Raw genomic sequence first — 115,343 nt, forward strand, 5'->3', positions numbered from 1 at the left:
CAGCAGCACACCGGCGGCGATGATGAACAGCATCCGCTGGTTCACCGGGTCGGTCAGGTCGTAGCCGAAGAAGGCCCGGAAGCCGTTCAGGCCGTTCGTACCACCGGTGGTCTGTTGCTGGCCGATGAGCAGGATCGCGAACGCCGCCGCCAGCGCCTGGGAGAGGATGGCGAAGTAGGCCCCGCGCACCCGGCGGGTGAAGATGGCCCACCCCAGAGCAGCCGCGAGCGTGGCCGGGACGAGCACGATCAGCACCAGGGTCATCACCGGCGAGCGCATCGGCTCCCACCACCACGGCACCTGCCCGGTGCCGTACAGGGTCATGAAGTCCGGCACTCCGGCCGGACCGGCGTCGGCGAGCTTGAGGTGCATCGCCATCACGTAGGCACCCAGGCCGAAGTACAGACCCTGACCGAGGGTGAGCAGTCCGCCGCGGCCCCAGGCCAGGCCGATGCCGACCGCCACCATCGCCACGCAGAGGAAACGTGCGAGCAGGCTGAGCCGGAACGGGGACAGGGCGATCGGCGCCACAGCGAACAGCAGGATCGCCGCGAACGCGAGCAGGACCAGCGGGGCGGTGCGGCCGGTGGTGAGGATGCGGATCATGCCAGTCCTCCTCTCGCGTGAGGGCTGCGGTGCCTCGCTCCGGGGTGCCTCGTTCCTCGGCGCCCCTCCGCGGGGGCTCCTCGCGCTCACGCCAGGCTCCTTGTCCTCGTGACCAGCAGTCCCTGCGGCCGCACCTGCAGGAACGCGATGATCACCACGAACACCAGCACCTTGGCGATCGAGGCGGTCGTGGAGAACTCGAAGAACGCCTGCATCAGCCCCAGCGCGGCCGCCGCGATCACGGTGCCCTTGATGTGACCGATGCCGCCGACGACGACCACCAGGAAGGCATCGACGATGTAGCTCATCCCGAGGTTCGGCCCGGTCGATCCCAGCAGGGTCACAGCGACACCGGCGATCCCGGCCAGACCGGACCCGATGAAGAAGGTGGTCCGGTCGGTGGCACGGGAGGAGATCCCGGACGCCTCGGCCAGGTCACGGTTCTGGACGACGGCGCGGATCCGCCGTCCGAGCGAGGTCGAGCGCAGCACCACGGCCAGTGCGAGGACGCTCACGATCGCGACGGCCAGGATGAACAGTCGCGTCTTCGGCAGCGCCAGGCCACCGATGCTGACGGCGCCCGTGAGCCATGTGGGGATGCTGACGTCGACGTTCGGGGCGCCGAAGACGTCGCGTGCCACCTGCTGCAGCAGCAGCGCGACCCCCCAGGTGACCAGCAGGGTGTCCAGCGGACGGTGGTACATCCGTCGGATGAGCGTTGCCTCGAGGATCAGCCCTAGGACCCCGCCGACCAGGAATCCGACCGGTAGGGCCACGAGCAGGCTGACATCGGCGCTACCGACGAGTGCCTGGGTGACGAAGGCGGTGTAGGCGCCGGCCATCATGAACTCGCCGTGGGCCATGTTGATCACGCCCATCTGCCCGAACGTCAGCGCGAGGCCGAGTGCTGCGAGCAGGAGGACTGATCCGAGGCTCAGGCCCGCGAAGAGCTGGGGAAGGAGGAGATCCATCAGGTCAGCTCAGGTCCTCGGCCCAGTCGTATCCCTCGAGGAACGGGTCGGGCTCGATCGGTTCGCCGGAGGTCCACTCGGTGTGGATCAGTCCGTCGGGTCCGATCCGCCCGATCAGGGAGGTCTTGGAGATGTGCTGGTTCTCGCCGTTGACGGTCACCAGGCCCTCCGGGGCATCGAAGGTGACCCCGTCGGCGACGGTCTGGATGTCCTCGACGGCGAACGACTCGGCCTCCTCGACCATCGCCCGCCACAGGTAGAGGGAGGTGTAGGCGGCCTCCATCGGGTCGGAGGTGACCCGGTCCTCGCCGTACTCGGCCTGGAAGGCCTCCACGAACGCCTCGTTCTCCGGGGTGTCCACGGTCTGGTAGTAGTTCCAGGCCGTGAGCTGGCCCTCGACGTTCCCGACGCCGATCCCGCCGATCTCTTCCTCGGCGATGGACACCGAGAGCACCGGCATCTCCTCGGCACTCAGGCCGGAGTTGGTGTACTCGCGGAAGAACGCCACGTTGGAGTCGCCGTTGAGGGTGTTGAAGACGGCGTCGGCACCGGCCGCGCTGACCTGGTTGACGATCGTGGAGAAGTCGGTGTGGCCCAGCGGGGCATACTCCTCGCCGAGGATCTCGATGCCGTGCTCCTCGGCGTAAGCGTTGATGATCCGGTTGGCGGTCCGGGGGAAGACGTAGTCCGAGCCGACGAGGAAGAGGGACTCCACGCCTTCCTCGACCAGGTAGTCCAGCGCCGGCACGATCTGCTGATTGGTGGTGGCGCCGGTGTAGAAGATGTTCGGCGATGCCTCCAGTCCCTCGTACTGCACCGGGTAGAACAGCAGCGAGTCGTTCGACTCGAAGACCGGCAGCATCGCCTGCCGGGAGGCGGAGGTCCAGCCGCCGAAGACAGCGGCGACGCAGTCGCTGGTGATCAGCTTGGTGGCGCGCTCGGCGAAGACGGCAGGCTCGGACTGGCCGTCCTCGGTGACGATCTCGAGCTCGTGACCGAGGACTCCGCCGTCGGCGTTGATCTCGGCAGCAGCGAGCTGGAGCGAGTCGTGGACGGTCTGCTCCGAGATGGCCATGGTTCCGGAGAGGGAGTTCAGGAAGCCGATCGAGATGGTGTCCCCGGAGGTATCGACGCAGCTCTCACTGGCCGAGGAGCTCTGCGGGTCGGCGTCGGCGACCTGGGCGCCGCAGGCGCTCAGGGCGATGGCCGAGACGGTGAGCGAGAGGATGGCGAGCCTCGTGGTGCCGGTGGTGCGTGGACGCATGGCGTGCTCCGTTCGTGGCGTGCCCGTGGGGCTCTGCTTAGGTTCAGATGAACCTAAGCAGAGCGACGTGTCGCCGACGTCAGAGCGATGTAACGTTCCGGTTTCGTGATCCCCGGTGTCGCCCGGACAGGCGGGTGAGAGCCTCCGGTTGTGGCAGCCGCGCGCCCGGGCGGCCGGCTGGAGCCTGCGACAGGACTCCGCGATCTCCCTGATCCGCGCCAGCCGGCGGTCCCAGCCGCGGCCGATGGTCTCCAGCCGGTCGGCCAGCCGGGTGAGCGTGGTGCCGAGCGCGCGGTAGCGCACCGCCCGGCCGCCACCCGGCTCCACGTCCACCTGCTCGACCAGGCCGACCGCCTCGAGCTGAGCCAGGTGCTTGGCGATCGCCTGGCGGCTGACGGTGGTGCAGGCCTCGTCGAGGATGCCGTCCAGGTCACCCCAGGTGAGCACGAGCTCGGCGGGGCCGCGCGACGTCCAACCGGATCGGGAAAGGGCGGTCCTCCCAGAGGAAGGAGCCCAGCGACCCGGCGCGCCACGCCTCCGGGAAATCCGAGGGGTGTCCCCACCAGGGCTCGATGTGCTCCGGTGCGGCGAGGGCGTCCCAGACTCGCTCGCGAGGGGCGTCGATGGTCGGGCACCCCTGTCAGGTCAGCGGTGTAGTCGGTCGCCGCCACCCGGGTGTCCGGCTCGTTGGCCGGGTCCTCGTCGTAGTACCCGAGCGGCCGCAGCCTGGCCTACCGGACGGTGAGCCCGAACTCTTCGTGGACCTCGCGCATTGCGGCCTGCGCCGCTGTCTCCCCTGGATCGAGCGTGCCACCCCGGCTCGTGTCGCGCTTGCGCACGGTGAGCAGCTCGGCGTCGCCATAGCCACGTCCGCCGGCGGCACCCTCACCCTCGCCCGTTCGCACGAAACAGACGCCGGCAATGGTCAGCACAGTCCTCACCGGTACAGTGGCAGCAGAAGCATTCGGCACCCCGCCACGTTAGCGGCTGCGACCGTCATGCAGCTCGAGCATGTGGTCAGCGCGTCCGATCAGCAGCGGGTCGTGGGTGGACACCACCGCGGCGATGCCGCGGGCGTGGGTCAGCTCAGCGAGCAGATCCATGATGGTGGCGGCGGTAGCCGAGTCGAGCTGTCCGGTGGGTTCGTCCGCGATCAGGATCTCCGGGTTCGTCACCAGCGCCCGAGCGATCCCCACCCGCTGCTGCTGTCCACCGGACAACTCATACGGGCGCTGGTTCGCGTGACCATCCAGCCCCACCGCCGCGAGGACCTCCGCCACCCGCTCGTCCCGCTCCGCCGGGGCCGTGCTGAGCAGCCGTAGCGGCACTTCCACGTTCTCCGCCGCGGACAGCACCGGGATCAGCCCGAAGGACTGGAAGATGAACGCCAGCACCGTGCGGCGCAGCTCGAGCGACTCGTTCTCCGGCATCGAGGACAGCTCCCGGTCACCGAGCAGCACCGAGCCGGAGGTGGGCCGGTCCAGTCCGCCGAGGATGTTCAGCAGGGTGGTCTTCCCGGACCCGGACGGGCCTCGCACCACCAGCAGCGTGCCCGGATGCACCTCGACGCTGACATCCTCCAGCGCGACCACATCCCTGCTAGGGGTGGCGAAGATCCGCCCGACCCCCTCGGCACGCAACGTGGTGGCCGTCGGCGCTCCAGCGGCAGCATGTTTGCTCACTTGGCCTCCTCATCCGGCGAGGTCGACGACGCCGCAGGAGCTGCGCCGTCGTGATCTCGGCTCTGATCCCGCCACACCCCCACGTGATCCGGCTCCAACGCCAGCCGCACCCGGTCCTTGAGATCGAGGGCGGAGACGAAGTCCTGCGGCAGCTGCATCCGGCCCACCCGGTCCAGCACCGCGAACTCCTCTGCGATGTGCAGCTCCTCGCCGGACTCATCGGTGGACTTGCGTCGCAGCACCTCGGTGGAGGTGCGCCCGTCCCGGATCTGCACCGTGCGGCGCACATGCTCGGAGACGGTCGGATCGTGGGTCACGATCAGCACGGTCACCCCCAGCTCGGCGTTCACCGCACGCAGCGTCTCCAGCACCTCCACACTGGTGGCCTCATCCAGCTCACCGGTGGGCTCGTCGGCGAGCAGTACCTGGGGGGAGTTCGCCACGGCCACCGCGATCGCCACTCGCTGCTGCTCGCCACCGGACATCTGCGCCGGCACCCGGTCACCGCAGTGGCTCACGCCGAGCAGCCCGAGCAGCTCGTCGGTGCGCTCGGCGTCCACCGCGCCGGCCAGCGCCATCGGAAGACTGATGTTCTCCCGCGCAGTCAGGTACGGCAGCAGGTTCCGCGAGGTCTGCTGCCAGACGAAGCCGACGACGTGGCGCTGGTAGTGCACCCGCGTCCGCCCGGACATGCCGAGCAGGTCGATCCCGGCCACCCGCGCCCGACCAGCACTGGGGGAGTCGAGGCCGGACAGGATGGTCAGCAGCGTGGACTTCCCGGACCCGGACGCTCCGACGATCGCCACCAGGTCCCCGGCATCCACCCGCAGCGTGAGCCCTTGGAGCGCCTGGACCTCGATACCTTCGGCGGAGAAGATCCGCACCAGGTCGTCGCACTCGATCGTCCCGCCGGCGTCGGCGGGGGCACGGTCGGTAGTTCTCACGAGGCATCTCCGATCCTCAGTACGGACAACGACAACCGGCGCGCCACCACCGTAGCCAGCCAGACGCAGCCGGCGAGCACTACTGCCAGCGCCAGGAGCACCCCCACCAGCAGGACGGGGTCGTACTGCACCGCCGGCTGGCTCTCTGCGCCGGTGAACGGGCGCAGATCGACCCCGGCGACCACCAGATAGGGCAGGACGAGGCCGACCAGTGTGCCAGCGACCATCGCGGCCACCACCACGGGCGCCGTCTCCCAGGCGACCAGTTGCCGCGACGTGCGCGCCGGCACCCCGAGAGTGCGCAGCACGGCGAGCAGCCGGCCGCGGGCGGGCGCCCCCAGCACCAGGGACATCACGATCGCCGTGATCGCCAGCAGCACGCAGAGCACCAGGGCGACTACGGACCCGGCCTGCATCGAGGACGATGCCGGAGAAGCGGCAAAATCTGCCGCGTTCTGCGCCGGGGACAGCACCTCGCCGGACCCGCCCATCCACTCGCTGAGCTCACTGGCCACCTGGGCGACATCGGCGTCCTCGGCCACATCCACCAGCACCGTGCGCGGGAGCAAGTTCATCCCGGAGTGCTCCCGCAGCAGGTCCAGGTCCGCCAGCACCCAGGTCGCGGCTTCGGCCAGTGCCGGTGCGCTCTCCTGCTGACCCACGACGGCGATCGGCACCTGCTCGCGGAAGGACAGGAACGGGTCGGACTCGGCGTCGACCTCCAGTCCGGTCGAGATGATCACCGGCAGCGCATCGCCGTCCAGCTGGTCGAACCCTGGGGGGAGCACGACGGCGTCCGGTACGTCGGTCTGTACCTCACCTTGGGTGGAGCTCTGCACGGCATACACACTCACCCGGGTGTAGGAGCCGGCCTGGTAGAGCGGGATGCTGGGTGCGGGCGCGACAGCGGTGGTGGCCGCCACCCCGTCGATCGAGCCGATCGCGGCGAGATCCTCCTCGCTGAACGTCGGGCCGGTGAGCCGGACGTCGGCGCCGACCTCGGCCCGGGCGCCCGGCGTCGGTGCCCTGCTGCAACGTCGTGATCATCGTGGTGGCGAACACTGCGACGGTCGTCCCCACCACCAGGGCGAACAGCGGCACCATCGCCAGACCGCCCTCGCGAATCGTGCGAGCCGAACCGAGGAAGGCCGACAGGCCGCGGCGGCGCCGGGCGGCAGCGTGCAGTGCGCGCAGCGGCAGCGGCAGGAGCCGCACCGTCAGCACACAGACACCCACCGCCAGCAGCAGCGGCACAGCGGCGGCGATCGGGTCGGTTCCGCCCTGATCGGTCACCCCGCGGGTGAGCACCAGGTAGACCGCGGCCGCGGTCAGGGCGAGCAGCCCGATTTCCAGCACCCATCGCCACCGGCTGGCCGAGCGCAGCGCCAGGTCGCTGCGCCGGGCGCGCAGGTTCGGCAGCTGCGCCGCCGCCAGGAACACCGCCGGTGCGAGGCCGGCGAGCAGAGCCCAGGTGTAGTCGGAGACGGCGACCGCACCCGGTATGGCCACGGTGGCTGCCGCCGCTCCCAGTGCGGCGGCGGGCAGACCCAGGATGGCGCCTTCGACGCCGAGGACGCCGCGCAGCTGGCGCGGGGAAGCGCCGCGCGCGTGGGCGAGCGCCAAGGTCATCTCCCGGCGCGCTACCGCCAGCCTGGCGGCCAGTGCCAGGATCGCCAGGGCAACCCCGATCGGTCCCGCCGCCACCATCGCGAGCACAGCAGCCGTGCCCTGCCAGCGGTCGATCGCACGGTCCAGCACGTCGGTCAGACCGGTGGTCATCTCCACCGACATCGAGCCGTCGGCCACCGATACCTGGTGTTCGGCTACCGTCAGCGTGCGCAGCTGATCGGTCAGGGCCTGGGCGCCGGCGGCACTCGGCTGCACCGGGACCCACAGCTCGGTCTCGGGTTCCAGCCCGCTCAGCTCACCGATCCAGCCGGTGCTGGCCGGGTTCAGGTAGCCGATCGCGGTCGCGGACTCGCCCTTGTTCGGATCATCGTCGATACGTGGGTTCAGGGTGTTCAGCTGGAACTGCCACTGGTCCGCCTCCGGGTCGGTGGCGGTGAACACGCCGGACACGAGGAACGGAAGGGTGCCGTCGAAGGAGGTGATGGTGAACGTGTCGCCTACGGCCAGACCCACCCGCTCGGCGGTCTGCTCGGAGAGCATCACCTCGGCGGGCTCAAGGGTGCCGCTACCGATCGCCTCCCACAGGGCCTGCGTGGAGGTGGGCCACTCCACCGGAGCGGGGGCGGCTCCGTCGGTGACGGTGACGTAGTCCTCGATCTGTGCATCCACCCGGACCTGCGCCGAGACCTGCCACAGGTCGTCGGGCTTGCCGTGCTCGGGTGTCATCACCAGGCGCTGGGTGGTCACCGACGTGCGCGGCGTGGCGGTCCCGGCAGCGATCTCCGGGCCGGCGTCGGCGATCAGCTCCGTGATCTGCTCGTCCCAGCTGGCCCACTGGTCCTCGGTGGTGACCGGGATCCCTTCGGAGGTAGCCGTCAGGGCACGCAGAGTAGGCGGGGTGGTGGAGATCTGATGGCTGATCTCGCCGGCGAACGTCTCCCGCTCCAGCCGGGGCCAGGCGGTGAACACGGCGGCAGTGACCGCCACGATGATCACCAGGACGAGCGAGGTGCCCAGGCTCGAACGTGCCTGGCGCAGGAGCAGCCGCCACCTCATCGAGCTCATCGGATCTCCTCCCGCCAGGTCAGGTCGAGCACCTGACGCTGCACGGTCCGGGCGTACCAGAACGCGACCGTCACCACGGTGATCACGATCGCGGCGAGCAGGATCGTGCCCGGCAGCCAGCTCGCGGTCAGCGACAGCGGCACCGCGGCAGAGGTCTGCGGGGAGGTGGCCCGGACCAGGTCGGTCATGATCAGGGCGGAGATGCCCAGTCCGGTCAGGAGGCCGGTCGCCACAGCGGCCAGCTCCAGTCCGAGGAGCTCGGAACGGCGGGTGCGCGCCTGTTGCGCCGAGCCCACCCCGACGGCGCGCAGCACCACCACCTCACCTCGCCGGGCAGAGGCCTGGGTGAGCGCCACCGCCACCACCGCAGGCAGCGCCAGCAGCAGTGCGCACACCGCTGCGATCCAGTACACCGCCCGCGCCGGTGCGGACACCGGGTCGTGGGCGAAGTCCTCGGCAGCCGAGACCTCGGCCCGCGGACCGGCCAGTGCGGCGGCCTCGGCGGTCACCGCCTGTTGGTCGCCGGTGGCCAGCCACACCTCGGAGACGGCACGAGCACTCACCGTGCTGCGCAGTAGCGCCGCCTGCAGGCTGGGTAGGTCGACGAGCACGCCGCGGGCACTTTCTTCGCCCGGCACCACCGGGATCTCTCCGGCGGCATGCATCCGCAGCTCGGTGCCCGCGACGGAGACGTCCGTGCCGCTGTCCAGCACCTGGCTGGACCAGCCGGGGGTCACCAGTACCGGCACCTCGGGCACGTCACCGGCCGGCATGAACCGTGTGTTCTCCACCCCGGTACCGGTTGCCGGACCGAGCGCGAACGGCACCGTCGTGGCCGTCAACGTGAACGGGCCGTCGGCGGCCTGCGCAGCAGCGGCGTCCATGAAGAACGGGAGCTCGACCACGTCCCACGCCTGCGCGGCCTGTGCGAGCAGGTCCTCGCTCCCTGCCGTGATGGCGTCGATGCTCACCTCGTACTCCGTGTTCTGCAGCGCCGCATCGAGGATCGTGTCGATCGCGACGATCCGCCAGGGCTGACCGGTACTGGCCGGCAGCTCCACGGCCACGTCCTCGGTGACCGGCTGGCCCTGCCCGTCGTGCCGTTCGATCGTCCCGCCGGCTTCCACGCCCTCGGCGCGGGGCCGCGGTCCATCCGCCTGAGCGGTGACGATCTCCGTTCCGTTCCAGAGAGTCAGCCGCAGGTCGACCGCCCGGGTGGTCTCGCCGGTGAGCAGCTGTGTTCCGGAGTCGGCCGCGGCCGTGACCGCCACCTGGAGCTGCTCGGTGCCTTCGGGGACGTCCAGCCCGGGCAGGGGGTCCTCGGCCGGACCGATGTCGGCGGCCGCCTGCTCGGGATCGAGCACGCCCGGCGGCGCCGAGGAGACGTCCAGTGCGCCGGTGTCGATCGCGGTCAGCGTCCCAGCGGTCTCTCCGGCGAGCACGTTCTCCGTGATCACCCCGGTACTCGCGTCCACTCCGGACAGAGCGGCGTAGTCGGCAAGCCCTCGGCCGGAGTCGCCGGCGATCGCGCTACCGAGCTGCACCCGCACGTCCGCTCCGTTGCTCACCGCTGCGGACATGGTGCGCAGCGCCGTCGCCGTGCCGGCATAGGTGGCTGCCAGGGTGGCCACACCCGTGGCGAGCACGATGAGGATGACTGGTACCGCCGTCAGAGCGATCCGCCGGGCCGCCTGCCGGAGCGCCGCTACCGCCTCATACCCGGGGCGCCGGGCGGCGCGTTCGGCCAACCACCGCAGCACAGGGCCGGCCAGCGCCACCGCGAGCATTGCCGCGGTCAGCAGGGCCAGCGCCGGGCCGGAGACCGCGAGCGGGTCCACCGCCGAGGTGCCGGGAACCAGGGGAGAGCCGTTCCGGGCGAACCGCCACAGCGTGAACGCGGTAGCGAGGGCGAGCAGCACCAGCGCACCGGTGGCCATCAGGGCACCGGTGCGGCCCGACTCCGTGGTCGGCTCCAGCGCGCGGGCCACGGCGCGGGCATTCACCCCGGTCAGGATCGCTGCGGTGACCAGCACCACGGCCACGCCGAGCAGCACGATCGGCACCGGCTCGGATCCGGCGCGCGCGCCGAAACCTGCGAGCACCACCAGCGCGCCGATCAGGCCGCCCAGGCCCATGATCACCAGCCCCTCACCAGCACCGGTGCCGATCAGCTGCCGGTAGGAGCCGCCGCGCGAGCGCAGCAGCCGGTTCTCCCGCTCCCGCACAGTGGACAGCAGTCGGGCGATCTGCCAGGTGGCCACCAGGGACACCGCGACCACGATCACCAGGGGGACAGTCGCGGCGGCACTCACGGACGCGAGACCGGAAGACATATGGGTCAGCGTCGTGCGCAGCGTCCCGGTCACGGTCAGCCCGCGGACCGCGATATCTGCCTCTTCCAGCGTCGGCTGCAGCGCGGCGAGTCCGTCGATCCATGGATCCACCTGATCGGGTGCCAGCTCGGTCCCTGGGCCGATCGCCCAGGCGGCGAACGGGTCCAGGTCGAGGGAACCGATGTCCTCCTCGGCCACCAGCAGCGGTCCGAACGTCGCGGTGGCGAGTGGATCGGTGCCGTGTTCGACGAGCAGGTCACCACCCCAGTGACCGTCCTGTGGGTCGTTCGGCTGCCACAGACCGGTGACCTGGATGCGCTGTTCGTCCTCGCCGATGGTCAGCTCGTCGCCGACCTGTACCTCGAGTGCCTCAGCGGCCCCGATGTGCAGCGCTCCCTGTCCGGGACCGCCGGGCCAGTCACCGTCGGTGAGCGTGGCGTGCTCGACCAGACCGGCATCGGCGAGCAGCACGACGTCCGCATCCGCTCCGGCGACTGCTAGTGGCGGGGTCCGCACCGTGGCGGCGACCATCGACCCCGGGAGCAGGTCCTTGGCAGCCGAACGCACGGCGGCGTCCTGGGTGGCCGCGTCCTCGGCCACCCGGGTCTGCACGGTGACGGTGCTGGCCGAACCGTCGCTCTCCTCGAGCACGCTGCGCACGGCGGCGGTCGAGGAGGTGGACAGGTAGGTGACCGTCCCGGCCAGGGCGATCGTGATCAGCGCGGCCATAGCGCACAGCACAGCCACCAGCGGTAGATGTGCACGTGTTCGCGCCAGCGCGAATCTCAGGCGTTGCAACCCTTCACCCCTCAGCCCCGAGTTGTCAGCCGGTGCAGTCTACCTGGTGGTGAGGGGTGCTCTGTGAACGAATGACCGCAGGTCGCTCAGATCAGTTACTACCTGACATCGCGGTGGTCCTCAGCCGCTCGATGTGCTTCGCGAGCACGTCGGTCTCGACGTTCACCCGCTCACCGACCGCCGTGGAGCCCAGCGTGGTCGCCGCGAGGGTTGCCGGAATCAGCGATACCTCGAGGAACTCCTCAGCCAACGCCGAGACCGTCAGTGAGACCCCGTCCAGGGCGATCGACCCCTTCAACGCGACCTGCGCAGCGATCGGCTCGGGCAACCCCACCCGGATCACCTCCCAGGCCTCGCCGCGGCGTCGCTCCAGCACGGGAGCGCTGGCGTCCACATGGCCGAGCACCATATGACCGCCGAACCGGCCGTCGACCGGCATCGCGCGCTCGATGTTCACCCGGCGACCGGTGGCCAGCCCGCCGAGCGTGCTGCGGTCCAAGGTCTCGGCCATCACATCGGCCGCGAACGTCTCGCCGTCGATAGCGGTGACGGTCAGGCACACCCCGCTGACCGCGATCGAGTCTCCGGGGCGGGCGTCGCTGCAGCCCAGCGGTGCCCGCACGGCGAGTACGGCGGACTCCCGGCCGCGGTGGAGATCTGCCACAGTGCCGAGCTCTTCGACGATGCCGGTGAACATGACCTCAGATCCTACGGCCGGCGACGTCGGGCTCGGTGAGAACATCCAGGGCCGCGATCGCCGCCAGCAACCGGTGCCGCAGTTCGTTCGAACGGTGGGTGAACTCGCGCTGCGCCGCGACGTAGGTCGCCTTGCCCTCGGCGGTCTCGATCGGCACCGGTTCATACCCCCAGTCCTGCAGGTCGTACGGGGAGGCCCGCATATCCAGCTCACGGATGTCCCGGGCCAGCGCGAAGCAGTCCAGCAGCAGCTCACCGGGCACCGCCGGACCGAGCTTCATCGCCAGCCGATAGGTGTCCATGTTCGCGTGCAGACAGCCCGGCTGCTCCAGCCGAAGCTGAGAGGCTCGGTCCAACGGCTGTTCGTTGCGCGGCACGGCGTCATCGGTGAAGAACCGGAACGCGTCGAAGTGGGTGCAGCGCAGCGGATGGGCACGCACCACCTCGTCGGTTCCCTCGGCGCCGAGGCGAAGCGGCACCTGCCCGTGGCGCACCTCGCGGGTCCGGTAGACCATGGCCCACTCGTGCAGTCCGAAGCAGGTGTACCGGCCCGGGCGGCCGAGCGTGCCCTCGAGGAGCTCGCGCGCCCAGGCCACCCCCTCGCCCCGGTCGGCGAGGAAGGCGGCGGGATCCAGCCAGGCGCGGCCGGCCGGGTCCACCCGATACCAACGCCAGTCCGCCCGCTCTGCGGCACCGGTGAGCATGACCGTGGCCCCCGGGTGCCAGCGGCGCAGCTGCGCGGGCCGGGTGGGGTAGTAGGTGAACAGGAAGTCCTCCACCGGGTGCGCCTGGCCGGTCTGGCGGCGCTCGCGATGACCAGCAGTCAGCACGTCCGCCCGTTCGGCGTGCGCGGCCTCCCGTTCGCGCCAGGCGCGTTCGGGCAGCACGACGGCGGAGGTCGCCGGGGCGGTCATCGTCGCCCTGCCCGGGAGTGTGGGTCCGGCCAGTGACCCTGCGCCGAGGGCGGAGGTGGGGGAGCGGGCGGTGGAGGAGGAGGAGCCGGCACAGCCGGGTTCGGCGGCGGGGGAACCCGAGCGCCCGGGACCGGTGGTGACCACCCGGCTGGGGGAGGTGGTGCTGCCCAGGTGGGCTGCGCCGTCGGCGGGTGCCCGGGTGCGTGGCTACCTGGGGGAGGTGGTGCTGCCCAGGTGGGCTGCGCCGTCGGCGGCTTGCTCCTGATCATCGCGTGCATCGCGCGCTCGAACGGACCCTGCCCCCAGAGCAGCTGCCAGCAGGTGGCGAACACGAAGGTGCCGACCACGAGCGCGATCAACGGCCAGTTGGACTCCGGGTAGAACACCGCATCCGAACCGAGGATGGCGATGTAGATGATGTGCAGGCTGTACACGGTCAGCGACATCGCTCCGCTCGCGCTCACCGGAGTGAGCAGCACCGCACCCACCTTCGCTCGGGTGAGGAGCAGGCACAGCCCGACCACGGCCACTGCGACCCCGGTATTGCCGATCATCTCCACCGCCGAGTCGGCATGCGGCTGGGTACTCACCAACAGCTCGGTCAGCGAGTTCGGGGCCGGGCGGATCAGGTCCTGGAGTAGCGCGCCGGCCCCGTAGCCGAGCGCCGCCACCGCCACTCCCGCACCGAGCAGGATCAGCTGGGTGCGCAGCGATCGCAGCCCCGCGCGACCCACTGCCAGCCCCACCAGCAGGTAGGCGATCCAGCTGATCGCCGGGTAGTAGCCGGTGAGCAGCTCGCCGATCCCGGGCGTCACCCGCCACAACGAGGCCTCGCCGATCTGCTGCCGGACCGCCAGCACGGGCAGCTGTGCGACCAGGACGATGCCGGCGGCCCAGGCCAGCAAGGCAGGCGTGCGTACCTTCAGGAACGGCAGCATCAGCACGAACATCACCGCGTACGCGGACAGGATCACCGCGATCGGGGTGCCCACGAAGGTCAGCACCCAGCCGAAGATGTAGAGCACCAGGGAGCGCTTGACGATCCGCGTCCGTTGCCGCTGCCACTCGGCCGGATCACCCGACTCGCGTGCCCGGCGGGTCATGAATGCCAGTCCCACCCCGGCCAGGAGCGCGAACAGTGCCGAGGGGCGGCCGTCGGCGATGAAGAACCAGCCGGTGGCGGACAGCAGCTCGGTGCTGCGTTCCATCCCCAGGTGCGCGACGAACATGCCGAGGATTGCGAGTCCTCGCGCTGTGTCCACCCCTACGATCCGCTGCACTTCCTCAGGTTAGTCGACGTGTCAGCGGCCCCAGGTGCGGGGTTGGCGTGCCGCATTAGACTCCCGATATGGGACGCGACGGCAGCTACACCCACGGGCACCACGCGAGCGTGCTGGCCTCGCACGGGTGGCGGACGGCGGAGAACTCGGCGGGCTATCTGCTCCCGCACCTGAACGAGGGAGCGGACCTGCTGGATGTGGGCTGCGGGGTGGGAACGATCACCGTCGGGCTTGCCCAGCGGGTGAACCCGGGCCGTGTGGTCGGGCTGGATCCGGCCGGTGAGGCGTTGATGAAGGCCTCCGAGCTCGCCGACGCCAGCGGCGCGGAGAACATGCTCTTCGAACAGGGGGATGTGCACTCCCTGCCCTACGCCAAGGGGGCCTTCGACGTGGTGCACGCTCACCAGCTGCTGCAGCATCTGAGTGACCCGGTGGCTGCTCTGGTGGAGATGGCGCGGGTGACCCGGCACGGCGGGCTGATCGCGGTGCGGGACGCGGACTACGCCGCGATGAGCTGGTATCCCGCCTCACCGGGACTGGAGCGGTGGCGTGAGCTCTACCGGTCGGTGATCGCGCGCAGTGGTGGCGAGGCGGACGCCGGACGCCGGCTGCTCGCCTGGGCGCACGAGGCCGGGTTCGAGGATGTCACCGCGACCGCCGGGGTGTGGTGCTACGCCGACCCCGACGACCGCGCCTGGTGGTCGGATACCTGGGCCACGCGGGTGGAGCACTCCGGTCTCGCCGAGCATGCGCTCGAGGAGGAGCTAGCCACCCCCGCCGACCTCGCCGAGCTGGCCGAGGCCTGGCGGGAGTGGGGCGGCCAGGACGATGGCTGGTTCGTGGTGGTGCACGGAGAGATCCTGATCCGGGTGTGATCCTGCACTGCTCGCGCATCTGAGTAGTGGGGCTCGGCTGTCGCTGAGGCCCTTCCGGGCGGAAAATCGGGTTGTGGTCGCCTGTTTACGTCGCGGTACTTTGGTGGTTGACGCCGTGTCTGAGTAGGACGCTGGGAGGTCGTTGTGGGCCCTTCATTGTTGCTTCGAGCACGCGGGTCAGATTCGTTGGTGCCTGATCCTCCCCGGGCGGCCACGCCTATCGGGTTCTCTGGTCAGAGGTGGTGGTGGCGGTGTATGAGGAAGCTGATGATGGTGAGGTAGTTGTCGCGCGGGTGGCCGCGCTGGATGTGGGCAAGGCCGAGGTGGTCGCGTGTGTGCGGATCCCGGGTGAGTCGGGTCGGCGGGTCCAGGAGATCCAGTCTTATTCCACGATGACGGGCTCGTTGTTGGCGATGTGTGATCACTTCCGGTGCGAGCAGGTGTCTCTGGTGGTGATGGAGGCCACCGGGGACTACTGGAAGGCCCCGTTCTATTTGCTGGAGCAGGCGGGGTTCACCGTGTGGGTGGTCAACGCTCGCGATGTCAAGCACCTGCCCGGGCGGGCCAAGACCGACAAGCTGGACGCGGCTTGGTTGTGCAAGGTTGCTGAGCGAAAGATGCTGCGACCGAGTTTCGTTCCACCGGCACCGATTCGGGTGCTGCGGGATCTGACGCGCTATCGGGTCGATCTGATTACCGCGCGCACGGCGGAGAAGCAGCGGGTGGAGAAGGTCCTCGATACTGCCGGGGTCAAGGTCTCGGTCGTGGCCTCGGATATCTTCGGGGTCTCCGGGCGAGCGATGCTGCACGCGCTCATCGATGGTCAGCGCGATCCGAAGGCTCTGGCCGAGTTGGCCAAAGGCAGCCTGCGAGGTTCAGCCAAGCGGGCCGCTCTGGAAGAGGCCTTCACGGCCAGGTTCTTCACCGACCACCATGCCTTCCTGCTGGCCACGATGATGTCCCGGGTGGAGCGTCTGGATGCTGATATCGCTGCCGTGGAGGCCAGGATCGAGGCCGAGCTGGTCCCTTTTGCCGATCAGGTCGCATCCCTGGATGAGATTCCCGGGATCGGACGCCATGCGGCCGCGGCGATCATCGCTGAGATCGGGGTGGACATGAGCCGCTTCCCCACCGCTGGGCACCTGTGCTCGTGGGCCCGATACGCCCCGGTCATCTCCCAGTCCGCGGGTAGGTCCCACGGCAAGAACGCCACCGGTAAAGGCGATCGATACCTCGCCCGCGCCCTGGGCGATGCGGCCGTGAACGCGGCCCGGACCCACACCTTCCTCGGCGAGCGTTACCGCCGCCTGGCACGCCGGCGCGGGAAGTTGCGCGCCAACGTCGCCGTGGGACGCTCCATGCTCGTGATCATCTGGCACCTCCTGTCCGATCCCCAGGCCCGATTCAACGACCTCGGTCCGGACTACTACGAACAACGCATCCGCCCCGACCGGCGCCGCGACAACCACGTCCGCGCCCTACAACAACTCGGCTACTACGTCACCCTCGAAGCCGCCGCCTGAAACCCACCAACCCACCCCAGCACCCGGGTCACGACCCCGGGCGAACCACCCTGCACACCCAACCTACGCTTTTCGGGTCAGTACCGAAATTTCGGTCCTCAGATGTCCACGCGGTACTCAGACGATCGTCTGGGCTGCGGGTTCGGTGCTGCCCGGGAGCACGGCGAGCTCGCGCTCGCCCGGCTCACCGGTGGACTGCCGGGCAAGCACCCGCGCATCGGTGACGATCCGTACGAACGGACGCTCCGCCGTCGCGGGCTTGATCCGGTCGACGAGGAGCCGTACGGCGGTCTGCGCGATCTCGTCCCGGCCCGGCGCTACCGAGCTGATCGTGGGGGTGGCGAAGCGGACGTCCTCCACGTCGTCGAACCCGATCAGCGCGACCTGGCCGGGCACGTCCAGCCCGCGGGCGTGCAGCGCATACAGGGCGCCGAGGGCGAGGGCGTCGTTGAGCGCGAAGACCGCATCGACGCTCGTCCCGCGGTCCAGTGTCGCGCCGAGTGCTTGGGCGCCCTCGAGCCGGTGCCACTGCGCGGCCGGCACCACCAGCTCGGGATCGAGCTCCAGCCCCGCGGCCGCCAGCGCCTCGGCGTGCCCGTCCAGACGCAGCGTGGCGGAGGTGGGGGCGTCAGTGGCAGCGACGTTCGCGCCGAGAACGGCGATCCGGCGACGGCCGAGGCCGAGCAGGTGCTCGGTCGCAGCGCGGGCGCCGGCCACATTGTTCATCGTCACGTGGTCGGCCGGGACACCGAAGATGCGCTCCCCGAGGAGCACCATCGGGAAGTCCACGGTGAACGCCTCCCGGTCCTGCGGTCCGAGCGCCAGGGGAGAGAACAGCACACCGTCGGTGAGCGTGCGCCGGGCACCGGCCAGCACCGCCAGCTCCCGGTCCCGCCGGCCGGAGGTCTGCTCGATCAGCACGGTCAGCCCGTGACCGTCCGCAGCGCGGATCACCGCATCGGCGAGCTCGGCGAAGTACGGCAGGGACAGCTCGGGCACCGCGAGCGTGATCAGCCCGGTGCGCCGGGTGCGCAGCATCCGGGCGGACAGGTTCAGCCGGTAGTCGAGCGCGGTGACCGCCTCCTCCACCCGCGCGCGGGTGGAGGAGCGGATGTGCGGGTAGCCGTTGATCACGTTCGAGACGGTTTTGATCGACACGCCGGCGCGGCGGGCGACGTCGGCCATCGTCACTGCGTTCCTCATCGCGTTCCCTCCGCCTGGCTGCGGTGGTCACCCTAGCGGCAGCCGGTAGCGTGGCGACCATGAAGATCGCACGCTTCACCGCCGGAGACGACCCGCGTTACGCCGTGGTGGATGGTGAGGACCTGGTGGTGTTGACCGGGGACCCGCTGTACACCCCACCCACCCCGACCGGGAAGCGAGTGCCGTTGGACGCCGTCCGGCTGCTCGCCCCGGTGATCCCACGCTCGAAGGTGGTCTGCGTGGGCCGCAACTACGCCGAGCACGCCGCCGAGCTGGGCAACGAGGTACCCGAGGAGCCGCTGCTCTTCGTCAAACCGAACACGACTGTGGTGGGCCCGGACGATCCGATCGTGCTGCCGCGGTACTCCGAGGAGGTGCACCATGAGGCCGAGCTGGCCGTGGTGATCTCCCGGATGTGCAAGGACCTGTCGGTGGAGCGGGCGCACGAGGTGGTCCTCGGCTACACCGCCGCCAACGACGTCACCGCACGCGATGTCCAGCGCAGCGACACCACCTGGACCCGGGGGAAGATGTTCGACACCTCCTGCCCGCTCGGGCCGTACCTGGTGACCGACCTGGACCCGACTGACCTGCGGATCACCGCCCGGGTGGATGGTGAGCTGCGCCAGGACGGCTCCACCTCGCAGCTGGTGCGTTCGGTGGCCGAGCTGATCGCCTATGCCTCCACGATCTTCACCCTGCTCCCCGGTGACGTGCTGCTCACCGGCACTCCCGCGGGTGTCGGGCCGATCGAGCACGGCCAGCGGGTCGAGGTGGAGGTCGAGGGCATCGGGGTGCTCGGGAACCCGGTGCTGCGGCGCTGACCGGCGGAAGCGGGGGCGCCAGCCACCGGCGCCCGGTCGCTAGGCTGGCTCCATCATGACCGATACTTCCTCGCCCTCCGGCGTCCGCGTCCGCTTCTGTCCCTCACCTACCGGCACCCCGCATGTGGGGCTGATCCGTACGGCGCTGTTCAACTGGGCGCAGGCCCGGCACACCGGTGGCACCTTCGTGTTCCGGATCGAGGACACCGACGCCGCCCGGGACAGCGAGGAGAGCTACACCCAGCTGCTCGACGCGCTCAGTTGGCTCGGCCTGGACTGGGACGAGGGCGTGGAGGTCGGCGGGCCGCACGCCCCCTACCGGCAGTCGCAGCGGATGGACCTCTACGCCGACGTCGCCGCGCAGCTGCTGGCAGCCGGGCACGCCTATGAGTCCTTCTCCACCCCGGAGGAGGTGGGGGACCGGCACCGCGCCGCCGGGCGGGACCCCAAGCTCGGCTACGACGGCTTCGACCGGGACCTCACCGAGGAGCAGAAGGCCGCCTTCCGCGCCGAGGGCCGGTTGCCGGTGCTCCGGCTACGGATGCCGGCCGAGGACCTCACCTTCACCGACCTGGTGCGCGGCGAGGTCACCTTCAAGGCCGGTGCGGTGCCCGACTTCGTGATCGTGCGCGGTAACGGGCAGCCGCTGTACACCCTGGTGAACCCGGTCGACGATGCGCTGATGCAGATCACCCACGTGCTTCGCGGGGAGGACCTGCTCTCCTCCACCCCCCGCCAGATCGCCCTGTACCACGCACTGCTGGACATCGGTGTGGCCAGCCTGGTGCCCGTGTTCGGGCATCTGCCGACGGTGACCGGCGAGGGGAACAAGAAGCTGTCCAAGCGCTCACCGGAGTCGAACCTGTTCCTGCACCGGGAGCGCGGCTTCATCCCCGAGGGGCTGCTGAACTACCTGGCGCTGCTCGGCTGGTCCATCTCCCCGGACAACGACATCTTCACCCGGGAGGAGATGGTGGCGGCCTTCGACGTGGCCGATGTGAACCCGAACCCGGCGCGGTTCGACGTGAAGAAGGCCGAGGCGATCAATGCCGCCCACCTGCGGCTGCTCGCCCCGGAGGACTTCCGCTCCCGCCTGGTGCCCTACCTGCACGCCGCCGGAGTGCTGCCGGTAGCCGCCTACGACGAGCTGGACCCGGCCCAGCAAGAGCTGCTCACCGCCGCGGCACCCTTGGTACAGGAGCGGATGAGTCTGCTCGGGGAAGCGCCCGGGATGCTCGGTTTCCTGTTCACCGGCGACGGCGAAGTCACCATCGCCGAGGATGCCCGCGGGGCACTGCGCGAGGAGGCCGCCGAGGTGCTGGACCGCTCGATTGCGGTGCTGGCAGACCTGGCGGACTTCTCCGCCGACGCCCAGCAGGGCGCGCTGCGTGCGGTGCTGGTGGACGAGCTGGGGATCAAGCCGCGGTTCGCCTTCGCGCCGCTGCGGGTGGCGATCACCGGACGGCGGGTCTCGCCACCGCTGTTCGAGTCGATGGAGATCCTCGGCCGGGACTCCGCGCTGACCCGGTTGCGGGCGCTGCGGGCCACGCTGTGACGGCCAGCGATCCGCGCCCGGCAGTGACGCCCGCCGATCTGCGCCCGGCAGCGGCGCCCGCCGATCTGCGCCCGGCAGCGGCGCCCGTCGATCCGCGCCCGGCAGCGGCGCCCGCCGATCCGCACCCGGTCCGCGCGGTGCTCTTCGATCTGGACGACACGCTGCTGGACACCGCAGCCGCGTTCGCCGCTGCGGTGGCCGCCGTGGCGGCGCAGTTCCTGCCGCACCTTGAGCCGGCCCGATACCCGGAGGTCCTCGCCACCTGGCGTGCGGACACCGGTGGGCACTACCAGGCGCACGTGGATGGCCTGGTGGACTACCGCACCCAGCGCTTCGCCCGCGCCCAGCAGATCCAGGACGAGTTCGGCGGCACCGCTCTGGACAACGCCGGATATGAACGCTGGGCGCAGGTGTGGGACGCGACGTTCAGCACCTCCTGGGTGGCGTTCGACGACGCCGCAGCGATCCTGGCCGAACTGCGTTCCGCCGGTCTGGCGGTGGGCTGCGTGACGAACGCCAGCACCGCGCAGCAGAGCGCGAAGCTGGCGGCCGTCGGGCTCATCGACGCTGTGCCGTTGCTGGTCACCCTGGACACCTTCGGCGTCGGCAAACCCGACCCGCGCGTCTTCCACGAGGGAGCCCGGCTGCTCGGCGTGGACCCCGGCCAGGTGCTCTACGTCGGTGACGAACCGCTGATCGACGCGCGCGGCGCCACCGCCGCCGGGCTGCGCGGAGTGTGGCTGGACCGACCCGGCCGGCGCCGCGGAACCCCGGGGGAGGACCCCGATGCCCTGGCCGCGGACGGGATCGGAGTGATCCAGGGTCTTGCGGACGTGCTCGACCTCGTTCCAGGTGCCGCGAATGCTCCCTCCCGCAGCTGACCGCCCTGGAGGTGCTCGTCGCCGCTCCTGCACCGGGAGGTGTCACTCGTTGTCGCTGAACCGCTCGCATTCCGATGAGCAACGGCACCTCCCGGGCGAGGGGCCGCCGGGGTGGCGGATCAGCGGTCGATCTCGAACGTGGTGTAGCCCTGCGGTTGCTCGTCCGTGACCTCGCGTTCGGTCACCACTGCGTGCCGAGGCCCGTTGGCGAGCCAGTCGACGAGCTCGGCGACCGCTTCGGCCGGCCCCTCCGCCCAGGCGTCCACCCGACCGTCGGAGCGGTTGCGAACCCAGCCGGTCACTCCCGCGGCTCGGGCCTGGCGCACGGTCGCGGCCCGGAAGCCCACCCCCTGGACGTCACCGGTGACCACCACCCGGCGCGCCGTCACCCGCGCCTGCTGCCGCTTGTTGTGCCTGAACCACGCCATCTGCCCATCATGCCCTTCGGCCGGGATGGGTGAGGACCATCTGCGGTGGCAGGTCCGGTGCCGATGAGCGTCACTGTCTTCCTGCTGCTCGGCCTGACCGTGCTGGTCGCCGCCTTTCTGCAGGGTTCGGCCGGGATGGGGTTCGCTATGCTGGCCGCGCCGATCGTGAGCCTGGTGGATCCCACCCTCATCCCGGTGATGCTGCTGGTGCTGATGATCCCGCTGAACGCGTACGTCGGATGGCGCGAACGCGCAGACCTGGACTGGCGCGGGGTCGGCTGGATCAGCCTCGGGAGGTTCGCCGGCACCTTCATCGGCGTGTGGATCCTGGTGCTGGTCAGCGTGTCCCAGCTCTCTCTGCTGATCGGGATCTCGACAGTGCTCGCCGCGGTGGTCGCTCTGCTCGCGCCGTCGTTCGTGCCGAACCGACCCGGCCTGGCCGTGGTCGGGCTGATCACCGGGATCACGGAGACCTCGACCGGTGTCGGCGGTCCACCGCTCGCGCTCGCCTATCAGCACACCTCTGGCCCCACGCTGCGCTCCACCGTGGCGGTCTGCTTCCTGGTCGGTGAGGTCATCTCGCTGGCCGTACTCGGCCTCGGCGGTCACATCGACGGCGGCACTCTGGTTGCTACCGCCGGTTTCCTGCCATTCCTGGTCCTGGGGTCCTTCCTGAGCAGATTCACCCACCACCGGCTGGACGGTCCGCTGCTGCGCTATCTCGTCCTCTCCTTCGCGGTGGTCTCCGGGGTCGTCGTCATCATCCAGGCCTGAGTCAGCGTTGCGGATGGTGGTGGCAGCGCCCGTCGTCCCGGCGGGCCCTGATTGATGCCGCCTCGACAAACATAGGAAGCCTATGTAATATTACGGGACGTGAGCGCACCTGATCCGGCCGCCGATCCCGTCGACCTGGCCCCGCTGGATGCCGACACGCTCGGCCCGGACCTGCTCGCCGTCCTCGCCCGGCTGAACCGCTGGGCGACCTCGCATGCGAGGCTCGACGTCTCCGCCGCGCAGGCACGGCTCCTGGCGCAGATCGAGCGGACCGGACCGGTCCGGACCTCGGACCTGGCTCGGCTGGACCGGTCCAGCCAACCCACGATCACTGCCCAGCTGCAGCGCGCTGAACAGGAGGGCTGGGCACTGCGCACGGCCGATCCGCAGGATGGCCGGGCCAGCCTGGTCGAGCTGACCGACGCCGGCCGTGCGGTGCTCCGCGAGGTCCGGCGCGCCCGCGCTGCCGCTCTCACTCCTCGGCTGGACGAGCTCAGTCAGGCAGAACGAGACACGCTCACTCGGGCGATCGCCGTCATCGACCGCCTGATCGCCTCGCCCTAAGCGGGCAGGCACCCCAGGTGCGCGAGCACCGTCATCGGCTCTCGACCGGGGCACACGCTGCCTCAGGCAAGGAAGTTCATGCTGCGTCAACCACGTTCCGTGCTGGCAGTCGCCTTCGCGAGCATCATCGCCTTCATGGGCATCGGTCTGGTGGACCCGATCCTCAAACCGATCGCCGACGAGCTGGGCGCGACACCGTCCGAGGTCTCCTTGCTGTTCACCAGCTATATGGCGGTGATGGGTCTGGCCATGCTGCTCACCGGTGCAGTCTCGAGCAGACTCGGGGCGAAGAAGACGCTCCTGCTCGGCCTGGTGATCATCATCCTCGGCGCCGGGATGGCCGGCACGCAGGACGGCGTCGCCGGGATCATCGCCTGGCGTGCGGTCTGGGGTCTGGGCAACGCCCTGTTCGTGGCCACCGCCCTGGCCACGATCGTCTCCTCGGCACGCGGCTCCGTGGGTCAGGCGATCGTGCTCTACGAGGCGGCTCTGGGCGTGGGTATCGCGATCGGTCCGGTGGTCGGCGGACTGCTCGGCCACCTCTCCTGGCGGGGCCCGTTCTTCGGCGTCTCCGGCCTGATGCTGATCGCCGCGGTCGCCACGATCTTCCTGGTGCCGGCTACGCCGAAACCGCCTCGAGCGACCTCGCTCGCCGAACCGATCCTGGCGCTGCGCCACCGCGGCCTGCTGATTACCGGGCTGACCGCGCTGCTGTACAACTTCGGCTTCTTCACCCTGCTCGCCTTCACCCCGTTCCCGCTGGACCTGGGCGCCTTGGAGATCGGCGGGATCTTCTTCGGCTGGGGCGTGCTGCTGGCGATCACTTCGGTGTGGCTGGCGCCACGGCTACAGCGCCGGTTCGGGACGTTGCGTCCGATCACCGGGGCGCTGCTGGCCTTCGCCCTGATCCTGGTGGTGATGGCCGTCTTCACCGACCATAAGGTGGTGCTCGCCGCCGGCGTGATCCTGGCCGGTGCGGCATTGGGGATCAACAACACGCTGATCACCGAGACGGTGATGAAGGCGGCGCCGGTGGAGCGGGGTGTCGCCTCAGCGGCCTACAGCTTCGTCCGGTTCGCCGGGGGAGCGGTGGCCCCGTGGCTTGCCGGCTATCTCGGCGAACGGGTGAGTGTGCACCTGCCGTTCTGGGTGGGTGCCGCCTCGGTGCTCGCTGCAGCGCTGCTGATCACCGCCGGACGTCGGACGCTGGCACACGTGGAGGATCCCGCCCAGGCCTCCGGCCACACCGTGGCGGAGGCGGCCGAACTCACCGCGGCCGACTCCTGAGCCGGTGCTGAAACGAAGGCCCAGATGACACTGTGACGATCCCCACGCCTGCGATTTTGGGCAACGGGTCCGGCTCAGGTAGAGTCAACCGGCGGTAGCGCGATTACGTGTCTGGCCACAAGCAAAGGACTCGTGAGCGCGGTACCCCATTGGGGTATGGTGTAATCGGCAGCACGACTGTTTCTGGTACAGTTAGTCTAGGTTCGAGTCCTGGTACCCCAGCGAAGATCGTCGGACATTTCACGTGTTCGGTACGGTCTTCTTTGTGTGTCTGGTCCCGTCGTCTAGTGGCCTAGGACGCCGCCCTCTCAAGGCGGTAACGCCGGTTCGAATCCGGTCGGGACTACAGCGAAGCACGGCCCTGGGTTTATCCAGGGCCGTGCTTTTTTGTTCTCTGCCCTCTGGTCAGGACCGACGCACCAGCGCTCGCACGGAGAGGGCGATCCCGGCCAGGCACCACAGCACCAGGACAACGAGGTCACGCCCGCTCGCGGCGTAGGTGTCGGCCACCAGCCCGGCCCGGACCAGATCGGCCCCGGGGCGTGCCGGGAGGTAATCGTGCACGGACTGGAACCAGGTGGGTAGCTGATCGGCCGGAAAGGTGACCGGGGAGAACAGCAGGACGAAGAACACCAGGACCTGGGTGAGCAGCTGGGCGAGAGTAGGCGGCATGCTCACCGCGATCGCGTAGCCGACGGCCGTGGCGGTGAGGGTCACCAGGAGAGCTGCGGCGATGAGGACCGGCCAGTCCAGCGAGAGGACCAGGTCGTAACGGAGCCGGGCCACGAGGACGGCGACGGCGACGCTGGGCAGGGCAACGAGCAGCCAGATGGTCAGTTCTGCGGCCAGCAGCAGCGGCCTGGCTAGGGGCAGGGTGCGCAGGTAGGCGAACGTCCCGTCGGTCCGGGCCCGGGACACACCTTGGGGCACCATCACCAGGCCGAGGACCAGGAGCAGGACGGTCGGTGTTCCGGTAGACAGGAATAGCGCCGTAGCAGGATCGATGCCCGGGATGAGGAAGCCGAAGCCGATCACGATCCCGGCGGCCAGAGCGGCCTGGATGACGACGATCAGCGGCAGCATGGCACCGACCTGCGACAGAGACCAGCGCACCAGAGTGATGTAGGTGGTCGCGTGCCTCGCCCGGGGAACGTGGCCGGTGACGACGGCGGAAGCCTCAGGCATGTGCGCTCTCCTGTCCGGTCTCGGCCGGCTCGAGCCGCCGGTCGGTGGTGGCGGACAGGTAGGCGTCCTCCAAGGTGGCCGGCCCGAGCGTGTAGCCCTCGATGATTCCCCGGGTGCGCAGCGTGGTGGCCCAGTCCACGGCGACCGCCGCCTCACCGGCGGGGAAGGTCAGCAGAAGGCGCCGGCCGGTGCGCACCCTCCGGCGGACAGCAAGCGGCACCGCGTGCTCGTCGGCGGCCCCGGCGACCGCCGGTGGCGACTGAAGCTCCAGCCGCAGGTCGTCCTCCTGGGTGCCCCGCAGGTGCGCGGGTGAACCTGAGGTGACGACCTTGCCGCGGTGCAGGATCACCAGGTCGTCCACGATCTGCTCGGCCTCGGCGACGTTGTGGGTGACCAGCAGAACGCCGGCGCCCTCGTCGCCGCGGCGGCGCACGGCACGCCACAGCAGACGGCGGCGGGCCGCGTCGACGTCGTTGGTGGGCTCATCCAGGATGAGCAGGGGGGTGGGCGCCGCCAGCGCCATGGCGAAAGCGGTCAGCCGCCGGATCCCACCGGAGAGGCCCCGGCCGTCCGGTAGGGCCCGGCGGTCGAGCCACTCGGTGATGTCCAACTCTTCGCCGAGATGCTGGGCCGCCGCCCGGGCCGCCGTCCGAGACAGGCCGCGTAACCGGGCGCTCATCTCGATCGCGAGCCGCGGGGAGAGCCCGTCGATCGGGGCCTGGCCCTGGGGTTGTATCGACACCCGACGGCGCGCCGCGGCCGGATCGGCCACCGCGTCGCAGCCGCTCACCTGGATCGCCCCGGCGTCCGGCCGGAGCAGGCCGACCACCTGCGAGACCAGAGTGGTCTTGCCTGCGCCGTTGTGGCCGAGAAGACCGACCACGGCACCCGCACGAACCCGCAGTGAGATGTCATCGTTGGCGACGACTGCACCGAACCTACGGGTCAGTGCCGTCACCTGTAGTACGTCCTCGTTCATCAGAATCCTAGATACCGTGAGTATTGAAAGACTCACGGTATTTGGGTACTGATGGTATGTCAACAGTTCAGAATCGTCGTAGGCTGGCGGCTGTGACCCCTCCTCGTTCGCGCCGTGAGCAGCAGCAGCTCACTCGCGACGCGCTGATCCGGGCTGGGCGAGTGGTGTTCGCCAGGGACGGTTATCACCAGGCGAACCTGACGTTGATCGCGACGGAGGCGGGGTACTCCAAGGGGGCGGTCTACTCCAACTTCGACAGCAAGGCCGACCTGTTCCTCGCGATGCTCGAGGAGAACATCGACGTGTCGTTGGGAGACGGCGCGTGGGACCCGTTCGGGTCGCAGGCCCCGGACGGGTGCAGCGCCGATCTGCCGGACGAGCAGGAGGAGGTCGCCGGGCTGATCCGGGGGCTGTCCCTCGCGACCTTGGAGTTCATCGCCACGGCTGCCCGGGACGAGTCGCTGGTCGCTCAGCTGGCCACGCGACTGGATGTCCTGGTGGAGGGGTACGCGGCGATCGTGGACCCGTCGCAGTCGGAGCACCAGGGGTTGCTTCCGGAGGAGGTGGGGGCATTGCTGGCCGCGTTGGACCAGGGTGCGGCGCTCTTGACCTTGAGTGGCAGCCGGGTGATCGATCAGCGGATCCTCCGCGAGGGGATGCGCCGACTGCTCACTCCCACCGAGGAACGGGAGCCGGCCGGCCAGAAGGGCGAGCCCGTTCTGCACGATGAGGTGACGCGGCGGCGGATCGCCGCCGCGATCAGCCTAGGACGGGGTGTCGAGGCCGCCGAGTAGCCCGGTCTCAGCCGGTCCGGCTCACCTCCACCACGAACTGCGCGGCCCGCCGCTGCAGGCCGGCGATCCGGCTGGCCACCAGGCGCTCGCGGGCCCCCTCGTCAGTGCCCGCCTCAGCGCGGGTAGGACGACGGCGGACGTTCGCCGAGCAGCGGAAGTCACCGCACAGCAGGGTGCCGATGGAGTCCCCGCGCCGCCCCGCTGCGCCCGCTCGCGGAGCCACGAACAGGCTGACCCCGTCTACCTCGACGATGTCCTCGCACCAGGCACAGACCGCCTGGCGCTGGTGACCACCTTTGCTCGGTGCCCGGAGCAGGATCCCGATGGGTCCGCCGTCGATCTCGATGATCACATAGCCGGCCAGCGGTGCCTTGGCATCGCGCCAGCCGAAGTAGTCCAGTCGGTTCCAGTCCAGATCGGCGAGCGGCGGCACCGTGGCGCGCTGCGCCTGGCCGCGGGTCGCGTTGACGAAGCAGCGGCGGATCTCTCGTTCGGTGAGTGGGGTCATGACAACACTTTCTTCAGCAGGGTCTCGGGTGGTCTGCCCGTATCCGGGCATGCGTCAGCCCTGCGCCCTGAGAAGCGAGAGTCAGTGTCCCAGAGCGCGGGGGCGGGGTGCTGGTGAGCAGGCCGGTCGGCCTACCCCGCTTCCTGCGCTGATGCCCTGCATCGTGTGCCTCCTGGCCGGCTGCAGCCGGCGAATCCGAACGTCGACGAGTACGTCGATCTGCCGGTGCAGGCTAGCGGGCCACCCTGCAGGCCGGTCAACCACAATTGCGCTCCGGCCGTCGCGACGCTCCTCGACTGTGGTGCCGTTCTGACTTACGGGGTGCGTCAGAACCACACCGTAAGGGTCCGTTCGGCCGATACCGGGCCCTGCCACGCCACATATCTGCCCCCCGGTGGGTCCAGCGCGGCAATGTCAGGTTCGCCCGTTACGCTCTCCTCTGGATCCAGGAGGTAGTGGATGTCGAGAGGCAGAGCGCAGCGGGCGACGTGGTCCGCCAGGCTACTTCGGGCCAGCGCGCTGGTGGCTGCAGGGAGCCTGCTGCTGGTGGCGTGCACGGACCCGGACGATGGTGGGCCGGAGACAGTGGAGGCGCAACCGGAGGTGGCTGCTGCCGATGCACTCGCGGAGGCGCTGACCACCGGGGACTTCGCCGCGGCACCGCTGAGCGAAGAGGACCGGCAGCTGGCCACCGAGCAGACCGAGACGGTGCTCGGTGAGCTCGCGCCGGTCCTGCCGCGCACCGTTGCGGTCACCTGGTCCTCGAGTACCTATGACGAAGAGGACGGGCTCGCCGCCGATGCCGCACTGACCTGGACCTGGGACGTGCCGGGCAGCGACGAGGACTGGACCTACCCGGTCTCTGTGCATCTGGTGGCGGCGCAGGAGGGCGGCCCGTACCTGGCCACCTGGTCCCGTGACCTACTGGCTCCCGACCTGGGCGAGGAGGGCGTCCTGGCCGTCGAGCAGAGCCCCGGCCCCCGCGGGCACGTGCTCGGTGCGGACGAGGAGGTGCTGGTGACCAACACGGAGATCTTCCGAGTCGGCATCGACAAGACCTACCTCGACTCTGACCAGTGGGAGGACCAGGCCATCAAGCTCGCCGAGGCGCTCGACTTCGACGATCCTCAGGCGTACGCGGACCGGGTGGTCGCCGCCGGAGACCGTGCCTTCGTCGTGGCCACAGAGGTCCGCCAGGATGACCCGGGTGAGGTGGACATGGAGGCGGTCCGTCAGGTGAACGGGGTGAACCTCGTCTCCGCCGAACGCCAGCTCGGTCCCACCGCAGGCTTCGCCGACGAGATCCTCGGCCGGGTCGGTGAAGCGACTGCCGAGATCATCGACAACTCCGATGGTGCCGTGCAGCAGGGCGACCAGGTGGGCCTGTCCGGGCTACAGCGGGTGCACGAGGACACGCTGCGGGGTTTCCCCGGCCTGACGGTCAGCATCAGCACGGGCGAGGGCGACGAACCGACCGAGGTGTTCACGTCCGAGCCGGTGCGCGGTCAGCCATTGCGCACCACTCTGGACGCCGATCTGCAGGTACTTGCCGAGCAGGTCCTGGCCGACCAGGACTCGCCGAGTGCACTGGTGGCGATTCAACCCTCCACGGGCGAGGTCCGGGCCGCTGCCAGCGGGCCGGCCAGCGAGGGCTGGTCCACGGCCACCCTGGCGCAGTACCCGCCGGGATCGACGTTCAAGGTCATCACCCTGCTCGCGCTGTTGCGCTCCGGGATGGAGCTCGGTGACTCGGTCGACTGCGTCGAGTCGCTGAACGTCAACGGCCGCGAGTTCGAGAACTACCCGGGCTACCCGGACGACTCGCTCGGCGATATCACCCTGGAGGAGGCGATCGCGCAGTCCTGCAACACCGCACTGATGAACCAGCGCGACCAGATCAGTGCAGCCGACCTGGCCAGCGCCGCCGAGTCGCTCGGACTGGGCCGCGGGGACAGCGTGGACCTCGGCTACCCGCTGTTCCTCGGCTCGCTGCCGGAGCAGGCCGAGGGCACCCAGTTCGCTGCTGAGGTGATCGGTCAGGGACAGGTGCTGGCCTCACCGCTGGCGATGGCCACTGTGGCCGCGTCGATCGCGGGGGAGGAGCGGATCACCCCGCAGCTCGTTCTGCCCGCCGAGGAGGGCGACGGCGGAGGTGACGGGGGCGAGGATGCCTCGCCCAGCGAGGATGGCACCCAGCCCGAGGACGGCTCCGCAGAGCCGACCGACGCCGAGCCGACCGAGCCGAGCGCCACCGATGGCTCCGCAGAGCCGACCGACGAGAGCGCCACGGACGACGGCGCCACGGACGACGCAACGGATGACGCCGACGAGGTCGCGACCCCGCTGACCCACACCGAGGCGACGCTGCTGCAACAGGCGATGCGCGCCGTCGTGACGGACGGGACCGCCCGGGCGCTGAGGGACGTACCGGGCGATGATGTGCTCGCCAAGACCGGCACCGCCGAGGGAGCCGAGGACGCCACGCACGGGTGGATGATCGCCATCCAGGGTGACCTGGCCGTCGCCGTGTTCGTCGGCGACGGCGGTCGCGGCGGTGCGGCCACGGCCGGACCGTTGATGGAGGAGTTCCTCCGCGGTCGCTGACCGGCGCCCGGCGTCACCATCCAGACTTCAGAAGCGTTCTGCTGCCTGGCCGGTCGCACGGCGCCAGCTCGTGGCCGCCGCGACGGCAGCGCCGGCGAACCAGAGCCCCAACGCCAAGAACCGGGCCTGCCAGTGCCACCCGTCCTCGAGCCCGTAGAGCACGAACACCGCGATGGGTGCGATGGCCACGGCCGTCCAGCCCCAGGCCGTCCGGCGGGCCCGGACAGCCACATCGGGTGCAAACCGCGCGGCGTAGGAGGCGGGTGAGCCGAACTCCTCCGCCAGCGACCGCTGTGACTGTGCGCTGTGCCTCTCGGCGTCAGCGATGATCACCTTGAGCCGGCCCTCGGTGATGTCGCCCCGTTCGCGCAGGGACGCGGCGAGGAGGCGTTTCCAGGCGAGATCGCCCTCGACCTGGTGATCCGGGTCCGGCGGCGGCAGCTCTGGCCAGATCCAGCGCGTCCCGGCAGCGAGCAGGCCATAACCGGCGGCCACGGCGAAAAGCCAGAAGCCGGAGCCCCGCCAGAGCACCTCCTCGTGAGAGAGGGCGAACCCGCCAGCGACCGCTGCGCTGAAACCGATCAGGGCGAGTGCCGTGACCGCGATCGCGGTGCCCCGTGCCCGGCGGCGGACCAGCCAGTTCCACAGTGCCAGAAAGCCAAGGACGCCCACGGAGAGCAGCAGCGGGAAGATCACCAGGATCAGAGTGAAGTCGAGCGTCCACCCGTCGGCGAACATGCGCAGGAGCGCGAACGCCGGTGTGGCCGCAGCGGCTCCGAAGAAAGTGCCGTGCACGAAGGCTCGCACCGAGCGCGGACCGCTGGGGGCGCTCGCCGGCACCCCGTCGGAGCGCCAGTCCGCCTGCCGTTCCTTGGCCCATCCGATCGCGTCGCCGAACAGCGTCTCGGCCGGCTCCTGGGCATCCTCGAGCACCGGAACCACCTCGAACAGTGCCTCTCGGATCAGTGGCTCGCGGACATCGTCGAGCACGAGGCGTGCGGCGGCAGCGCGTGCCCAGTCCTCGTCGGCCTGCTCACCACGGGCGTGCCGGAAGTAGCCGGCAACGTCGTCCAGGGTCTGCGGTGTCCGGGTTGGCATCATCACGAGCTCCTCTCCGCGGTACCTCGGTGACCGAGCTCCTCGACCAGGTGGCTCCAGCTCGCGCGTTCCTGGGCCAGGCGGGCACGCCCGGCGTCGGTCAGGGCGTAGGTCTTGCGGCCTGGACCGCTGGCACCCTGCGCCCAGATCGCCGTGACGGCGCCCTCAGCTTCCAGCGTCGCGAGCAACGGGTACAGGGAGCCCCCTTTGGGGCGGCCGAAGCCTCGCTCCGCCAGCGTGACGGCGATGCCGTAGCCGTGCAGCGGACCGTCACTGAGAACGGCGAGCGTCGCTGTGCCCAGGGCGGCGCGCACCCACGGAGTGGGCCACCGCGGGTCGATCGGTTCATCACTCACGTACCTAAGTATCAAGCGTACCTAGGTAGAGTGCAAGTACCGGCAGGCGGCGGGCGGCAGGCGCAGAGATCTGGCGGGTGGCCTGGGTGGGGTGATAGCCCCAACTGGTTCACACGCGAGAGTTCACACGCGAGAGTTCATGCGCCAGAACTCACTCGCCGCCAGCGGGGCTGTCGGTGGACTACCCGGGTCAGTTCTCTTCGCTGGCGCGGAGCACCTCGGTGAGCCGGTTCGCTGCCGCCATCACCGCGTTGGCATGCAGGCGCCCGGGCTGGCGGGTCATCCGCTCGATCGGACCGGATACCGAGACTGCCGCGATCACCCGGCCCGACGGCCCGCGCACCGGTGCGGACACCGAGGCGACGCCGAGCTCGCGCTCGCTCACGCTCTGTGCCCAGCCGCGCCGGCGCACGCCGGAGAGGATGGTGGCGGTGAACTTCGCCCCGTGCAGGCCGCGGTGCAGCCGGTCCGGCTCCTCCCAGGCGAGCAGTACCTGCGCAGCCGAGCCGGCAAGCATGGAGAGCGTCGCCCCGACCGGGATCGAGTCGCGCAGCCCCATCGTCTTCTCCGCGGCGGCCACGCAGATCCGCTGGTCGCCCTGGCGCCGAAACAGCTGGGCGCTCTCCCCGGTGTGGTCCCGCAGGGCCATCAGCACCGATCCGGCCGCGGCCAGCAGCCGGTCCTCGCCGGCCGAGGCGGCCAGCTCGGCGAGCCGCGGGCCGAGGATGAACCGCCCCTGCATGTCCCGGGCGACGAACCGGTGGTGCTCCAGAGCGACCGCCAGGCGGTGCGCAGTGGGCCGGGCCAGGTGTGTGGCGGCGACGAGTTGCGCAAGCGTCGCGGGGCCCGCTTCGAGGGCGCCCAGGACGGTCGCGGCTTTGTCGAGTACGCCGACTCCGCTAGAGTTGTCCATAGGTCGATACTGCCGTCTCATAGCGTGAGATGCAAATCGACCGTTCCCAGGCCCTGTGATCCAGGGTGAGAGCATGACGAAGAAGGTGACGCGCGATGGCCGGAACTCTGGCTGAGAAGGTGTGGCGGGACCATGTGGTCCGCGAGGGGCAGGATGGGGCGCCCGACCTGCTCTACATCGATCTGCACCTCGTGCACGAGGTGACCAGCCCGCAGGCGTTCGAGGGGCTTCGTCTCGCCGGGCGCCCGGTGCGCCGCCCGGACCTGACCATCGCGACCGAGGACCACAACACCCCGACGCTGGACATCGACCTGCCGATCGCCGATCTGACCAGCCGCACCCAGATCGACACGCTGCGCCGCAATGCCGAGGAGTTCGGTGTGCGGCTGCACTCCCTCGGCGACGCCGACCAGGGGATCGTGCACCAGGTGGGGCCGCAGCTGGGCCTGACCATGCCCGGGCTGACCGTGGTGTGTGGGGACTCGCACACCTCGACCCACGGGGCGTTCGGCGCGCTCGCCTTCGGGATCGGCACCTCTGAGGTGGAGCACGTGCTGGCCACCCAGACGCTGCCGCTGGCGCCGTTCAAGACGATGGCGATCACCGTCGACGGCGAGCTGCCGCCGGGTGCCACCTCGAAGGACATCATCTTGGCGATCATCGCCAAGATCGGTACCGGCGGTGGCCAGGGCTATGTCCTGGAGTACCGCGGTGAGGCGATCCGCAACCTCTCGATGGAGGCGCGGATGACGATCTGCAACATGTCCATCGAGGCCGGTGCCCGGGCCGGGATGATCGCTCCGGACCAGACCACGTTCGACTACCTGGCCGGCCGCCCGCACGCGCCGGAAGGTGCCGACTGGGATGCCGCGCTGGAGTACTGGAAGACCCTGCGCAGCGACGATGACGCGGTCTTCGACACCGAGGTGGTGCTCGAGGCCGCTGACCTGGAACCGTTCGTCACCTGGGGCACCAACCCGGGCCAGGGCCTGCCGTTGAGCGGCTCGGTTCCGGTACCGGAGGAGATCGGCGACGACAACGAGCGGGTGGCCGCCGAGCGTGCGGTGGAGTACATGGGCCTGGTGCCGGGAACCCCGCTGCGCGACATCGCCGTGGACACCGTCTTCATCGGCTCCTGCACGAACGGGCGGATCGAAGATCTGCGTTCGGTGGCCAAGGTGCTCGAGGGGCGCAAGAAGGCCGAGAGCGTGCGGGTGCTGGTGGTGCCGGCCTCGGCACGGGTGCGGCTGCAGGCCGAAGCGGAAGGGCTGGACGAGATCTTCCTCAACTTCGGTGCCGAGTGGCGCAACGCCGGATGCTCGATGTGTCTGGGGATGAATCCCGACCAGCTGCAGCCGGGGGAGCGGGCGGCGTCCACGTCGAACCGCAACTTCGAGGGCCGGCAGGGCAAGGGGGGACGGACCCACCTGGTCTCTCCGCTGGTGGCAGCCGCGACCGCCGTGCGCGGCACGCTGTCCTCGCTCTCGGACCTGAACCTCGGTGCCGAGACCGACCTGACCTCCTTCGACGGCTCACCGCTGGCGCCGCTGGACCCGCGCGTGCCGATGCAGGTCTGAGCCCCTCCCACGACGCAAGGAAGAACCACTATGGAGAAGTTCACCACCCACACCGGGCTCGGGGTGCCACTGCGCCGCGGCAATGTCGACACCGACCAGATCATCCCGGCCGTCTACCTCAAGCGGGTCACCCGCACCGGGTTCGAGGACGCGCTCTTCGCCGCCTGGCGCGGGGACCCCGAGTTCGTGCTGAACCAGGAGGCCTACACCAGCGGGTCGGTGCTCGTTGCCGGGCCGGATTTCGGCACCGGGTCCTCCCGGGAACACGCCGTCTGGGCACTGAAGGACTACGGCTTCAAGGCGGTGCTCGCCTCCCGGTTCGCGGACATCTTCCGCGGCAACTCGGGCAAGCAGGGGCTGGTGGCCGCCCAGCTCGCCCAGGAGGACATCGAGCTGATCTGGAAGGTCCTCGAAGCGGAGCCGGGCACCGAGGTCACGGTGGACCTGGAGCACAAGACGGTCACCTGCGCGGACGTGGTCGCCCAGTTCCAGATCGACGACTACACCCGGTGGCGGCTGATGGAGGGCCTTGACGACATCGGCCTGACCCTCGGTCACGAGGAGGACATCGTCACCTACGAGGCGACCCGGGCCGACTGGCGCCCGCGGACGCTGCCGGCCAAGCACCTGCCCACGATCGAGGTCACCCCCGCCCGACCGGTCTCCTGAACCCACCTCCCACGGGCTCCGGTGATCCCGGAGTACCCTGGGGACGCCTGCCCGGTGAAGGATGCCGAGCGGGGGAGTCTGGTGAGGACGTGGGTATGAGTCAGTTGCGAGTCGACGGCGGTACGCCGCTCAGTGGTGAGATCACCGTGCGTGGGGCGAAGAACTTCGTCTCCAAGGCGATGGTGGCAGCGCTCCTCGGCGAGGGGCCCAGCGAACTGCGCAACGTCCCGGAGATCCGCGACGTCAAGGTCGTCGCCGGCCTGCTCAAGCTACATGGTGTGCAGGTGCAGCGGGACATCGCCGGTGGTGTGGTGCACCTCGACCCGAGCAACGTGGAATCGGCGCACAAGGCAGATATCGACACCCACGCCGGCGCCAGCCGTATCCCGATCCTGCTCTGCGGACCGCTGCTGCACCGGCTCGGCGAGGCCTTCATCCCCGACCTCGGCGGCTGCCGCATCGGCGACCGGCCGATCGACTACCACCTGGAGATCCTGCGTCAGTTCGGTGCCCAGGTGGACAAGCTGGACACCGGCATCCTGATCACCGCCCCCCGTGGGCTGCGCGGTACCAAGGTGGACCTGCCCTACCCGAGCGTGGGTGCCACTGAGCAGCTGTTGCTCACCGCGGTGCGCGCAGCGGGTGTCACCGAGCTCTCCGGTGCCGCCATCGAGCCGGAGATCATGGACCTGATCGCTGTCCTGCAGCGGATGGGCGCGATCATCTCGGTGGACACCGACCGGGTGATCCGGGTCGAGGGGGTGGACCGGCTCGGCGGCTACGTGCACACCGCCCTGGCCGACCGGATCGAGGCGGCCTCCTGGGCGGCGGCCGCGCTGGCCACCCGCGGTGACGTGTACGTCCGCGGCGCACAGCAGCCGGGCATGATGACTTTCCTGAACACGTTCCGCAAAGTCGGCGGCAGCTTCGACATCGACGACGCCGGAATCCGGTTCCGGCACCCCGGCACCGAGCTGCGCTCGATCGTGCTGGAGACCGATGTGCACCCCGGGTTCATGACTGACTGGCAGCAGCCGCTGGTGGTCGCCCTCTCGCAAGCGTCCGGCCTCTCGATCGTGCACGAGACCGTGTACGAGAACAGGTTTGGCTTCACCGACGCGCTGCGGAAGATGGGTGCCACCATCCAGGTCTATCGGGAGTGCCTGGGCGGATTGGAGTGCCGGTTCGGCCAGCGCAACTTCTTCCACTCCGCCGTCATCTCCGGACCCACCCGGTTGCGTGCCGCCGACATCGAGGTACCTGACCTGCGCGGTGGCTTCTCCCACCTGATCGCAGCCCTGGCCGCCGAAGGCACCTCGCACGTGCGTGGTATCGAGCTGATCGACCGTGGCTACGAGAACTTCACCGGCAAGCTCGAGGCGCTCGGCGCGAAGATCGTCCGGGACTGAACCACAGCGGCAGGCGGAGCCACCGGCGAACCGGAGCTCCGCCGTCGCCGGCTCAGCCGAACCGGAGCAGTTCGGCGCCCCCCGGCGCCAACCGAATCCGCTCGCGTGCGCTGCGGTACTGCCCGGTGCGGGGTTCGAAGCGCTCGGCCGTCCCGCCGCCGAACGTGAGGTGGGTGCGGGCGAGCTGTTCCCGGGAGTAGTTCGCCAGCAGCACGTACCGGTGCTCGGCTCCCGTGAACCGGCCCAGCACCACCGGGTCGCCGGTGGCGGCGGTGACGTCCTCGTCCGGCTCGAACTGCGCCAACCCGGCGGGGATCTCATCGGCGCCGGCGAGTTGCACCGAGGTGGAGGTCAGCGGGAGAAGCTCGGCGCCGAGCGGCGCGAGGAAGTCGGTGTTCACCCGCTGCGCCGCCCGGTACAGGCCGGTGCGCCGACCCCCCACACTGATCAGGCCCTCGTGGAAGTCCTCACCACGGGCGGGGTCCGGGGTCCAGTAGGTGAAGTACTGCACTCCTTTGTAGCCGTAGGCGAGGCTGATGCTGATCTGCCAGCGCAGGTCGTCCTCGGTGGGCACCGCATGCCCGGCATAGCCCACGCTCTGGATGAACACCCAGGGCAGCCGGTCGTGCGCCAGCGCGGCTTCGCGCACCTGGGCGAGGTTCTCGAAGTAGCCGGTGTCCTCGCCGTCGGCCAGGATCGGGTACCGGTCGAAGCTGAGCACCGGGGTGTCGATCTCCTCGGCAGCCCGCCGGTAGGCCGCGCCGTCATTGAACTCCGGCACCCCGTTCGGGAAGTGGTTGATGTAGGCCAGTGCGTCCGGATAGGCCTCGTTCGCGGCGGTGACGGCGCTCGCTAGCTGGGCGAACTTGGTCTCCCGTGGTTCGTCGTACAGGTGCAGCCCCGCGAACGAGGTGCGACCAGAACCGGCGGGCCGGTGCCAGGCGGACAGGTCGCCGGTGAAGTCCTCTGCGAACAGCTCAGCTCCGTCGGCGGCGCTCACCCGCAGGTCGTCGAAGAAGGCGGACTCGGGCCCGGCCTGGCGGAAGCCGGCGCTACCGGAGGCGAACGTGGCGTCGGTGCTGCGGTCGATCACCTCGCCGTCGATCGAGGTGACGATCGAGTCTGCGTCCAGCACGGTCTGGATCTGGTAGCTCTGCCCCTCCACCAGCTGGAAGGCCAGGTCGGTGCTGGTCACCGTGGGCGTACCGCCGGCGAACACCGCTTTCTTCAGCACGGCATTGCCATCGGTGCCCTGGCTGGACAGCAGCCACACGTAGGCGTTGGCCTCATCCTGCACCCGGAAGGCCCACCCGGCCTGCGCGTAGCCACCGGCACCGGTCCAGCGTGGCTCGGCGGAGAAGGCGATGGTGTAGTCGTCCCAGTCGGTGCCGTCCTCGACCCAGCCGATCGAGCCCTCGCTCGATCCTCCGGTGATCAGCAGGCGGCCACCGCTGGTCTGCCAGTGCGGGGCGTAGCGGGCGGTCACCTCGGCGATCTTCTGCCGGGCCTCCTCCTCGCTGAGTGTGAACGGCTCGGAGGAGTCTCCGAAGGAGAACTGGTGCAGCAGCCAACGGATGTCCGGGTCATCGACGAGGACATGGAGTCCGGCCTGCTCGGCGACCGCCAGCAGGTGGTGGTTGATCTGGGTGTCCGCATAGGTGTAGTTGCCGCCGTGCACGAAGGTGAACCCCGCCGCAGCGATCTCCTCGTACCGCTCGACGGTGGTCTCCAGCGGTGGAGGTGGCCAGAACAGCCCGATCGGGAAGTGGTCACCGGCGAGGATGGGACCGCCGGTACCGGCGGCGGCAGCGCCGGGCGCCCCGCCAGGAGGGGCAGCACCTGCCGTGGCGCCAGCCCCGCTGTCCGCGTGGGCGGCACCGGTCGGCGACCAGGCACTGGTCGCGGCCAGGGCACCGACGCCCAGGCCACCGATACGCAGGAATGCCTTGCGGGACATCGCCGCTGAGGTGGGGTTCTCGTCCATGAGTGTCTCCTCGTCTGGTCATCTTCAGGGAATCGTGGGGCGGTCGCGCCGATGGTCGGTGATCGCCTGGGCGGTCCGGGCCAGATGGTCCACCGTGCGCTCGTAGGTGAGCTGACCGACGGCGACGTACAGCACCTCGATCACTGCCAGCTCAGCGTGCCGGGCGGCGAGCGGACCATCCTGGAACAGCGTCTGGGTCCCGGTGGTGAGCAGGACATGCTCGGCGAGATCGGCCAGCGGCGACCGGTGTGCACTGGTGATGACGGCGGTAGTCGCACCCTGCTCGTTCGCACACTGCAGCATTGCCAGCGTCTCCGCAGTGTGCCCACTGTGCGAGACCGCGAGGGCAGCATCGGTGTCGGACAGCTGGGCGGCACCGGCCAGACCGTCATGGACGTCCGCATAGGTCCAGCACGGCACACCGATCCGAGAGAGGCGCAGCGCGAGCTCGCGCGCCATGATCGCACTACCGCTCACGCCGTAGACGTGCACCCGCCGGGCAGTGCCGATCGCGCGGGCCAGGGCAGTGACCGCCGGAAGGTCGAGCGCGGCCAGGGTGTCATGGACGGCTCGGGCCTGCACCGCTTCGAGCGTACGCACGACGTCGGTCAGCGGCGCGCCCGGATCAATGCCTCGGCTCACGTCCACGTTCCAGTGCTCGGCAGATCGCGAGCCGCTGTCCTCGGCGACGGCGATCCGCAGGGCCGGATAGCCGTCCAGGCCAAGCCGGCGGCACAGCCGGGAGACCGCTCCGGTGGAGGTGTCGGCAGCGCGGGCGAGGTCACCGATGGTTCCGGAGACCGCGCCTCGGGGGTCGTTCAGGATGTGCTCAGCAGTGATCCGCAACGAGTCCGGCAGCTCGGGGAGCAAGAAGCGCAGCCGGGTGAGAATCCCTGCGGTCCCGCTGCCCTGATGCATGATAAAGAATATCGCACAGAGTGATCAATAGCGGCAAGTGTGAAAGAAAATATCAGTCCGGTGCGTTCCTGGCCGAGATTCGCCAGACAGTTTCCAGGTGGTTCCCAGGCAATTATCAGGATGGCCCCGCATGCTGAGGGACATCGGGACACAAGCCCCGAGTCGGTCGTCGGGACAACGGCCGATCTCACTCCCCGGTATCCGTCTCCCACCGGGGAGCGGCGCAAGTGCTCACTCCCCGCACTTCGCGCTCAGGGCGCCGGGCCGCAACAGGCCCGGCGCCCTTCTTCTGCGCCCGGCGGCCTCTGCGCCCGGCGGTCTCTGCGCCCGGCGGCCTCTGCGCCCGGCGGCCTCTGCGCCCGGCGGCCTCTGCGCCCAGCGGCTTCGGCACCGGCAGGCGGTGACGTTTGTCATGGCCAGTCGATGATGAGCGTGTGCTGACCGGTGAGACCTGGCACTGCCGCGGGCGGCAGTGATCGGGAATCGTGGCAGCCACGAAGGAAAGTGCTAGTGCCACCGAGAGCCGCAGGAGAGACCGCCCATGATCTTCGACTTCATCACCGACCTGTTCGTCTCGCTGACCCAGTTCGTGCTCGGCCTGGACTCGTGGCAGCAGGTGGCCGCGCTGATCCTGGTCGGCGCGATCCCGTTCATCGAGTCCTACCTCGGCAGCTTTCTCGGTGTGCTGGTCGGGATCGACCCCTTCTTCGCGGTGCCCGCCGCCGTGCTGGGGAACCTGCTGTGTACTTTCGTCCTGATCGCCACGACGAGCCGGGTACGTGCTGCGGCCACCCGGAACAGCCGCCCGGAGGGGACGCCGCAGCCGACCGGGCGCAAGCAGAAGGTCGCGAAGTACCTGGACCGGTTCGGTGTGCCCGGGGTCGCCCTGCTGGGGCCGATCGTGGTGGCGAGCCAGATCACCGCCCCCACCCTGATCGCCCTCGGGGCGACCAAACGCAGCGTCTACCTGTGGGTGGGCATTTCCATTCTCGGCTGGGGTGTGGCCTTCGGATTCTTCGGCAACACGCTCGCCGGCGCGCTGCAGTGAGCGGCCGTTGCCGGATACCGGGGGCGCCGGCTCGCGCGGAACGCTCGGTCACACCGGTGGCCCAGGTAGCGTGAGCGTCGTGAGCAGGAGTGCGCCGGTCCGACTGCGAGGGTGGGCCGGCGGGAGCGACCCCGAGCGGTTCGAGGCCTACAACCGTTGGTCGCTGCTCGGGCTGCTGGCTATGGGGCCGGTGGCGCAGATAGTCCTCGGACTCGGTGTTCCCGCGCCGCCGGCCGGCATCGTGGCGAGTGTCGCAGCCTGGGGCTATGTGCTGGTCAGCCTCGTTCAGCTGGTTGCCGCCGGCTTCTTCTTCGCCCGAGGACTGGACGCCTATCTGGGCCGGGGCCAGTGGCGCGGGAGGTACCTGGGCGTGCTGGTCGCAGCCACCAGTGTGCTGGTCCTGCTCGCGCTGGGGAATGCCTGGTTCGTCCCCGGCACGTCAGTCTGGATGGTGGTGCTGCCGGCCGGTACCGCCCTGGCGTCGCTGGCCTCGGTGCTGACGATCCGGCAGCTGCTGCTCGGAACCGGAGCAGTGCTGCTGCTCGGTGCGGTGACTCTGGCGATCGCGGAGGATGTTCGAGCCAGTGGGCCGGGGCTCGCCGCCGCGGCGGTGGTCCTGGTGACAGTGGTCTGCTCGTTCCGAGGGTCGGTGTGGATGACCGGAGTGGTCTGGGAGCAGGAACGGCGCCGAGAGGTGGATGCGCGGTTGGCCGTGGCAGAGGAGCGGTTGCGCTTCTCCCGCGATCTGCACGACATCTTCGGCCGCACCCTGTCCACCGTGGCCGTGCGCAGCGAGCTTGCCGCCGAGCTGGCCCGCCGGTCGGATCCCCGCGGTGCACAGACCATGCTCGAGGTCCGGCAGATCGCGCAGGACGCACTCAAGGAGGTCCGGGGAGTGGTGGAAGGGTACCGGCGGGTGGACCTGGCCACCGAGCTGGTGGGCGCACAGGACATCCTCCGTGCTGCCGGGGTCCGGACCTCCGTGACCAGCCCCGAGGCCGAGGTGCCGACACCGGCGGCCGAGGCGCTCGGGTGGGTGGTGCGCGAAGCGGTCACGAACGTGGTCCGGCACGCGGACGCCACGACCTGCCAGATCACGGTGACGCTCACTGACGATCTGGTCGGTGTGCAGGTGCGCAACGACGGCGTTCGGCCGGCCGGGCCCTCCAGCTCGACCGGCTCCGGCCTGACTGGCGTGACCGAACGGCTGGCGGCCCTCGGTGGCACACTGCACAGCCGGTCCGACGCCGGAGAGTTCACCGTGACCGCCCAGGTACCCCGCAGCCCCCGGAGCAGCAGATGACCATCCGTATCGTGCTCGCCGACGACGAGGGGCTGATCCGCGATGCCGTGGCCACGCTGCTCGGACTGGAGGAGGACCTGGAGGTGGTGGCCCAGGCCGGTACCGGGCCGGATGCGCTCACCATGGTCCGCGCCCACCAGCCCGATGTCGCGATCCTCGACCTACAGATGCCGGGTCTGGACGGCATCGAAGTCGCCCAGCAGATCGCCGTCGACGCTCCTGGGTGCGCGTGCGTGATCGTCACCAGCCACGGTCGCCCCGGCTACCTGAAACGGGCGCTGCAGGTGGGGGTGCGTGCGTTCCTGCCGAAGACCGCCTCGGCCAAGGTGCTCGCTGATGCGGTGCGGCATGTGGTCACCGGTGGGCGATACGTCGACCCGGAGCTGGCCGCTGAGGCCATCTCTGCCGGAGCGAGTCCCCTGACGGCCCGGGAGGCCGATGTGCTCGAGCTGGCAGCTGACGGCGCACCGGTGGAGGAGATCGCTCAGCGCGCCGCGCTCTCACCCGGCACGGTGCGCAACTACCTGTCGTCGGCAGCCGGCAAACTGCATGCCGCCAATCGGCACGAGGCCGCGCGCACCGCTCGGGCGCGCGGCTGGATCTGAGCCACGCGCACGCACCTCGTGCCGATCGGGCTCCAGAGGAGTACAACTGGGGGAGTCCGATGTGATCTGGATCTCATTGAGGAGGTGCATGGCGATGGCGGCTGATGCGATCACCCCGATCCTCGCCAACAACCGCAGGCTGAAGATCTATCAGGGCCTGTGGGGGGAGTGCTTGGCCGAGTTCCTCGGTACTGCAGTACTCGTGTTGTTCGGCTGCGGATCGGTGGCGATGGCCGTGGCAGCCCTGCCCGGAACCGACCGGACGCAGGATCCCACCACGTTCTTCCTGGGGGCCGGTGACTGGTTGCTGATCACCTGGGGCTGGGCGATGGCTGTGGTCTTCGGTGTGTACGTGGCCGGTGGCGTCACCGGAGCGCACATCAACCCGGCGGTGACGTTGGCGTTCGCTGTCCGGCGTAAGTTCCCGTTGCGGAAGGTGGTGCCGTACTGGATCGCTCAGGTGGTCGGTGGCTTCGTCGGAGCCGCGATCATCCTGGCCGTCTACAAGGATGCGATCAACGCCTTCGACTCGCAGATGGAGACATTCGGCGATACCGGGCACACCGTGGCGAGCTTCTCCATCTTTGCCACTTTCCCTGGTCCGTACTTCGACGGCGGTATGTGGGGGCCGCTGTTGGACCAGATCGTGGGTACCGCGCTGCTGTTGCTCGCGATCGCGGCGGTGGTGGATATGCGCAACACCGCGGTCCGGGCCAACCTCGGGCCGTTGATCATTGGGTTCTCGGTGGCGGCGATCGGCATGTCCTTCGGTGCCAACGCCGGATATGCGATCAACCCGGCCCGTGACCTCGGCCCGCGGCTGCTCGCCTGGGCCGGCGGCTGGGGGGATCTGGCGATGCCCGGTAACGGCGACTGGTTCACCGGCTATTTCTGGGTGCCGATCGTCGGTCCGCTGATCGGCGGTGTGATCGGCATCCTGGTCTACGACCTGTTCATCGGCGATGTTCTGCACGCTCGTGCGCTCGCCGCCGAGGAGGCCGAGGTGGGCCGGGCTACGTCTCAGGACGAGGAGTGATCTGCTCCGCCTGAGCCTCGAGGCACGCCCGACGGCGCATCTTCAGTGGAGGGTGCGCCGTCGGCGTGCATAGCGGGCCGGCCTGCGAGCAGGCAGTCGTCGACGTGCCGGGCGTCGATGACCACCCGGCTCGGGTGCTGCTGCCCTGCGCAGGTGAGCAGGCTACTGCGCTGCACGGCCGAGCGCCTGGTCAAGGTCGGCGATCAGGTCCTCGGCGTCCTCGATGCCTACGGAGAGCCGGATCAGGTCCTCCGGGACCGTTCTGGCCTCATCGACGAGCCGGCGGCGCCGCTCCAGCAGCGACTCCACCCCACCCAGGCTCGTGGCTGGGGTCCACAGCCGCACGCGGCGGGTGAGCTCTTCTGCGGCCGCGGCGCCGCCGTGCGGCCGCACGGTGAGGATCGAGCCGAAGCCGTTCATCTGCGCTGCGGCGCGCTCGTGCTGCGGATGGTCCGTCAGGCCGGGATAGCGCACCTGCAGCACACCGGGGTGGCGGTGGAGGTGCTCGGCGACCTGCTGAGCGTTGTGCTGCGACCGCTCCACCCGCAGCGCGAGGGTCCGTACGCCGCGCAGGGCCAGCCAGGCGTCCCACGGGCTGGGCACGGCTCCGCCGACGCTGCGGCGCTCATGCAGCCGGGCGTGCAGCTCCGGACTGTTCGTCAACGCAGCGCCGAGCAGCACGTCCGAGTGCCCGGCCAGGTACTTCGTCACCGAGTGCACCACCACGTCGGCGCCGAGCGACAGCGGCCGCTGGGCGATCGGCGTGGCGAAGGTGTTGTCCACGATCACCCGCGCACCCAGCTCACCGGCCGCCGCCGTCAGCGCTGGCAGATCGGCGATCTCCAGCATCGGGTTGGTCGGCGACTCCAGCCACAGCACCGGGTGCGGGTGTGCCGCGCCAGCACGGTGCAGCGCCTCGATCACAGCGGCCGTGTCGGCAACGTCCACGGTGTGCACCTGGACCCCGCACCGTTGCTGCAGCTCGCGGGCCGCCAGCACGCTGGCGTGGTAGGCGTGCTGGGGCAGCAGCAGGTGGCCACCAGGAGGCACCAGGTCCAGCGCCGCCGTGATGGCCGCCATCCCGGAGCTGAACGCCAATGCCGGCAGCTGGGCACCCTCCAGTGCGGCCAGTGTCTCCTCCAGCGGTAGCCACGTCGGGTTTCCATGACGGCCGTAGACGAAGTCCTCAGTACCCGGGGTGCCGGTGGAGTGGAACGTCGAGGAGAGCACGATCGGCGGGTTCACCGGTGCCTGGTCGGCGCGTGCCGGCCGACCGGCGGCCACGGCGAGGGTGGACAGGCGGGTGCTCGCGACGCCGGTACCGGGTGGTTCACTCATTCCGCCAGGCTAACCAGAGGGCGGGCATCGCGCCGCCCCGGTGCCGGCATCTCACCGTGCTGACACCCAGCCTCGGTGCACCCACCGACCGGCACCTGCCCGGTAGGCTCAGCGGCGATGAGTCAACAGAACCGAACCCGGGTTGCCGTGCTCTTCGGCGGCCGTAGCTCCGAGCACGCGATCAGCTGCGCCACCGCTGCCGGGGTGCTCGCCGCCATCGACCGTGACCGTTACGACGTCGTACCGATCGGCATCACCCGCAGCGGGGAGTGGGTCCCGGCATCGGACGACCCGGACCGGTGGCGGATCACCGACGGACACGTCCCGGAGGTCACCACCAGCGACAGCCCCCAGCTGCTGCTGCCGATGGGCGAGGCCGGGCAGGACCTGGTCTCCTACCGGCCCGGCAGTGTTCCGGCCGAGCTGAGCGCTGTGGACGTGGTACTGCCGCTGCTGCACGGCCCGTTCGGGGAGGACGGCACCCTGCAGGGCATGCTCGAGCTCGCCGGACTGCCGTATGTGGGATCCGGGGTGCTGGCCTCGGCGGCATCGATGGACAAGCACTACACGAAGGTGGTGCTCGCCGGAGCAGGCCTGCCGATCGGCCCGTACACCGTGATCACCGATCGGCAGTGGCGCACCGCTGCCGACGCCGCCCGCGCCCGGGTGGCCGAGCTCGGCTTGCCGGTGTTCGTCAAGCCCAGCCGGGCGGGCTCCAGCATCGGTATCACCAAGGTGGACCGGCTCGAGGACCTGACCGCCGCCATCGAAACCGCCCGCGAGCACGACCCGAAGGTGATCGTCGAGGCCGGGATCGACGGCCGTGAAGTGGAGTGCGCCGTCCTGGAGGGACGCCATGACGCCCCGCCACGGAGCACACTGCCCGGCGAGATCATCGTCACCTCCGCCGAGCACGGCTTCTACGACTACCAGGCCAAGTACTTCGACTCCGAGGCGGTGAACCTGTCCTGGCCGGCCGACCTGCCCGCCGACGCCACAGCGCGGCTGCGTGAGCTGGCCGTGGCGACCTTCGAAGCGCTCGGCTGTGAGGGTCTGGCCCGGGTGGACTTCTTCTACACCCCGGCCGGTGAGCTGATCGTCAACGAGCTGAACACGATGCCCGGGTTCACCCCGTACTCGATGTACCCGATGATGTGGGAACGCTCCGGGTTGTCCTACCAGGACCTGATCACCGAGCTGGTCGAGCTGGCCCGAGAACGGCGCACCGGGTTGCGCTGAGCAGCGGCGGTGCGGCCCGCTGAGCGGGCCAGCATGATCGCCGGCAGGGCCCGGATCAGACGCAGGTGCGCTGCTGGTCGGTCAACGCCACCGCCGCGCCGAGGTCCACCAGGGTGGTCGTCGCATCGTCCCCGGCGTAGTCCACCGGTACGGTCACCTCGATCGCCGGCACCTGCCCGTAGGTGGTGAACTGCCAGGTATCCTCGGCAGCTTCGCCGAGCGGGGTCATCACCCAGTCCACCTGCGTGCCGTCCGCACCGGTGACCGAGATGCACCGGTCGGTGGTCGGACCAGGTGGGCTCACCCCGCACCGAAGCGCGATCGCCGGATCACCCCAGGCGGCAGTGGCCTGGCTGTTGGTGGACCGCCGCTCGGCTCCGGAGAGCTCCTCCGGCAGCACCCGGAGCACCTCCGCGCACAGTGGGGCGCTGGCCGTGGGACCAGGCTCCACCCCGGCGGTCGAACCACACCCGGTGAGGGTCAGCACTACTCCGGCCGCAGCCAGGGAGGAGAGAGAACGTCGGCGCACTCTTCTACGGTAGCTCCCGGCGCCGGCAGTGAAGACGGCTAGGCTCGGCACGTCCAGGCCGAGGCTCGAGTTCAGGAGGGTGCGTGCAGGTCAGCGAGGTCTCCGAGGAGGAACTGCTCGCCAGGATCACTCCGTTGCTGCCGCGTGGCGGGCACACCCTCCTCGGCACCGGCGACGACGCCGCAGTGGTCGCCGCACCGGACGGCCGGTTCGTGGTCACCACCGACGTCCTGGTCGCCGGCCGGGACTTTCGCGACGACTGGACCACAGGGGCCGACGTGGGTTGGCGGGCGACGGCCGCGAACGTCGCCGACGTGGCCGCGATGGGTGGGCTGCCCACTGCCCTGGTGACCGCCCTGGTACTCCCGGCGAGCACCGCCGTCGACTGGGTGATCGACCTGGCCACCGGACTGGGTGAGGCATGTACCCAGTGGCGAGTGGGCGCCGTCGGCGGTGATCTCTCCGGGGGAGACCAGCCGATGATCGCCATCACCGCGCACGGTGACCTGCAGGGCCGCGACCCGGTGCTGCGCAGCACCGCGCGCCCCGGCGACCAGCTCGCCCATGCCGGGGTGCTCGGTTCCTCCGCGGCCGGCTGGGCGCTGCTGGCGGGCGGACACGACGCCCGCACCGCCGCCGGCCGGCAGGCACTGGCCGGGTTTCGCCGCCCGCAGCCGCCGGTCACGGCCGGGGTGGCCGCAGCGCAGGCAGGAGCCACCGCGATGATGGACGTCAGCGACGGGCTGCTCCGGGACGCGGGCCGGATCGCCCGTGCCTCCGAGGTGAGCCTGGACCTGGACCCCACCGCACTGGCCGGCGATGTGGCCGCGCTCGCGGACCTGGCGGCGCTCTGCCACAGCGATCCGCTGGCCTGGGTGCTCACCGGGGGAGAGGACCACGGCCTGCTCGCCACCTTCCCGCCCGGTGCCTCGCTGCCCGAGCCGTTCCGGCCGATCGGCACCGTGCGCGGCGGACCGGGGCAGGTGACGTACGGCGGGCAGCGTCCACCGGTGTCCGGCACCGGGTGGGATCACTTCCGCAGCGATCAGATGTGACCGGGCTCACAGTGTCGTACCGTGGGGTATGCGTATCTCAGAGGTGATCCGACGTAAGGGTGCCGAGGTGGTCACGATCCGCCCGGACGAGACCGTGACGGACCTGCTCGCTCTTCTCGCCGAGCACAACATCGGGGCCGTGGTGGTCTCGGTCGACGGCGGTCGCACCGTGGGCGGGATCGTCACCGAGCGGGACGTGGTGCGTCATCTGAACAGCACGGGGACCAGTGTGCTCAGCAACCCGGTGGCCCAGGTGATGACCGCTGAGGTGGTCACCTGCAGCACCGAGGACGACCTGCAGACCCTCGCCCGCACGATGACCGAGAAGCGGTTCCGGCACCTGCCGGTGGTCGAGGACGGTGAGCTGCTCGCGATCGTGTCCATCGGGGACATCGTGAAGAACCGGATCGACGAGCTGCAGGCCGAGAACGACCAGCTGGTCGACTACGTGCAACGGTAGGACCGGCCGAAGCGCCACTCGGGCCGGCCGGCGGGACCGTCGTTGTCCCGGTACAGCCCGGCGTTGACGAACCCGAGCACGGCGCCGCCGCTGCCGGTGGCGACGAGGGCGGGGGCGGTGTACCTGCGCGCTCCCGGTGACGTCGGTCGCGGTCGCAGTCCGGGTCGGCGGCGGCACAGTGGCGGGCATCCTGGCGGTCCGCGGGATCGGCGAGGGGTGGGAACAACAGAGCCGCCCACCATCGCGGTGAGCGGCTCGGCTGGGCGGCGCGGGTGCGCCGCGATGATCAGATCCTCAGACGGCGCGGACGACCTTGCCGGCCTTGAGGCAGGAGGTGCAGACGTTCAGCCGCTTCGGCGTGCCGTTGGTCACGGTGCGCACCTTCTGGATGTTCGGGTTCCAGCGCCGCTTGGTCCGGCGGTGGGAGTGCGAGATGCTGTGACCGAAGCTCGGGGCCTTGCCGCAGACTTCACACGTAGCAGCCACGGTGTGTCTCCTCTAGTTCTGTCCTCGCCACAGGGTGAAGCGGCGGTGAATCGTCCGGTCTCGGCCAACACACCGGGACGGCGGGCCGAGCAGTGCCTCGTCTAGGCAACCGCACCAGAGTACTCCACCGGTGGCGTCATGCCCAAACCAGCGCGCGGGTGAGACCGGGCACACTCTGGTGTCGTTCCGGAGGGGGCTGGCGAGTCCGCCGGTCCCCGACTGTGGTGTGGGTGTGACGTACGGGGCACGTCAAACCCACACCGTAACGGCCCGTTCGGCGGATACCGGGTCCACGAGTCGCCTCCGCCAGTTTGCAGGACCCGGCAGCCCCGGGTCCTGCCACACCACGAGCGTGACGCACACCCGCGCACTCCGTGGGCTTCGGGCCTGTCGGCAGCTGCCGATATCATCGCTGGCGGTGGCACAAGTATCCGACGGACAGGTGTGGGGCGGGGACAGCCGTGCCCTGACGAAGCTGGTGGGCGAGCGGGGCGCCAAGCAGCTCGCACAGGTCGGGGTGACCAGCCCGGCCGACCTGCTCCGCTACTACCCGCGCAAGTACCTGCACCGCGGCCGGTACAGCCGGCTGCTGGACCTGGTCTCCGGTGAGCACGCCACGGTGATGGCCGAGGTGCGCAAGGTGGAGCACCGCCAGGCCCGGAACAAGCCGCTGCACATCATCAAGGTCACCATCACCGACGGCCATACCGACCTCCCGCTGACGTTCTTCGCCCGCCGCCCGTACATGGCCGAGTACATCAAGAAGCGGCTGCCGCTGGGTACCTCGGCGATGTTCTCCGGGCAGGTGAAGAAGGACAAGCGTGGTGGTCTGGAGCTGATCCACCCCGAGTACGAGCCGCTGCCCGAAGTGCTCGATGAGGAGGAGGCGGCCCGGCGCGCCGCGCGCCCGGTGCCGGTGTACCCGGCTACCGCGAAGCTGCCCACCTGGAAGATCGCCGAGATGATGCGTCTGGTGCTGGAGCCGCTGCAGCCCGGCGAGGTGGCCGATGTGCTGCCCGAGGATGTCCGCGAGCGCCGCGAGCTGGTCGGCACGGTGCCCGCCCTGCACATGATCCACGACCCGGCCAATGATCTGGACTGGAAGACGGCCCGCCGGCGGTTCGCCTACGAGGAGGCGTTCCTGCTGCAGACCGCACTGGCCCGCCGCCGCGCGGACGTGGCCGCCCATGAGGCCACCCCGCGGCCCGGCAGCGCGGATGGTCTGCTCACCGCTCTGGACGGCCAGCTGCCGTTCGCCCTCACCGACGGGCAACGGCAGGTCAGTGCCGAGATCAGTGGTGACCTGGCCGAGGCCAGCCCGATGCAGCGGCTGCTGCAGGGCGAGGTCGGCTCCGGGAAGACCGTGGTGGCGCTGCGGGCGATGGCCCAGGTGATCGACTCCGGCGGCCAAGCGGCACTGCTCGCCCCCACGGAGGTGCTCGCCCAGCAGCACGCCCGCTCGATCGAGCACCTGCTCGGACCGCTGGCCGAGGCCGGGATGCTCGGCGGTGACGCGCGCGGCACCCAGGTGGTGCTGCTCACCGGCTCGGTCACCGGCGCCGCCCGCCGGCAGGCCCTGGCCGACGCGGCCTCCGGAGCAGCGGGGATCGTGATCGGTACGCACGCACTGCTGAACGAGAAGGTGCAGTTCGCCGACCTTGCCCTGACCGTGATCGACGAGCAGCACCGGTTCGGGGTAGAGCAGCGGGACGCGCTGCGCGCCAAGGGCCGGACGATGCCGCACCAGCTCTACCTGACCGCCACCCCGATTCCGCGGTCGGTGGCGATGACGTTCTTCGGCGACGTGGAGGTCTCCACCCTGCGGGAGATCCCTGCCGGGCGCTCCGGGGTGAGCACGCACCTGGTGCCCTCCGGTCAGGAGCGGTGGATGCAGCGGGTCTGGACACTGATCGCCGAGCAGGTCGGCGCCGGCCACCGGGCCTACGTGGTCGCTCCGCGGATCACCTCCACCGCCACCGAGGACGACGGCGCACCCGACCTGGCCCCGGAGGCGGACGGGGATCAGGACGCACCCGCCGGCGGGCCTCCGGCCACAGTGGAGGACACGTTCACCCGGCTCAGCCAGGAGCCGGCGCTGGCCGGGATCGCGCTCGGGCTGATGCACGGGCGGCTCAGTGCGGAAGAGAAGGACGAGGCGATGGCCGCCTTTGCCGACGGCCGCGTTCCGGTGCTGGTCACCACCACAGTGATCGAGGTGGGGGTGGACGTTCCGGAGGCCACGGTGATGGTGGTCCTCGACGCCGACCGGTTCGGCCTGTCCCAGCTGCACCAGCTGCGCGGGCGGATCGGGCGCGGTAGCGCCGCCGGGACCTGTTTGCTGGTCACCGGAGCGGGCGAGGACACAGCTGCCCTGGAGCGGCTGACGGCGATGACCGCGACCACCGACGGGTTCGTGCTGGCGGAGAAGGACCTGGAGCAGCGCCGGGAGGGTGACGTGCTCGGAGCGGCGCAGTCCGGGCGGGGGTCCTCGTTGCGGCTACTCTCGGTGGTGCGTGACCGCGAGCTGATCGAGGATGCGCGCCAGGACGCCCGGGCGCTGATCACAGCCGACCCCAACCTGGTGCACCACCTTGAGGTACTGACCGCGATCACCGAGCTCGTCGACCCCGATCATGAGGAGTTCCTGGACCGTGCCTAATCCACAACGGGCCGGTAAAGCGGCGAAGAAGGCCGCCAAGCCGTTGCTGAAGGCCAGCTCGGTGAGCGTGGGGTACGGATCCACGATGGCCAGCGCGGTCTGCCCACCGATCAACGTGACCATGTCCGCTGGGCAGGGGCTGGCCGTGGTCGGTGCGAACGGCACCGGGAAGTCCACGTTCCTGCGGGCTGCGGCGGGGTTGCTGGAGGTGCTCGGCGGCACGATCGACGTGCTCGGTATGCCGGTGGACGAACGGGCCCGTCGGTTCCGTGCCGAAGTGGCCGTGGTGCTGGACGAGGACTCCTATCTCCCGGCGCTGACGGTGCGCGAGCACCTGCTCCTCACTGCCCGAGGGCACGGGATGCGCGAGGTCAGCTCCCTGGTCACCGAGCAGGTGGAGGCTTTCGGCCTGACCGAACGGCAGAATGCCTTACCCACGGCGCTCTCCTCCGGTCAGCGCCGCCGGCTGCTGCTCGCTGCGGCGTTCGTGCGCCCGCGCACGCTGCTCGTACTGGATGAACCAGAGCAGCGGCTGGACTCCGGGATGCGGGACCGGCTCGGGGAGCGCCTGGCCGCCGAGCGGGACGCCGGTGGTGGAGTGATCATGGCCACGCACGACCCGGTGCTGGTGCGCGAGGTGGCCACCAAGGCGCTGCTGCTGGCCGAGGACTCGGTGCGGGTGGTGTCGGCGGACGAGGGTGCCGAAGCGATCGAGGCGCTGTGACCACCGGCGACGTCGAGGAGTCCTGGCCCACCGGGCGCCAGCTGCGCAAGCTCACCCGCGCTGCCACCGAGGCGCACACCGGTGGGCATATGGGCGAGCTGGTCTCCGAGGTCTACTCGGTGCTGTTCAGCGGCGCGATCGCGGTGGTGATGGTGCTCGGTGCGGTGCAGGGGCTGAACGCCTCGCTGCATCCGGGTCCGGAGGCTGCCACCGTGGACCCCAGCTGGCTGGCGCTGATCGTGGGCCTGGTGGTGGCCGGCGCGGTGATCGGGCTGGCCGGGCGGCTCGGCCCGGTGGGGATGGGCGGCGCACAGGCACTGTGGTGGCTGACCACTCCGGCGGACCGGCGCACGCTGCTGCGGCCCCGCCTGGTGCTGCTGCCGGTGGTCGGGGCGCTGGTGGGCCTGGTCGGCGGGCTGCTGGTCGGCTTCCTGGCGTTCGGTGCCTTCGGGCCGAACCTGCTCTGGGTCACCGTGGACTTCGTGCTGGCCGGCGCGGTGATGGTGCTCGCCGTGGCGGCGGGGCAGGTGCGCGCTGGGGCCGGTGCCACCGGCCGGATGCGCCCCTCCGTGCTGGCCGGTGATGTGCTCACCGCCGCCGGGCCGCTGGCCGCGCTCGCTCTGGTGCTGCTGCGCCCGGAGCCGATCTCGGTGGACTGGGTGCACCTCGGACCGATCATCGCCGCCGTACTCGGCGTGCTGCTGGTGGCCAGCCTGTGGTGGCTGGACCGCGGGCTGGAGCAGATCTCCGGACGGGAGCTGCGGGCCAGGGGCTCGGTGGCCTCCTACGCCTCCGGTGCGGTCACCTCGATGGACACGCGTGAGCTGGGCCGGGCACTGAATGTGAACACCGCGCGGGACGCCCGCCGCCGCTCCGCGCCAATGCTCGGGGCACGCGGCCCGGTCAGCGCCATCCTCGTGGGTGATGCCACGGTGCTCATCCGCACCCCACGGCACCTGATCCAGATCGCCGTGGGCCTGTGCGTAGCGCTCCTGGGGCTGGCGGCCGGCTGGCCGGTGGTGACGAACGTGGTGCTGCTGCTCGCTGGTGGGATGCTCACCTCGATGGCCACCGGGGAGGGGTCCCGCCGTGCGGAGATGGCTCCGGTGCTGGACCGGCACTTCCCGATCGCCGGCGCCGACGTCCGCCGGGCGCGGATACTGCTACCGATGCTGGTGATGGTGCCCTGGGCGCTGGTGGTGTTCGGCCTGTGGGGGTGGGTGCACGGGGAGCTGCTCGGCTACCTGCTCCTCGGTCTGGTGACCGGACCGGTGTTCGCCGCCGGGGTGCTGCGGGGCGCCTACCGCAAGCCGCCGGACTGGTCCAAGCCGCTGGTACCGGGCCCGTTCGGGCCGATGGCACCCGGGGTGATCGCCGCCTTCGCCCGCGGCCCGGACATCGTGGTGCTCTGTGCCGTGCCGATGATCGTGGGTGTGCTGGCGCTCGGCGTCACGCCGATCATCCTCGCGGTGCAGCTCGGTACCTCGCTCATCGCCCTGGCGATCGCGACCCGAGCACCCAAGGACGGTGGCAAGGGCTGGATGGCACGGATGACCGAGCAGGCCGAGGAACAGCGCAAGGAATCGCAGCAACTGCGCGACGCCCGTCGCGGCCGCCGGTGACCCGGATCGTGGCCGGCACCGCCGGCGGTCAACGGCTCCAGGTGCCTGCGAAAGGTACCCGGCCGACCAGCGAGCGGGTCCGTGAGGCACTGTTCTCCCACCTGGACCACCTCGGCTACACCGACGGCACCCTGGTGCTGGACCTGTACGCCGGCTCCGGTGCCCTCGGCCTGGAGGCCGTCAGCCGCGGCGCGGCCCGTGCGGTGCTGGTGGAGTCTGCCCGCGGCGCAGCCGCTGCCTGTCGCGCCAACGCCGCCAGCACCCAGCTGGCCGACCGGGTGCGGATCCGCAGCGTCCCGGTACAGCGCTACCTCGCCGGCCCGCCCCCCGCCGAACCGTTCGACCTGGTGCTCTGCGACCCGCCGTACGCGGACGAGACCACCGACGAGGTACTCACGGCGCTCACTGCGCAGGGCTGGCTCGCCGGCGACGCGCTGGTGGTGGTGGAACGCGACGTGCGCAGCCCGGCGCCGGTGTGGCCGGCCGGCTGGCAGGAACAGCCGGCCCGTCGCTACGGCGAGACCGCGATCCACCTGGCCCGCACCCCCTGATCGGCCCGTGCGCCGGAGTCCCCACCGCCCCCGCGCCACGCGGCCCCACTCGCCACCCGGTCCCGCTCGCCACCCGGTCCCGCTCGCCACCCCGCCCCACGCGCCACCCCGCCCCACGTTGCCTGAGTACCGGTTTGCAGGCTGAGTACCAGAATTCCGGTCCTCCACCTGCAAGTGGGTGTTCAGACGAGTGTGTAGCGCGAGAGGGTGCGCCGGGCGGTGTGCAGCGCGGGAGGGTGCGCCGGGCGGTGTGCAGCGCGGGAGGGTGCGCCGGGAGTCTCAGGCGTCGTGGGCCCGGGTCGTGAGCCGGCGGCGCCCCGCGACGGGTCAGCGGGTCCAGGGGGCGCCGAGGGCGGTGAACGTGTCCAGCTCGGTGGCCACCCGGCGGCACCAGGCGTCCACCTCGTGCAGCACCCGGTACTGCTCCGGGCCGGCGCCGTGGGCGGTGAAATGCTCTCCGGCCACCTGCTGAGGGTCCGGGGCGGTGCGGACCGCTTCCAGCACCCGCATGAACGCCCCGGTGTCGGCCAGTGCGGACAGCAGGGGTGCGCCGGTGTCCAGGTGGTCGACCAGGTTGCGCAGCAGCCCGGTACGGCCGAGCTGCTCGGTGTGTTCCCCGGCTTGGGAGCGCACGGTGAGCACATCGTCGGTGTAGGACAGCTCGAGCTCGCCGGTGGTGCCGTGCACCTGCACCGTCGGCGGGACCCACCCGTCCGTCTCGGTGGCCAGCGTGAGGCCGAGGGCGATCGGGGTGCCGCGCCGGGTGCGCAGGCGTACGGCGGAGGTGTCGTCGGCCTCGATGTCGTTCACCCGGAACAGGTCGACCTCGACCTCGGCCACATCGTCGGCCTGGGTGGAACCGTCGATCCGCAGTGCGGTGGCGACGGCGTGCGCGAGCGGGTTGGTGACCACCCCGTCCACGACGTCCACACCGTCCAGGTGCCGCCGGCCGGCCCAGCGGGATCGGTCGTAGTAGGAGCGCGCCCGGCGCCAGAGCCCGAGCCCGCCGATCCCGGTGACCTCACCGATGGCTCCCGCCTCGAGATACTCGGTGATCCGGTCCAGGGCGAGCGAGCCGAAGCTCTGGAAGCCCACCTGCACCGGCCGTCCGGTCTCTGCCGCCACTTCGGTCAGCGCGGTGAACTCGGCCAGTGACGCCGTCGTCGGCTTCTCCAGCAGCACGGCAGACCCTGCGCGCAGCGCCTTGGTGGCCAATGCCAGGTGGGTGTGGATCGGGGTCGCTATCACCACCACGTCCGGCACCACCTGGGCCAGCAGCTCGTCCAGATCGGTGTGCACCGGTGTGCCGGCGGGCAGGTGTCGCGCCTCCGCGCCGCCGCGCGGGTCGGCTACCGCGACCACCTCCGCGAGTCCGTCGGCGCTCATCCGCTCCAGCTCGGCGAGGTGGTGCTTGCCGTATCCGTGGATGCCGATGACGGCGAAGGTGGTTCTCACGAGAGTTGCTCCAGCTCGGTGTAGAGAGTTCGGGCAGTATCGGTATCGATCGTGCGGTCGAGCAGCACCCCGGTCAGGTGCAGGTCGAGCTGCTCACCGTGCGGAAGATGCCGTGGGGCCTCCCAGGCTACGGCCGGACCGGCGCCCACGTACCCACCGGTGCGCACGAACCAGGGCAGCACCTGCGTACGGGACTGGGCGAGCAGCAGGCTCACCGGCCCGGTCGGGCGGTCCTGGGTGAGCAGCAGCCACGGTGAGGTGGACCCGAGCGGCTCCCCACCGCCGTCGACCTGGGCCGTGGTGGCCAGCTGATCGCCGGAGATGCGCCAGAACAGACCGCCGTAACCGGCCCCCACACGGCCCCGGGTGGCCGGTGAGCCGAACGTCAGGTCGCCGGAATCGGCGAGCAGCCGGCTGTGCCAGCTGAGCGCCCAGCCGTCCCAGGCAGGCAGTAGCTCGGCGGTGATGCGGCGCTGCTCGGTGAGCAGGTGGTGCCCGTCCACGTCGAGGAACTCCACCTGCTGGTCGATCGCGTGTGCAGTCGCCTCCACCGGCCCGCCCACCTGGCGGCCGTGGTTGTCCAGCATCTGGTAGCCGCTCGAGTGGACGTAGCTTCCGCCGCCCCAGAACATCGAGCCGTTGATCTCCACGACGGCGTTGCTCACCCCGTAGTGGTGGCGATGGTCCGCAGGGGCTACTTCGGTCAACGGCTGCCCGGCGAGCGTGCTCACCGGGTGCAGGTACGGTCGCGGGGAGAGTTCGGTGGGCATGTCCCGCCCGTCGCAGTAGCGGGCTACCTCGCGGGTGCCGATGCTCAGGCTGGTCACAGGTCTCCTTCAGGACGAGGCTGGGTGGGGGCAGCGAGGTGTGCTCGTGGCAGTCTATGGTAATCGCTTACCAAGAGCGTGTACGTGGAGGGAGCCAGAACATGAGTGCAGTGGTGATCAGCGGAGCGGGTCGGTACGCCGACCCGTGGCACGACTTCACCGGAACCTCCGCCCGGCTGGCCACGGAGCTCACCGCGCTGGGCCTGCCCGCCGAGGTCGCCACGCTGGGCGAGGCGGAGGTGCCCACTGGCGCCGTGGAGCTGCTGGTGGTCAATGCCGGCGGTGGCAGCACACCGCGCGCGGTCACCGGCACGGCGGCGGACCAGCGTGCGGAGGCACTCGCCGGCTGGGTCCGTGAGGCCGTGGCCGGGGGAGTGCCGGTACTGATCACGCACACCGGCTCGAACACGTTCTATGACGACGACCGCTGGGCGAGCCTGATCGGCGGTCGCTGGGTGCCCGGTACCTCCTGGCACCCACCGTTGGCACCGGCCTGGGTCCAGGTGATCGATCCGGAGCACCCGATCACGGCCGGTATGACCGAGCTGGCGGTCACCGACGAGCGGTACTGCGACCTCGAGGTCCATCCGGGCAACGCCGTGCTGGTCGACCACGCGGAGGACGGACGGCGGCACCCGATCGTCTGGGCCCGGGAAGCCGGCGGTGTGCGCGTGGTGCACGACGGGCTCGGCCACGACTCGAATGCCTACGACGGTGCCGACCGGCGCGCCTTGCTGTCCCGTGAAGTGGACTGGCTGCTGCGGCGAGTCTGAGCGGTGCCAGGCCGCGCGCTCGTAGGGGATCAGGTGACCGCCCCGACGTGCCACGGGATGAACTCCTCCTGACCGATGTCCAGCTCTTCGCTGACGGTCTGCTCGCCCGAGGCCACGGCGAGGATCAGCTCGTAGATCTGGCGGCCGACCTCCTCCAGCGTGGCCGTGCCGTCGATGATCCGGCCGGCATTGAGGTCCATGTCCTCGGCCATCCGCTCGTACATCTCGGTATTCGTGGCCAGCTTGATCGACGGCGTCGGTTTGCAGCCGAACACCGAGCCGCGGCCGGTGGTGAAGACCACCACGTTCGCCCCGCCGGCCACCAGACCGGTGACCGAGACCGGGTCGTAGCCGGGGGTGTCCATGAAGGTGAACCCGGTATCGGTGATCGGCTCGGCGTACTCGTACACCGCCGTCATCTCCGCCTGGCCACCCTTGGCCACCGCGCCCAGGGACTTCTCCAGGATGGTGGTCAGCCCGCCGGCCTTGTTGCCCGGCGAAGGGTTGTTGTCCAGCGTGCCGTCACCGGCCGCGGTGTAGTGCTTCCACCACTCGATCCGGTCCAACAGCTTCTGCCCGACGGCCTCCGAGGCGGCGCGCCGGGTGAGCAGGTGCTCGGCGCCGTACACCTCCGGAGTCTCCGCCAGCACCGAGGTGCCCCCGGCCGCAACCAGGAGGTCCGAGGCGTAGCCCAGGGCCGGGTTCGCGGTGATGCCGGAGTAGCCGTCCGAGCCACCGCAGTTCAGCCCGAGCACCAGCTCGCGCACGTGCGCCGGTGCCCGCGTCGCCTCGTTCACCTGCGGCAGCATCTCGCGGATCTTCTCCACCCCGGCACGCACAGTGGCGCGCACCCCGCCGAGCTCCTGGATCGTCATCGTCTCCACGTAGGTGCCCTCAGCCAAGCCGAGACCCTCGGCGAGGGACTCGACGGCGATCATCTCGCAGCCCAGGCCGAGCACGAGCAGACCGCCGAAGTTCGGGTGCCGGGCGTACCCGCGCAGCGTACGCAGCAGCATCTGCCCGCCCTCGGAGTCGGGCACCAGCCCGCACCCGCTCTGGTGGGTGATCGCCATCACGCCGTCGACCGACTCGAACTCGTCCAGGGCCATGCCACGGAACTGGTCGGCGATCATCTTCGCCGAGCTGGCCGAGCAGTTCACCGAGGTGATCACCCCGATGTAGTTGCGGGTGCCGACCTTGCCGCCGGGCCGGTGGTAGCCGAGGAAGCTACGGGGCAGGTGCTCGGGCAACTCCGGGGTGATGCGGGCGGTGCCGAACTCGTGCTTGCGCTCGCTCTCGTCCATCCCCAGGTTGTGGGAGTGCACATGGTCGCCGGGGGCAATCGCCGCGGTCGCCCGGCCGATCGACTGTCCGTACTTGAGCACCTGCGCGCCCACGGCCACCGCCTGGACGGCGACCTTGTGCCCACGCGGGACGTCACCGCGCAGCCGCAGCGGTCCGTGCGGGCCGACCACCTCACTGTCGGCAGCCAGATCAGCGGTGGCGATCGCCACGTGGTCCTCCGGGCGCAGGTGGAGCACGAGGGTACTCTGGACGGTCGCAGTCATCGACAGGGAACCTTCACTGGTCTAGGGGAGTGGCGCCGTCGCCGACCTCAGCAACGACCGTGCGCCAGGCACGGACCGCCACCCGGCAGCCACGGATGGGGGCGAACCGTGGTTAGTGTAACCGAGAAACCGGTCTCTCATACCGGTGGGCCGCGTGCTGGGACGCCTGGGGAGGGTACGTTAGGCCCGTGACGTCACGTATTGCCGTGTGCCCAGGATCCTTCGACCCGGTGACCGTGGGGCACCTCGATCTGGTGCGCCGGGCCCGGTCCCTGTTCGACGAGGTGGTGGTGGCCGTCGGTATCAATGCCGGCAAGTCGCCGCTGCTGGACGCGCAGGCCCGGATCGACCTGTTCGCTGGTGCCGTGGCGGACCTGGACGGCGTCCGCGTGGAGCGGATGCCTGGTCTGCTCGCCGACCTGTGCCGGGAGGTGGGGGCGAGCGCGATCGTGAAAGGGCTGCGCGGTGGCGCCGACTTCGACGCGGAGCACCCGATGGCGCTGATGAACCGGCACCTGTCCGAGGTGGAGACGGTGTTCGTGATCGGTGACCCCGCGCTCGCGCACGTGTCCTCCTCGATGGTCAAAGATGTGGCACGGTACGGCGGAGACATCACAGATGTTGTTCCCCCACGCGTCGCCGAGGCGGTCTACACCGCCTTCGGCACCGATGTGAAGGATGGTGCACGATGACCGAAGAGGGCCAGGGCGAATCCTTGGTGGCGATCCTGGACGAGCTGGCCGATCTGGTCGCCTCCGCCAGGTCAATGCCGATGAGCGCGTCGGTGCTGGTCAACCGCGCCGAGGCGATGGAGCTGATCGAGTCCGCCAAGTCGGTGCTGCCCAGCCAGATCACCCGCGCCCAGGGCGTGGTCGCCGATGCCGATGCAGTGCTCGGCCGTGCCCGGCTGGAGGCCAGCGACCTGGTGGAGCGCGCCCAGGAGCGCGCCGAGGAGATGGTCTCGCAGGAGTCGGTCGTGGCTCAGGCGAAGACTCGCGCCGAGGAGATCGTCGCCGAGGCGCAGGCGTCGGCGGACAAGCTCGCCCGCGAGGCGGACGACTACTGCGACCGGCAGCTCGCCCAGTTCGAGATCGACCTGAACGCGATCGGCTCCCAGGTGGCCGCCGGCCGCGCCCGCCTGCTGGAGCGGACCCGGCACCGGCCCGAGGCGCCGGCAGCCGGTGACCGGGGCGTGGGTGACCGGGGCGCGGGCGTCCTCCCGGGGCAGAGCCGGGAGACAGCGCAGAGCCCGGAGGCGCAGGAGTGAACCAGTATCAGATCTCCACCCACGACCTGGGGCGCCGGCCCGGGTCGACGCACACGCTGGAGCTCGATGTCACGGCGGGTGAGCCGATGGGCAACGAGGTGATCGCCGTCCGGGCAGGCACGGGGATCTCCCTGGACCTTCGACTGGAGGCGGTGATGGATGGCGTTCTGGTCACCGGCACGGCGAGCACTCTCGCCGAGGGGGAGTGCGTGCGCTGCCTGGATCCGGTCAGCCGGGACCTGACCGTCGACCTCACGGAGATGTTCGCCTACCCAGGGACGCAGCAGGACGTGGAGTCCGACGAGGACACCGAGGTGTTGCCCGAGCTGGACGGGGAGATCGCCGACCTGGAGGCCACGATCACCGACGCGGTGGTGCTCGCGTTGCCGTTCCAGCCGCTGTGCCGGCCGGACTGCCCGGGGCTGTGCTCGGTGTGCGGTGTCCGGCTCGCCGACGCCGAGCCCGGACACGCCCACGAGCAGCTCGACCCCCGGTGGGCGGCGCTGGAGGCGTTGCGCGAGCAGGCGGCCGACGGCGCAGCCGATGACCCTGACAACAGAGCCGGGGAGGAGGCCAGCGGGCCGGACCAGGGCGCACGAGGATGAGCACCGGACCGACCGACCAGCTCCTTGCTGCCCTGCACACCGACCTGGACCCCGAGCTGCTGGTGCTGGCCCTCACCCACCGCTCGTTCGCCCACGAAGCCGGCGGCATCCCCACCAACGAACGGCTGGAGTTCCTCGGTGACTCCGTGCTCGGTGTGGTGGTGACCGAGCACCTGTACCGCAGCTACCCGGACCTGTCCGAGGGGGATCTGGCCAAGATGCGTGCGGCCACCGTGTCCCAGCGCGCCCTCGCGCAGGTGGCCCGGACCCTGAACCTGGGGGAGTACCTGCTGCTCGGCCGGGGCGAGCAGGGCACCGGCGGCCGGGACAAAGACTCGATCCTCTCCGACACGGTGGAGGCGATCCTCGGGGCGGTGTATCTGGGCCACGGGCTCGAGCCCACGCGGGAGCTGATCCTGCGCCTGGTCGGGCCTACGCTGACCGCGGCCGCCGAGCTCGGTGCCGGGCTCGACTGGAAGACCAGCGTGCAGGAGCTCGCGGCCGAGCGCGGCCTGGGAGTGCCGCACTACGACGTGCGTGCCGACGGACCGGACCACGAGCGGCACTTCACCGCGTACCTGACGCTCGACGAGACGGTCTGGGGCACTGGGGAGGGCTCGGCGAAGAAGGTCGCCGAGGCCAATGCCGCCGAAGCCGCCTACCGGGCGCTCGCAGCGGAGGCACCTTCGAACGGAGCTGCGGCACCTCCGGCCTGAGCTGAGGCACCTCCCGCCGGAACAGGTAAGTTGGGCGGGTGCCCGAGCTGCCTGAGGTCGAGACCGTCCGCGCCGGAGCGGCCGACCACCTGCTCGGCCGCCCGATAGTGACCGTCGAGGTGTTGCGGGACCGCTCGGTGCGCCGCCAGGAGGGCGGGCCGGCCGAGTTCACCGCGCTGCTGACCGGGCGCACCCTGGACGCCGCCGTGCGGCGGGGCAAGTTCCTCTGGCTGCCGCTGCGGGGTCCGGACGGCGCCGCAGAGGACCACGCGCTGCTGGTCCACCTGGGGATGAGCGGGCAGCTGCTGGTCACCGGGGCGGGCGAGAACCCGCACCTGCGGGTGCGGCTCACCTTCGCCGACGGCGGTCAGGCCTGGTTCGTGGACCAGCGCACCTTCGGTTACCTCACCGTGGCGGACCTGGTGCCCACCCCCGACGGTGGCCCCGGCGGGCTGGGCGCCGCGCCCGGTCCGGCGGAGCACATGCTGCCGGCGCCGGTGGCGCACATCGGGCGGGACCTTCTCGATCCGCTGCTGGCCGATCCGGCCGGGCCAGGCCGAGCCGACCTGATCCGCCGGCTGCGCCGCGGCCGGCGGGGGATCAAACGGGCCCTGCTGGACCAGACCCTGGTCTCCGGGATCGGCAACATCTACGCCGACGAGGCGCTCTGGCGTGCCCAGCTGCACTACGACCGGCGCACGGACACGATGCCCCGGGCGCAGGTGGCCGCCGTGCTCGAAGCCGCCGCCGAGGTGATGCGCACGGCGCTGGCCGCGGGCGGAACGAGTTTTGACTCGCTGTACGTGAACGTCAACGGCGCCAGCGGGTACTTCGACCGGTCGCTGAACGTCTACGGCCGAGAGGGCTTGGACTGCCCGCGCTGCGGCACACCGATCGTGCGGGAGTCGTTCATGAACCGATCGGCCGCCTTCTGCCCCCGCTGCCAGCGCCGTCCGCGCCGCCGCTGACCGATACCTGGCACTGGAGGAAGCTGAACATCGCCACGGGGCAAGAGCGGACGCCAGGGCGCTTCACCTGCGACGAGCCGTTTTCCTCACGAGTTGCCTCTGCTCGGTGACCGATCGGTGCGAGGAGCGGGGTCGCTCAGGCCGGATGCGACACGAACCAGCGCGGAGATCGCCGACGAACGGCTGCCGGCAGGCCACGCGAGGACCGTCGTGATTCGTGGCGCGTCTGTCACGGGCACGGCGACATGCTCGGGCCATTGCCACGCGCGACTGGACGCGGGGATGACGAGCAGGGCCTTTGCCAGCGCCACCAGCTGGGCGATCTGTGACTGCGTGCGCACTTCCGGCCCAGGCCCGTCGGGATAGGTGCCGTCCAGGCGGGGCCACCTAGCCATCGGTACCGCGTGATCCTCCTGCACGTCGGCGAGGACGACCTCACTGCGGTGAACGAACGGATGGGCGGCGGGCACGATCACGACCTGGCCCTCGGTGTAGAGGTCCTCGGTGTCGAATCCGACAAGGTCGTCGACGGGCTTGTGCATGATCGCCACGTCTGCGGTCCCGGAGCGCAGCAGACCGGCCTGCTCGCCGACCTCGCACAGCTGCACCTCCACTTGCCCTAGTGCGGGTTCGTCCGTCACTGCGTCGAGCAGCCGCTGTAGCAGTTCATGCGACGCGCCGGCCTTCGTGGCGAGCACGAGCGGCTGTCGGGATGCTCCAGCGCGCTGTGTTCGCTGCGCGGCGGTGGAGATCGCGTCCAGCGCCGTCCGTGCCTCGCTGAGCAGCACCGTGCCTGCGTCGGTGAGCGTCACGCGGCGGCGGTCTCTCTCCAGGAGCTGGACGCCGAGCCTGCGCTCTAGCTGACTGATGGCCCGCGACAACGGTGGTTGGGCGATCCCCAGGCGGTCGGCAGCACGTCGGAAGTGCAGCTCTTCCGCGACGGTGACGAAGTAGCGCAGCTCGCGGGTCTCCAGGTTGGCCACAGGTCGAGCCTATCCCGTGATGCTCGTGCGGTATCACAGCTCACCCGATCGGTCTTGGACGACCGTGCCCGCTGCATTGGAAACTGGATGCCATGAGTGAGAAGAAGACAGCGCTGGTGACCGGAGCGAACAAGGGCATCGGGTTCGCGATAGCCGTCGGCCTCGGCGAGCTCGGTTTCACCGTCGCGATGGGCGCACGCGACGATGCCCGCCGCGCCGCAGCCGTCAGCCGCCTGCGAGCGTCGGGCGTGGACGCGTTCGGCGTCGCCCTCGACGTCACGTCCGACGACAGCGTCGCTCAGGCGGTCGAAGCGATCGAGCAGCAGTCTGGCCGCCTCGACGTCCTGGTCAACAACGCCGGCATCGGCGGAAGCTATCTGAATGGTGAGCAGGACCCGATCACCCTCGACCTCGACGTCCTGCGAACGGTCCTCGACACCAATGTCTTCGGCGTGGTGCGGGTGACCAACGCCATGCTCCCGCTGCTGCGCCGGTCGCCCTCGCCGCGAATCGTCAACGCCTCCAGCAACATGGGTTCCTTGACACTGCAGACCGGACCGCAGCTGGCCGCCTATGCGCCGTCGAAGACCATGCTCAACAGCATCACCGCCCAATACAGCCGCAGGCTCGCCGACACGAACGTCATCGTCAACGCGTACTGCCCCGGTTACGTCGCGACTGATTTCACTGGCCACGCCTCGGACCGCACCCCCGAGCAGGGAGCCGCCGTCGCGATCATGCTCGCGACTCTCCCCGACGAGGGACCACGCGGCGGCTTCTTCGACGACAGTGGTGTCGTGCCGTGGTAATCAGCACAACGCGCGAGGGGAACCAGGTTGAATCGAATCACGCGATACTTCCCGCGGTGAGTAGTGCTCCCGGGTATCGCGTCAGCGAGCGCGGTAACGAACAGCCCAGGTACGAACGGCCTCGGTGAGGAACGGGCGCTGTGCTAGCGGGTTCACACGGGCGCACGTCCACCCAGGCGCACGTCCACCCAGGCGCACGAACGCCCTCCTCCGCGGTCACAGCGTGACCTCTGGCCGCGGCGAAGGGCGTTCGTGGGATTAGTGCCCGGTCCGGTCGCAGACGACCCAGGCCGGGCGGGGCCGGCTCAGCGGTCGACGCGGGCGCTTCCGCCGCCGGCGAGCTTGACCACCTCAGCCTTGGTGACCATCGAGGTGTCACCGGGGGTGGACATCGCCAGCGCACCGTGCGCGGCGCCGTACTCCACGGCCGTGGCCAGCGGCTCACCGGTCAGCAGCCCGTAGATCAAGCCGGAGGCGAACGAGTCCCCGCCGCCCACCCGGTCCAGGATCTCCAGGTTCTTGCGGTGGGTGGCCTGGGCGAAGCCGGCGTCCTTGCTCCACGCGATCGCGCCCCAGTCGTTGTCCGAGGCGGAGTGCACGGTGCGCAGCGTGTTCCCGATCACCTGGAAGTTCGGGTAGGCCTCGGACGCAGTGGCGATCATCGACTTGAAGCTGGAGATGTCCAGGTCGGAGAGGTTCTCGTCGACCCCCTCCACCTCGAACCCGAGGGAGGCGGTGAAGTCCTCCTCGTTCCCGATCATCACGTCGATGTGCTCAGCGATGCGCTTGTTGACTTCCTGCGCCTTCGCCTGCCCACCGATCGACTTCCACAGGCTCGGCCGGTAGTTCAGGTCGTAGGAAACCACCGTGCCGTGCTTCTTCGCCGCGGTCACCGCTTCGATCACCACCTCGGCAGTCGTCTCGCTGAGCGCAGCGAAGATGCCACCGGTGTGCAGCCAGCGCACGCCCAGCTCACCGAAGAGGTGCTCCCAGTCGATGTCCCCGGGCTTGAGCTGGCTGGCGGCGGTGTGGCCGCGGTCAGAGACCCCCACTGCGCCGCGCACGCCGAAGCCACGCTCGGTGAAGTTCAGCCCGTTGCGCACCTCTCGGCCTAGCCCGTCGAACGGGGCCCAGTGGATCAGCGAGGTGTCCACACCACCGGTGAGGATGAAGTCCTCAACCAGCTGTCCCACGGCGTTGTCGGCCAGGGCGGTGACTACACCGGCGCGCAGGCCGAAGGCACGGCGCAGCCCGCGGGCCACGTTGTACTCGCCGCCGCCCTCCCAGACCTTGAAGTTGCGGGTGGTGCGGATACGGCCCTCACCGGGGTCCAGGCGGAGCATCACCTCACCCAGGGAGACGATGTCGTAGCGGCACTCGGACTCAGGTCGGATGGTCAGGCTCATGGGGTCCTCCTCTTCTCAGGCCGCAACCAGGGCGACGGCCTCGGCGGTCAGGGTGGTGATGCGCTCGAAGTCACCGGCAGCGACCGCGTCCCGCGGCACCATCCAGCTCCCGCCGATGGCCAGCACGGAGCTGATCGCGGTGTACTCGGCCACGTTCTTCGGCCCGATTCCGCCGGTGGGCACGACCTTCAGTCCTGCGAACGGACCGGACAGAGCCTTGATCGCCGGTGCCCCACCCGAGGTCTCGGCGGGGAAGAACTTCACCGCTTCCAGCCCCTCGGCCAACGCGGCCTGGATCTCGGTGGCGGTGACCGCACCGGGCAGCGGCAGCACCCCGCGCTCGAAGCAGCGGCGCACCACCGCGGGGGAGAAGCCGGGGGAGACGATGTAGGAGGCACCCGCGTCCACGGCGGCATCCACCTGGTCCGGGGTGAGCACGGTGCCGGCACCCAGCAGCATGTCGCCGCGAGCGGACATCGCCTTGATCGACTCCACGGCGGCGCTGGTGCGGAAGGTAACCTCCGCGACCGGCAGGCCGCCGGCCACCAGGGCATCGGCGAGCGGGGCGGCCTGCTTCGCGTCGTCCAGGACGACCACCGGCACCAGCCGGGCCGCTCCGATTCGTTCCAGCAATTCCTGAGCCACTGGGGCAGTCCTCTCCGTGAAGCGGCTTCGTCATCCGCGCCACAAACGTTTACATCATGGCAGTGAAGTGAAACGCTAGCACGGCCTATCTGGTCACACAATGACGATGTAAACGTTTGTGAGAATCTCTGGACTCTGACATGATCACCGTGGAGCAGCAGCGGCGCCCGGCTCTGCAGCTGTCTCACTCGGCTACCAGGTACGGGTGCTGGCACCGACTGCACCGTCCGATGAGTTGCTGCACCTGTCTGGACGCAGAGGAGGAGACACGATGGTCACCACCATCCGGGACGTGGCGCGTGCCTCCGGCGTCTCGATCGCCACGGTCTCCCGCGCACTGGCCGGCTCCACGATCGTGGCCCCGGGCACCCGGGAGCGGGTGCGCCGAGCGGCGGCAGAGCTCGGCTACCAGCCCAACCGCGCCGCCCGGCAGCTGGTCACCGGCCGGGGGCAGGCGATCGGGCTGGTGCTGCCCGACCTGCAGAACACCTTCTACGCATCCGTCGCCAAAGGGATGCAGCGGCGGGTACGTGCTGCCGGACTGAGCGCGATGATCGCCGATACGGACGAGGACACCGGCGCCGAACGCGAGGTGCTCGACCAGCTCGCCGCTGTGGTGGACCGGCTCGTGCTGGCCTCCCCACGGGTGAGCGACGGTGACCTTCGTGACCTCGCCGGGCGCTGCGCCGTCGTGCTGATCAACCGTGAGCTGCCCGGCCTGGCGAGCGTGGTGGGAGACAACGCGGATGGCATTCGCCAGTCCGTCACCCACCTGCTCGCCCTCGGCCACCGCCGGATCGGCTATGCCGGGGGACCGGCCACGTCCTGGTCCGATGCCCGCCGCCGGGACGGTCTAGCGCTGCTGGACCTGGCGGGCGGTCAGGAGATCGTCGATCTGGGCTCCTTCCGGGCTTCCCAGGCCGGTGGTGTGGCCGCCGCCGACCTGGCCATCGCCGCCGGGGTGAGCGCGGTGATCGCCTTCAACGACCAGCTTGCCCTCGGCGTCCTCGGCCGCCTGGCCGAACGCCGGGTGCCGGTGCCCGAGCAGATCTCCGTGGTCGGCTTCGATGACGTACCGGTCGCCCGGCTGCTCGCCCCGCCGCTGACCACGGTCGCCGTGCCCACGATCGAGATCGGCGAGCGCGCCGCCGGGCTGCTCGTCGACCCACCCACCGGCGCCGCCGAACCGCCGCAGATCGTGCTCGACGTGGAGCTGCAGGTGCGCCGCTCCAGCGCACCCCCTGCCCGGATAGGCTGAGCGGTGTGCAGCAGCCGGTACGCGTGATGATCGTGGACGATCACGAGATCGTCCGCCGCGGCATCGCCGAGCTGCTCTCCAGCCACCACGATCTGAGCGTGGTGGCGGAGGCCTCCACAGTGGCCGAGGCGACCAGGCGGATGGGGCTGGTGCACCCGGACCTGCTGCTGGTGGACCTGCAACTGCCGGACGGCACCGGCCTGGACGTGATCGCCGCGGCCCGCACCGAAGCACCGGCGGCCCGGTCGGTGGTGCTGACCTCGTTCGGCGATGACGACGCCGTGGCCGCCGCCCTGGATGCCGGAGCGCACGCCTTTGTGCTGAAGTCGGTACGCGGGGACGAGATCATCGATGCGGTGCGCGCTGTGGCCGCTGGGCGAACGTTGCTCCGCGACCGGCACCTGGACCGGCGCCGCAGCAGCGACGATCCGACCGCCACCCTCACCGCGACCGAGCTGCGGGTGGTGGACCTGATCGGTGACGGCTGCTCCAACCGGGAGATCGCCGAGCGGCTCGGCACCGCGGAGAAGACGGTGAAGAACCACGTCACCTCCCTGCTGGCGAAGATGGGGCTGCAGCGGCGCACCCAGGTCGCAGCCTGGGTAGCCGGCCACCGTGGCGGGCGCTGGCGCACGGGCGGGCGTTGACCGCTGAACCACTGACTACTGACCACACTGGCGTGCACCGGACCACAGCATTCGACAACGGAGGAACGACGAGAGTGTCCACCCGCGAGGAAAACCTACCCACCGCCGTCGAGGAGCTGATGCCCCGCGCACTCAGCGATCTACGTGACCTGGTCGCGTTGCGTTCCGTCCAAGACCCGGCGGTCGAAGACCCGCAGCAGTGCCGGCTGGCGGCCGAGTGGGCGCGTCAGGCCTTGCTGGACCTCAGCCTGAGCGATACCGCCCTGGTGCCCACTCCGGACGGCAGCGACGCGGTGATCGGCCACTACCAGGGCCCGAACGGAGCGCCCCGGGTACTGCTCTACGCCCACTACGACGTGCAGCCCGCCCCGCCTGCGGACTGGGTCAGCGACCCGTGGACGCTCACCGAGCGCGACGGTCGCTACTACGGGCGCGGTGCGGCCGACTGCAAGGGCAGCATCGTCACCCACCTGACCGCGCTGCGCGCCCTGCTCGCCACCGGGGATCTGCCGGTCTCGCTCACTGTGGTGCTGGAGGGCTCCGAGGAGCAGGGCACAGCCGGGCTGGAACAGTACGTGGCCGCCCACCCGGAGGAGTTCGCCGCCGAGGCGATCCTGATCCAGGACACGGGCAACGTGCGGGTGGGCCAGCCCACGCTCACCGTGGCACTGCGGGGGGTGGCGGATCTGGTGGTGGAGGTCGAAGCGTTGCACGGTGAGCTGCACTCGGGCGCTTTCGGCGGTGCCGCCCCCGATGCGCTGGCAGCGCTGGTCTCGATGCTGGCCACCCTGCGCGATGCCGAGGGGAACACCACGATCACCGGTCTGGACGCCACCGGCACCTGGCCGGGCGCCGGCTACGACGCCGAAGCCTTCACTGCCGACGCCGGGATGCTCGAGGGCACCCACGTGCTCGGCTCGGGGGCTGTGGCCGATACCCTCTGGGCGCGGCCCGCGGTCACCATCCTCGGTATCGACGCACCCGCGGTGAGCGGCGCGGTGGCCGCGATCCAGCCACGCGCCGCCGCCCGGCTGAACCTGCGGGTGCCACCCGGGCAGGACGCTGGAGCGGCCGCTGAGCTGCTGCGGACCCACCTGGGACAGGTCGCACCCTGGGGCGTGCGGGTACGCACCGAGGTGCAGGGCCTCGGCTCCCCGTTCGGGGCACGCACCGATACGACGGCGTTCGCCCAGCTCAGCCAGGCACTCACCGAGGCGTTCGGTACTGCGACCATCACGGCCGGGCAGGGCGGATCCATCCCATTGACCGCGGCACTCGCCCGGGCGCAACCGAACGCCTCGATCGTGATGCTGGGGCTGTCCGACCCGGCCAGCCAGATGCACGCCCCGAACGAAAGTGTGCATCCGGACGAGATCCGGCACACCGCGCTCGGGGTGGCGCTCTTCCTGCACCGCCTCGGCGTATCGACTACCTGACTCGCAGCCCCTGGGGGTAGCCTGCCCACTCTGTGCCCAGGTCGTCATGTCAGGGGTGCGCCAGAGCGCACCTCTCGCCTGACGACCGGCAGCGAGCGAAGAGTAGGGAGGGGCCGAGATGAGGTTCCGGGTGCTGGGGCCGGTGGCCCTGCGCGCCGAGGACTGGCTTGTGCCCGGCCCCGGGCTGCGGAGCACGCTGCTCGGCGCCCTGCTCGCTGCCCGAGGAGCGCCGGTGAGCGCCGACGCGCTCGTGGCGGCGATGTGGGGTGAGTTGCCGGGGGAGGGGGCGCACTCCCGGCTGCAGGTGCACGTGCACCGGCTGCGCAAACTGCTCGACGACGCCGAAGCGGTCAGGCTGATCCGGGAAGGGGCCGGGTATCGGCTCTTGCTCGAGACTGGTGAGCTGGACGCTGAGGTCTTCGACCGCCTCGCCGACCGGGTCCTGGACCGGGACTGTGCGCCCGACGAGGTGGGCGGACTGGCGACGGAGGCGCTCGAGCTGTGGCAGGGGGAAGCCTTCGCCGGGGTGAGCGGGGACCTGGTCGACCCCGAAGCCACGCGGTTGAACGATCGTCGCCGCGCCGTGCTGGAAGCGAAGTTCGCGGCTCGGCTCCGGCTCGGCGAGCACCGGGAGATCCTCGACGAGGTGCGTAGCGCCGCCCGCGCCCACCCGCTCCACGAAGGACTCCAGGCCCAGCTGATGTCCACATTGGCCGCCGGTGGCCGGCGCAGTGACGCGCTCGCTGCCTACCGGGACACCCGGGAGATCCTCGTCGAGGAACTGGGCATCGAACCCGGGCACCAGCTGAGGTCCTTGCACGAGGAGATCCTGCTCGGCGGCGGTACCGGGGATTCCGGTGCGCCGCGACCGCACCAGCTTCCGCCGGCGCCGGTGCGGCTGCTGGGCAGAGAGCAGGAGCTCGCCCGCTTGGACGAGACGCTGCTGACCGGCCCGGCCGGCGGCACCGCGACCCTCACCGGTGCCCCGGGCATCGGGAAGACCGCCCTGGCGCTGGCCTGGGCACACTCGCACGCGGAGTCCTTCTCCGACGGGCAGCTCTACGTGGACCTGCAGGGCTTCGGCCCCGGAGAGCCGCTCTCGACGCAGCGGGTGCTGCTCGCGTTCCTGCGCGCTCTCGGAGCACCCGGAGAAGCGCACAGCTGGCCGGTGGCGGAACAGACGACGTTGCTGCGCAGTCTCACCCATGGCCGGCGCCTGCTGATGCTGCTGGACAATGCCGCTTCCGTCGAACAGGTCCGCCCACTCCTGGCTGGCAGCGGAGGCTGCACTGTGCTGCTCACCAGCCGGCTCAGCCTGAGTGGACTGGCACTGCACGAGGGCGCACAGACGATCGAGGTGCCGCACCTGAGCCAAGCGCGGGCGAGCGAGCTGCTCAGTGGCGCGTTCGGCAGCGACGGCGGGCCAGAGGCACTCGCTCCGCTGTTGGAGTGCTGCGCGGGGCTGCCGCTGGCCCTGGCGATCGTCGCCGAGCGGGCGCGGTCGACGCCGGGCGCCACAGCGGCGGACCTGGTGGCCGAGATCACGGCGACCGCCGGCCGGTTGGACCGGTTCGACCTGGGGGAGGAGGACGGCAGCCTGCGCAGCATCCTCACCTGGTCCTATCAGTCGCTGAGCGAGACGGCTCAGCTGGTCTTCCGCACGATGGGGGCCTTTCCCGGGTTCGGGCCGGATATCGGGGCACTGGCAGCGATCAGCGAGCAGGACTACCGAACGGCCGCGCGGGCGGTGGATGAGCTGGTCCGCGCGCACCTGGTCACCGCCGAGGATGTGCAGCTGCGCCAGCACGACCTGCTCCGGGACCTGGCTGCCGAGCTGGCCGAGGCGCAGGGGCCCGCCCTGGACCAGGGGGCGGTGACCCGGCTGATCGCGTATTGGGTGCTGCGTGGCCGTCAGCTCCTGCCCCGGTTCATCCCGGAGCCGGTCCGAGCGGTGGACCTGGCCGAGCTCGGCCTGGTCCAGGCCCCGGACTTCACCGACGACGAGCGGGCCCGCCGTTGGTGGGGCCAGCACTTGCCGAGCCTGTTAGATGCTGCGGCACTGTCCGGTGCGTACCCGGTGCCCAGCCTCGACCGCCTCATCCTCGTGCTCTCCCGGACGGTGGCAGCCATCGCTGCCGCGACCGGTGCCACGGCGAAGTGCGTCCCACTGACGGCGGCCGCCCAGGACGCCGCGGAACGCGTCGGCGAGCGGCACGATGTGGTGCGCACCCGGCTGCAGCACGCCACCGCCATGGCCGGGTGCAGCGTGGATGCGGCTATCGACGCCTTTCGCGGGGCCATCGCGCTCGCGCTGGACAGCGGCGAGCTGGCGCAGGCAGCGATCGGCACCGGTAACCTCGGTCTGCAGCTGGCCCGCGCCAACGACGCGGACGCGGCGCGGGAGCACTACCAGGAGGCTGTTCACCTCGCCGAGGGTGCCGGGGACGAGTTTCAAGCGAACTTCTGGCGGTGCAACGTGGCCTCCCATGCCTTGCGCACCGGTGACCTGCCGACCGCCGAACGCTACGGGCGACGAGGACTCGAAGAAGCCCGGCGGCTCGGCAGCGACCGAGAGATCACCGCCGCCAGTGCCGCCCTGGCCGAGGTGGCACTGCGGCGCGGCGACCTGGACGGCGCCGAGTCCTGGACGGCGCAGGCTGCCGAGCACGCCCGAGCGAAGGGTCTCGCCTTCCGGGAAGCGGACGCCGAGGTGCTCTTCGGTGCTATCGCCGCCGAGCGCGGACGCCTGGAGACCGCGAACGAGCACTTCCGCCGGGCGGTCACCCTGGCGAGCCAGGTACGGCGCTCGGACATCGTCGTCGTCGCCTATCTCACCTGGGCGGAGGCGCTCGCCGCACACGGCTCAGCAGACGCGCGGTCCTGCCTGGCCGAGGCAGGAGCAGTCGCCCAGCAGTCGATGGAACGGGAGTCCCTGGTCGCTGTGCAGGAGAAGACCCGGGAGGTGGAGCGGCTGCTCGTCGCCCAGGCGTCCTAGCGTTCCGGTGCTGCCTCGGAGCCGGTGCTGCCGACCAGGCGGCACCGTGATGAAAGGGCGATGAAAGCGCCCCCGGTCATGGTGACGGCCATGACTGACACCGTGACCCAGGCGCCTGCCGCCCAGCCGACGGAGCGCTCGTCGCTCGCCAAGGACCGGCTCGGCGTCAGCGCGGTGATGTGTTTCATCGCCACCGCTGCCACGCCGATGACGGTGGTCGCCGGGGTGATGACCACCGGCTTCGCCACCACCGGTCTGATCGGGATCCCGGTCGCCTTCCTCGCCGTCGGCGCCATGCTGCTGCTGTTCAGCGTGGGCTATGTGGCGATGGCGCGCCGGGTGCGCAACACCGGGGCGTTCTACGCCTACATCTCCCACCTGGGCCGCCCCGTGGGGGTCGGCGCCGCCTGGGTGGCGCTGATCGCCTACAACGCGCTGCAGGTGGGCCTGTACGGACTGCTCGGCGCCACTGCCGCACCGATGCTCGAGCAGTGGTTCGGACTGAGTGTGCCCTGGTGGGCGGTCGCCGCCGGGTGCTGGCTGGTGGTTGCTGCCCTTGGCCTGCAGGCGGTGGACGTGAACGGGAAGGTCCTCGCCGCACTCCTGGTCACCGAAGTGGCGATCATCGTGGTGCTGAGCGTGTCGAACGTGCTCACCCCCGCCGGCGGCGCGCTGGACTTCGCCGCGTTGGCACCCAGCGAACTGGTCGGCCCGGGGGCCGGCGCGATCCTGGTGCTCGCCGTCCTCGGCTTCATCGGATTCGAGGCCGCCACTGTCTACGCCGAGGAGAGCCGCAATCCTCGGCGCACCGTGCCGGTGGCCACGTACACCTCGGTGATCGCGCTCGCAGTCCTGTACACGTTCGCCGCCTGGGCGATGACGGTGGCCGTGGGCACCGACCAGATCGTCGCTACCTCGCAGGAGCAGCAGACCGGCGTGATCTTCGGCCTCGTCGGCGCCCAGCTGGGACCGACAGTGGTGACGATCGCCGAGGTGTTGCTGATCACCAGCATCGTCGCCGCGACCGTCTCCTTCCACCACACCGTGGCCCGCTACATGTTCTCCCTCGGCCGGGAAGGTGTGTTGCCGCGGGCGCTCGGGCGTACCTCGGCCACCTCTGGTGCGCCTCGGACCGCCTCCATCGTGCAGTCCGTGATCGGAGCTGCAGTGATCGGTGGCTATGCGCTCGGCGGGCTGGACCCGCTGGTGGAGCTGTTCTTCTACGCCGGCACCGCCGGCGGGCTCGGTGTGCTGATGCTGATCACCACCACCGCGATCGCCATCGTGGTGTTCTTCGCACGCACCCCCGGTCGGGAGAACGCCTGGCGCTCCCGGGTGGCACCGGTGGCCGCCGCGGTGATCCTGCTGCTGGTGTGCACCGCAGGGATCGTGAACATGCCTCAGCTGCTCGGTACCCCGCCCGGTTCGGCGCTGCCCTGGGTCGTTCCGGCCGTCTATGTGGCGGCCGCTGTCGCCGGCATCGCCTGGGGCCGGGAGCTGGCCCGGTGCCGGCCGGAGGTCTACCAGACGATCGGCCTGGGCGCCGGCGCGGCAACCGAAGAACGATCCTCGACAGGGGGCCTGCGATGAGTACCCCGACCCGGCCGACCACCGACGCCGCCGCCACGGACCAGATCGGTGTGGTCGCCGACGTGATCGCTACCGCCTTCCACCGCCTGGCCGTGAGCAAGTGGCTGGTCGCCGATCCGGAGGAGCGGTTCGCCGCGCAGCGTGGCCAGTTCGGCATCATCGTCGAGCACGCCGCCGAGCACGGGCGGATCTACCTCGATGCCGACCACCGGGCCGCCGCCGTCTGGCTGGACTACACCCAGCCGATTCCCGAGCCCGCCGATTACGACCGCCGGCTGTTCGATCTGTGCGGGCCACACACTCCGCGGTTCGCCGCCCTGGACGTCGCGTTCGAGGAGAACCATCCCCGGGTGGCGCACCAGCACCTCGCGTTCATGGCAGTCCTGCCGGAGTACCAGGAGCAGGGGCTGGGTAGCGAATTGGTGGCCGCCCACCACGAGGTCCTGGATCGCGAGGGCACACCGGCGTACCTGGAGGCAGCCAACCTGCGGGTGGCGCGGATGTACGGCAAGTGGGGCTACCGGATCATCTCCCGCATCGACCTTCCCGGGGGGCCGAGCATGTGGCCGATGTGGCGGGACCCGAGCGCGGCCGGGGAGGGCCGCCGCTAGCTGCGGGCTCCGGCCGGCGGCGGCGCGGTGCTCTCTCGGACCACCAGCTCGGTGGCCAGGTCCACCCGCAGCGCCGGGGGCTGCTGTCCCTCGGCGAGGGAGAGCATCATCGACGTCGCGGTCTTGGCCATCGCCCGCAACGGCTGGTTCACCGTGGTCAGCCGCGGGGAGAACCAGTCTGCGAGCGGCAGGTTGTCGTAACCGACCACGGACAGATCACCCGGCACGCTCAGTCCCAGCTCGCGCGCGGCCCGGAGCACACCGACCGCCTGCATATCCGCTCCGGCGAAGATCGCCGTCGGCCGGTTCGGGCGAGCGAGCAGGTCGATCGCGTGCTCGTAGCCGCCGGCGATGTAGAAGTCTCCCCAGCGGATCAGATCCGGGTCGTAGGGCAGGCCCGCGCGCTCATGGGCGCTGCGGAAACCGTCCACCCGGGCACGGGAGCAGAGCACGTCTTTCGGGCCGGAGATCACCGCGAGACGCCGGTGCCCGAGTTCGATCAGGTGCCGGGTCGCGGACATGCCGCCATCCCAGTTCGTCGACCCCACGGCCGGTACCCCGGTGGGCGGTTCACCATCGGTGTCCAGCGCCACGAACGGGATCGACCGGGACTCCAGCTGCTCCCGCTGGGCGGAGGTGAGCGTGGACATCACCAGGATGACGCCGAGCGGGCGGCGAGCCAGCACGCCGTCCAGCCAGGCCTGACCGGGGCGGTGCGCACCGCCGGAAGCGGTCAGCACGACGCTGGCACCGAGGCTCGCAAGCGTCGCCTCCACACCGCGCACGATCTCCAGCGCCCATTCCGACTCCATCTCGTGGAACACCAGGTCGACCAACGGGGGGCCGGACGGAGACGGGCCACGGGCGCGCCGCTTGTACCGGTGCCGCGCCATCACCTCCTCGATCCGCGCCCGGGTGGCTGGTGCCACGTCAGAGCGTCCGTTCAGCACCTTCGAGACCGTGGGCACCGATACACCGGCTTCGGCCGCGATCGAGGCAATCGTGGCCCGTGGCCGCGCTGACCCGGTGGTCGCGTCGGTCGCAGAGGCAGCGGGGGGACTATCCGGTGCGGAGGAGGGGGGCATCGCGGTCTCGGAGCTCCGGCAGGGGTCGATGTCAGGGAATTCGTCGCGTGGGACTCGGCCGATAGAGACTGAGCACCTTCGCAACTTTCGAGAATGACGTTAGCAGGTGTGCAGAGGGCAACGGTTGACCTCCGTCGTTGGGCGCAGTAATGTCCCCATATTATCGGATGTTGCTCCGATAGTTGCGAAGCGTATGAATGACGAGGGAGTCTGAATGACGGTGCCGACCCGGTCCCCGGCCGCTGCCCGGTGGCATGACCCCCAGGTTCCCGTCGGGCAGCGGGTGGAGGCGCTGATCGCGGATCTCACTCTGGAAGAGAAGGTCGCTCAGCTCGTGGGTCTCTGGGTCGGTGCGAACCCGGAGACCGGGGATGTCGCACCGCAGCAGTCGGAGATGGCCGGCGATCCGGTGATCTGGTCCGAGGCGATCCGCCACGGGCTCGGCCAGCTCACCCGGCCGTTGGGTACCGTGCCGGTCCCGCCGCACGACGGTGCGCAGGCGCTGGCCCGGTCGCAGCGGGAGGTGCAGGCGGCCAGTCGGCACCGGATCCCCGCGCTGGTGCACGAGGAGTGCCTGGCCGGCTACGCCGCCTGGCAGGCCACTGCCTATCCGGTTCCGCCGAGCTGGGGAGCGACCTTCGATCCGGAGCTGATCGGCGCGATGGCCCACCAGATCGGTACCGCGATGCGCTCGGTCGGGATCCACCAGGGCCTGGCCCCGGTGCTGGACGTCACCCGGGACTACCGCTGGGGCCGGACCGAGGAGACGATCAGCGAGGACCCGTACCTGGTCTCGGCGATCGGCACCGCCTACGTCCGTGGTCTCGAGGACGCCGGCATCATCGCCACGCTCAAGCACTTCCCCGGATACTCCGCCTCCCGGGCCGCCCGCAACCTCGCCCCGGTCTCGATGGGACCACGGGAGCTGGCCGATGTGATCCTGCCCCCGTTCGAAGCAGCCTTGCGATACGGCGGCGCCCGGTCCGTGATGCACTCCTACACCGAGATCGACGGTGTGCCCACTGCTGCGGACTCCGGGTTGCTCACCGAGCTGCTGCGCGAGCAGTGGGGCTTCACCGGCACCGTGGTCGCCGACTACTTCGGCGTCCGGTTCCTGCAGACGCTGCACCGCGTGGCCGCGACCGCCGGAGAGGCCGCGGTCGCGGCACTGCACGCCGGTGTGGACGTGGAGCTGCCCTCCGGAGATGCCTATCTGGAACCGCTGCTGGAGGAGATCCGCGCGGGCCGGACCGAGAAGGCGTTGCTGGACCGGGCGCTGCGCCGGGTGCTGACCCAGAAGATCGAGCTCGGTCTGCTGGACCCGGACTGGGACCCCGAACCCAGCGGGGCGGTGGTCCTGGACGACGAGGCGAGCCGGGACCTCGCCCTGCGCTTGGCTCGCCAGGCGGTCACCGTGGTCGCTAACGACGGCACCCTGCCGTTGCCGCCAGGCGCACGGATCGCCGTGGTCGGGCCGCTCGCCGACGAGGCCGCCGCCATGCTCGGCTGCTACTCCTTCCCGGCGCATGTCGGTGCCCGCTACCCCGATCATGCCGTGGGCATCGAGATCCCCACCGTCCGGGCCGAGCTGGCCGCACGGCGGCAGGTCAGCTTCGCCGAGGGTGGCGACACCATCGGCGGTGAGCAGACCCAGATCGAGCAGGCGGTCGCTGCCGCTCGCGGGGCCGACGTGTGCGTGGTGGCCGTCGGTGACCGCGCCGGGTTGTTCGGGCGTGGGACGTCGGGGGAGGGCTGCGATGCCACCGATCTGCGCCTGCCCGGGGCCCAGCAAGACCTCGTCGACGCCGTACTGGCCACCGGCGTACCGGTGGTGCTGGTGGTGCTCAGCGGTCGACCGTACGCGCTCGGGCAAGCGCTCACCAGCGCTGCGGCGATCGTGCAGGCGTTCTTCCCCGGCCAACTCGGCGGGCGGGCGATCGCGGAGATCCTCACCGGTGAGACGAACCCCTCCGGACGGCTCCCGATGAGCCTCCCCGCGCAGCCGGGCGCCCAGCCCGGCACCTATCTGTCCGCTCCGCTCGGCCGAGCCAGCGGAGTCTCGGCTATCGACCCGACACCGGCGTTCTCCTTCGGCCACGGGCTCAGCTACGCCACGTTCGACTGGGACGAGGCGGTGCTGACCAGTGGCCCGGAGTGGGACGTCGCCGGCACCGCGACCGTCGAGGTCACGGTGCGCAACACCGGGCGCCGGGCGGGCACCGAGGTGGTGCAGCTCTACCTGCACGACTGCGCCGCCCAGGTGACCCGGCCGGAGGCAGCGCTGATCGGGTTCGCCCGGGTGCCGCTGGCCGCCGGCTCGTCGGCCACGGTGCACTTTGACATTCCCGCCGACGTCACCTCGTTCACCGGCCGCGATCTGCGCCGCATCGTCGAACCCGGACCGGTCGAGCTCCGCCTCGCCCGGTCGGCGGCCGATACCGCCAGCACGGTGCAGGCCAGGCTGGTCGGCGCCGTGCGCGAGGTGGGGCAGGAGCGGGAGATGTTCAGCGCCGTCACCATCCAGGACCCGCGATGCCAGGCAGGGGGATGACGGCCGGATCGGCTACCTGCTCAACCACAGCGGCGCGGAGCTGCCGGTGACGCTGCACGCCTCCGGGACCGATCTGCGTTCCGGCGACCGGGTGGCAGGCGGCGAGCAGGTCACCCTCGCCACTGCGGAGGTGTTTGGTCTGGGTACTCGATCCGTCTGCGCCGCCTAGGTGATCGAAAGATTGCGCAAATTTACTGGGACGGATTGTCGGCACCCTCGGCGAGAAATACGCGCCATGACAGCAACTTCCCCTGTGCCAGGTGTTCAAGCCTTGGCTTCCGCCGGACAATCTGACTAGTATCGTCTGATAATGGTTGCGAAAGAGTTTCGAGAATCGCGCGATGCTCTGGCGGAGGGGTCCGTCGATCGTCGCCGGCCGACGCTGGGTGATGTGGCGCAGCGCGCCGACGTCTCTGCTCCCACAGTCTCGAAGGTGCTCAACGGGCACACCGACGTGTCTGCGGCTACCCGGAAGCGGGTGCAGCAGGTGATCGACGAGCTCGGCTATGTTCGGCGTCAGGCACGAGGCGCACCGGGGACGTCGGGCGTCGAAGTCATGGTCGATCGGATCGTGACACCGTATGCCGCCGAGATCCTTGGCGGAGTGACCTACGCCGCCGAGAACGTCGAAGCAGATGTGATCGTCGGCCGGTTCCACCGCTCGGGACCCGACCAGACGCCACTCCCACCGCAGGCATGGGCGCGACGACTGGCCAGCCGCGGGCGGTCGGGGGCGATCGTGCTGACCGCGCACCTGAGCCCGAGCTATGTGCGAGAGCTTCATCAGGAGCACCTACCGGTAGTTGTGGTCGACCCGCTCGACCTGACCAATCCGGAGGTGCCGAGCGTGGGCTCGACGAACTGGGCCGGCGCCTTCGCCGCCGCCGAGCACCTCCTCGGCCTGGGGCATCGCCGGATCGGTGCTATCGGCGGACGCCAGGACTCGATCGCTGCGAATGCGCGGATCTCGGGCTACCGGGCGGCACTGGGCGCAGCCGGGATCGCTGCGGCGGACGAGCAGGTGGAGTTCGCGGGCTTCGACTTCGACTCCGGCCAGGACGTCGCTCGAGGCTGGCTGGAGCGGCAGGAGCGGCCGACGGCGATCGTCGCGGCCAGCGATACCCAGGCGCTCGGCGTGCTCTCCGCGGCGGCGCAGCAGGGGCTTCGGGTGCCTGAGGATCTCAGCGTCGTGGGCTATGACGACACCCATGTGGCCCGCTGGTCCGTCCCGGCCCTGACCACTGTGCGTCAGCCGTTGCACGAGATGGGCCGAGTCGCGCTGCAGATGGTGCTCGATCTCGCCCAGGGTCTTCCGATCAGTGCCAGGCACATCGAGCTCGCCACCGAGCTCATCGTCCGTGACTCGACCACAGCAGCACAGAGCCAGGAGTAGAAGGAGGATCGATGAACGCTCGCCATCCGGCCCCCGAGACAACGCCGATCTGGGCCGATGCAGGCCGTAGCGTCCACGATCGCGTCGAGGGGTTGCTCGCCGAGCTCACCGTGGCCGAGAAGCTCGCCCAGCTCGGTAGCTATTGGGACGATCGACGCAGCACCGGTGAAATCATCGCACCCTTACAAGACGTCTTTCAGCAGGGACGCCCGTCCTTCGACGAGGCGGTCCAGGACGGTATCGGCCACCTCACCCGGGTGTTCGGCACGCGGCCCACGACGGCGGCCGGCGGCGTGCGGGCGCTGAACGCAGCGCAGCACACGGTGCGTTCCAGAAGCAGGTGGGGCATCCCCGCGATCGCCCATGAAGAGTGCCTCACCGGTTTCACCACGCTCGGCGCTACGGTCTATCCCTCGCCGCTGGCCTGGGGCGCGACCTTCGATCCGGAGGTGATCGAACTGGTAGGGGCAGCTATCGGTGCCGATATGCGTTCGGTCGGCGTGCATCAGGGCCTGGCGCCTGTTCTGGACGTCGCCCGGGACTATCGGTGGGGCCGGTTGGAGGAGACCATCGGTGAGGACCCCTACCTGGTGGGAATGATCGGCACCGCGTATGTTCGCGGGATGGAGTCGGCCGGTGTGGTCGCCACGCTGAAGCACTTCGCCGGCTACGCCGGTTCCCGGGGCGGACGAAACCACGCTCCGGTAGCCATCGGGCCGCGAGAGCTCGCCGACGTCGTCCTGCCTCCCTTCGAGATGGCGATCCGGTTGGGTGGCGCACGTTCGGTGATGAACTCGTACTCGGAGATCGACGGGATGCCCGTGGCGGCCGATGCCGAGCTGCTCACCCGGGTCCTCCGTGAGGAGTGGGGCTTCGAGGGGACGGTCGTCTCCGACTACTGGTCCGTACCATTCCTGAAGTCCAAGCACGGAGTGGCCGCCACAGTGGCGGAGGCGGGCGTGGTCGCGCTCCGGGCCGGGCTGGACGTCGAGCTGCCGGACACGAGCGGTTTCGGGCTCCTCGGGCCCCTCGTCGAGGACGGCAGGTTGGACGAAGCCCTGGTCGACCGCGCTGTGCGGCGAGTGCTGCGGCAGAAGGTCGAGCTCGGCCTCCTCGACCCGCAGCAGGAGGCGCCTGGCACGGCCGACGTCGACCTCGACAGCGACACCAACCGCAGCTTGGCGCGGCAGGTGGCCGAGGAGTCGATCGTCCTGCTGGAGAACCGCCAGGACCTGCTTCCGCTCGCAGACCAGCCTCGGCGGATCGCCGTCATCGGTCCGTGCGCGGACGACCCGCGCGCGTTCCTGGGCTGCTACTCCTATCCGATCCACGTCCTGGCGCGCCATCCCGAGTATGGTCTCGGCCTCGAGGTGGACTCGTTGCCCGAAGCGCTCGCCAGCGAGCTCCCCGCTGCCGAGATCGTCACCGCTCCTGGGTGCCCGCTCGCTGAGCCCGACCGCACCGGCATCGCCGATGCCGTCTCGCTCGCGAGCTCGGCCGACGTCGTCATCGCGGTGGTCGGGGACCGCGCGGGGATGTTCGGACGCGGAACCTCTGGTGAGGGCTCCGATGCCGTGGACCTCAACCTCCCCGGAGTCCAGGGAGAGCTGCTCGACGCGCTGCTCGATGCCGGAACCCCGGTGGTCATCCTCAGCCTCTCCGGGCGACCGTATGCGCTTGGCCGGTACCGCGACCGCGCCGGCGCCCTCGTCCAGGCGTTCATGCCTGGTGTCGAAGCAGCCGGTGCCTTGGCCCGCATGCTCTCCGGCCGCATCGATGCCGGCGGACGACTGCCGGTGGAGATCCCCGCGTCGACCGGCGGTGCACCGCACACCTACCTCGGCCCGGCGCTGCAGCACGACGGCGACCGCATCTCGAACGTGCGGGTCGCGCCCGCATTCCCGTTCGGTCACGGCCTGTCCTACGGCAGCACCCACTGGGAACCACTGGTCGTCGAAGACCGGGAGATCCCCATGGACGGCACGGTGCGCGCCTCGGTGACCGTGCGCAACACCGGGGACCGACTGGCCTGCGACGTCGTCCAGCTGTACGCCCACGACCCGGTAGCGAGCGTGACCCGGCCGGTCCGCGAGCTGGTGGGCTTCCAACGGTTGCGGCTGGACCCCGGGGCGAGCAAGACAGTGACGTTCGCCGTGCATACCGACAGGTTGTCTTTCACCCGCGGCCGGGCGGAGCGGGTGGTGGAGCCGGGGGCTGTGGAATTCTTCGCGGCGCGGTCGTCGCTGGAGGTGGTCTCGTCCGAAGTGGTCGAACTAGTGGGTCCAACTCGATGCGTGGCCCCTGGCCAGCGCGTCCTGACGACGGAGGTTGAGATTGTCTGAACAGTTCACTGCCCGGTCGTGGCCGATCGCGGCCAGTACGCTGCCCTTTGCCGGAGTCACCCGTGCGGGCCGGCTCCAGCACGAGGCTGATGCTGGTGAGTGGGCGGCAGTCTTCGATGAGGTGGCTGCGGCGGGGTTTGATCATGTCGATCTGACCGATAGCTGGCTGCGGGTGGGGGATGTGGCCGCCGAGCGGTATGGCGAGCTTGCGGCGGCGGCTGCTGAGGCGGGTGTGGCGTTCGGCTCGGTCTCGGTGATCCGGCAGAGCGTGATCCACGCCGAACGTGGTGCGGAGAACCTTGCCTACAGTCATCGCACGATCGAGGCGGCTGCTGCACTGGGGATCGAGACGGTCTCGGTGGGGTTGCATCAGGAGCTGAGTCCTGCCCAGCGTGAGGCGTTGTGGTTCTGGACCCAGCCGGGTCATCAGGACCGCCCGGAGGACTGGGACCTGGCAGTGGCGCGGTTGCGTGAGCTCGGCGATCATGCCGCACAGGTCGGGGTGCTGTTGTCGTTGGAGATGTACGAGGACACGTTCCTGGGAACGGGTGAGTCGGCAGTGCGCCTGGTTGAGGACATCGGTTCGGAGGTGGTGGGGCTGAATCCGGATATCGGGAACCTGGTCCGGTTGCACCGGCCGGTGGAGACGTGGCGCAGTCTGCTCGAGGCGACGCTGCCGTACACGAACTACTGGCATGTGAAGAACTACTCCCGCACCGAGGATCCCGATCGGGGTCTCTATGTGGCGCTGCCGGCGACGATGGAGAGCGGGCTGATCGACTACCGGACCGGTCTCAAGCTCGCGGTGGAGTATGGCTTCCAGGGCGTGATCTGCACGGAGCACTACGGCGGTGACGGGCTGAGCGTGTCTGCGGCCAACCGCGACTACCTGCGCCGGCATGCGCTGCCCAAGCGCGGCGACTATGAGCTGGGGCGCAGCCGGGTGCGCCAGATCAACCGGTCTGGGGCAGCGTCATGACGAGGCTGCACAACGATCCCGATGAGTTCGTAGCGCAAGCGTTGGAGGGTTTCCTGGCCGTGCACAGCGGCGCGGTGCGCGGGGTCGACGGCGGTGTGGTCCGGGCTCAGGAGATGTCCGAGGGGCAGGTCGCTGTGGTGATCGGGGGCGGGTCGGGGCACTATCCGGCATTCGCCGGCGTGGTCGGGCCGGGCCTGGCGGCGGGGGCGGTCTGCGGCAACATCTTCACCTCGCCCTCGGCGGGGCAGGCCTACCGGGTGGCCACGGCGGCCGAGGCGGGTGGGGGAGTGCTGTTCTCCTATGGCAACTATGCCGGTGACGTGATCCACTTCGGCAAGGCCGAGCAGCAGCTGCGGGCGGAGGGGATCGATACCCGCACGGTGCTGGTCACCGACGATATCGCCAGCGCACCGGCGCAGAATCACCTGGAGCGGCGGGGGATAGCCGGGGATCTGGTGGTGTTCAAGATCGCTGGTGCCGCTGCCGAGCGTGGCGATGGTCTGGATGAGGTCGAACGTCTCGCGCGGCTGGCCAACGAGCGCACCCGCAGCCTGGGGGTCGCGTTCGCCGGGTGCACGTTCCCGGGCGCGGACGAACCGCTGTTCACCGTCCCGGAGGGAATGATCTCCATCGGGCTGGGCATCCATGGTGAGCCCGGTATCCGTGATGTGCCGGCGATGGGCGCTGACGAGCTGGCCGCCACACTGACCGCGGAGCTGCTCGCGGACGTACCGGCCGATCGCGGTGATCGGGCGGTCGTACTGGTCAACGGGCTGGGTACGGTGAAGTACGAAGAGCTGTTCGTGCTCTACCGCGGGGTGGCCCGCGAGCTGGAACGAGCCGGGGTGAGCATCGTCGAACCTGAGTGTGGGGAGCTGGTCACGAGCCTGGATATGGCCGGGGTCTCGGTGACGCTGCTCTGGCTCACCGAGGAGCTCGAAGAACTGTGGAGTGCACCGGCACACACGCCGGCCTTCCGGAAAGGAACCCTGACCGGCACCGGCACCGGCACCGGCACCGGAGTGGGCATGGGCACCGGCACGGGAGTGGGCATGGGCACCGGAGCGGGCAGGGGCCGGGCCCAGCACCACCGCGCCCGCGCCTCGGCGGCGCCCCGGCCGGTAGCGGTGCCCGCGGCCTCGGCCCGCTCGCTGGAGCAGGCTCGGGCCGCGATCACGTGGCTGAGCACAGCGCAGACCACGCTGCACGAGCACGCCGAAGAACTGGGCCGCCTGGATGCCGTGGCCGGTGACGGTGACCACGGGGTCGGCATGACCCGGGGGATCGACGCCGCCCTGGCGGCCGCATCCGTAGCCGCAGGGGACGGGCTGCGTGCGCTGCTGGCTGCGGCCGGGGAGGCCTGGAGCGAGACCGCCGGGGGTACCTCCGGTGCTCTCTGGGGCGCCGCACTGCAGGCCCTCGGTCCGGTCCTGGACGACGTCGACCTCGTCAGCCAGCCGCGCACGTGGGGCACCGCGGCCCGCGCAGCCCTGGAGACCATTCAGCAGCTCGGCAAGGCTCAGCCGGGCGATAAGACCATGGTCGACGCACTCGACCCGTTCGTTCGCACGCTCGAAGAACGCCTCGGTGCGGGCGAGGCGCCGGTCACCGCGCTGAGCGCCGCGGCCGATGCCGCCACCAGCGCGGCCGAGCAGACCGCACGACTACGACCAGCCCTCGGGCGTGCCCGCCCGCTGGCCCAGAAGAGCCTGGGACACCCCGATCCCGGGGCGACCTCGCTCGCCCTGGTGACCTCCGCCGTCGCCAGCTCACTGGCAGGACCACAGCAGAGGCGACCTGACCTGACCTGACCAGACCGGCCAACACACCCAGCACACCCAGCCCCCGCCTCAGCTACTCGGTCGAACGCTCGGACACGATCGCAGCCATCACCGCCCACGAAGAGGAACAGACACGATGACCACACCCACGATCGCCATCGTCGGCTCCGGGTACATGGGCGGAGGCATCGCCCAGATCTTCGCCCTGGCCGGCCATCAGGTCCGCATCGCCGACGTCGACGCCGCCACCGCGCAGTCCAACTATCAGCGCATCCTCACCGAAAGTCGCGAATTCGTCGATGGCGGTCTGCTCGCGCCGGGCGCAACCGAGACGATCCAGACCAACCTGTCCGCGGCGAACACCATCGAGGAGGCGGTCGAGGGCGCCGACTTCGTCGAAGAGGCAGTTCCCGAGATCATCGAGATCAAGCACACGATCCTCGGCCGGATCTCCGCTGCGAACTCCAGCGCCACGATCGGGAGCAACACCTCGACGATCTCCATCGAGGCACTCGCCGGCGGGGTGAACGGCCCGGAGCGATTCCTCGGCGTGCACTTCTCCAACCCGGCTCCGTTCATCCCCGGCGTCGAGGTGATCCCGCACCCGGGGACCGACCAGGCGCGCATTCCCGGCGTCGAACACCTCCTGCTCGGCATCGACAAGATTCCCGCTCGGGTGAAGGACAGCACCGGGTTCGTGCTGAACCGCCTGCAGTATGCGCTGTTTCACGAAGCCACCCAGCTGGTCGAGGAGGGGGTGGCGACCACGGAGGACGTCGATGCGATCGTGCGGACCACGTTCGGCTTCCGACTGCCGTTCTTCGGCCCGTTCGCGATCGCCGACATGGCTGGTCTCGACGTGTACGACTTCTGCTACCGATCCCTGCAGACACGCTTCCCGGAGCGCTTCGCCACTCCTGAGTCCCTGACCGAACTGACGGAGGCGGGCAAGCTCGGGACGAAGACCGGGGGAGGCTACCGGGACGTCGACCCGGACCGGATCGCCGACCTGGTGGCCTACCGCAACCGCGCCTACGCACGGATGAAGGAGGTTCTGGCCGAGCTCGGCCCGTCGCCGTTCGAGTGACCTGGCTGCTGGGCCGCGTCCAGCTGCGGGAAGCCACGCCCGGGCATCGACCTGACCATCACATCTTTGCTTACAAGCACTCATGTTAGACTGTCTAACAATTCGTGCGACGAAAGTGAGCAGATGTGACAACGACGGATGCCCGACCCGCAGATGTGACGAGCGTTCGATCGCCGGAGTGGTATCACACGGCGACGCGGTGGACCCAGGTGACGTTCACCGACGATGACCCGGGGACCTTCGACCTCGATTTCTGGGTGGACCTGATGAAGCGCACCAGGTCCAATGCGCTGTGTGTGAGTGCCGGCGGATACATGGCGTTCTACCCCACGCAGCTGCCGTACCACCGCCGCAGTGCCAACCTTGGCGACGGCGACGCGTTCGGTGATCTCGTCGCCGAAGCGCGCGCACTGGGTATGCACGTGATGGCGCGGGTGGACCCGCATGCGATTCGTGCCGACGCCGCACAGGCTCATCCCGAGTGGCTCGCGCGAGACGAGGACGGCAATGCGATCGAGCACAGCTCGATGCCCGGGGTGTACTGGACTGACCCGTTCAGCACGTATCTGACCGAGCACATCACCGAGATCGCTCAGGAGATCACGCGCGAGTACGACGTCGACGCACTCTTCGCCAATCGCTGGGAGACCGTCAAGGGCGTCTCCTACTCGGAGCCGGTCGCACGGCGGTTCCACGCCGATACCGGTTATCACCTCCCGCGGGCGAGCGATCTCGAGGATCCGGCGTGGCCCGCCTACAGCGCCTGGCGCAGTCATCGGTTCAGCGAGCTGGTCGGCCGGTGGGACGATGCGGTCCGGTCGGTCAAGCCGCACGTGCGCTTCATGCCGAACCGCTCGGCGTCGCTCACCCGGGACCTGGTGCGCGAGCTGATCGAAGACCGCTACCCGATGTTCGTCATCGACAAGCAGGGCCGCTGGGATGATGAGCCCGCGTGGATCCCGGGCCAGATCGGCAAGCGCGCCCGGGGGCTCTGGCCGGACCGTCCAGCTGCCCTGCTCGCCTCCGTGGGCACCGAAGATCACGTGCTGCGGTGGAAGGACTCGGTGACGAACCCGCACGAGCTCCGCAGCTTCGTGGTGGACGGCTTCGCCCAGGGTGCGCGGCCGTGGTTCTCCAAGTTCAAAGCGGACCTGTTCGACCACCGCTGGGTGGAGCCGATCGTTGAGGCCTTCGACTGGCACGCACGCACCGAGCACCTGCTGGAGGGCCTGACGGTCACTGCCGACGTCGCACTGTTGGACTGCCGCGCCCCGCTCGGCCCCACGCCGTGGCAGCTGTCCGACCGACACCCGCGGGCGCATGAGGACGGCGTCTACCAGGCGCTGATCGAGGCCAGGATCCCGTTCGAGTACATCGCGGACGAGACGCTCACGGCTGAGCGCCTCGAGGGAATCAGAGTGCTCGTCCTGCACTCCGGATCCGACCTGGACCCGGAGCATGTGCAGATCCTGGAGGACTATGTCGCCCGGGGAGGCAGCATCGTCGCCGCCTACGATGCCTCGCTCACCGGCCAGAGCGATCGCCGGCTCGCCCTGGGCGAGACGCTGGGCGTTCGCCTGGTCGAGGACGTGCGCGGCCCGGTCAAGAACAACTACATCACCCTCACTCCGGGCCATCCGGTCTCGGCCGGCTACGACGGTGCTACCCGCATCGTCGGTGGTACCCGGGTGCTCGGGGTCGAAGCGGTCGACGATACCGAGGTGGCCTTTCGCTTCATCCCGGACTATCCCGACCTGCCGATGGAAGAGGTCTATCCCCGCAGCTTCGATGGCCCGCCAGCTGTGGTCACGCGAGAGCACGAGACTGGGGCGCGGACCGTCTACATTGCCTTCAACATCGGCGAGGTCTACTGGCAGGCACTGCAGTCCGACCATGGCCGGCTGATCGCGAACGCGGTGCGGTGGGCACTCGGAGGTACTTCGCCGCGGGTCGAGGTCAACGGCTGCGGGCTGATCGACATCGCGGTGCGCGAGGGCCAGGACCAGCTCGCAGTATCGCTGGTCAACCTCAATCACCCGATGGCGATGCGCGGGCAGCGGCACGAGACCGTGGCGTTGGTCGACCAGACGATCGTGGTCCGGTTGCCCGCGGGCGTCTCCTCGGTCACGGCACGCCTCGTGCTCGCCGATCAGGAGATCGAGGCCACGGTCACCGGCGGGCTCGCGACGATGCGCCTAGAGCGCCTCGACCTGTTCGAGACCGTCCACCTGGTGTGGTGAGGATGGCCGCGCAGACCGGCCCCTGGTGGCGTGCGCCGTTCCGCGGGTTCCAGACCAATCTCCGGCAGATCGACCCGAGCGGGCTCGATGTCGAGAAGGTGCTCGACACCATCGAGGAGTATGGCGCCGACACCTGGCTGCTGAGTGTGGGCGGCATCATCGCGAACTACCCCAGCGAGCTCGACTGTCAGACGGTCAACCCGACGCTGGCCCAGCGTGCTTCCGGGGACGTCATCGGTGACGCGGTCGCGGCTGCTGGCCGGCGTGGCATCCGGGTGCTCGCTCGGATGGACTTCTCGAAGATCGACCGGCGGCGGTCGGAGCGGTACCCGCAGTGGTGTTTCGTCGGCCCGGACGGCGAGCCGCAGGTCTACAACGGCTACCGCAGCGTGTGCCCGTCGAGTGCGTACTACCAGCAGAAGATGTTCGACGTCGTCGGGGAGGTGCTCGGCCGATACGACATTCGCGGCTTCTTCTTCAACATGATGCACTTCAACGAGTACGACTACTCACGCCGGTACCGGGGAGTCTGCCAGTGCGAGTCGTGCCGGGTGGCGTTCGCCGCCCATGCGCCCGGCGTTGCGCTACCGACCGGACCGTCGTCGTCCGGATACGCGACCTGGCGCAGCTTCGCGACCGAGACCTTGGAGGACCTCAACCAGAGGATGAGCGAGCACATTCGGTCGCTCGCGCCGGAGGCGGCCCTCCTGCTCAAGGACAACGCTGACGTCACCTACTACGAGGCCAACAACGCCGTAGGGCGACCGTTGTGGCACACGGCGACCGCCGAATCGGTGAGCGCCTCGCGCACAGCGGACCCGGAGCGCACGGTGTACGTCAACTGTGTGGGCTTCGTCGATATGCCCTACCGGTGGGCCGGCGAGGATCCGCACCACTTTGCCCAGTACCTCCTGCAGACGATCGCACACGGCGGCAGTCCCTCGACCTACGTGATGGGGCTGCCGGAGACGGGCGGGTATGACTGCCTGACGATGGGGTCCTGGATCACCCGATTCCATCGGGACAACACCGACATGTATGCGGGCCTGCGGTCGGCCGCCCGCGTCGGGCTGGTGCGGGGGACGGGCACGGGGACTGATGCCGCGCAGCGGCTCGCGGAGTTCCGTGGCTGGTACCAGTCGTTGCAGGAGTCCCACATCCCGTTCGATGTGGTCCGCCAGGACCTGCTGAGCGACGAGCTGGCGTCGCGCTATGACCTGTTGATCCTGCCGGCGCTCGGTGCGCTCGCTCCCGATGCGGTGGCAGCGGTCGAGGCGATCCTCGCCGCGGGCGGCACCGTGGTCGCGGTCGGGGACTCGGCGTGGCACAAGGGGGACCTGCAGATCGGGACCGCTGCGCCGCTTGCGACGCGAACGGCACAGTTCACTACTCAGGAATCGTTGTTCTCCCTGCACCTCCCGGTGGGCTCCGGGTACGCACCGGCGATCGGTGCCTTCGAGGTGCTGCAGGGGCGCGAGGGTGCCGAGGCGGACTGGTACGCCCTCGGTCGGTCGACCTACGGTCCGCCGGAGCTCTGCTACGGCAACGAGCCCACCCCGCACCCCGGTTGGCTGGCCGGAGCCGAGGGGCCCGGACAGCTCGCCCTCGTGCCCTGGCGGCCGGGGCAGGCCTTTCACGAGCTCGGTCTGCACCGAGTGCGGGAGGGCCTCATCGACAAGGTCCTCGAGCTGACCGGCCGTGCGGACCAGCTGCGGATCGAGACCGACCTGCCCGGGCAGGTGCAGCTGGTCCTCGGCCGCAACTGGTCCGGGGCCACGGTGCTGCATCTGCTGAACCGATCGGGCGATAAGCCCCAGCGGTTTGTCGAACCGCTGCCGATAACCCCGGGTGCGGTGCGTATCCCGAGTGATCGCGAGCCGGTACGGGCCCGCGCCCGGGTGGCTGGCGTCGACCTCGAGTGGACGTTCACCGGGACCCACGTCCAGGTACAGACACCGGAGCTGGGACTCTTCGAGGTGATTGAGTTAGACATGCAATCTTGACAGACAGTCTGACATGTATAAGTATTGCGGTACGACAGGCCCTGCGGGGCACTCACTTCCAATGACGGGAGAATCACCATGGTTGTGCTCAGTCGACGAAGCCTCTTCACGGTCGCCGGTGCTGCGGTCGGAGGCGGCATCCTCTCCGGGTGTACCGGTGTGGCCGGGTCCGGCGGTAGCGGCGGCGGTGATGGCGGCGGCGGTGCTTCCGGAACCGTGAGCTATGCGTTCTGGGGTAACACCGTCCGCGAAGAGAACTACCGGACGGCCTTCGAGGACATGGCCGAAGAGGTCTCCGACATTCAGCTGGAGATCGAGTTCGCGGACTACAACGCCTATCGCGAGCGGATGACCACCCAGATGGCAGCCCGCAACGTCGCGGACATCTTCTGGGTGCCGTCACCCGACGTGCTGACGTATCACGCGAACGACCTCTTCCGTCAGGTCGACGACATCGACTCTCTCGACCTCTCCGACTTCGACGACTCCGACATCGAGTCCTTCAAGCTGAGCGGCGAGTTCAACACGATGCCGTTCGGCGTGCACATCCCAGTGTTGCGGTACAACCGCACATTCGCCGAGGAGGACGGCGTCGAGATCCCCGACCAGTGGAGCTGGGACGAGCTCGCCGAGTTCTGCCTCGATTACAGCGACAACAATCCCCACGATCGGCGGGCTCTGTCCTACCGGGCGGACCACGACCTGTCGCTGCAGAACTGGCTACGGCAGCACGGCGAACAGTTGTGGACCGAGGAGGGCGGGCTCGGCTTCACCGCCGAGACCATGATCGCCTGGATCGAGTGGTGGGAGAGGCTCCGCGAAGCCGGTGCGACGACCTCGATCAGCGAGCAGGACGGCGTCGAGCCGAGCTGGGAGGACATCGGTGACATCACACTGCTGCACTTCGGCAACGCCAACCATGTGATCGACGATGCGGCGATGTTCCCCGACTTGGAGTTCTCGCTGATGCACCCGCCGGTGGCGTCCGACGCGGTCGCCGGGTACCAGTTCCTCTACACCCCACGGATGGGGCTGTACTCCGGTGTCTCCGACGACGTCGTGGAACCAGCCGGTCATGTGCTCAGCTACGTCATCAACAGCATCGACCTGCTCCGGGAGGTCGGCTTCACGATGGGAACCCCGATCAATCCGCGGGTCGCCGAGGAGTACCGCGAGTTCGCCACGCCCCTCGAGGTGGAGATGATCGACCTGGGCGAGGAGAACCGCTCCGCCGACCGAACCCCCTTCTACGAATCGCCGCCTGGCTCCAGTGAGTGGCGGGTCACGCTGCGGCGGGTGCTCGAGGGGATCATCGACGGCTCGACGACCATCCCGGCCGGAGTCGACCAGATGATGTCCGAGGTTACGGACAGCCTCGAGAGAGCGAGCTGACCGTCCGATGTCCCAGACGCTGACGGACTCAGCGAGGTCTGGGTCGCAAGCCGCGCCACCACCCCCCTCGCGGCGGAAGAGGAAGTCGTGGCGTCGTCAGGAGGGTGCTGCGCACGTCTTCATGCTCCCGTGGCTTCTCGGCCTGGTGCTGGTGACCGCGGTGCCGATGCTCGCGTCGTTGTACCTGTCCTTCACGAACTACAACGTGCTCTCCAGCCCTGAATTCATCGGCGGTGAGAACTTCGCCCGACTGGTCGAGGACCCTCGGTTCTGGAACTCGGTCCGGGTCACAGTGACCTATGTGTTCGTCTCGGTGCCTTTGCAGCTGGCGTTCGCGTTGTTGTTGGCCCTGGTGTTGGACAAGGGTCTGCGCGGACTGGCGATCTACCGAAGTGCGTACTATCTGCCGTCACTGCTGGGCGGTTCGGTAGCGGTCGCGGTGCTGTGGCGGCAGGTGTTCGGCCATAGCGGGCTGGTGAACCAGTTCCTCGCCCTGTTCGGAGTGGAGGGTTCGAGCTGGCTGCAGAACTCCGGAACCGCGCTCGGCACCCTGATCATCCTCAACGTCTGGACCTTCGGGTCGCCGATGATCATCTTCTTAGCGGGCCTGCGCCAGATCCCCGAGGAGTACTACGAGGCGGCCCGGGTGGACGGCGCATCGGCGGTCCGGCAGTTCAGCAAGATCACCGTGCCGCTACTGACGCCGATCATCTTCTTCAACCTGATCTTGCAGACGATCGGAGCGTTCCAGGCGTTCACGCAGGCACACATCATCAGCGGCGGAACCGGCGGGCCCTCAGACTCGACCCTGTTCTACACGCTGTACATCTATCAGAAGGCATTCGTCAGCTTCGACATGGGTTACGCCTCCGCCCTGGCGTGGGTGCTTCTCGCGGTGATCGGGATCATCACCGCGGTGCACTTCACCTTGTCCAAGTACTGGGTGTTCTACGGAGATTGAGATGGCTGAATCGACGATGACAGCGACGGAGCACCCGCCCACCTCCACGGGGCGGCTCGGCCAGCGTGCCTCGATGACGCAGCGCCGTCGGCGTAGCAGCATCCTGCGGCACGGGGGCCTGATCCTGTTCGGAATCTTCATGCTCTACCCGCTGATCTGGATGGCGGTCAGTGCTTTCAAGCCGGGGCATCTGGTGCTGACTGACCCGAGCATCATCCCGACCGAGCTCACCCTGGAGAACTTCAGGCTCGGCTGGGAGGTCGGGGAGTACACCTTCCTGGTGTTCTTTGCGAACTCGACGATCGTGGCGCTGAGCTGTGTCGCCGGGAATCTGATCGCGTGTTCCCTGACGGCGTATGCCCTGGCACGCCTGGAGTTCCGCGCGCGTAAGGTCTACTTCGCGATCGTGCTCGTCTCGGTCATGCTACCGATGCATGTGACGATCATCCCGCAGTACATCATCTTTGCGAATCTGGACCTGGTGAACACGTTCGTGCCGTTGATCCTGCCGAAGTTCCTCGCCACGGATGCGTTCTTCATCTTCCTCATGGTGCAGTTCATCCGGGGGATTCCTAGAGAGTTGGATCAGGCGGCGTGGATCGACGGGTCGGGCCCCTTCCGCACGTTCTGGTACATCGTGTTGCCCTTGATGCGGCCAGCCTTGATCACGACGGCGATATTCACTTTCATCTGGACCTGGAACGACTTCTTCGGCCAGTTGATCTACCTGACCGACAATGCGGTCTACACCGTGCCGGTGGCGTTGAATGCCCTGGTCGACTCGACGTCGAACCAGGGGGTGGGGACGCTGATGGCGATGTCGCTGCTGTCTCTCGCGCCGATCCTGTGCTTCTTCGCCTTTGCGCAGAAGTACTTGATCAAGGGCATCTCGACCACGGGCTTGAAGTGATCGAGATCGACCCGGAAGGGGGTCCGAGATGATCGACACGATCGTGGTCAAGCGGCCGGCGGCTCCGTCCGTTCAGCAGCTGAAGCAGGCTGCCGCGGGACGAGAGGTGGTGGAGATCGAGCAGGTGAGCGAGCAGAGCTGTCGGGCGAGCGGAGTCGACCCTCTCCGCGTCGGGGCGGTCCTCGGTGCCTCGCCCGGGGATGACCTGAGCTTCCTGCCAGCACTGCGGTGGGTGCACAGCAGCGCCGCCGGCGTGGATGCCTGGATGGCGGCTGGGGCGATACCGGACCAGGCACTCTTGACCTCCGCCGTCGGCAACGGGGCGGTCCCGCTCGCGGAGCATGCGCTCCTCCTGATGCTCATGCTGAACCGAGACGCGCCGCGGTGGTTCCGGGCGCAGCAGCGGCGGGAGTGGGACCGCTATGTGCACGGTGAACTTGCGGGGGCGTCTCTGGGCATCGTGGGCTACGGCAACAGTGGGACTGACCTCGCAGGGAAGGCCCTGGCATGCCATATGCAGGTCCGTGCACTGCGCCGGAGTGTAGGTCCGGCGCAGGACGGAGACGTCCGTCTGGTGTACCACCGGGAGGGGCTGGAGGAGCTGCTCCGGGAGAGCGACTTCGTTGTGGTCACCACCCCCCTCACCGCGCTGACCCGGGGCCTGATCGGTGCCGAAGAACTGGCGCTGATGATGCCGAGCGCGTTCCTCGTGGTGGTCTCACGTGGCGGCATCGTGGACGACGACGCGCTCCTCGCTGCGCTCCGAGAGGGCACGATCGCCGGCGCTGGCCTTGACGCGCATGGCGACGAGCCGCTTCCCGCTGACAGTGAGCTGTGGGACCTGCAGAATGTCATCGTCACTCCGCATAATGGCGCGACGACGCCCGGTACCGGTGAGCGTGGTCGCCAGATCGTGCTCGATAATGTCGCTCGCTGGGTGAACGGGGACACGCTGGTCAACGTGGTCGATCCGTCCCAAGGCTACTGAGGTTGGCCCGTGCGACAGGTAATCTTGCCTAGCAAGAGATGAGTGAGGGCCGTGTGGTGAGTCGGACAGGATTCGGCGCCCAGTGGCCACGACCAGTGGAGAGGATGCACGTGGCTACGTCGTCGCAGTACAAACTCGGACCATCCTCGCTAGGTGAGGCGCTTTTCGAGGCGCTGCGAAGCAGGATCATCAACGGTGATATCGCTCCGGGTGAAAAGGTGACGGAGCTTCGAGTCGCCAGCGAGTACGGTATCGCGCGACCGACCGCGAAGGCGTGCCTGGAGCGGCTCACCGCCCTAGGGCTTCTTCGCCGCGTGGCGCACAAGTCCGCCGTAGTGCCGCGGCTGACCGATGCTGAGATCAGGGACCTCTTCTTCAGCCGGTCGACTTTCGAGTCGACCGCAGTCGCGCATCTGGCGGGCAAGAAGAAGGTCCCGGAGGAGCTGACCCGCGCTCAGCAAGCGATGCAGGCAGCCGAGGCGCACGGCGAGTTCACCGAACTCGTCCAGGCCGACATCACGTTCCACTGGGGCCTCGTGCGAGGCTTCGAGAGTGAGCGACTGAGCCGCATGTACGAGATGATCTCCGGTGAGATCCAACTGACGATCGGGCAGTACCAGGCGCACCGGCGCACCACGCTCTCGACCGTGACTGCTGAACACCAAGCGGTCATCGATGCGATTGCCGTAGGCGACGTCGAGGCGGCGTGCCACGCGCTGGCGGGGCATATCAGCCTCGCCCGGGATCGGGTGCTCGCCGAGCTGCACAGCCACGACGTGCCATCGGCTTGACCGGCCTCACCCGCCGTACGAGCCGTCGCAGCGGTTGTCCGCCGTCCTCACCGCGCCTCAACGGCGCTCCGCCGTCCAGGTGAGCACCGAGCCCACCTCCCCGGCCACCAGCTCACAGGTGCCGTTGTACGCCTCGGCACGGGCCGCCAGGTTGGCCAGTCCGGAACGGCGGCTGCGGTGCGGATCGACTCCGGTGCCGTTGTCGCTGACCTGCACGGTCAGCCGGTCCACCTCGAGCTGGACGGCTGCGTGCACAGCAGTGGCACCGGCGTGCCGGGCGGCATTGGCGAAGCCTTCCCGCACCACCGCGACCACATCGTCGGCGAGGTCGCTCCCGAGTCGTTCCTCCAGCTGCGGGTCCTCGGCCAACGGGCCGTCGATGCTCAGCGTGGGCGCGAAGCCGAGTCCGATCCGCGACAGGGACTCCTCCCGCTGCAGCCGGACCAGCAGTGGGGACTCCTGGGCGTCGGTGCGCAACGTGCGCACGATCGAACGGATCTGGGCGACCGCCTGGTCCACGCCGGCCAGCGCCGACTCGAAGTTCTGCTCCGCCTGCGGGTCCGCGGTGGCCTGTGCGGCCGAACGCAGCTGCAGCTCGGTGGCGAACAGCTGCTGGATCGCTAGATCGTGCAGGTCCCGTGCGATCCGCCCCCGTTCGGCGAGCAGCGACGCCAGGTCCGCCGCCTGCCGGGACTCGGCCAGGGTGAGCGCCAGCGCCGCCTGCCGAGCGATCGACTCGGCGATGGTCAGCTCGTTCTCGGTGAACTCGGGGGCATCCTTGTTCCGGAGCAGGATGAACACGCCCAGCTTGCGGTCTGCGGCCACCAGCGGCGCGTACAGCGACGGCCCGTACCGGCCGAACTCCGGCACCCTCAACGGGCGCGCCCGGGCGAACGAGTCGACGATGATGCCGCGTCCGTCGGCCAGCACGGCCATCGCCCGGCCGTGCGGTGGCATGACGATGCCGATCAGGTCGCCGACGGGGTCACCGTCGGCGAACTCGATCACCCAGTCGCTGCCGACCCCGGGCAGCACGATCACTGCGGTGTCCGCGCGCGCCACCTGCCGCATCCGAACCGCGATCAGGCCGAGGGACTCCTCCACATCGGTGCCGGAGAGCAGCATGGTAGTGATCTCCTGCCCGACGGCGAGCCATCGTTCCCGGGTCCGGGCCTCGTCGTAGAGGCGTGCGTTCTGCACGGCGATCGCTGCCGCCGCAGCGAGCATCCGGACCTGGTCTGCCTGCTCGGCGAGGAACGGGCTGTCCCGCCCGGTGAGGGTGAGATTCCCGTAGGTCGCCTCCCGCAGCAGAACCGGGACCTCCAGGTACGCCCCGCGTCCAGCGGTCGATACCGGTTCCGGGTTGCCTTCGGTGTCCACGAACATCTCCACGTCACCCGAGGGGTCGATGATCGTGATCGCGGCATAGCTGGCACCGGTCAGGTCGCTGCTGGCTCGCACGAGGTTGCGCAGCGCTTCTCGGAGGTCCAGGTGCGAGGTGACCGTCAGGATGGCCTCGAGCACAGGGGCGCTCATCCCGGTCCGCTCACCGTTGCGAGCGCCGCTCGGCCAGCCATGCGTCCAGCTCCGCGTTCGCCTGGCGGCGCCACTCCTTGATCTCCTTCGCCCAGCGCGGGTACAGCGCCAAGGGGACCGGCAGGAAGGCGAGGATGAAGTACAGGGACGGCAGGCACAGCAGCAGGAAGATCACACCACCCACGGCCGTGACCTCGGGTGTCCGGATGCTGGCCATGACTGCAGCATCAAGCATCATCAGCGCGAAGGTCGGCGCCCCGAGCAGCACGCACCGCTCCAGCTGCCAGCTCCCGACGAGTGTCTCCGGCATCCAGAACCGAGCCGCCGCCGATCGTCCCCGCCACGCCCATACCGTCACGCCGAGCAGGGCCAGGGCGGCGACTGCCACCACCAGCGCGAGGAGATGCTGCTGCGTCATCCCTCGATTCTGCCAGGGCCGCGGGAACCAGGCCGCGGGCCGGGTGGCGGCAGTCTGGGGTCGTGATGGTTTCATGGTCGACGGCGGTGCTCGCCGGGCCTGCAGCGGCTCGCCGTGGCGGCGGGTCGTCTTCGGGTTCCAGGTAAGTACGTCCCCGCTGTGCGATACTGCTTGCGGTGACCGGCTCGACCGTACCTGCCGGTATCACCCAGCGACATCAGCAAAGGTAGTTGGGGTTGCGGAACACGCGCCGCCGAGAGGCTCGGCGCGGTCCGGGGCCGACCACCCGGCGAACGTGCCCACATGGCACGTGATGACGTTGGCAGAGGGTCAACGCGAGCACTCGCGAGGCCGGAGCATGAGGACTTGATGACCATGGAGGCCCGCACGGGCCGTGAAATCGCTGCTGAGCGCCAGGTGGGTATGGCTGGGGCTCGGTGGCACCCGGGAGTACCCCCGTGTCAGAAGAACAGAACACCGCAGAAGCAGCAGCGCAGGATGCTCAGGCGCAGTCGGCGCCGAGAGCTCGACGGTCCCGGCGGGCCACCGCACCAGTGACTGCACCCGAACCCGCGGCGACCGCCCCGGAACCCGGGGCGACCGCGCCGCCGGAGACAGCCGCTGAGCAGTCCGGTCACACTGCGGACTCCTCGGCCGCCGGCCACGAACAGGGTGCGGCCGCCGAGTCCGCACTGGTGGAAACCCCGGTGCAGGAGGCCGCAGCACCCGCCCGGACCACCCGGAGCCGCCGCTCCAGCCGGCCACGCCGCGCCACTGCGGAGGCGAGTGCGCCGCAGAGCGAGCCCACCGGTTCTGATGCCGCAACAACTTCAGCGGCCGAGCGGGACGCGGGGCATCCTCCTGCGGACGTGGCCGACGCCGTCGAGACCGCTGCGCAGACCACTCCGCCGGAGAGCGCCGACGAGCCCCAGAACGCGAAGAAGCGCCGGCGTAGCACCAAGGCCAAGGCCGCCGAAGAGATGGCGCCGTCGCTGGACGTGTTCGCAGCGTTCGGCGTGCAGCCGGACACCGAGCCGGCACCAGCGCGGGACGGATCCGCCGAGGAGTTGGCGATCGACATCGACCTGCCCGAGCGGGAGACCGAGGACTCCGACGAGGACAGCACCGACGAGACCGACGAGGAGGAGTCCGAGGACGACGCACCACGGTTGCCGGCGACGGCGCTGCTGTTCCAGGCTCCGGACATCACCGGCTCACGTCGCCGCGGACCACGATCGACCGGGTCGGAGGAATCCGGTGCCCAGTCCACCGGCGCCACCGCCAGCCAGGGGGACGACTCCGACGGTGACGCCGAGGACGGCGGCGACGGCTCGACCTCCACCGGCGATGACAGCGGCTCCTCCGGGGCCGGTAAGCGTCGTCGCCGGCGCGGTGGCCGCGGCCGGCGGAAGAGCCCCGGCTCCGGGGACGGCAACGACGCCAACGACGGCGACGCCGCTCACGACAGCGACGGCACCAGCGGTGAGTCGAGCGGCTCCACTGCCGCCGACGAGCAGTCCGCCAAGGACGCTGGCAAAGAGCCAGGCAAGGGCGGCCAGGCGGGCAAGGCCGAGAAGAAGGACACAGCGAGCGCGGAGAGCAGCGCCGACTCCGGTGGCGGCGACTCGACGGAGGAGTCGAACGGGAGTAGCTCCCGTCGGCGTCGCCGCCGGCGGGGCGGCCGGGGGTCGCGCAGTGAGAACGGTGGCTCCGGTGGCGATGAGGTCACCGCACTGAAGGGCTCCACCCGGCTGGAGGCCAAACGGCAGCGCCGTAAGGAAGGGCGGAACGCCAACCGGCGCCGTTCGGTGATCACCGAGGCCGAGTTCCTCGCGCGCCGCGAGTCGGTGGAACGCAGCATGGTGGTGCGAGCCCGCGACGGCAAGACCCAGATCGCGGTGCTCGAGGACGATGTCCTGGTCGAGCACTATGTGGCGCGCAAGTCGCAGACGTCGATGGTCGGCAATGTGTACCTGGGCCGGGTGCAGAACGTGCTGCCGTCGATGGAGGCGGCATTCGTGGACCTGGGCAAGGGCCGCAACGCGGTGCTCTACGCCGGTGAGGTGAACTGGGACGCCGCCGGCCTCGAGGGTCAGCCGCGCCGGATCGAAGAGGCGCTGCACTCCGGCGACTCCATCCTGGTGCAGGTCACGAAGGACCCGATCGGACACAAGGGGGCCCGGCTCACCGCACAGGTGACCCTGGCCGGCCGATACCTGGTGCTGGTGCCCTCCGGGGCGATGACCGGTATCTCCCGCAAGCTCCCGGACACGGAGCGGGCCCGGCTGAAGAAGCTGCTCAAGGAGATCGTCCCGGACGGGCAGGGCGTGATCGTGCGCACCGCCGCCGAAGGTGCCAGCGAGGAGGAACTGCGCCTGGACGTGGACCGGCTGACCAAGCAGTGGGCCGATATCCAGACCAAGGTGGGCCGCAAGTCCACCTCGGCACCGACGCTGCTCAAGGGTGAACCCGAACTGGCCACCCGGGTGGTGCGGGATGTGTTCAACGAGGACTTCAAGTCGCTGGTGGTCTCCGGTGTAGAGGCCTGGCGCACGATCTCGGGCTATATCGAGAGCGTCGCACCGGACCTGACCGACCGGATCAGCGAGTGGACCGAGGAGAAGGACGTCTTCGCCAGTCACCGGATCGACGAGCAGCTGGCGAAGGCGATGGACCGCAAGGTGTTCCTACCCTCCGGTGGTTCGCTGGTGATCGACCGCACCGAGGCAATGACCGTGGTGGACGTGAACACTGGCAAGTTCACCGGATCCGGTGGCACGCTGGAGGAGACGGTCACCCGGAACAACCTGGAGGCGGCTGAGGAGATCGTCCGCCAGCTCCGGCTCCGGGATATCGGCGGCATCATCGTGATCGACTTCATCGACATGGTGCTGGAGGCGAACCGGGATCTGGTGCTGCGCCGTCTCACCGAGTGCCTCGGCCGGGACCGTACCCGCCACCAGGTAGCCGAGGTGACGTCCCTCGGCCTGGTGCAGATGACCCGTAAGCGGGTCGGCCAGGGCCTGGTGGAGGCGTTCAGCGAGAACTGCGAGCACTGCAACGGCCGCGGCATCATCGTGCACTCCGAACCGGTCGAGTCCCGCTCCGGCGGCTCCGAGGCCGGTGCAGGGTCGGACGGATCTCGTTCTGGTCGGCGGCGCAAGTCCAAGAGCGAGGCGAAGGCAACGGCCACCCCGGCCGAACCCGAGGTGGACGACGAGCAGCGGGCGCAGGTGAAGGCCACCCTGGCCACGATCGCCGCGGCTGCAGCACATGCGCACGAGAGCGAAGAAGCGAAGGTGGACGCGCCGCCGTCGCCGACGGCTGAGGGTGCGGACACTGACGGCGGGCGCCCTGCGACTCCTGCGGCTGATGAGGCCGTACGCACCGATGATGCGGCTCCGGCAGCCTCCAGCGAGCCCCGCGGTGCTGACCAGCCTCAGCAGGCGGGGCCGGACCAGGGCGCTGAGGCGCGGAACGAGGAGCCGGACCAGGGCGCTGACCAAGCGCGGAGCGCAGCGCCGGCACAGGGCGCCGACCAGGCGCCGAGCGCAGCGCCGGACCAGGCGTCAACCCCGGAGGCGGAGCCGGACCAGAGCACCGAGGAGCCGGCTCAGAACACCGAATCGGCCAGCGCGGAACAGACAAGCACCGGCACCTCCTGACCGGGCCGAACGGCCCACCGGACGCGAACTGATTCCCCGGAGCACCAGTCGAGCGCCTCGACTGGTGCTCGGGGTCAGCTCATGCTCGGGTCAGTTCACCGGGGTCCGGCGCGCGAGCATCCTGTGCCACAGCCACCGGGCCGCCGCCGGCACGGTCGCGACCGCTGCCAGCGCGAGCAGGGTGAACGTGGCCAGTCGGCTGCCGGCCAGTGTCAACGGCACCACCATCAGGCACCACCCCGCCAGAATCACCATCCCGCGGGTGGGCGGGCCGAAGCTCGGCTGCTGCGTCGATTGAGTCCGCTCATCGAAGACGTCCTCGGTGACCGGCACCTGGTGCGCCTGAGCGTCGGCCACGGTCAACCCGGCCGCCTTGGCGAACCCGGCCAGACCGCCCAGATCGCCACTGGGGACCCACTGCGCGATCGGTAGGACGAACCGCCACCGGCCACCGTGGTCCACCAGCGCGATCGCCCAGGGCATACCGCCGTCCATCAACCGATGGACAGCCACCACTCCCAGGTGGGCGTCCGACGGGCCGGCCGCCCAGGCGATATGCCCTTGCGGTCCACGCACGCCGATGTTTGTTCCGTCGAACAGCAGCGCGGCACGTCCGGCGAAGGCGCGGCTGCCACCCGGGTAGCGGCCTGGGCGGTAGGCCGCCGTCATCCGCCGGGGGTGACGGTCCCGCAGGTGCTCGAACACCCACCAGAGCCAGGGTTCGAGCACCGCCACGATCGCCCAGAGCAGGCACACCCGCGCCCAGATCGTCTCCGCGAACAGATACGCGCTTCCCAGCCCGCCGATCCAGATCGCGGCCGGTGCAGCGCCGCGCACCACGTGGTTGATCACCGAGCCGGGCCCGGTGTCCTTGCGCCAGGTTTTCAGGCGTTGCTGGCGCCGCTTATGGGCTGCCTGCGGTTTGGCGGCCGTGCCCCGGTAGGGCTGATGGTGCGGCGCTGGGCGGAGCAGACGGATCAGTGCCCGTGGCTGATAGCCCGGGGTAGCCGGGGGCGAGGAGGTGGCCGGCGTACCGGTGGTGATCGGCGCCCGGCTCGGCGGATGCATCACCCCCCGGCGGATGGGTACGCCCAGTACCGCAGCGCCGTCGACGATTCCGGACACCTGCAGTCCCCACACCAACCTGTCCCGAGCGGCCATCGGCCGTTCCCCGGCGATGGTGGCCACCTGCTGGGCGATCTGCAGCTCCGGTTGGCTGAGCCAGTCCGCCACCGCGATCGCGCCCAAACTGTAGCCGTCGGCGTCGCACAGGTGCACCGCACCGAGCTCGTCCTGCAGCGCGAGCCGGGTATAGCGTTCGGCCGGGTCGTAGGCAGTGAGCACGGCTCGCGGCGAGGGCGGCACCACATGCATCAGCCCCGCGATGGGCACCTGGTCGCCGATCACCTCCAGACCGTCAGCAGTGGTGATCTCCATCCGGCCCGGCAGGAACAGCACCCGAGCCGCGCGGGCCCACCGCGCCTGCGGGTGCGCCCGCGGACTGCTGCGCAACTCCACCCGCGCCGAGCTGACGGCGCCGGTCGGCATCGAGGGGCGCTCGAAGTCCCACACCGCCGCGGTGTAGATGCTCACCGCCGCCTCCACCCGCGCGGCGAACTCGGCCACAGCCGCGGCCAGCATCACCCGGCGCAGTCCGGCACCGTAGGCGTAACTGCCCTGCTCCAGGTTCCGGATGGCGTTCAGCAGATGCGCGAGCAGCGGGGTGATCGCTCCCTGGAAGCCGTACACCGCCTCACCGGTGAGCCGAGGCGGCTCCCGGCCCACCCAGACGTCTTCCAGCATCGGTGCCTCACCCCAGGACGGCACCGTCGGTAGCGTGAGCACCGTCGCCTCCTGGGGGGAGAGCTGCCAGGTGTTCAGGGTCGCCACCGCGTGGGCGAGAGCGTGAGCGGCCGGTTCGAACTGCTCGCCGAACTCGCGTTGGTCCGCGGGCAGTAGCTGCAGCAGGTCGGTGATCACCTGCCGGGCCGAGGCCGCCTGCGCGCTCGTCCGCTGGAACGGGTCACCGCGGTCGGCCAGCAGCATCAGGGTGGCTGTGGTCGGGTACTGGGGCGGCACCGGGCGCTGCTCGTTCATCGGTGCCCACGTTATCGGCCCCAGCCGCTCGACCCCGGCCAGCGACATGGGGACTTCGGCCCGTTTCAGCGCTGCTCAGCACCCTCCCGCACCGTCCGGTTGTTGACCGGTGGTACCGGTGTTAGCGTCGAAGTCAGGTCGTCCCGGCGTGCATCGGAACGGCCCCAGGCATCGATCATGTGGACCACGGCGGTCGAGCGATGTTCAGCCCGGCGCTACGGCTCCGCATCATCCAGCGGGCCCCGTCCGTCTCGGACCTGCCCGCGCTTTCCAGCGAAGGAGCAGGACATGGCAACGAACCGAGCAGTCGCGTACAAGGGACCGGGCAAGGTCGAGATCCAGGACATCCCTTACCCCGAGTTCGAGCTCAAGGACGGACCAGGTGTCAACCCGGCGAACGTCGGGCGCAAGGTACCGCACGGCGTGATTCTGAAGACGGTCGCGACCAACATCTGTGGCTCGGACCAGCACATGGTGCGCGGCCGCACCACGGCACCGGCCGACCTCGTCCTCGGCCACGAGATCACCGGCGAGGTCATCGAGCTCGGGTCAGACGTGGAGACCCTGCAGGTCGGTGACATCGTCTCCGTGCCGTTCAACATCGCTTGCGGGCGGTGTAAGAACTGCAAGGAGCGCAAGACCGGTGTCTGCTTGAACGTCAACCCGGACGGGTACGGCAGTGCCTACGGCTACGTGGACATGGGTGGTTGGGTCGGTGGCCAGGCCGAGTACGTGCTGGTGCCCTACGCGGACTTCAACGTGCTGAAGTTCCCGGACCGGGACCAGGCGCTGGCGAAGATGATGGACCTGACCATGCTCTCGGACATCTTTCCCACCGGTTTCCACGGCTGCGTCAGTGCCGGCGTCGGCGTCGGTTCCACGGTCTACATCGCCGGTGCAGGACCGGTCGGGCTGGCCGCTGCGACCGGCGCGTTCCTGCTCGGTGCCGCCGTGGTGATCGTCGGCGACATGAACGCCAAGCGGTTGGAGAAGGCCGCCGCCTTCGGCTGCGAGACCATCGACCTGACCAAGGGCGAACCGGCTGAGCAGATCGAGCAGATCCTCGGCGAACCGGAGGTGGAGTGCGCAGTGGACGCGGTCGGGTTCGAGGCTCATGGCCACGGTGCGGACGCAGGCACGGAGAAGCCGGCCACCGTGCTCAACTCGCTGATGGACATCACCGGCTCCGGTGGGTCGCTGGGCATCATCGGCCTGTACGTCACCGGTGACCCGGGTGCCAGCACGGAGGCCGCGAAGAAGGGCTCGCTGTCCCTGAGCCTGGGCACCGGCTGGGCCAAGTCGTTGGCCTTCGTCACCGGTCAGTGCCCGGTGATGAAGTACCACCGCGGCCTGATGAACGCCATCCTGCACGACCGGGTGAACATCGGGAAGAACGTGAACGCCACGGCGATCAGCCTGGACGAGGCGCCGGCCGGCTACGCCGACTTCGACTCCGGTACGGCGGTGAAGTACGTCCTCAACCCGAACGGATACCTGGACAGCTGAGGATGTGACGGCAGTCGCCGGGTATCCAGGCGTTCCTCGGTGAGGTCATCACCGTCGCGCGGGACCAGATACCCGGCGGCTGCCGTCGTGTCCGGCGGGCAGGCTATCCTGGGCCTCACCTGAGCCGTTCTGCGCACTGAGGGAGAGCCAGGTCACGTCGTGGTGGTTTGCCCCATCTGCCCTGCCTCGCGTAATCTTGGACGGCGGTGCCCCAGTGCACCGCTGCCTGTGCGCGCCGAACGGCGTGGGCTCATGTCTGCGGCTCTGCCGCTTCGATGCGAGCGCGCGGGTGCCCAGATCAACGCGAGCGACAGAGATGAGCAAGAACGTGGTGTACGCGATCGTCAAGGCCGGCGGCCGTCAGGAGAAGGTGTCCGTCGGCGACATCGTCGTCGTGGACCGAGTGAGTTCCGACGCCGGCGAGTCCGTAGAGCTCAAGCCCGTTCTGCTGGTCGACGGGGAGAAGGTGACCTCGGACGCCGACGCGCTGGCCAAGGTCACCGTGACCGCCGAGGTGGTGCGGGACGAGAAGGGCCCGAAGATCTCCATCGTCAAGTACAAGAACAAGACCGGCTACCGCAAGCGTCAGGGTCACCGTCAGCAGCTGACCCGCCTGAAGGTCACCGGCATCAGCTGAGCCGACTGTCAGCTCAGACCAGCTTCTTAGAGACGAAAGGGCCACCATGGCAACGAAGAAGGGCGCAAGCTCCTCCAAGAACGGGCGCGATTCCAATGCACAGCGCCTCGGCGTCAAGCGCTTCGGCGGCGAGCGGGTGAAGGCGGGCGAGATCATCGTGCGCCAGCGGGGCACGCACTTCCACCCGGGCAACCACGTGGGCCGCGGCGGGGACGACACCCTGTTCGCCCTCGAGGGTGGCGCCGTGCAGTTCGGCTCCCGCCGGGGCCGCAAGGTCGTGGACATCGTTCTGGCCGACGCCTGAGTTTTAGTACCTCCGGCGGGGGCGCAGCGGCGAGACGTCGCTGGGCCCCCGCCGTTTTTTCTATCGTCGCCTCCTGGGTAGCCGTCGTCGGCCGAGCAGGTGGGCACTCTCACCGGAGGTGAGGAGATGACCAGCTTCGTCGACCGCGTGCTGCTGCACGCGCATGGGGGCGATGGTGGGAATGGCTGTGCCTCGGTGCGACGAGAGAAGTTCAAGCCGCTCGGCGGACCGGACGGCGCCAACGGCGGGTCCGGCGGAGACGTCGTGCTCGTCGTGGACCCGCAGACCACCACCCTGCTCGACTACCACCACGCTCCGCACCGGCGCGCCACCAGCGGTACCCAGGGCGCCGGTGACATGCGGACCGGGCGTAACGGTGAGGACCTGGAGCTCGCCGTCCCGGACGGCACTGTGGTCAAGGACGGCCGCGGGAACGTCCTGGCCGACCTGGTCGGTGCCGGCAGCAGGTTCGTGGCCGCACAGGGCGGGCGCGGCGGGCTGGGGAACGCGGCGCTGGCGTCCCCACGCCGCAAGGCCCCCGGGTTCGCGCTGCTCGGCGAGCCCGGCCAGGAGCACGATCTGGTGCTCGAGCTGAAGACCGTCGCCGATGTCGCCCTGGTCGGGTATCCCAGCGCCGGAAAGTCATCTCTGGTTGCGGCGCTCTCGGCGGCACGGCCGAAGATCGCCGACTACCCGTTCACCACGCTGGTGCCCAACCTCGGCGTGGTGCAGGCCGGTGAGCAGCGGTTCACCGTGGCCGACGTCCCTGGTCTGATCCCCGGCGCCAGCGAGGGCAAGGGCCTCGGTCTGGAGTTCCTCCGGCACATCGAACGGTGCGCGGTGATCGTGCACGTCCTCGACTGCGCCACCCTGGAGCCCGGGCGTGACCCGATCAGCGACCTGGACGTGATCGAGGCTGAGCTGGCCGCCTACGCCGCGGACCTGGAGATCAGCGGCGGGCGCACGCCACTGACCGAACGCCCGCAGCTGGTGGTGCTGAACAAGATCGACGTACCCGAGGCCCGCGATCTCGCCGAGCTGGTGCGTCCCGATCTGGAGGCGCGTGGCCTGCGCGTCCTGGAGATCTCGACGGCGTCCCACGAGGGGCTCCGCCCGCTCACCTTCGCCCTCGCCGAGCTGGTGCAGACCGCTCGGGAAGCCGAACCCGCCCCGGACCCGACCCGGATCGTGATGCGCCCGAAGGCGGCCGGCGATGCCGGGTTCACCGTGACCCGGCGGAGCACCGACCACGTGTACTACCTGGTGCGCGGAGACAAACCAGAACGCTGGGTGCGCCAGACCAACTTTGCTAACGACGAGGCGGTGGGCTACCTCGCCGACCGGCTCGCCCGGATCGGTGTCGAGCAGAAGCTGTTCGCCGCCGGCGCCCAGGCGGGGGACGAGGTGGTGATCGGCGACGGCCCGAACGGTGTGGTCTTCGACTGGGAGCCCACCATGTCGACCGGGGCGGAGCTGCTCGGTGGTCCTCGGGGCAGCGACCTGCGGCTGGAGGAGCGCCACCGGCCCACCCGTTCCGAGAAGCGGGAACAGTTCCACGAGCGGATGGACGCCAAGGCCGCCGCCCGGGATGAACTGTGGGCCGAAGGCGAGGACTCCGGCTCGTGACCGTGACCGACCGGACAGCTCTGGCCGACCCGGCCCGTGCCCGCCGGCTCGTGGTCAAGGTGGGATCCTCCTCCTTGACCGACGAGGTGGGGCGGCTGGACGTGGTCAAGCTCACCCGCCTGACGGACGTCCTCGCTCGCCGGATCGAGGCGGGTAGCCAGGTGACCCTGGTCTCTTCCGGCGCTATCGCCTCGGCGCTGACGGTGCTCGGGCTGCCCGGCCGGCCTCGGGACCTGTCCATGGCGCAGGCCGCAGCGTCGGTGGGCCAAGGGCTGCTGATGGCGCACTACACGCGCGCGTTCGCGAGCCATCGCCTGCATGTGGGGCAGGTGCTGCTCACTGTGGAGGACGTGATCCGGCGCAGCCACTACCGCAATGCCCAGAGCGCCCTGAACCGGCTGCTGGACCTCGGCGTGGTGCCGATCGTGAATGAGAACGATGCTGTGGCCACCCACGAGATCCGGTTCGGTGACAACGACCGGCTCGCGGCGCTGGTCTCTCACCTGACCCGGGCGGACGCCCTGCTGCTGCTGACCGATGTGGACGCCCTCTACGACGGCCCACCTTCCCGGCCGGGCAGCGCCCGGGTGCCGGTGGTGGCCAGCACCGCTGATCTCGACGGTCTGGAGATCACCGCACCTGGCAGCCGGCTGGGCACCGGCGGGATGGTGACCAAGGTGGAGGCGGCCCGGATCGCTACCGGTTCCGGGATCCCCGTGGTCCTCTCCAGTGCCGAGAACGCTGCTGCGGTGCTCGACGGTGCGGACCTGGGAACCTGGTTCGCACCCACCGGGCGCCGGATCCGCACGCGCCGGCTGTGGCTGGCACATGCCGCCCACACCCGTGGCCGGGTGATCCTCGACGACGGGGCGGTGGACGCGATCACCGTGGGGAAGAAGTCGCTGCTCGCGGCAGGAGTGACCGGGGTGGAAGGCGACTTCGAGGTCGGCGACCCGGTCGACCTGGCCGATACCCGCGGCGTGGTGGTGGCCCGCGGTCTGGTGGCCTACTCCGCCGAGGAGCTGCCCGAGCGGATGGGGCGTACCTCCGCGCAGCTGCGGGACGCGTTCGGGGACGGGAACGACCGCGAGGTGGTGCACCGGGATGACCTGGTAGCGGTGCGTGAGCCGCGCCGGATGGGGAGTTCTGCCGCCCGGTGAGCGGGCGCGAGGTGGCAGGATGGCGGCCATGCCTGCCGTGACCCTCGCCGACGACGACCTTTCCGAGGTGGTGCAGGCGGCGGACGCCGTCGCGATCCGCAGCCAGCGAGCCTTCATCTGGAGCATGCGGCTGCACTACACGCTGCTGGTGGTGGCTGCCGCTTGCGGCTCGTTCGCCTTCATCATCCCGGGGACCGATGCCGACGCTGTGGCCATCCTCGGTGCCCTCTGCTTCGGTACCAGCCTGATGCTGCGGGTGTACCGGAGCACGAAGGACTCCGAGACGCAGTGGCTCACTGCGCGCGCCGTGGCGGAGTCCACCAAGGGGGACAGCTGGCGCTACGCCGTCGGTGGCACGCCCTACCCGGAGGAGATGGACGCCCGATCGGCCCGCCGGTTGTTCCTGGAACGTCAGCAGGACGAGATCCTCGACCTGGGGGTCACTCTCGCGGACCAGGGCGCCGACCTGGCGTATCTCACCCCGGCGATGAAAAGGCTGCGCGCTGAGGACTTCGAGACCAGGCGGGAGTCGTATCTGACTGACCGGCTGGCCGACCAGTTGCGGTGGTACGCGAGGAAGAGCCAGCAGCACACCACGCTGGCGGACCGGTGGTTCGTGGGCATGCTGCTGGCGGAGGCCGCGGGCCTGGCCTCCGCAGTGGTCAAGGCGGCCGGACTGCTTGACCTGGACCTGCTGGGCATCTTCGCGGCGATGGCGTCGGCCTTCGGCGCCTGGAACCAGATGCGCCAGCACCGCCGCACTGCGGGTGCCTACCGGCGCACCGCCGCCACGCTGGCCACGCTGCTCGCCGGGGCGCGGGAGGACCTCACCGAGGAGGTGTGGCCGGCGTTCGTGGATCGTGCGGAGCGGCTGATGGGCGATGAGCTGTCCGCCTGGCAGACACTCCGGCTGGCCGAGGCGGGGCGTAACAGCGACGAGTCTGCTGCATGAGCGAGGCACCGCAGGGCGTGTGCACGAGGAGCACAGCATGAGCGCGAGGAGCGCCCGCGTCGGTACACGGAGGGACCCGGTCCGCATCGCCGTCACCGGGCACCGGTCCTTCGACGCCGCCGCCACCGCCTACATCACCGCCCGAGTGGGTGAAGTGCTCGATGAGGCCGTCGCCGGAGGCCGCCCGGCCCGGGTGGTGACCAGCCTGGCCGAGGGTGCGGACCAGCTCGTCGCTGCGGCGGCGGTGCAGCGCGGTATCCCGGTCGAGGTGATCATCCCGTCCGCCGGGTACGCCGAGAGCCTGCCCGCAGCCCGGGACCGGCGCCAGTACGCCGAGCTGCTCGCTCGTGCGGACTCCGTGCGCACTCTGGACCATCCGGAACCATCGCCGGCCGCGTACCGCGACGCCGGGATGGCGATGCTGGCCAACGCCGACCTGCTGATCGCCGTCTGGGACAGCGAACCGGCCCGCGGTGTGGGCGGGTCGGCCGAGATCGTCGCTCGTGCCCGCGAGCTCAGCCTTGACCTGCAGGTGATCTGGCCCCCCGGCTATCATCGGCCACGCTGAGACGGGGGAGTGGACGTGACGCGAGTCCTGGCCAAGGTGAGCCTGATGCTGATGGTGTGCTGCGCCGTCGTGCTCGGAAACGCCCTTCCCGCGGCTGCGGACGAGACGCCGGTGTGGGAGCCGGGCCCGGAATGGGGTACGGCCGAGTACACCGAGCTGCCCGAATGGGCCGCCGCGACCGGGTGCGACGCAGGTGAGCAGTGGACCTGGACCTCCGATCAGGGTCAGATTGCCTGGCGGATCATTCCGTGTGCGGAATCCGGGGCGGCAATGGGTGCCGGAATGTGGGATGAGCCGACCGGCAGGGAGCTCGGCGACGCCTCGGTGTTTGACCACTCCGACGATCGGGTGTGGTGGCTGCCCACCGACCAACAGATCGTCCGGCAGTGGGCGATGGACCAGGACCCGGAACGCGAGCACATCCTCGTGCGGGTAGCTGTCAGCTGCAGCAGCGACGCCGCGGCACAGTGCGCGCAGGAGTCCTCCTGGGTCAGTACCGAGATTGCCGCTGCGATGTCCGGAACACCCGCCGACAACCGGTTCGACCTCACTCTGGTGTTCGTGCTGGCCTTTGTTGGCCCTGGAATGCTCTGGGCCCTGCTGGTCCTGCCCTGGCGGCTCATCCTCGCGCTCCTGCGCCCGCGCTACACCATCGGCGACCACCCGCCGCGCGTGCAGGACCTGACCACCGCAGTCCGCTGGGCGCGGGTCCGGCGATTCATCCGCCGAATCGCTTGGGGACTGGCGCTCGCCGGAGTGCTGCTGGGGCTCGGCTTCGCGATCACCGGCACTTCGGAGCAGGCGCTCGGGATCACCGCGATCGCCGCCCTGCTAGTCGGAGTGCTGGCGCTGGCCTACAAAGTGGCGCCGCCCCACCCGGTCGAGCGCGGGCGCAGCGTCGCACTGAACCGGACCGGCTGGCGTGGCGTGCTCGGCGTACTGCTCAGCTCCGTGGCCTACGCACTGCTGCCAGTGCTGATTGCCGTGTACCTGCTGGCGCTCGCCTACGACGAGATCATGCCGGGCTGGCCGGTCACCACAGGCAGCCAGCTCGCCCAGCGACCGGAGCCGTTCGCGCGACTCTTCTACGGCTGGGGGGCCGACACGGGCACGATGTCGTTGGGCTTCATCTTCTTCGTGCTGCTTCCCGGGTTGATGGTGCTGTTCGCCCTGGATCTACTCGGCCAGCGCCTGCGCGCGGCCACAGTGGCGGACGCTCTCGCCCGGGACCGGCGCCCGCACTACCTGTACCTGCGCAGCTTCGACGAGGACACCCTGAAGATGCCGGGACTGCTCCGCCGCCGGGGTCTGATCGGCGCGCTCACCGTGTTTCGCAGGGTGCGGTTCGAGGAAGTGCTGGTCCGTCAGCTGTCGATGACCGGGCCGGTGATCGCGATCGCGCCGCCGGGGGCGAAGCTGCCACCGATCGGCGCGGCCCGGGCCAGCTTCAGCAACGATGAGTGGCAGGCGCATGTGGAGCACTACGCCCGCACCGCGCGGGCCGTGGTGCTCTCCGCCACCCCCCGGGAGGTGCGGGCCGGCTTCGGCTGGGAGATCGACCTGGTGGCCAACCGGATGGGCCACGGCCGGGTGATGGTGGTGCTCGGCCCCTGGTCCAAGCCGCAGCTGGTGAACCGGTGGCGGCAGTTCTGCCAGGCGGTGGCGCATCTACCCCTGTTCACCCCGATGGCGATGACCTGGGTACCGGCCGGGGTGCAGCTGCTCGCGCACAGCGACCGGCAGGGCTGGCGTGCCTGGGGAGCCCGCGGCCGCACCGACTGGACCTACACGATGGCCGTGGACCGGGCCACCCGGGAATACCTGCCGGACTGGTCCTGAGCCACAGCAGGGCTACGGTAGAAGAGATACTCCCGGACGGATGAGGAGACATGTCGGCGATCGTGGCGGCCCATGGCCCGTTCGACGAACGGTTGGGGCAGCGGATGCTCGCGCGGATGGCGCACCGGGGACCGGATGGGACCGGCAGCGTCGAGATCGCGGGCGCCTGGCTCGGCAGCGCCTATCTGTCCATCGTTGATCCGGACGGCGGCGCGCAGCCGCTGACCGTGGGCGCACCGGAGGTGGCGCTGATCGGCGACGGGGAAATCTACAACCATCGCCGGATCCGGGATCAGCTGGGGGAGAGCCGGTTTCGCACCGGATCCGATCTGGAGGCGGTGCTGCACCTGTTCCAGGACCAGGGCGTGGCCGCGTTCGAACAGCTGTGGGGCACGTTCGCGCTGGTAGGTGCCGCCGCAGACGGCCGGTTCGCCGCCGCACGGGACGTCCTCGGCATCTCCCCGCTGTACTGGGCACGGCGTGGGCAGACCGTCCTGTTCGCCTCCGAGCTGAAGGCGTTCGAGGGCGACTGGCGGCCGCTGGCCGAACCCTTCCCGCCGGGGCACTCCTGGACCCCCGCCGGCGGACTGGTCCCCGGACCGGCCTTTCCGGGGAGCTCCCCGGTGCTGCTGAAGAGCCGAGCACCGTCCGAGGAACCGCCCTCCTGGGTGTTCGACGCGCTGCGGGAGACGCTGGTGCGGGCCGTCCAGCGGAGCCTGCACGCCGTCGTTCCGGTGGGCATCATGCTCTCCGGCGGAGTCGACTCCTCGATCATCGCGGCCATCGCCGCCCGGCTGGCTGCCCGCCAGGGCGAGCAGCTGCCCACGTTCGCGGTCGGTCTGGCCGGCAGCAGCGATCTGCTGGCCGCCCGCACTGTGGCCGAACACGTCGGCACCGACCATCACGAACTGGTCTATACCGCTGAGGACGCGATCGCGATGGTGCCTCAGATCATCGGCGAGCTGGAGTCTTTCGACCCCACGCTGGTGCACAGCGCGGTACCCCATCATCTGGTCGCCGCATTGGCCGCCGAGCACGTGAAGGTGGTGCTGGCCGGTGAGGGGGCGGACGAGCTGTTCGCCGGATACAGCCACTACGGCCGCCATGACACCGGCGAAGCGCTGCACGAGGACCTGCTCGACACGCTCGAGGGCATGCACATCGGTGGGCTGCAGCGGGTGGACCGGGTAGCGGCGGCACACGGCATCGAACCGCGGTTGCCGTTCCTGGACTTGGACTTCGTGGAGCTGGCACTGGCGCTGCCGCCGGGGTGGAAGCTACTCGACGAGGGGCGGCCGGCGAAGTGGCTGCTCCGGCGCGCCTTCGACAGCTGGCTGCCGGAGGAGGTGCTCTGGCGCCGGAAGGAGCAGTTCGGCGAGGGGACCGGGATGAACACGGTGCTCGCCGAGCACTTCGAGGAGACGGTGAGCGCGGCGGAGCTGGCCGGTGCGGCGTCGGCTCTCGACCCGCCGCTGCGCACCCGGGAGGAGCTGGCCTACTACCGGATCTTCACCGCGGCGCTGCCCGGGATCGATGCCGGGCGCACGGTGGGGCGCTTCGCCGAGACGTGAGCGAGCGGCAGCACACGCACCGGGCCGGCCGTCACCGCGATGATGACGACCGGCCCGGTGCTGCTGCTGTGCGGACCTACTCCAGCAGGCCCTGCTCCTCCAGCCACTCCTCGGCGACGTCGCGGGGCTGCTCACCGTCGTTGTCCACCCGGCCGTTCAGCTCGGTGATCACGTCATTGGTCAGCGCCTCGCTGATCGGCGCCAGGATGTCGGCGATCTCCGGGTACTCGTCCAGCGTCTCCTGCCGCAGCGTCGCAGCACCGGCATACTCGACGAAGAAGCCCTGATCGTCCTCGAGCACGGTCAGATCGTTGGAGACGATGCGCGCATCGGTGGAGAAGACCTCACCGAACTGGCACTCCTGGCCGACCTGGGTGTAGATGAGGTTGAGGTCGAGCTCGACCACTGAGGTGAACTCGAAGCCGTAGGCCTCCTCGAGCCCGGGCAGGCCGTCGTCGCGGTTGATGAACTCGCTGGCCGCGCAGACGTTGCCCTGGTCCGGGTTCGCGGAGACGAACTCGGCCATATCGGAGCTGGTGGCCAGACCGTTGTCCTGCGCGAACGCAGCACTGGCCGCGATCCGGTAGGTGTTCTCGAAGTTGGCAGGTTGCAGCCAGGCGATGCCGTTCTCGGCGTCTTCCTCGGCCACTGCGTCGTACAGGTCCTCGGGCACGTCCTCGGTGGTGTGGCCGAGGATGTTCACCCAGCCGGTCCCGGTGTAGTCCCAGTAGATGTCGATCTCGCTGGTCTCCAGCGCCTCGCGGACGGTGGCGCTGCCGGAGATACCGGTCTGATCGGTGATCTGTGCGCCGGCGTTCTCCAGCGCCACTGCCGTGATCTGGCTGAGCAGGATGGATTCGGTGAACTCCTTCGAGCCGACCGTGAGCTCGGCGCCGGCCAGCGGACCGTCGGAGTTTCCACCGCCCGAGTCACCGCTGCACCCGGCCACGGCCAGCAGCACGGCCAGGCCTCCAGCAGCGACGGCGGCAGGTGTGCGTAGTGTTCTCATCGTTCGTCTCCTCGTGGTGGACAGTGGGTGGTGGGTGGCCGTCGGCGCGTCACAGTCCCCGCGGGCGCAGGACGTCCTCGGCGAGTCCGGCCAGGTAGTCGATGGTCAGGGCGAGCACAGCGGTGAGCACGGCCCCCACCACCTGCACGGTGAACCGGTTCGTGGTCATCCCGGCGACGATGATGTCACCGAGACCACCGGCGTTGATGTAGGTGACCAGAGTGGCGGTACCGACGTTGATCACCAGGGCGGTGCGGATCCCGGCGAGGATCACCGGTACGGCTAGCGGCAGTTCCAGGCGGCGCAGCACGGTGAACTTGGACATGCCCATCCCACGGCCTGCCTCGAGCACCGAGGAGTCCACCTGTTCCAGACCGACCATCGTGTTCAGCAGCACTGGCACGATCGCGTAGAGCACCAGACCAACGATCGCCGCCTGGAACCCGAGGAACAGGAACGCCACCGCCAGCAGCACCAGGATCGCGATCGTCGGTACTGCCTGTCCGAGGGTGAGCAGGGTGATCAGGTAGGGCTGGATCCGGCGCGCGAACGGGCGGGTGAGCACGACCCCCAGCGGCACGGCGATGATCAGGGTGAGGACCGTGGAGACTGCCGCGAGCTGGATGTGCTGCCAGATCGCAGCGGTGAGCCGGTCGGCGCTGAGTGCCCGCGCCTCGATGGAGTCGAGGTCCTTGCTGGCCACCCACAGGTACAGGGCTGCACAGGTGAGGGCCAGGATCGCGGGCATGACCAGGTAGCCGCCCCAGCTCCGCCTGGACTTTGCTTCGGGCGTCTGGGTGACGAGCGCCCGGGTGGGGGCGCCGGTGCTCATGGACTCTCCTGCAGGCCGGCGCGGGCCTCGGTGACGGCGGCAGCGCGCATCGACCGGATCGCGTCGGTGATCTGGTCGATGTCCACCACACCCTGGAACACCCCGTCGTCGTCGACCACGATGGTCACGCTGTACCGGGCGGTGATCAGCTCGTTCAGGGCATCGCTGAGCGTTGCCCGCGGCTCCACTGCCGGGTTGGTCGGCAGACCGATCTCGTCCAGGCGGCGCCCGGCACCGCGGCGCAGGTCCTCGGCGCTGACCCAGCTCACCGGACTGCCTTGTGCGTCGAGCACCAGCAGCGCGCTCTCCGGCACGGTGCGCAACTGTTCCAACGCGGCCTCGGCGTCAGTGTCGTAGCTGACTGTCGGCCACGCGCGCAGTTCGATATCAGCGACGTGGGTCAGGTTGAGGCGCTTCAGCGAGGCACCGCGGCCGATGAAGTCGGCAACGAAGTCGTTGGCAGGTGCGGTGAGGATCTGCTCCGGGGTGTCGTACTGAGCGATCCGGGAACCCTCTTGCAGGATCGCGATCCGGTCGCCGAGCTTGATCGCCTCATCGATGTCATGGGTGACGAACACGATCGTCTTGCGGACCTCGGCCTGCAGCCGGAGCAGCTCGTTCTGAAGCCGGTCGCGGGTGATCGGGTCGATCGCACCGAATGGTTCGTCCATCAGCAGGACCGCAGGGTCTGCGCCCAGGGCACGGGCGACGCCGATCCGCTGCTGCTGGCCACCCGAGAGCTGCTTGGGGTAGCGGCTTCGGTACTCCTCCGGCGCCATGTTGACCATCCGGAGCAGCTCGTCCACCCGAGCCCGG

The 115,343-nt window shown here is 69.8% G+C and carries 100 protein-coding genes and 2 tRNA genes (2 of these 102 only partly in view); 63 read left to right on the plus strand and 39 right to left on the minus strand.

The window, feature by feature from the left end; all coding sequences use genetic code 11:
- The 13 genes from urtC to FU260_RS08645 all read right to left on the minus strand — a co-directional run.
- Window positions 1-606, minus strand: the 5' portion of a protein-coding gene (gene urtC / locus FU260_RS08585; protein ID WP_147916681.1) for an urea ABC transporter permease subunit UrtC. It extends 510 nt beyond the left edge of the window; 606 of the gene's 1,116 nt are visible here — the first part of the coding sequence; the start codon lies at window positions 604-606; its stop codon lies beyond the left edge, outside the window.
- 86 nt (window positions 607-692) lie between these two features.
- On the minus strand, window positions 693-1,577 hold the full coding sequence (gene urtB, locus FU260_RS08590; protein WP_147916682.1) for an urea ABC transporter permease subunit UrtB: 885 nt from the start codon (window positions 1,575-1,577) through the stop codon (window positions 693-695).
- 4 nt (window positions 1,578-1,581) lie between these two features.
- On the minus strand, window positions 1,582-3,288 hold the full coding sequence (gene urtA / locus FU260_RS08595) for an urea ABC transporter substrate-binding protein (RefSeq protein WP_235912509.1): 1,707 nt from the start codon (window positions 3,286-3,288) through the stop codon (window positions 1,582-1,584).
- Window positions 3,272-3,466: an SRPBCC domain-containing protein gene (locus FU260_RS24595; protein WP_147919396.1), complete on the minus strand. Its 195-nt coding sequence runs from the start codon at window positions 3,464-3,466 to the stop codon at window positions 3,272-3,274. The genes urtA and FU260_RS24595 overlap by 17 nt, the downstream gene beginning before the upstream one ends.
- A gap of 106 nt (window positions 3,467-3,572) precedes the next feature.
- Entirely contained in the window at window positions 3,573-3,812 is a 240-nt protein-coding gene (locus FU260_RS08605; RefSeq protein ID WP_147916683.1) for an NUDIX domain-containing protein, read from the minus strand.
- Between the two features lie 9 nt (window positions 3,813-3,821).
- Window positions 3,822-4,523 (minus strand): ABC transporter ATP-binding protein, encoded by a 702-nt coding sequence (locus tag FU260_RS08610; protein WP_147916684.1) that lies wholly within the window; start codon window positions 4,521-4,523, stop codon window positions 3,822-3,824.
- A complete protein-coding gene (locus FU260_RS08615; protein ID WP_147916685.1) occupies window positions 4,520-5,467 on the minus strand; it encodes an ABC transporter ATP-binding protein in 948 nt (315 codons plus the stop codon). Before FU260_RS08615 ends, FU260_RS08610 begins: the two co-directional genes overlap by 4 nt.
- On the minus strand, window positions 5,464-6,306 hold the full coding sequence (locus tag FU260_RS08620; RefSeq protein WP_168211708.1) for an FtsX-like permease family protein: 843 nt from the start codon (window positions 6,304-6,306) through the stop codon (window positions 5,464-5,466). Before FU260_RS08620 ends, FU260_RS08615 begins: the two co-directional genes overlap by 4 nt.
- The gene (locus tag FU260_RS08625) at window positions 6,284-8,161 is read right to left on the minus strand and encodes an FtsX-like permease family protein (protein ID WP_147916687.1); all 1,878 of its coding nucleotides are present in this window, start codon (window positions 8,159-8,161) and stop codon (window positions 6,284-6,286) included. Before FU260_RS08625 ends, FU260_RS08620 begins: the two co-directional genes overlap by 23 nt.
- A complete protein-coding gene (locus FU260_RS08630) occupies window positions 8,158-11,223 on the minus strand; it encodes an FtsX-like permease family protein (protein ID WP_147916688.1) in 3,066 nt (1,021 codons plus the stop codon). Before FU260_RS08630 ends, FU260_RS08625 begins: the two co-directional genes overlap by 4 nt.
- A gap of 160 nt (window positions 11,224-11,383) precedes the next feature.
- Entirely contained in the window at window positions 11,384-11,989 is a 606-nt protein-coding gene (locus FU260_RS08635; protein ID WP_147916689.1) for a riboflavin synthase, read from the minus strand.
- A 4-nt stretch (window positions 11,990-11,993) separates the two neighbouring features.
- A complete protein-coding gene (locus FU260_RS08640; RefSeq protein WP_147916690.1) occupies window positions 11,994-12,902 on the minus strand; it encodes a 3-methyladenine DNA glycosylase in 909 nt (302 codons plus the stop codon).
- On the minus strand, window positions 12,899-14,182 hold the full coding sequence (locus FU260_RS08645) for a DUF418 domain-containing protein (RefSeq protein ID WP_147916691.1): 1,284 nt from the start codon (window positions 14,180-14,182) through the stop codon (window positions 12,899-12,901). The genes FU260_RS08640 and FU260_RS08645 overlap by 4 nt, the downstream gene beginning before the upstream one ends.
- A 68-nt stretch (window positions 14,183-14,250) precedes the next feature.
- On the opposite strand from FU260_RS08645, the gene FU260_RS08650 reads away from it, so the two are divergent.
- Both FU260_RS08650 and FU260_RS08655 read left to right on the plus strand, forming a co-directional pair.
- Window positions 14,251-15,057, plus strand: a complete 807-nt coding sequence (locus FU260_RS08650) for a methyltransferase domain-containing protein (protein ID WP_147916692.1) — start codon at window positions 14,251-14,253, stop codon at window positions 15,055-15,057.
- 251 nt (window positions 15,058-15,308) lie between these two features.
- A complete protein-coding gene (locus FU260_RS08655) occupies window positions 15,309-16,580 on the plus strand; it encodes an IS110 family RNA-guided transposase (RefSeq protein WP_147915849.1) in 1,272 nt (423 codons plus the stop codon).
- 117 nt (window positions 16,581-16,697) lie between these two features.
- Here the strand turns inward: FU260_RS08655 and FU260_RS08660 are convergent, their stop codons facing one another.
- A complete protein-coding gene (locus FU260_RS08660; RefSeq protein WP_235912163.1) occupies window positions 16,698-17,783 on the minus strand; it encodes a LacI family DNA-binding transcriptional regulator in 1,086 nt (361 codons plus the stop codon).
- Between the two features lie 59 nt (window positions 17,784-17,842).
- On the opposite strand from FU260_RS08660, the gene FU260_RS08665 reads away from it, so the two are divergent.
- Genes FU260_RS08665 through FU260_RS08675 form a run of 3 tightly spaced genes read left to right on the plus strand, consistent with a single transcriptional unit; the run spans window position 17,843 to window position 21,043 of the window.
- The gene (locus FU260_RS08665) at window positions 17,843-18,607 is read left to right on the plus strand and encodes a fumarylacetoacetate hydrolase family protein (protein WP_147916693.1); all 765 of its coding nucleotides are present in this window, start codon (window positions 17,843-17,845) and stop codon (window positions 18,605-18,607) included.
- A 55-nt stretch (window positions 18,608-18,662) separates the two neighbouring features.
- Window positions 18,663-20,162 (plus strand): glutamate--tRNA ligase, encoded by a 1,500-nt coding sequence (gltX, locus tag FU260_RS08670; protein ID WP_187368357.1) that lies wholly within the window; start codon window positions 18,663-18,665, stop codon window positions 20,160-20,162.
- Window positions 20,159-21,043 (plus strand): HAD family hydrolase, encoded by an 885-nt coding sequence (locus FU260_RS08675; protein ID WP_235912164.1) that lies wholly within the window; start codon window positions 20,159-20,161, stop codon window positions 21,041-21,043. The genes gltX and FU260_RS08675 overlap by 4 nt, the downstream gene beginning before the upstream one ends.
- A 119-nt stretch (window positions 21,044-21,162) precedes the next feature.
- Here the strand turns inward: FU260_RS08675 and FU260_RS08680 are convergent, their stop codons facing one another.
- Entirely contained in the window at window positions 21,163-21,471 is a 309-nt protein-coding gene (locus FU260_RS08680; RefSeq protein ID WP_147916695.1) for an acylphosphatase, read from the minus strand.
- A 63-nt stretch (window positions 21,472-21,534) separates the two neighbouring features.
- Between FU260_RS08680 and FU260_RS08685 the strand changes: the two genes are divergently transcribed.
- The 5 genes from FU260_RS08685 to FU260_RS08705 all read left to right on the plus strand — a co-directional run bounded on the left by FU260_RS08685 (window position 21,535) and on the right by FU260_RS08705 (window position 24,442).
- On the plus strand, window positions 21,535-22,245 hold the full coding sequence (locus FU260_RS08685; RefSeq protein WP_147916696.1) for a sulfite exporter TauE/SafE family protein: 711 nt from the start codon (window positions 21,535-21,537) through the stop codon (window positions 22,243-22,245).
- A 99-nt stretch (window positions 22,246-22,344) separates the two neighbouring features.
- The gene (locus FU260_RS08690; RefSeq protein ID WP_235912165.1) at window positions 22,345-22,809 is read left to right on the plus strand and encodes a MarR family winged helix-turn-helix transcriptional regulator; all 465 of its coding nucleotides are present in this window, start codon (window positions 22,345-22,347) and stop codon (window positions 22,807-22,809) included.
- A 78-nt stretch (window positions 22,810-22,887) separates the two neighbouring features.
- Entirely contained in the window at window positions 22,888-24,096 is a 1,209-nt protein-coding gene (locus FU260_RS08695) for an MFS transporter (RefSeq protein ID WP_147916697.1), read from the plus strand.
- A 150-nt stretch (window positions 24,097-24,246) separates the two neighbouring features.
- Window positions 24,247-24,318: transfer RNA gene (locus FU260_RS08700), tRNA-Gln, on the plus strand.
- 51 nt (window positions 24,319-24,369) lie between these two features.
- Window positions 24,370-24,442: transfer RNA gene (locus tag FU260_RS08705), tRNA-Glu, on the plus strand.
- A gap of 59 nt (window positions 24,443-24,501) precedes the next feature.
- On the opposite strand, the gene FU260_RS08710 is transcribed toward FU260_RS08705, so the two are convergent.
- A complete protein-coding gene (locus FU260_RS08710; protein ID WP_147916698.1) occupies window positions 24,502-25,281 on the minus strand; it encodes an ABC transporter permease in 780 nt (259 codons plus the stop codon).
- The gene (locus FU260_RS08715) at window positions 25,274-26,260 is read right to left on the minus strand and encodes an ABC transporter ATP-binding protein (RefSeq protein WP_147916699.1); all 987 of its coding nucleotides are present in this window, start codon (window positions 26,258-26,260) and stop codon (window positions 25,274-25,276) included. Before FU260_RS08715 ends, FU260_RS08710 begins: the two co-directional genes overlap by 8 nt.
- 92 nt (window positions 26,261-26,352) lie before the next feature.
- Here FU260_RS08715 and FU260_RS08720 point away from each other — a divergent pair, with 92 nt between their 5' ends.
- The gene (locus FU260_RS08720) at window positions 26,353-27,054 is read left to right on the plus strand and encodes a TetR/AcrR family transcriptional regulator (RefSeq protein WP_168211709.1); all 702 of its coding nucleotides are present in this window, start codon (window positions 26,353-26,355) and stop codon (window positions 27,052-27,054) included.
- 7 nt (window positions 27,055-27,061) lie between these two features.
- On the opposite strand, the gene FU260_RS08725 is transcribed toward FU260_RS08720, so the two are convergent.
- Window positions 27,062-27,562 (minus strand): FBP domain-containing protein, encoded by a 501-nt coding sequence (locus FU260_RS08725; RefSeq protein ID WP_147916701.1) that lies wholly within the window; start codon window positions 27,560-27,562, stop codon window positions 27,062-27,064.
- 459 nt (window positions 27,563-28,021) lie between these two features.
- Between FU260_RS08725 and FU260_RS08730 the strand changes: the two genes are divergently transcribed.
- The gene (locus tag FU260_RS08730) at window positions 28,022-30,166 is read left to right on the plus strand and encodes a penicillin-binding transpeptidase domain-containing protein (protein WP_147916702.1); all 2,145 of its coding nucleotides are present in this window, start codon (window positions 28,022-28,024) and stop codon (window positions 30,164-30,166) included.
- A 27-nt stretch (window positions 30,167-30,193) separates the two neighbouring features.
- On the opposite strand, the gene FU260_RS08735 is transcribed toward FU260_RS08730, so the two are convergent.
- The 3 genes from FU260_RS08735 to FU260_RS08745 form a co-directional block, all read right to left on the minus strand.
- Window positions 30,194-31,267 (minus strand): hypothetical protein, encoded by a 1,074-nt coding sequence (locus FU260_RS08735; RefSeq protein WP_147916703.1) that lies wholly within the window; start codon window positions 31,265-31,267, stop codon window positions 30,194-30,196.
- On the minus strand, window positions 31,267-31,620 hold the full coding sequence (locus tag FU260_RS08740; protein ID WP_147916704.1) for a PadR family transcriptional regulator: 354 nt from the start codon (window positions 31,618-31,620) through the stop codon (window positions 31,267-31,269). Before FU260_RS08740 ends, FU260_RS08735 begins: the two co-directional genes overlap by 1 nt.
- Window positions 31,621-31,810: 190 nt before the next feature.
- Complete coding sequence (locus tag FU260_RS08745) at window positions 31,811-32,533, minus strand: IclR family transcriptional regulator (RefSeq protein ID WP_147916705.1); 723 nt, start codon at window positions 32,531-32,533, stop codon at window positions 31,811-31,813.
- Window positions 32,534-32,628: 95 nt separating this feature from the next.
- Here FU260_RS08745 and leuC point away from each other — a divergent pair, with 95 nt between their 5' ends.
- From leuC to murA, 3 genes are all read left to right on the plus strand, one after another.
- Window positions 32,629-34,110, plus strand: coding sequence for a 3-isopropylmalate dehydratase large subunit (leuC, locus tag FU260_RS08750; protein ID WP_147916706.1), 1,482 nt, complete (start codon window positions 32,629-32,631; stop codon window positions 34,108-34,110).
- Between the two features lie 30 nt (window positions 34,111-34,140).
- Entirely contained in the window at window positions 34,141-34,779 is a 639-nt protein-coding gene (leuD, locus tag FU260_RS08755) for a 3-isopropylmalate dehydratase small subunit (RefSeq protein WP_147916707.1), read from the plus strand.
- A gap of 95 nt (window positions 34,780-34,874) precedes the next feature.
- Entirely contained in the window at window positions 34,875-36,188 is a 1,314-nt protein-coding gene (gene murA / locus FU260_RS08760) for a UDP-N-acetylglucosamine 1-carboxyvinyltransferase (protein ID WP_147916708.1), read from the plus strand.
- Between the two features lie 52 nt (window positions 36,189-36,240).
- Here murA and FU260_RS08765 read toward each other — a convergent pair whose 3' ends face one another.
- Window positions 36,241-38,172 (minus strand): hypothetical protein, encoded by a 1,932-nt coding sequence (locus tag FU260_RS08765; RefSeq protein ID WP_168211580.1) that lies wholly within the window; start codon window positions 38,170-38,172, stop codon window positions 36,241-36,243.
- A gap of 24 nt (window positions 38,173-38,196) precedes the next feature.
- Window positions 38,197-39,090: a MurR/RpiR family transcriptional regulator gene (locus FU260_RS08775; RefSeq protein WP_147916711.1), complete on the minus strand. Its 894-nt coding sequence runs from the start codon at window positions 39,088-39,090 to the stop codon at window positions 38,197-38,199.
- Between the two features lie 541 nt (window positions 39,091-39,631).
- Between FU260_RS08775 and FU260_RS08780 the strand changes: the two genes are divergently transcribed.
- The 4 genes from FU260_RS08780 (at window position 39,632) to FU260_RS08795 (ending at window position 43,082) form a co-directional block, all read left to right on the plus strand.
- Window positions 39,632-40,138, plus strand: coding sequence for a hypothetical protein (locus tag FU260_RS08780; protein ID WP_147916712.1), 507 nt, complete (start codon window positions 39,632-39,634; stop codon window positions 40,136-40,138).
- Between the two features lie 79 nt (window positions 40,139-40,217).
- Window positions 40,218-41,441 (plus strand): sensor histidine kinase, encoded by a 1,224-nt coding sequence (locus FU260_RS08785; RefSeq protein ID WP_147916713.1) that lies wholly within the window; start codon window positions 40,218-40,220, stop codon window positions 41,439-41,441.
- Window positions 41,438-42,046: a response regulator transcription factor gene (locus FU260_RS08790; RefSeq protein ID WP_147916714.1), complete on the plus strand. Its 609-nt coding sequence runs from the start codon at window positions 41,438-41,440 to the stop codon at window positions 42,044-42,046. The genes FU260_RS08785 and FU260_RS08790 overlap by 4 nt, the downstream gene beginning before the upstream one ends.
- Before the next feature lie 94 nt (window positions 42,047-42,140).
- Entirely contained in the window at window positions 42,141-43,082 is a 942-nt protein-coding gene (locus FU260_RS08795) for an MIP/aquaporin family protein (RefSeq protein WP_147919400.1), read from the plus strand.
- A 162-nt stretch (window positions 43,083-43,244) separates the two neighbouring features.
- On the opposite strand, the gene FU260_RS08800 is transcribed toward FU260_RS08795, so the two are convergent.
- Complete coding sequence (locus FU260_RS08800) at window positions 43,245-44,420, minus strand: trans-sulfuration enzyme family protein (RefSeq protein ID WP_147916715.1); 1,176 nt, start codon at window positions 44,418-44,420, stop codon at window positions 43,245-43,247.
- 117 nt (window positions 44,421-44,537) lie between these two features.
- On the opposite strand from FU260_RS08800, the gene FU260_RS08805 reads away from it, so the two are divergent.
- A complete protein-coding gene (locus FU260_RS08805) occupies window positions 44,538-45,659 on the plus strand; it encodes a D-alanine--D-alanine ligase family protein (RefSeq protein WP_147916716.1) in 1,122 nt (373 codons plus the stop codon).
- 55 nt (window positions 45,660-45,714) lie between these two features.
- On the opposite strand, the gene FU260_RS08810 is transcribed toward FU260_RS08805, so the two are convergent.
- Entirely contained in the window at window positions 45,715-46,188 is a 474-nt protein-coding gene (locus FU260_RS08810) for a DUF3515 family protein (protein WP_147916717.1), read from the minus strand.
- An 83-nt stretch (window positions 46,189-46,271) separates the two neighbouring features.
- Here FU260_RS08810 and FU260_RS08815 point away from each other — a divergent pair, with 83 nt between their 5' ends.
- Both FU260_RS08815 and FU260_RS08820 read left to right on the plus strand, forming a co-directional pair.
- A complete protein-coding gene (locus FU260_RS08815) occupies window positions 46,272-47,243 on the plus strand; it encodes a thiamine-phosphate kinase (RefSeq protein ID WP_147916718.1) in 972 nt (323 codons plus the stop codon).
- 28 nt (window positions 47,244-47,271) lie between these two features.
- Complete coding sequence (locus tag FU260_RS08820; RefSeq protein WP_147916719.1) at window positions 47,272-47,703, plus strand: CBS domain-containing protein; 432 nt, start codon at window positions 47,272-47,274, stop codon at window positions 47,701-47,703.
- 294 nt (window positions 47,704-47,997) lie between these two features.
- Here the strand turns inward: FU260_RS08820 and rpmB are convergent, their stop codons facing one another.
- Window positions 47,998-48,189, minus strand: coding sequence for a 50S ribosomal protein L28 (gene rpmB / locus FU260_RS08825; RefSeq protein ID WP_147916720.1), 192 nt, complete (start codon window positions 48,187-48,189; stop codon window positions 47,998-48,000).
- Between the two features lie 418 nt (window positions 48,190-48,607).
- Between rpmB and FU260_RS08830 the strand changes: the two genes are divergently transcribed.
- The 4 genes from FU260_RS08830 to rsmD are packed head-to-tail and all read left to right on the plus strand — an operon-like array spanning window position 48,608 to window position 53,745.
- On the plus strand, window positions 48,608-50,848 hold the full coding sequence (locus tag FU260_RS08830) for an ATP-dependent DNA helicase RecG (protein ID WP_235912166.1): 2,241 nt from the start codon (window positions 48,608-48,610) through the stop codon (window positions 50,846-50,848).
- Window positions 50,841-51,572, plus strand: coding sequence for an ABC transporter ATP-binding protein (locus tag FU260_RS08835; protein ID WP_235912167.1), 732 nt, complete (start codon window positions 50,841-50,843; stop codon window positions 51,570-51,572). The genes FU260_RS08830 and FU260_RS08835 overlap by 8 nt, the downstream gene beginning before the upstream one ends.
- The gene (locus FU260_RS08840) at window positions 51,569-53,194 is read left to right on the plus strand and encodes a DUF6297 family protein (protein WP_147916722.1); all 1,626 of its coding nucleotides are present in this window, start codon (window positions 51,569-51,571) and stop codon (window positions 53,192-53,194) included. The genes FU260_RS08835 and FU260_RS08840 overlap by 4 nt, the downstream gene beginning before the upstream one ends.
- On the plus strand, window positions 53,191-53,745 hold the full coding sequence (gene rsmD, locus FU260_RS08845) for a 16S rRNA (guanine(966)-N(2))-methyltransferase RsmD (protein WP_147916723.1): 555 nt from the start codon (window positions 53,191-53,193) through the stop codon (window positions 53,743-53,745). Before FU260_RS08840 ends, rsmD begins: the two co-directional genes overlap by 4 nt.
- Window positions 53,746-54,072: 327 nt before the next feature.
- Here the strand turns inward: rsmD and FU260_RS08850 are convergent, their stop codons facing one another.
- Window positions 54,073-55,200, minus strand: a complete 1,128-nt coding sequence (locus FU260_RS08850) for a Gfo/Idh/MocA family protein (protein ID WP_147916724.1) — start codon at window positions 55,198-55,200, stop codon at window positions 54,073-54,075.
- On the minus strand, window positions 55,197-56,027 hold the full coding sequence (locus FU260_RS08855; protein WP_147916725.1) for a DUF6807 domain-containing protein: 831 nt from the start codon (window positions 56,025-56,027) through the stop codon (window positions 55,197-55,199). Before FU260_RS08855 ends, FU260_RS08850 begins: the two co-directional genes overlap by 4 nt.
- Window positions 56,028-56,128: 101 nt before the next feature.
- Here FU260_RS08855 and FU260_RS08860 point away from each other — a divergent pair, with 101 nt between their 5' ends.
- Window positions 56,129-56,800: a ThuA domain-containing protein gene (locus FU260_RS08860; RefSeq protein ID WP_168211710.1), complete on the plus strand. Its 672-nt coding sequence runs from the start codon at window positions 56,129-56,131 to the stop codon at window positions 56,798-56,800.
- A gap of 29 nt (window positions 56,801-56,829) precedes the next feature.
- Here the strand turns inward: FU260_RS08860 and FU260_RS08865 are convergent, their stop codons facing one another.
- On the minus strand, window positions 56,830-58,368 hold the full coding sequence (locus tag FU260_RS08865; RefSeq protein ID WP_147916727.1) for a UxaA family hydrolase: 1,539 nt from the start codon (window positions 58,366-58,368) through the stop codon (window positions 56,830-56,832).
- A gap of 188 nt (window positions 58,369-58,556) precedes the next feature.
- Here FU260_RS08865 and coaD point away from each other — a divergent pair, with 188 nt between their 5' ends.
- Genes coaD through mutM form a run of 5 tightly spaced genes read left to right on the plus strand, consistent with a single transcriptional unit; the run spans window position 58,557 to window position 61,924 of the window.
- Window positions 58,557-59,060, plus strand: a complete 504-nt coding sequence (gene coaD / locus FU260_RS08870) for a pantetheine-phosphate adenylyltransferase (RefSeq protein WP_147916728.1) — start codon at window positions 58,557-58,559, stop codon at window positions 59,058-59,060.
- Window positions 59,057-59,635: an ATP synthase subunit B family protein gene (locus FU260_RS08875; RefSeq protein WP_235912168.1), complete on the plus strand. Its 579-nt coding sequence runs from the start codon at window positions 59,057-59,059 to the stop codon at window positions 59,633-59,635. The genes coaD and FU260_RS08875 overlap by 4 nt, the downstream gene beginning before the upstream one ends.
- Window positions 59,632-60,240 carry a YceD family protein gene (locus FU260_RS08880; RefSeq protein ID WP_235912169.1) on the plus strand — a complete coding sequence of 203 codons (609 nt, stop codon included), beginning with the start codon at window positions 59,632-59,634 and terminating at the stop codon, window positions 60,238-60,240. Before FU260_RS08875 ends, FU260_RS08880 begins: the two co-directional genes overlap by 4 nt.
- On the plus strand, window positions 60,237-60,956 hold the full coding sequence (gene rnc, locus FU260_RS08885) for a ribonuclease III (RefSeq protein ID WP_147916729.1): 720 nt from the start codon (window positions 60,237-60,239) through the stop codon (window positions 60,954-60,956). The genes FU260_RS08880 and rnc overlap by 4 nt, the downstream gene beginning before the upstream one ends.
- A gap of 38 nt (window positions 60,957-60,994) precedes the next feature.
- Window positions 60,995-61,924: a bifunctional DNA-formamidopyrimidine glycosylase/DNA-(apurinic or apyrimidinic site) lyase gene (gene mutM / locus FU260_RS08890; RefSeq protein ID WP_147916730.1), complete on the plus strand. Its 930-nt coding sequence runs from the start codon at window positions 60,995-60,997 to the stop codon at window positions 61,922-61,924.
- 86 nt (window positions 61,925-62,010) lie between these two features.
- Here mutM and FU260_RS08895 read toward each other — a convergent pair whose 3' ends face one another.
- Complete coding sequence (locus FU260_RS08895; RefSeq protein WP_147916731.1) at window positions 62,011-62,907, minus strand: LysR family transcriptional regulator; 897 nt, start codon at window positions 62,905-62,907, stop codon at window positions 62,011-62,013.
- A 116-nt stretch (window positions 62,908-63,023) separates the two neighbouring features.
- Here FU260_RS08895 and FU260_RS08900 point away from each other — a divergent pair, with 116 nt between their 5' ends.
- Window positions 63,024-63,716, plus strand: coding sequence for an SDR family NAD(P)-dependent oxidoreductase (locus FU260_RS08900; RefSeq protein ID WP_235912170.1), 693 nt, complete (start codon window positions 63,024-63,026; stop codon window positions 63,714-63,716).
- 305 nt (window positions 63,717-64,021) lie between these two features.
- Here FU260_RS08900 and FU260_RS08905 read toward each other — a convergent pair whose 3' ends face one another.
- Both FU260_RS08905 and eda read right to left on the minus strand, forming a co-directional pair.
- Complete coding sequence (locus FU260_RS08905) at window positions 64,022-65,122, minus strand: sugar kinase (protein WP_147916733.1); 1,101 nt, start codon at window positions 65,120-65,122, stop codon at window positions 64,022-64,024.
- 15 nt (window positions 65,123-65,137) lie between these two features.
- Window positions 65,138-65,767, minus strand: a complete 630-nt coding sequence (eda, locus tag FU260_RS08910) for a bifunctional 4-hydroxy-2-oxoglutarate aldolase/2-dehydro-3-deoxy-phosphogluconate aldolase (RefSeq protein ID WP_147916734.1) — start codon at window positions 65,765-65,767, stop codon at window positions 65,138-65,140.
- 271 nt (window positions 65,768-66,038) lie between these two features.
- Here eda and FU260_RS08915 point away from each other — a divergent pair, with 271 nt between their 5' ends.
- From FU260_RS08915 to FU260_RS08940, 6 genes are all read left to right on the plus strand, one after another.
- Window positions 66,039-67,025: a LacI family DNA-binding transcriptional regulator gene (locus tag FU260_RS08915; RefSeq protein WP_147916735.1), complete on the plus strand. Its 987-nt coding sequence runs from the start codon at window positions 66,039-66,041 to the stop codon at window positions 67,023-67,025.
- A gap of 26 nt (window positions 67,026-67,051) precedes the next feature.
- A complete protein-coding gene (locus tag FU260_RS08920; protein ID WP_147919403.1) occupies window positions 67,052-67,672 on the plus strand; it encodes a response regulator in 621 nt (206 codons plus the stop codon).
- Window positions 67,673-67,746: 74 nt separating this feature from the next.
- Window positions 67,747-69,108, plus strand: coding sequence for a dipeptidase (locus FU260_RS08925; RefSeq protein WP_235912171.1), 1,362 nt, complete (start codon window positions 67,747-67,749; stop codon window positions 69,106-69,108).
- A gap of 118 nt (window positions 69,109-69,226) precedes the next feature.
- Window positions 69,227-72,103: an AfsR/SARP family transcriptional regulator gene (locus FU260_RS08930; protein WP_147916736.1), complete on the plus strand. Its 2,877-nt coding sequence runs from the start codon at window positions 69,227-69,229 to the stop codon at window positions 72,101-72,103.
- Between the two features lie 90 nt (window positions 72,104-72,193).
- Window positions 72,194-73,693: an APC family permease gene (locus tag FU260_RS08935; protein WP_147916737.1), complete on the plus strand. Its 1,500-nt coding sequence runs from the start codon at window positions 72,194-72,196 to the stop codon at window positions 73,691-73,693.
- Window positions 73,690-74,304, plus strand: coding sequence for a GNAT family N-acetyltransferase (locus FU260_RS08940; protein WP_147916738.1), 615 nt, complete (start codon window positions 73,690-73,692; stop codon window positions 74,302-74,304). Before FU260_RS08935 ends, FU260_RS08940 begins: the two co-directional genes overlap by 4 nt.
- Here the strand turns inward: FU260_RS08940 and FU260_RS08945 are convergent.
- Window positions 74,301-75,389 carry a LacI family DNA-binding transcriptional regulator gene (locus FU260_RS08945; protein ID WP_147916739.1) on the minus strand — a complete coding sequence of 363 codons (1,089 nt, stop codon included), beginning with the start codon at window positions 75,387-75,389 and terminating at the stop codon, window positions 74,301-74,303. The genes FU260_RS08940 and FU260_RS08945 overlap by 4 nt on opposite strands.
- A gap of 214 nt (window positions 75,390-75,603) precedes the next feature.
- On the opposite strand from FU260_RS08945, the gene FU260_RS08950 reads away from it, so the two are divergent.
- From FU260_RS08950 to FU260_RS09015, 14 genes are all read left to right on the plus strand, one after another.
- Window positions 75,604-77,940: a beta-xylosidase/alpha-l-arabinosidase gene (locus tag FU260_RS08950; RefSeq protein WP_147916740.1), complete on the plus strand. Its 2,337-nt coding sequence runs from the start codon at window positions 75,604-75,606 to the stop codon at window positions 77,938-77,940.
- 40 nt (window positions 77,941-77,980) lie between these two features.
- Window positions 77,981-78,109, plus strand: a complete 129-nt coding sequence (locus FU260_RS24110; RefSeq protein ID WP_235912211.1) for a hypothetical protein — start codon at window positions 77,981-77,983, stop codon at window positions 78,107-78,109.
- Window positions 78,110-78,250: 141 nt separating this feature from the next.
- Window positions 78,251-79,333, plus strand: coding sequence for a LacI family DNA-binding transcriptional regulator (locus FU260_RS08960; RefSeq protein ID WP_147916742.1), 1,083 nt, complete (start codon window positions 78,251-78,253; stop codon window positions 79,331-79,333).
- Between the two features lie 11 nt (window positions 79,334-79,344).
- Window positions 79,345-81,675 (plus strand): glycoside hydrolase family 3 N-terminal domain-containing protein, encoded by a 2,331-nt coding sequence (locus FU260_RS08965; RefSeq protein ID WP_147916743.1) that lies wholly within the window; start codon window positions 79,345-79,347, stop codon window positions 81,673-81,675.
- Window positions 81,668-82,654 carry a sugar phosphate isomerase/epimerase family protein gene (locus tag FU260_RS08970; protein ID WP_147916744.1) on the plus strand — a complete coding sequence of 329 codons (987 nt, stop codon included), beginning with the start codon at window positions 81,668-81,670 and terminating at the stop codon, window positions 82,652-82,654. Before FU260_RS08965 ends, FU260_RS08970 begins: the two co-directional genes overlap by 8 nt.
- Entirely contained in the window at window positions 82,651-84,465 is a 1,815-nt protein-coding gene (locus FU260_RS08975) for a dihydroxyacetone kinase family protein (RefSeq protein ID WP_147916745.1), read from the plus strand. Before FU260_RS08970 ends, FU260_RS08975 begins: the two co-directional genes overlap by 4 nt.
- A gap of 106 nt (window positions 84,466-84,571) precedes the next feature.
- Complete coding sequence (locus tag FU260_RS08980; RefSeq protein WP_147916746.1) at window positions 84,572-85,522, plus strand: 3-hydroxyacyl-CoA dehydrogenase family protein; 951 nt, start codon at window positions 84,572-84,574, stop codon at window positions 85,520-85,522.
- A gap of 209 nt (window positions 85,523-85,731) precedes the next feature.
- Window positions 85,732-87,762, plus strand: coding sequence for an alpha-amylase family protein (locus FU260_RS08985; protein ID WP_210418228.1), 2,031 nt, complete (start codon window positions 85,732-85,734; stop codon window positions 87,760-87,762).
- Between the two features lie 2 nt (window positions 87,763-87,764).
- On the plus strand, window positions 87,765-89,765 hold the full coding sequence (locus FU260_RS08990) for an alpha-amylase family protein (RefSeq protein WP_147916747.1): 2,001 nt from the start codon (window positions 87,765-87,767) through the stop codon (window positions 89,763-89,765).
- Window positions 89,766-89,843: 78 nt separating this feature from the next.
- Entirely contained in the window at window positions 89,844-91,157 is a 1,314-nt protein-coding gene (locus FU260_RS08995; RefSeq protein WP_147916748.1) for an ABC transporter substrate-binding protein, read from the plus strand.
- A 7-nt stretch (window positions 91,158-91,164) separates the two neighbouring features.
- A complete protein-coding gene (locus FU260_RS09000) occupies window positions 91,165-92,118 on the plus strand; it encodes a carbohydrate ABC transporter permease (protein ID WP_147916749.1) in 954 nt (317 codons plus the stop codon).
- 1 nt (window position 92,119) lies between these two features.
- A complete protein-coding gene (locus tag FU260_RS09005) occupies window positions 92,120-93,028 on the plus strand; it encodes a carbohydrate ABC transporter permease (protein ID WP_235912172.1) in 909 nt (302 codons plus the stop codon).
- A gap of 28 nt (window positions 93,029-93,056) precedes the next feature.
- The gene (locus tag FU260_RS09010; RefSeq protein ID WP_147916750.1) at window positions 93,057-94,016 is read left to right on the plus strand and encodes a D-2-hydroxyacid dehydrogenase; all 960 of its coding nucleotides are present in this window, start codon (window positions 93,057-93,059) and stop codon (window positions 94,014-94,016) included.
- A 104-nt stretch (window positions 94,017-94,120) separates the two neighbouring features.
- Window positions 94,121-94,807: a GntR family transcriptional regulator gene (locus tag FU260_RS09015; RefSeq protein ID WP_147916751.1), complete on the plus strand. Its 687-nt coding sequence runs from the start codon at window positions 94,121-94,123 to the stop codon at window positions 94,805-94,807.
- 57 nt (window positions 94,808-94,864) lie between these two features.
- Here FU260_RS09015 and FU260_RS09020 read toward each other — a convergent pair whose 3' ends face one another.
- Complete coding sequence (locus FU260_RS09020) at window positions 94,865-96,343, minus strand: GAF domain-containing sensor histidine kinase (RefSeq protein ID WP_147916752.1); 1,479 nt, start codon at window positions 96,341-96,343, stop codon at window positions 94,865-94,867.
- A 10-nt stretch (window positions 96,344-96,353) separates the two neighbouring features.
- Window positions 96,354-96,761 carry a hypothetical protein gene (locus FU260_RS09025; RefSeq protein WP_147916753.1) on the minus strand — a complete coding sequence of 136 codons (408 nt, stop codon included), beginning with the start codon at window positions 96,759-96,761 and terminating at the stop codon, window positions 96,354-96,356.
- Window positions 96,762-97,219: 458 nt separating this feature from the next.
- On the opposite strand from FU260_RS09025, the gene FU260_RS09030 reads away from it, so the two are divergent.
- Entirely contained in the window at window positions 97,220-100,426 is a 3,207-nt protein-coding gene (locus tag FU260_RS09030; RefSeq protein WP_244951272.1) for a ribonuclease E/G, read from the plus strand.
- 90 nt (window positions 100,427-100,516) lie between these two features.
- Here FU260_RS09030 and FU260_RS24370 read toward each other — a convergent pair whose 3' ends face one another.
- The gene (locus FU260_RS24370) at window positions 100,517-102,523 is read right to left on the minus strand and encodes a hypothetical protein (RefSeq protein ID WP_147916755.1); all 2,007 of its coding nucleotides are present in this window, start codon (window positions 102,521-102,523) and stop codon (window positions 100,517-100,519) included.
- A gap of 288 nt (window positions 102,524-102,811) precedes the next feature.
- Here FU260_RS24370 and fdhA point away from each other — a divergent pair, with 288 nt between their 5' ends.
- The 9 genes from fdhA to FU260_RS09080 all read left to right on the plus strand — a co-directional run bounded on the left by fdhA (window position 102,812) and on the right by FU260_RS09080 (window position 112,686).
- Complete coding sequence (gene fdhA, locus FU260_RS09040; RefSeq protein ID WP_147916756.1) at window positions 102,812-104,029, plus strand: formaldehyde dehydrogenase, glutathione-independent; 1,218 nt, start codon at window positions 102,812-102,814, stop codon at window positions 104,027-104,029.
- A gap of 316 nt (window positions 104,030-104,345) precedes the next feature.
- Entirely contained in the window at window positions 104,346-104,666 is a 321-nt protein-coding gene (rplU, locus tag FU260_RS09045; RefSeq protein WP_147916757.1) for a 50S ribosomal protein L21, read from the plus strand.
- Window positions 104,667-104,712: 46 nt separating this feature from the next.
- A complete protein-coding gene (gene rpmA / locus FU260_RS09050) occupies window positions 104,713-104,970 on the plus strand; it encodes a 50S ribosomal protein L27 (RefSeq protein ID WP_147916758.1) in 258 nt (85 codons plus the stop codon).
- A gap of 126 nt (window positions 104,971-105,096) precedes the next feature.
- Complete coding sequence (obgE, locus tag FU260_RS09055) at window positions 105,097-106,596, plus strand: GTPase ObgE (protein WP_147916759.1); 1,500 nt, start codon at window positions 105,097-105,099, stop codon at window positions 106,594-106,596.
- Window positions 106,593-107,756, plus strand: coding sequence for a glutamate 5-kinase (gene proB, locus FU260_RS09060; RefSeq protein WP_413038328.1), 1,164 nt, complete (start codon window positions 106,593-106,595; stop codon window positions 107,754-107,756). The genes obgE and proB overlap by 4 nt, the downstream gene beginning before the upstream one ends.
- Before the next feature lie 28 nt (window positions 107,757-107,784).
- Window positions 107,785-108,708, plus strand: a complete 924-nt coding sequence (locus FU260_RS09065; protein ID WP_168211711.1) for a DUF4231 domain-containing protein — start codon at window positions 107,785-107,787, stop codon at window positions 108,706-108,708.
- Window positions 108,709-108,745: 37 nt separating this feature from the next.
- Entirely contained in the window at window positions 108,746-109,276 is a 531-nt protein-coding gene (locus FU260_RS09070; protein WP_147916761.1) for a DUF1273 domain-containing protein, read from the plus strand.
- Between the two features lie 15 nt (window positions 109,277-109,291).
- Window positions 109,292-111,115: a hypothetical protein gene (locus FU260_RS09075; RefSeq protein WP_147916762.1), complete on the plus strand. Its 1,824-nt coding sequence runs from the start codon at window positions 109,292-109,294 to the stop codon at window positions 111,113-111,115.
- Between the two features lie 50 nt (window positions 111,116-111,165).
- The gene (locus tag FU260_RS09080; protein ID WP_147916763.1) at window positions 111,166-112,686 is read left to right on the plus strand and encodes an asparagine synthase-related protein; all 1,521 of its coding nucleotides are present in this window, start codon (window positions 111,166-111,168) and stop codon (window positions 112,684-112,686) included.
- Window positions 112,687-112,762: 76 nt separating this feature from the next.
- Here FU260_RS09080 and FU260_RS09085 read toward each other — a convergent pair whose 3' ends face one another.
- The 3 genes in view from FU260_RS09085 to FU260_RS09095 are tightly spaced (at most 49 nt apart) and all read right to left on the minus strand, a layout consistent with a single transcriptional unit that may run on beyond the window.
- Window positions 112,763-113,695, minus strand: a complete 933-nt coding sequence (locus tag FU260_RS09085; RefSeq protein ID WP_147916764.1) for a glycine betaine ABC transporter substrate-binding protein — start codon at window positions 113,693-113,695, stop codon at window positions 112,763-112,765.
- Window positions 113,696-113,744: 49 nt separating this feature from the next.
- On the minus strand, window positions 113,745-114,527 hold the full coding sequence (locus tag FU260_RS09090; RefSeq protein WP_147916765.1) for an ABC transporter permease: 783 nt from the start codon (window positions 114,525-114,527) through the stop codon (window positions 113,745-113,747).
- Window positions 114,524-115,343 carry the 3' portion of an ABC transporter ATP-binding protein gene (locus FU260_RS09095; protein WP_147916766.1) on the minus strand. The gene runs 368 nt beyond the window's last position, so the window shows 820 of its 1,188 coding nt (coding positions 369-1,188); the start codon falls outside the window, past its right edge; it ends in the stop codon at window positions 114,524-114,526. Before FU260_RS09095 ends, FU260_RS09090 begins: the two co-directional genes overlap by 4 nt.

The organism is Ruania zhangjianzhongii, assembly GCF_008000995.1.
GTDB classification, from domain to species: domain Bacteria; phylum Actinomycetota; class Actinomycetes; order Actinomycetales; family Beutenbergiaceae; genus Ruania; species Ruania zhangjianzhongii.

Excerpts from the sequence above, each read along its gene's own strand:
- urtB (WP_147916682.1), bottom strand. The coding sequence starts at position 1,577 with ATGGATCTCCTCCTTCCCCAGCTCTTCGCGGGCCTGAGCCTCGGATCA.
- FU260_RS08625 (WP_147916687.1), bottom strand. The coding sequence starts at position 8,161 with ATGAGCTCGATGAGGTGGCGGCTGCTCCTGCGCCAGGCACGTTCGAGC.
- FU260_RS08630 (WP_147916688.1), bottom strand. The coding sequence starts at position 11,223 with ATGGCCGCGCTGATCACGATCGCCCTGGCCGGGACGGTCACCTACCTG.
- FU260_RS08635 (WP_147916689.1), bottom strand. The coding sequence starts at position 11,989 with ATGTTCACCGGCATCGTCGAAGAGCTCGGCACTGTGGCAGATCTCCAC.
- FU260_RS08640 (WP_147916690.1), bottom strand. The coding sequence starts at position 12,902 with ATGACCGCCCCGGCGACCTCCGCCGTCGTGCTGCCCGAACGCGCCTGG.
- FU260_RS08650 (WP_147916692.1), top strand. The coding sequence starts at position 14,251 with ATGGGACGCGACGGCAGCTACACCCACGGGCACCACGCGAGCGTGCTG.
- FU260_RS08660 (WP_235912163.1), bottom strand. The coding sequence starts at position 17,783 with ATGAGGAACGCAGTGACGATGGCCGACGTCGCCCGCCGCGCCGGCGTG.
- FU260_RS08665 (WP_147916693.1), top strand. The coding sequence starts at position 17,843 with ATGAAGATCGCACGCTTCACCGCCGGAGACGACCCGCGTTACGCCGTG.
- gltX (WP_187368357.1), top strand. The coding sequence starts at position 18,663 with ATGACCGATACTTCCTCGCCCTCCGGCGTCCGCGTCCGCTTCTGTCCC.
- FU260_RS08680 (WP_147916695.1), bottom strand. The coding sequence starts at position 21,471 with ATGGCGTGGTTCAGGCACAACAAGCGGCAGCAGGCGCGGGTGACGGCG.
- FU260_RS08685 (WP_147916696.1), top strand. The coding sequence starts at position 21,535 with ATGAGCGTCACTGTCTTCCTGCTGCTCGGCCTGACCGTGCTGGTCGCC.
- FU260_RS08695 (WP_147916697.1), top strand. The coding sequence starts at position 22,888 with ATGCTGCGTCAACCACGTTCCGTGCTGGCAGTCGCCTTCGCGAGCATC.
- FU260_RS08710 (WP_147916698.1), bottom strand. The coding sequence starts at position 25,281 with ATGCCTGAGGCTTCCGCCGTCGTCACCGGCCACGTTCCCCGGGCGAGG.
- FU260_RS08715 (WP_147916699.1), bottom strand. The coding sequence starts at position 26,260 with ATGAACGAGGACGTACTACAGGTGACGGCACTGACCCGTAGGTTCGGT.
- FU260_RS08725 (WP_147916701.1), bottom strand. The coding sequence starts at position 27,562 with ATGACCCCACTCACCGAACGAGAGATCCGCCGCTGCTTCGTCAACGCG.
- FU260_RS08730 (WP_147916702.1), top strand. The coding sequence starts at position 28,022 with ATGTCGAGAGGCAGAGCGCAGCGGGCGACGTGGTCCGCCAGGCTACTT.
- FU260_RS08735 (WP_147916703.1), bottom strand. The coding sequence starts at position 31,267 with ATGATGCCAACCCGGACACCGCAGACCCTGGACGACGTTGCCGGCTAC.
- FU260_RS08745 (WP_147916705.1), bottom strand. The coding sequence starts at position 32,533 with ATGGACAACTCTAGCGGAGTCGGCGTACTCGACAAAGCCGCGACCGTC.
- leuC (WP_147916706.1), top strand. The coding sequence starts at position 32,629 with ATGGCCGGAACTCTGGCTGAGAAGGTGTGGCGGGACCATGTGGTCCGC.
- leuD (WP_147916707.1), top strand. The coding sequence starts at position 34,141 with ATGGAGAAGTTCACCACCCACACCGGGCTCGGGGTGCCACTGCGCCGC.
- murA (WP_147916708.1), top strand. The coding sequence starts at position 34,875 with ATGAGTCAGTTGCGAGTCGACGGCGGTACGCCGCTCAGTGGTGAGATC.
- FU260_RS08765 (WP_168211580.1), bottom strand. The coding sequence starts at position 38,172 with ATGGACGAGAACCCCACCTCAGCGGCGATGTCCCGCAAGGCATTCCTG.
- FU260_RS08775 (WP_147916711.1), bottom strand. The coding sequence starts at position 39,090 with ATGCATCAGGGCAGCGGGACCGCAGGGATTCTCACCCGGCTGCGCTTC.
- FU260_RS08780 (WP_147916712.1), top strand. The coding sequence starts at position 39,632 with ATGATCTTCGACTTCATCACCGACCTGTTCGTCTCGCTGACCCAGTTC.
- FU260_RS08790 (WP_147916714.1), top strand. The coding sequence starts at position 41,438 with ATGACCATCCGTATCGTGCTCGCCGACGACGAGGGGCTGATCCGCGAT.
- FU260_RS08795 (WP_147919400.1), top strand. The coding sequence starts at position 42,141 with ATGGCGGCTGATGCGATCACCCCGATCCTCGCCAACAACCGCAGGCTG.
- FU260_RS08800 (WP_147916715.1), bottom strand. The coding sequence starts at position 44,420 with ATGAGTGAACCACCCGGTACCGGCGTCGCGAGCACCCGCCTGTCCACC.
- FU260_RS08805 (WP_147916716.1), top strand. The coding sequence starts at position 44,538 with ATGAGTCAACAGAACCGAACCCGGGTTGCCGTGCTCTTCGGCGGCCGT.
- FU260_RS08820 (WP_147916719.1), top strand. The coding sequence starts at position 47,272 with ATGCGTATCTCAGAGGTGATCCGACGTAAGGGTGCCGAGGTGGTCACG.
- FU260_RS08860 (WP_168211710.1), top strand. The coding sequence starts at position 56,129 with ATGAGTGCAGTGGTGATCAGCGGAGCGGGTCGGTACGCCGACCCGTGG.
- FU260_RS08865 (WP_147916727.1), bottom strand. The coding sequence starts at position 58,368 with ATGACTGCGACCGTCCAGAGTACCCTCGTGCTCCACCTGCGCCCGGAG.
- FU260_RS08875 (WP_235912168.1), top strand. The coding sequence starts at position 59,057 with ATGACCGAAGAGGGCCAGGGCGAATCCTTGGTGGCGATCCTGGACGAG.
- rnc (WP_147916729.1), top strand. The coding sequence starts at position 60,237 with ATGAGCACCGGACCGACCGACCAGCTCCTTGCTGCCCTGCACACCGAC.
- FU260_RS08905 (WP_147916733.1), bottom strand. The coding sequence starts at position 65,122 with ATGAGCCTGACCATCCGACCTGAGTCCGAGTGCCGCTACGACATCGTC.
- FU260_RS08915 (WP_147916735.1), top strand. The coding sequence starts at position 66,039 with ATGGTCACCACCATCCGGGACGTGGCGCGTGCCTCCGGCGTCTCGATC.
- FU260_RS08920 (WP_147919403.1), top strand. The coding sequence starts at position 67,052 with ATGATCGTGGACGATCACGAGATCGTCCGCCGCGGCATCGCCGAGCTG.
- FU260_RS08930 (WP_147916736.1), top strand. The coding sequence starts at position 69,227 with ATGAGGTTCCGGGTGCTGGGGCCGGTGGCCCTGCGCGCCGAGGACTGG.
- FU260_RS08935 (WP_147916737.1), top strand. The coding sequence starts at position 72,194 with ATGACTGACACCGTGACCCAGGCGCCTGCCGCCCAGCCGACGGAGCGC.
- FU260_RS08940 (WP_147916738.1), top strand. The coding sequence starts at position 73,690 with ATGAGTACCCCGACCCGGCCGACCACCGACGCCGCCGCCACGGACCAG.
- FU260_RS08945 (WP_147916739.1), bottom strand. The coding sequence starts at position 75,389 with ATGCCCCCCTCCTCCGCACCGGATAGTCCCCCCGCTGCCTCTGCGACC.
- FU260_RS08950 (WP_147916740.1), top strand. The coding sequence starts at position 75,604 with ATGACGGTGCCGACCCGGTCCCCGGCCGCTGCCCGGTGGCATGACCCC.
- FU260_RS08960 (WP_147916742.1), top strand. The coding sequence starts at position 78,251 with ATGGTTGCGAAAGAGTTTCGAGAATCGCGCGATGCTCTGGCGGAGGGG.
- FU260_RS08965 (WP_147916743.1), top strand. The coding sequence starts at position 79,345 with ATGAACGCTCGCCATCCGGCCCCCGAGACAACGCCGATCTGGGCCGAT.
- FU260_RS08975 (WP_147916745.1), top strand. The coding sequence starts at position 82,651 with ATGACGAGGCTGCACAACGATCCCGATGAGTTCGTAGCGCAAGCGTTG.
- FU260_RS08980 (WP_147916746.1), top strand. The coding sequence starts at position 84,572 with ATGACCACACCCACGATCGCCATCGTCGGCTCCGGGTACATGGGCGGA.
- FU260_RS08990 (WP_147916747.1), top strand. The coding sequence starts at position 87,765 with ATGGCCGCGCAGACCGGCCCCTGGTGGCGTGCGCCGTTCCGCGGGTTC.
- FU260_RS08995 (WP_147916748.1), top strand. The coding sequence starts at position 89,844 with ATGGTTGTGCTCAGTCGACGAAGCCTCTTCACGGTCGCCGGTGCTGCG.
- FU260_RS09000 (WP_147916749.1), top strand. The coding sequence starts at position 91,165 with ATGTCCCAGACGCTGACGGACTCAGCGAGGTCTGGGTCGCAAGCCGCG.
- FU260_RS09005 (WP_235912172.1), top strand. The coding sequence starts at position 92,120 with ATGGCTGAATCGACGATGACAGCGACGGAGCACCCGCCCACCTCCACG.
- FU260_RS09010 (WP_147916750.1), top strand. The coding sequence starts at position 93,057 with ATGATCGACACGATCGTGGTCAAGCGGCCGGCGGCTCCGTCCGTTCAG.
- FU260_RS09015 (WP_147916751.1), top strand. The coding sequence starts at position 94,121 with ATGCACGTGGCTACGTCGTCGCAGTACAAACTCGGACCATCCTCGCTA.
- FU260_RS09020 (WP_147916752.1), bottom strand. The coding sequence starts at position 96,343 with ATGAGCGCCCCTGTGCTCGAGGCCATCCTGACGGTCACCTCGCACCTG.
- FU260_RS09025 (WP_147916753.1), bottom strand. The coding sequence starts at position 96,761 with ATGACGCAGCAGCATCTCCTCGCGCTGGTGGTGGCAGTCGCCGCCCTG.
- FU260_RS24370 (WP_147916755.1), bottom strand. The coding sequence starts at position 102,523 with ATGAACGAGCAGCGCCCGGTGCCGCCCCAGTACCCGACCACAGCCACC.
- fdhA (WP_147916756.1), top strand. The coding sequence starts at position 102,812 with ATGGCAACGAACCGAGCAGTCGCGTACAAGGGACCGGGCAAGGTCGAG.
- rplU (WP_147916757.1), top strand. The coding sequence starts at position 104,346 with ATGAGCAAGAACGTGGTGTACGCGATCGTCAAGGCCGGCGGCCGTCAG.
- rpmA (WP_147916758.1), top strand. The coding sequence starts at position 104,713 with ATGGCAACGAAGAAGGGCGCAAGCTCCTCCAAGAACGGGCGCGATTCC.
- obgE (WP_147916759.1), top strand. The coding sequence starts at position 105,097 with ATGACCAGCTTCGTCGACCGCGTGCTGCTGCACGCGCATGGGGGCGAT.
- FU260_RS09065 (WP_168211711.1), top strand. The coding sequence starts at position 107,785 with ATGCCTGCCGTGACCCTCGCCGACGACGACCTTTCCGAGGTGGTGCAG.
- FU260_RS09070 (WP_147916761.1), top strand. The coding sequence starts at position 108,746 with ATGAGCGCGAGGAGCGCCCGCGTCGGTACACGGAGGGACCCGGTCCGC.
- FU260_RS09080 (WP_147916763.1), top strand. The coding sequence starts at position 111,166 with ATGTCGGCGATCGTGGCGGCCCATGGCCCGTTCGACGAACGGTTGGGG.
- FU260_RS09085 (WP_147916764.1), bottom strand. The coding sequence starts at position 113,695 with ATGAGAACACTACGCACACCTGCCGCCGTCGCTGCTGGAGGCCTGGCC.
- FU260_RS09090 (WP_147916765.1), bottom strand. The coding sequence starts at position 114,527 with ATGAGCACCGGCGCCCCCACCCGGGCGCTCGTCACCCAGACGCCCGAA.